Genomic DNA, 113,114 nt, shown 5'->3' on the forward strand with positions numbered 1-113,114 from the left:
GCTATAGCTGCGACTGACACTACGATCAGCCAGCCAAGAGCAACGTGGTCAATCTTGCGAGAAATCGCCATGCGGCCTAACACTAAGTAAGCCTCAAAAATGAGGCGGTAAAAGAGATGTTGTCGGACAAAAGCCCGGAAATGAAGCGGTAACGCTTACCGCCCCGAAACTGCCGGTATGCACCTGGCACGCCAGCAGGCCCCGAATCCCGCAGCCCCTGGTCCCGCCGCTTACCGACGAATATCCAACAACTCCACCTCGAACACCAGCGAGGCCCCCGGCGGGATCACGCCGCCCGCGCCTTTTTTGCCATAGCCCAGATCCGCCGGGATCAGCAGTTCGCGCTTGCCGCCCACCCGCATCCCGGCCACGCCTTCATCCCATCCCCGGATCACCCTGCCCGCGCCCAGCATGAAGACGAACGGCTGTCCGCGGTCCACGGAGCTGTCGAATTTCGCGCCGCGCCTGTCGGCGGCCTTCGCGTCGTACAGCCAGCCCGTGTAGTGCACGCTGACTTCATCGCCGGCTTTGGCGGGGTCGCCGCGGCCTTCGACCACGTCGATGCGCTGGAATTCGCCGACGTCACCGCCGGTGTAGGGCGGCGGGGCCTTGCCGCAGGCAGCGAGTGCGAACAGGCAGGCAAGCGCCGCGGCGGCGCGGCTCGGGCGGTGGGTCATGCGGGGCGACTCCGTCGAATGAAGCCGCGAGGGTAGCCCGGCTCAGGCGGCGATGCGCACGTCCGGCCGCACCGCCAGGCTGCCGCGGTCGCCCATCAGCTGCAGTTCGCCGTCCTGCACCAGCACGTTCAGGCGCATGCCGCGCTCGCCCAGGGCGGCCAGCTGCTCCGGCACGTCCGGCGGCAGCGAGAGCACGGTGAGGTTCTTCAGCCGCGACAGGGTGCCGGCGTTCTTCTCCCACCAGAGGTCGGAGGCGCGGCCGCCGTAGTTCAGCACCACCACCTTGCGCGCGCGGGCGCTGGCCTTGCGGATGCGCGATTCGTCGGGGTGCCCGAGCTCGATCCACAGCTCGACGTCGCCGGTGTAGTCGCGCTTCCACAGCGCCGGCTCGTCCTCGTCGCTCAGGCCGCGGCCGAACTCCAGGCGTTCGTCGGCGTACAGGGCGAAGGCCAGCAGGCGCACCATCAGGCGCTCGTCGGTTTCCGACGGATGCTGCGCCAGCACGAGGTTGTGGGTGGCGTAGTAGTGCCGATCCATGTCGCTGATCTGCAGCTCGGCCTTGACGACGGTGGACTTGGGCATGGGCTCAGCGTTTGAGGGCGGCGGGCGGCACGTCGAGTTCCACCGACAGCGCCAGGTGGTCGGAGAACGCGGCGGGAAAGGCCTGCATGTCGCGGCAGCCCAGGCCGTCGCTCACCAGGATGTGGTCGATCGCCTTTTGCGGCTTCCAGCTCGGGAAGGTGTGCACCATGCACGCCGGCGGCTGCAGGCGGGTCTGGCGGAACAGGCTGGCCATCTCGGGGCGGTCGACAGTGCAGTTGAAGTCGCCCATCAGCACGGCATGCGGGGTGTCGGCCAGCAGTTCGGCGATGAACGACAGCTGCGAGGCGCGCGACTGCGCGCCCAGCGAAAGGTGGGCCACAGCGATGGTCAGGCCGTCGTCGCCTTCGCCGAACTTCGCCACCAGCACGCCGCGGCCGGAGATGCGGCCGGGCAGGGCATGCACGGCGATGTCCAGCGGTTCGAACTTGCTCAGCAGGCCGTTGGCGCTGGAGGCGAACTGGCCCACGCGCCGGTTGGGCTGGTGGGTCCAGTAGTCGAAGCCGCCCCGCTCGGCGAGGTAGTGGGTCTGGTTGGTGAACCCGGAGCGCCAGCTGCCCGGATCGGCTTCCTGCAGGCCGACGATGTCGTGGCGGCCGGCCAGCTGGGCGATGGCGTCGAGCATGCCGCGCTTGTTGCCCATCGGCAGCACGTGCGACCAGCTGCGGGTGGCGTAGTCGCTGTAGCGGCGGGTGCTGGAGCCGGCCTGGATGTTGGCGCTGAGCAGCTTCAGCCGCTGCGCGACGCCGTCGGCGCCGGCAGCGGGTTCGGGCGCGGCCTGGTCGGCGCGCGCCCGCTGGCCGGGATCAGAGGCTGCCACCGGCCTGGGTCGCGGCGCGCTCGCGCACGATCAGCTGGTCGGTGATGCGCAGGATGTCCTCGAGGCTGCGGCCGCGCACGCGGTACTTGCCGTTCACCACCACGGTCGGGGTGGCGTCGATGCCGCTGCGCGCCATGAACTGGCGGGTGCGCGCGATCTGGGCCTTCACCGCGAAGCTGTCGATGGTGCCCTTGAGCTGGGAGGCGTTGGCGCCGTGCCTGGCCATGACGGCGATGATCTCGTCGGCGCTGGCGTTCGGGCGCAGGCTGCGCTCGATGTGCATGGCGTTGAACAGGGGGGTGTGCACGCGGTCGATCACGCCGGTGGCCTCGGCGGCGAAGAAGGCCGGGCCGAAGTTGTCCTGGTCGCTGAAGGCGGCCGGCAGCATGGTGAAGCGGACGTCGGACGGCAGGCGCTTCTTCCAGGCGCCGACCAGCGGGTCGAACGCCGCGCAGTGGCCGCAGGAATAGGCGAACACCTCGACCACTTCCACCTGGCCGTTGAGCGGGGCGAAGGGCTGGCCGCCGGGGATCTCGACGTAGTCGGTGCCGGGGACCAGGGCCGGGCCCTGGGCGGCGGCCTGCGCTGCGGCGGCGACCGCGGCTTCGGCGGCAGGGTCGGCCGGTGCGGCAGCGGGTGCGCCATCGGTCGTTCCGGCGGCCGGGGCCTCGCTGCCGTCGACGGCAGGCGCGGCGGTGCCGACGGGCTCGTCGGCCACCGGGGCGGCCGCTTCGGCCGGTGCGGCCGGGGCCGGCGCGGCGTCGGGCGTCGCGGGCGTTTCGCCGCCGCCGCAGGCGACGAGCATCAGGCTCAGGAGCAGGGGGGCGAGGAGGCGCTTGGTCATGGTGTGCACTCGTTGTGTTGCGGATGCGGGAATCAGCGGGTGCCGGCAGCGCGCTCGCGCGCGACCAGCAGGTCGGTGATGCGGAGCAGGTCGCCGTAGCTGCGGCCGATGACGCGGTAGCGGCCGTTCACGATCATCGTCGGCGTGGCCTCCACGCCCGACGCCATCATGAAGTCGCGCGCGGCTTCCATGCGTGCGTCGGTCTCCGGCGAACGCATCGCCGCGAGCACCTGCGCGCGGTCGAGGCCGAAGCCGGCGTACAGCGCGGCGTATTCGTCCACCGAGGCGCCGCGCGCCGGCAGCGACTGCTCGACGTGGATGGCGCGGAAGGTGGGTTCATGCGTCTTCGACAGTGCGCCCAGCGATTCCGCGGCGAAGTATGCGCGCGCGCCGGCGTCGTTCTGCGTGAACGCGCCGGGCAGGTAGCGGAAGGCGACGTCGGCGGGCAGGTCGCGCTGCCAGCGGCCGACCATCGGCTGGAAGTCGTTGCAGGCGTGGCACCAGTAGGCGAACACCTCCACCACTTCGACCTTGCCGGGTTCGAACTTCAGCGGCTGTCCGCCGGGAATCACCACGTAGTCGTGGCCCTCGACCAGGCCGTCGCCGGCGCGCGCGGCCGCGGGCAGCCAGGCCAGGGCGGCGAAGGCGAGGACGAGCAGGGCGGCGGACAGTCGCTGGATCATCGGCAGTGGGCCTCGACGGAAACGAAAGCGCCGGCACAGGGGCCTGGCCGGCGCTGCGGGTCACGCATTGTGCAGGGCGCCGGCGGTCGGCTGCCGGACCCGGGTCACGGAGCCTGCTGGACGTCCGTCGCCGGGGCGGTGGCGTCTTCGGCCGGGGCCGGCGCGGCGCCCTCGCTGCCTTCGGTGCCTTCCACGGCGTCCGTCCCTTCGGCCGGCGCGGTGCCTTCGGCGGCGGCGTCGGCCGGCGCGGCCTCGGCGGCCGGCGCGGGGGCAGCCGCCGGCATCGCGGCGATCGCGGCCAGGGTGGCGGCGTCGGGACGCTGGTGCAGGCCCTGCATGTAGCTCGACAGGGCGCCGATCTCTTCGTCGGTCAGATGGCTGGCGATCGAGGCCATGATGTCGAACATGCCGGTGTCGCGCTCGGTGGTGGTGCCGGCGCGGTATTCCTGCAGGCGGCGCGCGGTGTACCAGGACTGCTGGCCGCCGACGAGCGGGTAGGGCGGGCCCGGGTTGCCGGCGCCAGTGGGGCCGTGGCAGGCCATGCAGGCCGGGATGCCGCGCTCGAAATCGCCCTGGCGGAACAGCTGCTGGCCGATTTCGTAGAACTTCATGCCTTCGTAGCGGCCTTCGGCGACCAGGGTGTCGTCGGCGATGCCGGCCGACTTCGCCTGGGTGGCGAAGTGGGCGCCGACGTCGCGCATGTCCTGCGCCGACAGCATCGAGGCGAAGGGCTGCATGATCGCGTTCGCGCGCTCGCCGCTCTTGAACAGCGCCAGCTGGCGGGCCAGGTAGGCCTCGCTCTGGCCGCCGATGTTCGGGTAGATCTCGGGGATGGTGCTCTTGCCGTCCAGGCCATGGCAGGCGGCGCAGGTGCCGGCCAGGGTGGCGCCGTTCTGGGCGTTGCCGGGGCGGGTCTTGGCGAGCTCGGCCAGGGCGTCGACGGACTCCAGCGGCAGGGTCTCGACCGGCTCGGCTTCCTCCAGCGGGGCGACCGTGGTCTGGGCGAAGGCGACGGTGCCGACCGCGAAGGCGGCGAAACCGGCGAGGAGGTAGCTGCGGGCGTGACGCATCTGGCTGGACTCCGGGGATCGGGATACCGGGCTGGCCCGGTCGCAAGGCCCGTCATTATCCGGCCCGGGCCTCGGGACGGTCAAACCCGCCGGCGGGGGCTTCCGTGCGATCCTGTGCGCCATGGCCAATCCCCTTGCCCGCGCCCAGTACATGCTGGCGGCGCACACTCCCCGCCAGCTGCCGCCCGACGGCGGCTTCGAAGTCGCGTTCGCGGGACGCTCCAACGCCGGCAAGTCCAGCGCGCTCAACGCCCTGTGCCAGCAGAACGCGCTGGCGCGGGTCTCGAAGACCCCCGGCCGGACCCAGCAGCTGGTGTATTTCGAACTGCCGCAGCACGAAGGCCGCTACCTGGTGGACCTGCCCGGCTACGGCTACGCCAAGGTGCCGATGGACCTGCGCGCGCACTGGCAGGCCTTCCTCGACAAGTATTTCCAGAGCCGCCAGGCCCTGCGCGGGCTGGTGGTGGTGATGGACATCCGCCACCCGCTGAAGGATTACGACCGCCACATGCTGGGTTACGCCGTGACCCGCGGCCTGCCGGCGCACGCGCTGCTGACCAAGGCCGACAAGCTTTCGCGCGGCGCGACCGCCGCCGCGGTGCAGGCGGTGAAGCGCGACCTGGCCAAGGATTATGGCGACACCGTGAGCGTGCAGGCGTTCTCGGGCGAGTCGAAGCTCGGCGTCGACCAGGCGCGCGGCGTGATCTGCAGCTGGCTGGAGATCGCGCCGGACTGAGTCCGCGCCGCGTCCGGGCGGCGATGGCGGCGGCGCCGTCGTCGCTGCTGCGATGCTGTCCGGGCGGTGGCATGCCGACTCCCTCATGGCGATTGTGGTGCTGGCGGCGACGCTGCAGCCCGGGAACGGGCCCGGTGCCGGCGCTTCCGGGCGATATAGTGGCCCGGCTGCGCCGGAGCTGACCGGCGACTCCCCATCCATACGCGCCGGCGAGCCTTCCACGTGTCCAGTCCCAGCACCCGCAACGATGCTCCGATCCGCTCGCGCGACGAACTCGTCGCCTACCTCGCCTCGGGCGGCAAGCCGCGCGCGGACTGGCGCATCGGCACCGAGCACGAGAAGTTCGGCTTCCGCCTGGACGACCTGCGGCCGCCGGAGTACGAGGGCGAGCGCGGCATCGGCGTGCTGCTCGAAGGCCTGGCGCGCTACGGCTGGGAGCCGGTGGCCGAACATGGCCGCGTGGTCGCGCTGACCAAGGATGGTGCCTCGGTCACGCTCGAGCCCGCCGGCCAGCTGGAGCTGTCGGGCGCGCCGCTGGAGACCATCCACGACACCTGCCGCGAAGTCGGCAGCCACCTGTTCGAGGTCAAGACGGTCGCCGACGACCTGCGCCTGGGCTTCCTCGGCATGGGCTTCCAGCCGAAGTGGGCGCGCGCGGACATGCCGTGGATGCCCAAGGACCGCTACCGGATCATGCGTGCCTACATGCCCAAGGTCGGCGACCTGGGCCTCGACATGATGACCCGCACCTGCACGGTGCAGGTCAACCTGGACTACGCCGACGAAGCGGACATGGCGAAGAAGTTCCGCGTCTCGCTGGCGCTGCAGCCGATCGCCACTGCGCTGTTCGCGGACTCGCCGTTCACCGAAGGCAAGCCCAACGGCTACCTCAGCTGGCGCTCGCACATCTGGACCGATACCGACCCCGACCGCACCGGCATGCTCGACTTCGTCTTCGAGGACGGCTTCGGCTACGAGCGCTACGTCGACTACCTGCTCGACGTGCCGATGTACTTCAGCTACCGCGACGGCGCGGACGGTCTCAAGACATACCACGACGCCAGCGGGCAGTCGTTCCGCGATTTCATGGCTGGCCGCCTGCCGGCGCTGCCGGGCGCGCTGCCGACGATGCAGGACTGGTCCGACCACATGACCACCGCCTTCCCGGAAGTGCGGATGAAGACCTTCCTCGAGATGCGCGGCGCCGACGGTGGTCCCTGGAACCGCATCTGCGCGCTGCCCGCCTTCTGGGTCGGCCTGCTGTACGACGACGCGTCATTGGACGCGGCCTGGGACCTGGTGAAGGACTTCACCCTCGCCGAGCGCCACGCCCTGCGCGACGGCGTACCCAGGCAGGCGCTGAAGCTGCCGTTCCGCGGCGGCACCGTGCGCGACCTCGCGCTGCGCGCACTGGAGATCTCCGCCGCCGGCCTGGCGCGACGCGACCGCCGCAACGAGCAGGACCAGGACGAGCGCCACTTCCTCGATCCGCTGATCGAATTCGCCCAGGCCAACGAAACGCCCGCCGAGCGCAAGCTCGCCCTGTTCCACGGCGAATGGGGCGGCGATATCGACCGCGTCTTTCGAGAGTTCGCGTACTGAGTCGAGGGCAAAAGCTTTGCCACGGATCACACGGATGGACGCGGATTTACACGGATAGAGCAAAAGCCCTTTGTATCTGTAGGAGCAGCTATAGCTGCGATCAAAGGCCGGCAGAACGCGACAGGCTGATCGTGGCCGTGAAGGTTGATCGCAGCTATAGCTGCTCCTGCAACGGCATCTGCTTTATCCGTGTAAATCCGCGTCCATCCGCGTAAATCCGTGGCAAAAATAACTCTTCCACACACGCCGGTATAGCCTCCGGAGCATGAGCATTCCTTCCGACAGTCGTGACGCACCGCTGCGCGAGCAGCTTGAATTTGCCGGGACCGATGCGCTGTTGCGCGATGACGTGCGCAGGCTCGGGGCGATGGTGGGGGAGATGCTGGCCGAGCAGGTGTCGCCGGCGCTGCTGGAGCAGGTCGAGGCGGTGCGGCGGGCGGCGATCGCGCGCCGCGAACGCGATGCGTCGGTGGATGCGCTGGCCGCGCAGCTGGCCGCGGTCTCGCCCGCGAATGCCGATGCGCTGGTGCGCGCGTTCTCGGCCTGGTTCGGCGCCATCAACCTGGCCGAGCGCGTGCACCGCATCCGCCGCCGCCGCGACCACCAGCGCAGCGACGAGGGCCCGCAGCCCGGCGGGCTGGAGGCGGTGCTCGCCGCGCTGCATGCCGACGGGGTGTCGCTCGACGAGCTGAAGGCGCTGCTGCCGCGGCTGTGGGTGGAGCCGGTGTTCACCGCGCATCCCACCGAAGCCGTGCGCCGCGCGCTGCTGGCCAAGGAGCGCGTGATCGTGGAGCGGCTGGTGGCCGACATCGACCGCACGCGCACGCCCGACGAGCGCCTGAGCGACGAGTCGCGCATCCGCCAGGCGCTGGCCACCACCTGGCAGACGTCCGAGGCGCCACCGCTCAAGCCCACCGTCACCGACGAGGTCGACCACATCGGCCACTACCTGGGTGTGCTGTTCCGGGTGCTGCCGGCGTTCTACGAGGTGTTCGCCGACGCGGTGGAGCAGGCCTGGGGCGAGCGCATCGCGCTGCCCGACGTGCTGCGCTTCGGCACCTGGGTCGGCGGCGACATGGACGGCAATCCCAACGTCGGCGCCGCGACCATCGAGGCCGCGCTGGCAGCGCAGCGCGCGCAGGTGATCGGGCAGTACCGCGAGGAGCTGCGCGCGCTGGGCCAGGTGCTGACGCAGACGCGTGACCGCGCCGGCGTCGATGCCGCGGTCGAGGCGCGGCTGGCGGAGTATCGCGAGCGGATGCCGGAGGCCGCGGCGCGGCTGCGTGCGCGCCAGGTGGACATGCCGTATCGCCAGCTGATGGAGCTGATGTCGGCGCGGCTGGAGGCGACGCTGGCCGGAGAGGGGCGACATGACGGCGACGCCGGCCGCGGCCCTGTCGATGGCGGCGACCGGGCCGCGGCCGCCTACGNCCGCGGCCCTGTCGATGGCGGCGACCGGGCCGCGGCCGCCTACGCCGGTGCGCCGGAGTTCCTCGCCGACCTCGACCTCATCGACGCCAGCCTCGCGGCCAACCGCGGCGAGCATGCCGGCCGCTTCGCGCTGCGCCGGCTGCGGCGGCGGGTGACGGGCTTCGGCTTCCATCTCGCCGCGCTCGACCTGCGCCAGGATTCGGCGATGCACGATGCCGCGCTGGGCGCGCTCGAAGGCATCGACGACTGGGCGGCGCAGCCGCTGGAGGAGCGGCTGTCCCGCCTGCACGCGCTGATCGGATCACCACGGCCTCGCGTGCCCGATGCCGAAGCCGCCGCCTCCACGCTCGAGGTCTTCCGCACGGTGAAGTCCGCGCGCCGGCGCTACGGCGGGAACGCCTTCGGCCCCTACATCGTCAGCATGAGCCGCAGCGCCGCCGATGCGCTGGCGGTGCTGGCGCTGGCGCGCATCGCCGGCTGCGTGGAGCAGGCGGACGGCGGCGCCGAAGCCGGTGGCGCACATGTGGGTGGCGGCGAAGTCCCGCTCGACGTCGCGCCGCTGTTCGAGACCGTCGACGACCTCGACGCCGCCGCCGGCGTGATGCGCGCGCTGTTCGACGACCCGGTCTACCGCCGCCACGTCGCGGCGCGCGGCGACCGCCAGATCGTCATGCTCGGCTACTCCGACAGCGCCAAGGACAGCGGACTCATGGCCTCGCGCTGGGCGCTGCAGCGCGCGCAGGTCGACCTGATGCGGCTGGCGCGCGAGGCCGGCGTGCGCCTGGTGTTCTTCCACGGCCGCGGCGGCTCGGTCAGCCGCGGCGGCGGCAAGACCGGACGCGCGATCATCGCCGCGCCGCGCGGCAGCGTCGACGGGCGCATGCGCGTGACCGAGCAGGGCGAGGTGATCCACCGCAAGTACGGCATCCGCGCGCTGGCGCTGCGCAACCTCGAGCAGATGACCGGCGCGGTGCTGCGCGCGAGCCTGCGGCCGCGGCCGGCCGAGCCGCGCGTGAGCGCCTGGCGCGCGATCGCCGACGGCCTGGCGGCGGACTCGCGCGCCTGCTACCGCGCGCTGGTGCACGACGACCCCGGCTTCGATGCCTACTTCCGCGCCGCCACGCCGGTGGACGTGATCGAGCGCCTGCAGATCGGCTCGCGGCCCTCGCGCCGGCGCGAAGGCGGCATCGCCAACCTGCGCGCGATCCCGTGGGTGTTCGCGTGGTCGCAGAACCGCTCCGGCCTGACCGGCTGGTACGGCGTGGGCCATGCGCTGGAGCGCGGCATCCAGTCGCATGGGCTCGACGCGATGGCGGAGATGGCGCGCGACTGGCCGTTCTTCGCCGCCATGCTCGATGACGTCGAGATGCTGCTGGCCAAGTCCGACCTCGACATCTTCGAGCGCTATTCGCAGCTGGCCGGCGACGCGCACGCCGCGTTCTTCCCCGGCATCGCCGCCGAGTTCGCGCGCACCCGCGACGCCATCCTCGCGATCAAGGGCGAAGACGACCTGCTGGCCGGCGACTACCGCCTGCGCCTGTCGATCCGCCTGCGCAATCCCTATGTCGATCCGATCAGCCTGCTGCAGGTGGAGCTGCTGCGGCGCTGGCGCGAAGGCGGCCGCGAAGACGGCACGCTGCTGCGTGCGCTGTTCGCGACCGTGAACGGCATCGCGGCGGGGATCCAGAACACCGGTTGAGCGCGGCAGCCTCCGTCCGCCGGGCGTGCCCGGCGTCGGACAGCCGGCCCGGGTATCCCGCGCAGCCGCGACGGGAGTAACGTGACCGTCCCGTCACCGGATCCGGACCGCCTGCCATGGCCGACAGCGAACTCGTCTTCCACACCAACCCGATGTCCCGCGGCCGGATCGTGCGCTGGATGCTGGAGGAGCTCGGCGTGGAATACCGCGCCGTGGTGCAGGAGTACGGCAAGGGCATGAAGTCGCCGGAGTACCTGGCGGTCAACCCGATGGGCAAGGTGCCGGCGCTGCAGCACCGCGGCATCGTGGTCACCGAGGCCGCCGCCATCTGCGCCTACCTGGCCGACGCCTTCCCGCAGGCCGGCCTGGCGCCGGCGCCGGACGATCCGCTGCGCGGGCCCTACCTGCGCTGGATGTTCTTCGCCGCGGGTCCGGTCGAGGCGGCGGTGACGGCGAATGCGCTGGGCCAGCTGCCGCCGCCGGAGAAGGCCGGCTTCGTCGGCTACGGCAGCTACGACCAGGTCATCCACGCGCTGGAGCAGGCCGCGGCGTCGGCCTCGCCCTGGCTGCTGGGCGAGCGCTTCAGCGCGGCCGATGTCTACGTCGGCAGCCAGGTCGATTTCGGCCGGGCGTTCAAGTCGATTCCCGATCGCCCCGCGTTCACCGCCTGGGCCGAGCGCCTGCGCGGGCGCGAGGCCTACCAGCGTGCGCGCGCCAGGGACGACGCGCTGATGCCGCAGCCGGGCTGAGGCGCGGCATCCTGCGGCCGCCATCCGGCATCGGCCCGGCGGCGGTCGCGCCCGGGCCTCAGGCCCCGCGCGGCAGCACCGTCAGCACGCGCGCGACGTGCTGGTGGAACTCCTCCATGTAGCCGGCGAGGAACTTCGCCGTGCCGGCATCGGCGATCTCGCCGGCATCGTTGATCATCCCGTCCTTGAACTGGATGTAGGCCTCGGGCGAGTTCATCTGCGGCGAGTTGAGGAAGCCGAGGATGCTGCGCAGGTGCTGCTGGCCCACCGCGGTGCCGATGGCGCCGGGTGAGGCGCCGATCACGCCGGACGGGATGTGCGCGAACGAGTTCTTGCCCCAGGGCCGGCTGGCCCAGTCGAGCGCGTTCTTCAGCGCGCCCGGGACGGAGCGGTTGTACTCGGGCGTGACGATCAGGATCGCGTCCGACGACTCGATCGCCTTCTTGAAGTCGCGCCCGACCTGCGGGTAGTCGGCGTCGTAGTCGTAGCTGTAGAGCGGCAGGTCCGCGAACGGGATCTCCTTGAACTTCAGCTGCTCCGGCGCGAGCTTGAACAGCGCGTTGGCGAGCTTGCGGTTGATCGACTCCTTGGCGAGGCTGCCGATCAGGTAGCCGACGTTGTAGGTCTTCATGGCGTGCTCCTGCTGGGGTGGGGGCCGGTCCCGGCGGGTGCCGGACGCGCAACGCCGAAGCATGGGCCTGTGCCTGTTAAGGCGGCGGCAGCGCGCGGGCCGGCGCCGTGGCGGCGCGCGGCCAAGCCGATGCTCGATGACGGCGCCATGGCGGGCCTGCTGGCCTTCACCGTGCCCGCGGACGGCCGTTACCCGGTGTCGATCACCACCGGGCACTGGATCGACGCGGTCGATGCCGGCGAAGTGTTGACGTCGGTCGACTTCCAGGGCCGCCGCGGCTGCCCGCTGGTGCACAGGATCGTCGAGTTCGACCTGCGCGCCGGGCGCGAGCTGGTGCTGCAGTTCGCCGGCGGTTCGGCCGGCGAGACCGGCCTGGTGATCACGCCGGTGTCGGCCACGGCGCGGTGATCCCGAGGGAGGCGCGAAGTGGCCGGCCCGGCGGTGTGCCGCGGCTTGTCGCGGGATTCAGCGCAGCCTGCGGTGCAGGCCCCGCACCTCGGCGTCCAGCGCCTCCGCCGCCTGCGCCTGGATGCGGCGGTAGCGCTCGATGACCTCTTCGCCCATGGCGGTGAGCTTCGCGCCGCCGCCGCCGGCGCCGCCCTTGGAGGTCTCGACCACCGGCGTGGCGAAGTGCCGGTTCATGGCATCGACCAGATCCCAGGCGCGCTTGTAGCTCATCTTCATGCGCCGCCCGGCGGCCGAGATCGAACCGGTGTCGCGCACGTGCTCCAGCAGGTCGACCTTGCCCGGCCCGATCACCAGTCCGGAGTCGAAGGCCACGCGGATCTGCAGGCGGGCGATCGGTTTTCTTGCAGGCATCGGATGACCGTCGAACGGATGGGCTGCCGGGATGATAGCCGGGCGCGAACGGAGCGCTGCCGCTACTGCGCCTCCCAGGACGCCACCAGCCCCGGCGGGTCGAGGTAGCGCGGGTGCAGCGACCAGAGACGCATCAGCGCCTTGCCCTGGCCTTGCGCGGCTTCTTCGGCTTCGGTTCGGGCATCAGCGCGGCGGTTTCGAGAAGCAGCCGGTGCAGCGCATCGGCATCGTCGAGCAGTTCATCGACCACCGGGTAGTCCTTGGCGCCGGGATACGGCGGCCGCTGCGGCAGGCCGGGGGCCAGCGTCGCCGCGGCCGCGGACGGTTTGACGAACAGGCTGTTGTCGCAGGCGAAGGCCACGACCTTGCCGTCCACGTAGAACGCGTACTCGCCGAACATCTTCCTGCGCGTCAGCCGTTCGCCGAGCCCGGCCTGCTCGGCGACGTAGTCGATGAAGTCCTGGTCGGTGGCCATGTGCTCCGGTCCTCGTAGGGGTGGCGCTACGGCAGCGGCCGGTCTTCGGCCACGTTCTCCCTGCTCCGCTGGTCCTGAACCTCCAGGATCCGCGGCAGGCTGTCCTCGATCCAGTCCGCCAGCGCCCGCACCTTCTCCGCGGCCTCCCGGCCCAGCGGCGTCAGCCGGTACTCCACGTGCGGCGGCACCACGTCGTAGGCGATCCGGTCGACCAGGCCGTCGCCCTCCAGCCACTGCAGGGTCTGCGCCAGCATCCGTTCGCTGACGCCGCCGATGGCGCGGCGCAGCTCGCTGAAGCGGTGGACGCGGGTCTCCAGCACGACCAGCACCAGCACGCCCCAGCGGCTGGTGACGTGCTTGAGCACCTCGCGCGAGGGGCAGGCGGCCGCGAGGAGTCTGCCCCGGCGCATCCGGCCGAGCAGGGCGGGGTCCTTGTCGATGGGCGGGGTGCCCGGGGCCTTTGCACTTACTTTCACGCGCGTACTTCCTGAAAGTTAGTGCAAATCCTACATTGGCCGCATCGCCCACATCAACGGAGCAAATACCCATGAAAATCGCAGTCACCGGCGCCACCGGCCAGCTTGGTCGCCTGCTCATCGAGCGCCTGCGCAGCAAGGTGCCGGCCACCGACATCGTCGCCCTGGCCCGCACGCCCGCGAAGGCCGCCGACCTCGGCGTGGAGGTGCGCGAAGCCGACTACGCGCGCCCTGAAACCCTGGACAAGGCCCTGGCCGGCATCGACACGCTGATGCTGATTTCCGGCAGCGAGGTCGGGCAGCGGGAAGCCCAGCACCGCAACCTCATCGAGGCCGCGAAGCAGGCCGGCGTCCGTCGCGTGGTCTACACCAGCCTGCTGCACGCGGACAGCTCGACCCTGGGGCTGGCGCCCGAGCACGTCGCCACCGAGGCCATGCTGCGCGAGTCCGGGCTGGCCACCGCCGTGCTGCGCAACGGCTGGTACACCGAGAACTACACCGCCGGCGCCGGCGCCGTGGTGGCCAACGGCGCCCTGATCGGCAGCGCGGGGCAGGGGCGGATCGCTTCGGCGACGCGCGCCGACTACGCCGATGCGGCGGTGACCGTGCTGACCACACCCGGCCACGACGGCCAGGTCTACGAGCTGGCCGGCGATACCGCCTACACGCTGGCCGAACTGGCCGCGGAGATCTCGCGCCAGTCCGGCAAGGACGTGCCCTACGTCGACCTGCCGCCCGCCGAGTACACCGCGGCGCTGGTCGCAGCGGGCGTGCCCGCGCCGTGGCCGGACGCGCTGCCGGCGATCGATGTCGAAGCCGGCAAGGGCGCGCTGTTCGATGACGGCCGCGTGCTGTCGACGCTGATCGGCCGGCCGACCACCTCGCTGGCGGACGCCGTGGCCGCGGCGCTGGCATAAGGCTGCGCATGCGGCACTCGGGCACACTCGCGATCCATGACTGACGGACCGGTGACGCAATGACTTCGGCGTGGCGCAAGGCCTTCTGGATCCTGCTCGGCTCCTCGCTGGTGCTGTTCCTGTCGCTGGGCGTGCGCCACGGCTTCGGCCTGTTCCTGTCTCCGATGAGCATGGAGTTCGGCTGGGGCCGCGGCGTGTTCGCGTTCGCGATGGCGCTGCAGAACCTGGTGTGGGGCCTGACCCAGCCGGTGGCCGGCGCCCTGGCCGACCGCTGCGGCGCGCGCAGGACGATCGTCGCCGGCGGCCTGCTGTACGCCGTCGGCCTGGTGCTGATGGCCTGGGCGGACTCGCCGTGGTCGCTGTCGCTCAGCGCCGGCCTGCTGATCGGCATCGGCCTGTCGGGAACCTCGTTCTCCGTGGTGCTGGGCGTGGTCGGGCGCGCGGTGCCGCCGGAGCAGCGCAGCATGGCCATGGGCATCGCCGCGGCCGCCGGTTCGTTCGGTCAGTTCGCGATGCTGCCGGGCTCGCTGGGCCTGATCCAGTGGCTGGGCTGGTCGGCGGCACTGGTGGTGCTGGGCCTGCTGGCGGCGCTGATCGTGCCGCTGGCGGCGATGATCCGCGACCGGCCGCACGCGTCGGGCAACGAGCCGGAACAAAGCCTGGGCGAAGCGCTGCGCGAAGCCTGCGGCCATCCGGGATTCTGGCTGCTGGGGCTGGGCTTCTTCGTCTGCGGGTTCCAGGTGGTGTTCATCGGCATCCACCTGCCCGCGTACCTGGTCGACCACAATCTTCCGATCATGGTCGGCACCACGGTGCTGGCCCTGGTCGGGCTGTTCAACGTGTTCGGGACCTGCATCGCCGGCTGGCTCGGCACCCGCCGTTCCAAGCCGCGGCTGCTGAGCGCGCTGTACCTCGCGCGGTCGGTGGTCATCGCGCTCTTCATCACCGTGCCGCTGAGCGTCTGGACCGCGTATGCCTTCGGCATCGCGATGGGCCTGCTGTGGCTGTCGACGGTGCCGCTGACCAACGGTGCGGTGGCCACCATGTTCGGCGTGCGCAACCTGTCGATGCTCGGCGGCCTGGTGTTCCTGCTGCACCAGCTGGGCTCGTTCCTGGGCGGCTGGCTGGGTGGATACCTGTATGACAGGACGGGCAGCTACGACCTGGTCTGGCAGATCTCGATCCTGCTGGGCGTGGCCGCCGCGGCGCTGAACTGGCCGATCCGCGAGCGCCCGGTCGCGCGGCTGCTGGGGGCGTCGGCGTGACGCGCATGAAGCCGATGGCCTGGCTGGGCCCGCTGTCCGCGCTGGTGCTGCTTGGCGTGCTGGCGCTGGTGTTCCTGGCCTGGCGCCAGGGCGGGCTGGCGATGCTGCAGCTGGGCGTGCTGCTCTGCTAGGCCCTGCGTCCAGCGCCGCTCCGACACGCGGCCGTGCGTGGACCGGGCGGGCTGGCCGGATGGAACACTGAGTACGCCGTCCGGGCCCGCGGGCGGGTGCCTGTGGACTCCGCCGGCCTCCTACACTGGCCATCTCCCGCATCAACGGAAGGAATCCCGTGGCCATCAAGACCCTTCATGTCGCCGCTGGCGGCGGCTTCGAGCAGGTCAGCGTCGGCATCTCCGAACCCGTCGCGCCCGGTCCCGGCGAGATCGTCGTGCGCCTGCGCGCCAGTTCGCTCAACTACCACGACTACGGCGTGGTCAGCGGCGCGATGGGCCCGGCCGAGCGCCGGATCCCGATGTCCGACGGCGCCGGCGAGGTGATCGCGCTGGGCGAGGGCGTGGAGGAATTCGCCGTTGGCGACCACGTGGTCAGCACCTTCTTCCCGGACTGGCTGGACGGCGCGCCGCCGGCCGAGGGCTTCGGCCGCGTGCCGGGCGACGGCATCGACGGCTATGCGCGCGAGCAGGTGACGGCGCCGGCCACGGCCTTCACCCGCGCGCCGCGCGGCTGGAGCCACGCCGAGGCCGCCACGCTCACCACCGCCGGCCTGACCGCCTGGACGGCGCTGTTCGAACACGGTGCGCTGCAGCCGGGCCAGGACGTGCTGGTGCAGGGCAGCGGCGGCGTGTCGATCTTCGCGCTGCAGTTCGCGAAGCTGGCCGGTGCGCGGGTGATCGCGACCTCGTCCAGCGACGCCAAGCTCGAGCGGATGCGCGAACTGGGCGCCGACGAGCTGATCAACTACCGCCAGGATCCCGAGTGGGGCATGACCGTGCGCGGCCTGACCGGCGGTCGCGGCGTGGACCACGTGATCGAAGTGGGCGGCCCGGCGACCCTGCCGCAGTCGATGCTGGCGACCCGCGTGGGTGGCCACATCGCGGTGATCGGCGTGCTCACCGGGATCGACAGCCAGCTGCCGCTGGGCCTGGCGCTGGCGCGGCACCTGCGGCTGCAGGCCTTCGTGGTCGGCAGCCGCCGCCAGCAGCAGGACATGGTGCGCGCGCTGGAAGCCTGCACGCTGCGCCCGGTCATCGACCGCCACTTCGCGCTCGACGACCTGGTGGCCGCGTTCCGGCACCAGGAGAGCGGGCAGCACTTCGGAAAGATCGTGCTCGACATCTGACGCGCGGGCGCGAGTCCGACGACCAGTGATTCCCCCGCAACCGAGGCCCACGATGACGACAGACATATACAAGGTGCAGAAGCTGCAGCACCCCATCCGCGCGCGGCGCCTGGAGGTCAGGCGCGTGGTCGAGCTGGGCCCGTCGATGCGGCGCATCACCCTGGGCGGGGACGCGCTGGCCGGCTTCGTCTCGGCCTCGTTCGACGACCACGTCAAGCTGGTGGTTCCGGACGCCGCGGGCCAGGAGCCCAACCTGCCGACGCTGGGCCCCGACGGCCTGGTGTTCGAGGAGGGCCGGGCGAAGCCCGCGATGCGCGACTACACGCCGCGCCGCTACGACCCGGATGCGAACGAGCTGGACATCGATTTCGTGCTCGGCCACGCCGGGCCGGCGACCGCATGGGCCACGCATGCCGAACCGGGCCACCCGATCGGCATCGCCGGGCCGCGCGGCTCGCTTGTGGTGCCGACCGCGTTCGACTGGCACGTGCTGATCGGCGACGAGACCGCGATCCCGGCGATCGGGCGCAGGCTGGAGGAGCTGCCGGCTTCGGCGCAGACCATCGTCATCATCAGGACGCTGGCTGGAGACGGAAGAATCGAGCTGCACGGCGAGTGCCCGCGGGAGATCCGCTGGGTTGTCGGAGGGCCGGGCGAAGTGGATACCGGCGAAGGGGTGCTGCTGTCCGCGGTCCGCGAACTCGCGCTGCCCGGTGAGGGCGAAGGCTACGTCTGGGCCGCCGGCGAATACAGCGAGATCCGCGCCGTGCGGCGCCACCTGGCCGATGTGCTGGGCGTCGACAAGAGCCGCATTCGCGCGGCCAGCTACTGGCGCCGCGAGGCGGCGAACGCGCACGAACGCTTCGACTGAAATCGATTGGCGGCGACGCGTATGTCCGGCCCCATGGCCGGTCCGCGACCCGTAGCAAGGTGGAAGTGACGGGCGGTGGCTTGTATACTGCCCCCCACTATAGTCCGGACGCGCCGCCGTGCCCCATTCGCCCGAGGAAAAAAAGAAGGTCCTCGCCCGCGTCCGTCGCATCCGCGGGCAGTGCGACGCGCTCGACCGCGCGCTGGAAGCCGGTGCCGACTGTGCGCCGGTGCTGCAGCAGATCGCGGCCATCCGCGGCGCGGTCAACGGGCTGATGAGCGAGGTGCTGGAGTCGCACCTGCGCGAGCAGTTCGGGCAGGCCGCGCACACTGACGCCGAGCGCGCGGAGCGCGTCGCTGAAATGACCGGGCTGATCCGCTCCTATCTCAAGTAGGTCGCCCGCACGAACCACGGCGCCGCGAGCGCCGCCCCACACATCGCATCGCCAGGAGCATCACCATGAAGACCCGTGCCGCCGTCGCCTTCGAAGCCGGCAAGCCGCTGCAGATCGTCGAGCTCGACCTCGAAGGCCCGAAGAAGGGCGAGGTGCTGGTGAAGATCACCCACACCGCGCTCTGCCACACCGATGCCTTCACGCTGTCGGGCGAGGATCCGGAAGGCGTGTTCCCGGCGGTGCTCGGCCATGAAGGCGCGGGCATCGTGGTGGAGGTGGGCGAGGGCGTGACCAGCGTGAAGCCGGGCGATCATGTGATCCCGCTGTACACCGCCGAATGCGGCGAGTGCCTGTTCTGCAAGTCGGGCAAGACCAACCTGTGCGTCGCGGTGCGCGCCACCCAGGGCAAGGGCGTGATGCCCGACGGCACCACGCGCTTCAGCTACAACGGCCAGCCGGTCTACCACTACATGGGCTGCTCGACCTTCGCCGAACACACCGTGGTCGCCGAAGTCTCGCTGGCCAAGGTGAACCCGGAAGCCAACCCGGAGCACACCTGCCTGCTCGGCTGCGGCGTGACCACCGGCATCGGCGCGGTGCACAACACGGCGAAGGTGCAGGAGGGCGACAGCGTGGCCGTGTTCGGCCTCGGCGCGATCGGCCTGGCGGTGATCCAGGGCGCCAAGCAGGCGAAGGCCGGGCGCATCATCGCCATCGACACCAATCCGTCGAAGTTCGCGCTGGCTCAGGAGATGGGCGCGACCGAATGCGTGAATCCGAAGGATCACGACAAGCCGATCCAGCAGGTGATCGTGGAGATGACCGGCTGGGGCGTGGACCACAGCTTCGAGTGCATCGGCAACGTCGACGTGATGCGCGCGGCGCTGGAGTGCGCGCACCGCGGCTGGGGCCAGAGCGTGATCATCGGCGTGGCCGGCGCGGGCAAGGAGATCAGCACGCGCCCGTTCCAGCTGGTCACCGGCCGCAAGTGGCTGGGCACGGCCTTCGGCGGCGTGAAGGGACGCAGCGAGTTGCCGGGCATGGTCGAGGACGCGATGAAGGGCGAGATCCAGCTGGCGCCGTTCGTCACCCACACCCTGCCGCTGGAGCGGATCAACGAGGCCTTCGACCTGATGCACGAAGGCAAGTCGATCCGCACGGTGATCCGGTACTGACATGCGCGTGCCGGTGGCAACGCCGGCACCTGCGACAACGCGCGTCCATCCCGGCAACGCGCCCACCGGTGGCGACGCGGGCCCACCTGTAGGAGCAGCTACAGCTGCGACTGCTTCCACGGGTGCGGGGTGCTGTCGTTTCCATGCGGGTTGCGGGTCGCAGCTTTAGCTGCTCCTACAGGGAGCTTTTTTCTGGAGGTGTTTCGTGGAACGGATCGAACATCGTGCGTCGTTCGGCGGCTGGCAGGACGTGTACCGCCACCGCTCGGAGGTGCTGGGCTGCGACATGACCGTCGGCGTGTACGTCCCGCCGCAGGCCGCCGACGGCCCCTGCCCGGTGCTGTACTGGCTGAGCGGCCTGACCTGCACCGAGCAGAACTTCATCACCAAGGCCGGTGCGCAGCGCTACGCCGCCGAGCACGGGATCATCATCGTCGCGCCGGACACCAGCCCGCGCGGTGACGACGTCGCCGACGCGCCCGGCTACGACCTCGGCAAGGGCGCCGGCTTCTACGTCAACGCCACGCAGGATCCGTGGGCCGCGCACTACCGCATGTACGACTACATCGTCGACGAGCTGCCGGCCTGGGTCGAAGCCGATCCCGCGGCCAGCGACCGCCGCGCGATCAGCGGCCATTCGATGGGCGGCCACGGCGCGCTGACCATCGCGCTGAAGAATCCCGGCCGCTACCGCAGCGTGTCCGCGTTCTCGCCGATCGTGGCGCCAAGCCAGGTGCCCTGGGGCGAGAAGGCGCTGGGCGCCTACCTGGGCGAGGACCGCGACGCCTGGGCGCAGTACGACACCGTCGAACTGGTGAAGTCGGCGAAGGAACGGCTGCCGCTGCTGGTCGACCAGGGCGATGCCGACGAGTTCCTCGACACCCAGCTCCGCCCGCAGCTGCTGCAGGCCGCGTGCGAGGCCGCCGGCCATCCACTGACGCTGCGCATGCAGCCCGGCTACGACCACAGCTACTACTTCATTGCCAGCTTCATCGGCGAGCACATCGCGCACCATGCGGCGGCGCTGAAGGGCTGAGCTTTTTTTGCCACGTAGATCCGTGGCAAGGCTTCTCCGTCAATTGCTCAGCCCGCCACCAGCCGGAAATCCGTATACGCGAAGCGGCCATCGCGCAGCAGCGTGTCGCCACGCTCGAGCATGAGCGGCGCGGCGAACATCGGCCCGTCCGCCACGCAGGTATGGAACTCGCCGTTCTCGCCGCAGGGGTCGACGCCCTCCGGCAGCGACGCGAGCAGGCCGGCGTCGAAGTCGCGGTCGGCGAACGCCGCGTCGAGCTGGCGGGTGTCCACGCAGCACAGCGCGGCCCGCAGTCCGCCGGCGAGCATCCCGCGGGCCACGGCCGCGGTGTCCGCGCCGAACAGCGGGAACAGCGCCGTCCAGCTCAGTCGTGCGCACAGCGCCTCGCGCCAGGCCCGGATGTCGGCCAGCAGCAGATCGCCGAAGGCGATGCGGTCGATGCCGGGCCAGCGCGCGCGGGCTTCGTCCAGCGCGGCGGCGAACGCGGCCTCGTAGCGCGCGTTGTCGCAGTCCTGCGGGATCCGTGATTCCAGCAGCGGAAGGCCGGCGGCCGCGGCCTGCGCCCGCAGCACGTCAACGCGGATGCCCTGCATCGAGGCGCGCTCGTGGCCTTCGGTGATCGTGGTCAGCAGGCCGACGACTTCGACTTCGCCGCGTTCGCGCAGGACATGCAGCGCCCAGGCCGCGTCCTTGCCGCCGCTCCAGGCCAGCAGCGCGCGAGGCCGCGCGCCGCCGCGGGACTCAGGCGGCACGGACGTCGCGCAGTTCCCAGGCGTTGCCGGCCAGCAGGCGCATGCGGTGCTTGAAGACGTCGCCGCGCAGGGCGGTGGTGGCGACCAGCTCGATGCGCTGCTCACGCTGCGTGGCCTCCACCACCGCCGACGGATCGGTGGCGCCCAGCAGCGGATCGACCTCGTCGGGCTCGTCCTGGGTGGCGCGCCAGCGCTCGAACAGCTGCTCGCCGCGCAGCGCCTCCTGCAGCTCCTGCGCGAAGGCGTCGGCGCCGTGCGCCTTGAACGCGAAGTCGCCGGCGGCGCGCGCCGCGGCCGGGTCGGGGATGGCGATGAAGTAGCGCGTCGGCATGCGGTAGTCCGTGGTGTGGCGTCGGGGCAAGCTTAGCGGGGCGCCGTTAAACACGCGTTGCGGGCTCAGTCGAAGCGGTGTTCGGGCGCGGCGAAGCCCACGACCACGGCGCCGCGGCCGACGTTGACCATGCCGGTGGTGCTCATCACGCTCTCGAACACCTCCACGTTCTGGTCGGCGCAGGCGTTGCGCAGGCGCTCGTAGCCGGGTCCCGCGGCAGGTCGCAGGCCGAATCGACGACGAGACCGATACGCATCGCATGTCCTGCCTGGCTGTCCCGATGCCCGATCGTCGCATGCAACGTGCCCACGGTCACGCTCGTGGCGTGATGCCGCACCTGTTCCGGCATCGGCTTTCGGCGACGCGCGGACGGGACGCGGCCGGGACGGCTCAGCGCTTCGGCGTACGCTCCGCCGCGGCCCGTTCCATGCGTTCGCGATGGCGGATGAACAGGGGCACGCCGATGCCGATGGCGACCATGATCAGGGTGCCCCCGATCAACAGCCAGCCGACGGGGCGCGCGAACAGCTCGACGAAGACGGGATGCATGGCGGGATCTCCCCAAGTGACCTGGGGACATCATTGGCCGACGCCTGGCGCCCGGTATTGACCGGGATCAATGGCGGGAATGGCAGCGCCCGCGGTCGGGCCGCGGGCGCTGCGGAGGCTCAGCGCGCGCCGGCGGCCGGATAGGCCCGCGGCAGCTCGCCGCGGGCGGCGTCGGGCTCGGCGCGCAGGTAGCGGTCGCGCAGCTCGGTCTGGCGCGAGCGCATGTCGATCGCGCGGCCGTCGAACCACACCTGGCTGGCGAGGCTGGCGACATCGAGCGGGTCGCCGTCCCACAGCACCAGGTCGGCGCGCAGGCCCGGCGCGATCGCGCCGGTCTCGCCGTCGACGCCGAACGTCTGCGCGGGGACCCGGGTCAGGCCGGCCAGCGCCGCGTCCCAGGGCAGGCCGTGGGCGACCGCGTTGCCGGCCAGCTGGCGCAGCTTGCGCGCGTTGTGCGAGGCATCGCCGGCCTGGGTGAAGCCGACCTCCACCCCGGCCGCGCGCAGCAGGGCGGCATTGCGCTCGCTGGCGTGGATGCGGTCGAAGTTCGCCGGCAGGTTGTCCAGCGGGTCGACGAACACCGGCACCCGGGCCTCGGCCAGCTCGCGCGCCACGCGCCAGGCCTCGCCGCCGCCGCGGATCGCGATGCGCACGCCGTGCTTCTTCGACCAGCGCAGCAGCTGGCGCATGTCGGCGGCGCGCTCCACGCCCACCACCAGCGGACGCCCGGCGCCGAGGTGGCGCTGCAGCGTCGCGCGGCCCGCCGGCGTCAGCAGGGCGGCCGACGAGTCCGGCGCGATGCGGCCGCGGGCCTCGTCGACCAGCTGGTCGAGCAGCATCCACTGCGCCGCGCGCGAGCCGCCGGTGAGGTTGGCGGCGCGGCTGCCGAGGTCGATGAAGAGCAGCTTCGGGCCCGCCGGCTCGTCGCTGCCGTCCAGGCGCATCACCGCGCCCTGGCCGCCGATGATCGAACCGCCGCTGCCGGTGCCGGCCGCGAGCAGGGTGAAGCCGATGCCCTCCACGCGCGCCACCGGGACCAGCAGCGAGTCCGGGTTGTAGGCCAGGGTGACGTCGAACTCGGGGCGCACGGTCATGTCGTGCGCGTTCTCGCCCAGCGCCAGGCGGCCGTCGGTGGTCGCCGATTCGCCGGACACCTCCTCGATGCCGATGCCGGTGATGCCGCCGAACAGGGTCGGCGTGAGCGGCTTGCCCGCGGCCTCGACCACGGTCGCGCCGCCGCCATCCAGCCCGGTGCCGACGGCGGCGATGCGCCCGTTGCGCACCAGCACGTCGGCGCCCTGCAGCGTGCCGCGCGCGGTGGCCGTGTGCACGGTGGCGTTGCGGATCAGAAGGTCCTGCGCGGATGCCGCAGCGCAAGCAACCAGCAGCCCCACGACTAGCCCCGCCTGTAGGAGCAGCCAAGGCTGCGACCGGCCTCGCGCAAAACCAGCCCGTTCGCCGCCGCTGCGGCCCTGGCGGTCGAGGCGGTCGACGCGGTCGAGGCAGTCGCTGCGGTCGTTGCGGTGGTGGTCATGGTGGCTGCGGTCGCAGCTGTAGCTGCTCCTACCGGTGGTGGGGGTCATCGGGCACCTCCGGGGGCGGCGCTGCGGCCGAGCATGAAGTCCGAGCGCGGCTGCCGCGCCGGGTCGTGGCGGTCGTACATCTTCGCGCCGTCGATCCACACCTGTTCGGCAAGCGCGTACGAGCTGAAGGGATTGCCGTTCCACAACACCATGTCGGCCATCTTGCCGGCCTCCAGCGTGCCGGTGCGCGCGGCGATGCCCATGGCCTTCGCCGGGTTGGCGGTCAGCCAGGTGATGGCGTGTTCCGGGGCGATGTCGATGCCCGCGCGGCGCGCGTTGGCCATCACCTTGGCGGCTTCCTGGTTGAGGCGCTGGATGCCCTCGTCCGAATCCGAATGCACGATCGCGCAGCCGCCGGGCGCGCGGTCGACGATGGCGATGTTCTCCTGGATGCCGTCGAAGGCCTCCATCTTGAAGCCCCACCAGTCGGCCCAGAGCGCGCCGCAGACGCCTTCGCGGCCCAGTCGGTCGGCGATCTTGTAGGCCTCCACGCCGTGGTGGAAGGCGGCCACCTTGAAGCCGAACTCGTCGGCCAGGTCGAGCATGGTCACCATCTCGTCGGCGCGGTAGCAGTGGATGTGGACCAGGATGTCGCCGTCGAGCGCGCCGGCCAGGGTCTCGAGCTTGAGGTCGCGCTTGCCGCCCTTGTCGCCGGCGCGCTTGTCGCGGTACTCGGCGGCGTCGATGAAGGCGGCACGGTAGCCGGCCACGTTGCCCATGCGCGTGGCCGGGCCGCCCTTCTGGCCGTAGACGCGCTTGGGGTTCTCGCCGCAGGCCATCTTCAGGCCGTGCGGGGCGTCGGGGAACTTCATGCCCTGGTAGCTGGTGGCCGGCACGTTCTTCAGGGTCACGCCGCGGCCGCCGACCAGGTTGGCCGAGCCGGGCAGGATCTGCAGGCTGGTGACGCCGCCGGCCAGCGCGGCGTGGAAGCCGGGGTCCTGCGGCCAGACCGAGTGCTCGGCCCAGACCGCGGCCGTCACCGGCGAGGTCATCTCGTTGCCGTCGCTGTGCGAGGACGTGCCCGGGCTGGGATACACGCCAAGGTGCGAGTGGATGTCGATGATGCCGGGCGTGACCCACTTGCCGCGGCCATCCACGCGCACCGCGTCGGCGGGCGCCTCGAGGCCGACGCCCACGGCGGCGACCACACCGTCGCGCATCAGCACGTCGGCGCCGTCCAGGCGCTTGCCGGTGCCGTCGAGCACGGTCGCGCCGCTGACCAGCACCGGTGCGCTGGCGATGCGCCGGTAGGTGCTGGGATAGGCATCGCCGGGTGAGCCACTGGTGGTGGCGTCGCGCGGGCCGTCGTCGCGCGAGGCCGCGCTGGTGGTCGCGCAGCCGGTGGCCAGCGCAAGGGTGAGCGCCGCGGCGAGCGCGGCCGGCGTCTTCAGGTGCATCGGTGGTCCCCGTGGTTGCCGCCACACCCTAGCCGCGGCGCCGGGTACCCGGCAATGGCCGGAAAGTCGTGGTTGGCCGCACAGAGCCCCCCGATCCCGCCGCCCCGCTGCAGGAGCGGCTATAGCCGCGACCCCGCCATGCCAGAATCCCCCGGCAAACACGGAGGAACGAATGAAGGAAAAAGACCAGATCGTCGAAAACTGGCTGCCGCGCTACACCGGCGTGCCGCTGGACGGCTTCGGCGAATACATCCTGCTCACCAACTTCGGCGGCTACCTCGGCCACTTCGCGCGCCTGACGGGCGCGGAGATCGTCGGCACCGACCGCCCGATGCCCAGCGCCACCGCCGACGGCATCACCATGATCAACTTCGGCATGGGCAGCCCTAACGCGGCCACGCTGATGGACCTGCTGTCCGCGATCGGCCCGAAGGCGGTGCTGTTCCTCGGCAAGTGCGGCGGGCTGAAGAAGAAGAACCAGCTCGGCGACCTGGTGCTGCCGATCGCCGCCATCCGCGGCGAGGGCACCAGCGACGACTACCTGCCGCCGCAGGTCCCGGCGCTGCCGGCGTTCGCGCTGCAGCGCGCGGTCTCGACCTCGATCCGCGACGCCGGGCTCGACTACTGGACCGGCACCGTCTACACCACCAACCGCCGCGTCTGGGAGCACGACGAGGCGTTCAAGGAGCGCCTGCGCGCGATGCGCTGCATGGCCATCGACATGGAGACCGCGACCGTGTTCGCCGCCGGTTTCGCCAACCGCATTCCTTCGGGCGCGCTGCTGCTGGTGAGCGACCAGCCGATGATTCCCGAGGGCGTCAAGACCGAGGCGTCCGACGCGCAGGTCAGCACGCGCTTTGTCGAAGGCCACATCCAGACCGGCATCGAGGCGCTGCGCCTGATCCGCCGCCACGGCAAGTCCGTGCGCCACCTGAGGTTCGACGAATGACTGCCGCCCATGCCCTGCCGACGGCCCGCGAGGTCCAGGACTTCTGGCGCGACGCCGGCGCGTCGAAGTGGTTCAACGGCGGCGAGGCCTTCGACGCCGAGGTGCGCGAACGCCTCGAAGCCGCGCACTTCGCCGCCGCCCGCCGCGAGCTCGAAGGCTGGATGGACGAGGCCGACGGCGCGCTGGCGCTGCTGCTCCTGCTCGACCAGGTGCCGCGCAACATCTTCCGCGGCAGCGCGCATTCCTATGCCACCGACCCGCTGGCCCTGCACTACGCCGGGCGCATGCTGGAGGCGGGACAGGACCGCGAGGTCGACCCGGAACTGCGGGTGTTCTGCTACATGCCCTTCGAGCATTCCGAGGACCTGCTGGAGCAGGATCGCGCCGTGGCCCTGATGGCCGACCTCGGCGGCACCTACGCCGACTACGCCGTGCAGCACCACGAAGTGATCGAACGCTTCGGCCGCTTCCCGCACCGCAACCACGCACTGGGCCGCGTCAACACCGCCGACGAACAGGCCTGGCTTGATGCTGGTGGAGGCTTCTAGAAAAGCCTTTGCCACGGATGAACGCGGATGACGCGGATCTGCACGGATAACGCAAAGGCAGGAGAGAAAGCTTTTTCAGCCACGGATTTGCGCGGATCACGCGGATCTGGCTGAGGCCAGCGATGGCACCACGCTTTCTTTGGGCATTTCGTTCTTATCAGGCTTTCCGGCAACACGCTTGCCTGCGCCAGATCCGCGTGATCCGCGCAAATCCGTGGCCAAACATGCTGTTGCCTTTCGTCAACTTCCCGATTGGCTACCGCAGCACCTCAGTAACGCGGAATCGTCCCGTTCGCCTGCTCGGCCCAGGCATCGATCCCGCCCTCGACGCTGTAGACCTCGCGGAAGCCGCGCTGGCGGAAGTGCTCCGCGGCCTGCTGGCTGCGGCCGCCGTGATGGCAGAGGAAGGCCAGCGGGGTGTCCTTCGGCAGCGCTTCCAGCGCGCCCGGGCCTTCGTCGAAGGTGGAGTGCGGCACCGGGGCTTCGGCCAGCGCGCGCTCCTCGGCCGGGCGCACGTCGACCAGGCGGACCTGGCCGGCGGCCGCGCGCGACTGCGCGTCGGCGGGCGACAGCGCGCGCACCGGCGGCGGCGCGTTCGGGTTCTCCACCACCAGGCCCTTGCCGCGGGCGTCGTCGGCGAAGTCGATCACCAGGCCGTCGGCGCGGCGCGCGGCGGCCACCGCCACCTGCACCGGGATGCCGTCGCAGTCGACGGTGATGGCGTTCGCGTCGGGCGTGGCCAGCGCCAGCCGGGTACGGAAGTTCGGGTCGATGTCGACCTGCACCGCAAGGTCGCCGCCGGCGTCGTCGATCGCCTTGCGCAGCGTCGGCCGGGCGGCCGCGGTGATGGTGATCGCCGGCGGCGTGCGGTCCGGCGGCGCCACGCCGAGCGCGGCGTGCAGCTCGCCGGAGTTGGCCATCTGCTCGATGATGTCGCTGCCGCCGACCAGCTCGCCCTCGATGTAGAGCTGCGGGATGGTGGGCCAGTTGCCGTAGGCCTTGATGCCCTCGCGGATCTCGCCGTCGGCCAGCACGTTGACGTGCGCGTAGGGCAGCTCCAGCGTCGACAGCGCCGCCACCGCCTTGGCCGAGAAGCCGCACTGCGGCGCCCGCGGCTCGCCCTTCATGAACAGCACGATGCGGTTGGCCTGCAGCAGCTCGTCGATGCGCTGGCGGAGTTCGGGGGTGAGGGACATGGCGGGCACCGCGGTGGAAGAGTGGGCTGCATAGGGTACCCCGCGCACGCACACACGGCCTTGACCCGCGTCATCGACATGCGGGAGCCGCGACCGCCACGACCGATACGACACCACTCCTGTAGGAGCAGCTACAGCTGCGACCCGGTGTGCCACCATCCCGGAATGCCCGCACCGCCCCCCCTCCACGCCATCCCCCGCCACCCCCACGCCTGGGCCTGGATCACCCTGGTCCTGCACCTCGCCGTCGCGCTCGCCTGGTGGCAGCTCGGCTGGCGCTGGGGCCTGCCGCTGCTGATCGCCCTGCACCTGGGTCTCGTCTGGGGCACGCTGCGGCCCGGTTCGCGCCTGTTCGGCCCGGCGCGGCGGAGCTTCCCGGCCACCGGCCGCGAGCTGTGGCTGACCATCGACGACGGCCCGTCCGACGACACCGCCGCCATCCTCGACCTGCTCGACGCGCACGGCGCGAAGGCCACCCTCTTCCTGGTCGGCGAACGCGCCGCCGCGCGCCCGGAGCTGGTGCGCGAGATCGCCGCCCGCGGCCACGGCATCGGCAACCACAGCCACACCCATCCGCAGGCCCGCTTCTGGGCCCTGGGGCCGCGCGCGATGCGCCGTGAAATCCTCGACTGCCAGCGCACGCTCACCGACATCACCGGCACGCCGCCACGCTGGTTCCGCGCCGTCGTCGGCCACGCCAACCCCTTCGTCCACGCACCGCTGCGCGACGCCGGCCTGTCGCGCCTGGCCTGGAGCGCCCGCGGCTACGACGCCGTCGAATCCGACCCCGCCCGCGTCGCCGCCCGCATCGCCGCAGACCTCGCCCCGGGCGCCATCGTCCTCCTCCACGAAGGCGCCCCCCACGGCCGCAGCGTCGACATCATCGCCGCGGTCCTCGCCCATGCGCAGGGTGCGGGCTATCGGGCGGTGGTTCCGATGGGGTGAAGAGCAAAAGATTTGCCACGGATGAACGCGGATAGCGCGGATCTACACGGATAGAGCAAAAGCGTTTGTAGAAAAGGCCTTTGCGGGCAAGCGTTGGGGCTGCGGGAGCCGATCAGGAAACAGATGAAAGGCAACAGCATGTTTGGCCACGGATTTGCGCGGATGACGCGGATCTGGCTGAGGCCAGCGCCGGCAGCACGCTTTGCCTGCTTTTCTTTTTCAATCAGGCTCCTTGGCAACACGCTTGCCTCGCCCAGATCCGCGTCATCCGCGCAAATCCGTGGCTGAAAAAGCTCTTTCTCCTGCCATTGCCCTATCCGCGCAAATGCGCGTCATCCGCGTTCATCCGTGGCAAAAAAAGATGCCCCACCCACCGCGCGCAGCAGGTCAGTCGCGGTGGGCCACGACCAGCCAGTTGTTGAACGGCGTACTGCCATACAGCGGCCGGAAGTCGACGGCCAGGCCCGCCCCCGTGAGCGCGGTTTCCAGTTCGGCGCGGGTGGGGTAGCGCTTGGGCACTTCCTGCATCCAGCCGGCGAGGTGGGCGAGGCGGTCGGTGATGCGGGTGGTGCGGCCGCGGCGGGTGTCGTCGCCCAGGCCGCTGCGGATCACCAGCTTCGCGCCGGGCACCAGCATCGCGGCGGTGTCGGCGAGCAGGCGGGCCTGGGCTTCGGCGTCGAGGTACTGCAGCACGTCCAGGATGGCGACGCTGCCCCGGTGCGGCGGCCAGCCTTTGGCGAGGTCGACCACTTCGAAGCGGGCGTTGTCGGCGATGCCGGTGCGCTCGGCGATCATTCGGCCGCGCTTGATCTTGTCGGCGTCGATGTCCACGCCGTGCCAGGGCATGGCCTGGCCGTCGAGGCGCAGGGCGTGCAGCAGCAGACCCAGGCCGCAGCCGAGGTCGAGGACCGGCGCAGTGGTGCCGCGCAGGGCCTCGAGCACGCCGGGATACAGCGGGTCGGTGCGCAGCTTGGTCAGCGTGTAGTAGTAGTCGTAGCGGTTGCCGTAGAAACGCGGCGGCAGGAAGGCGCGGGCGATCGCGCGGGCTTCGGTGGGCGGGAAAGGGGCGTCGGCGGCTCGGGTGTTCATGCGTCGTCCTTGGCGGTGCCCGCGGGCGGCTGCAGCAGGCGGCGTGCGACCGGCAGGGCCAGGCGCGTCCATTCGGCGTACATGGAGGTGGAAGGATGCAGGCCGTCGTCGGCCAGCATCGCGGGTTCGGCGCCGCGCGCGCGGCTGGCGGCGGTGATGTCGACGAAGGCGACGCCGCGGCCGTCACAGGCCTGGCGTGCGACGGCGTTGTACGCGTCCAGCTCGCCCGCGATCACGGACACGTCGCGTCCGGACGCGGCCGCGAACGGGGTCACGCCCCAGTCCGGGATCGACAGCACCAGCACGCGCTCGGCGCGGGGGCCGGCAAAGCCGATCGCGCGGTCGAGCAGGGCGGCGAATTCGCGCGCGTACACGTCGACGCTGTGTCCGCGGTACTGGTTGTTGACGCCGATCAGCAGGCTCACCAGGTCGAACGGGCCGGAGGGCGCGGCGGCATCGATGGCCGCGTCGAGCTCGTCGGTGGTCCAGCCGGTCCGCGCGATGGTCTGCGGGTCGTCGAGCGCGATGCCTTCGGCGCGCAGCGCGTGCGCAAGCTGGTGCGGCCACCGGCCCTCGGCCGGGACCGCCTCGCCGATGGTGTAGGAGTCGCCGAGGGCGAGGAAGGACAGCGACATCACGTCAGGACGCGGGCGCGGCGGCGGGGGTTGGATCCGTGCCGGCTGCGGCGGCGCGGCGCGCGAGGACACGGTCGATGCGGCGGAACACCTCGCGCAGCTGTTCCGGCTCCGGCAGCAGGGTGACGCGGAAGTGGTTGCGGAAGGGCACGTTGAAGCTCGAACCCGGCACCACCAGCACGTGCTCGGTCTCCATCAGCTCCAGCGCGAAGCGGTGGTCGTCGAAGCCGCGGGCGGCGTCGCCGACCACGCCCGGGAAGGCGTACAGCGCGCCGTCGGGTACGCGCAGCTCGAGGTGCGGGCTGGCGGCGCAGGCTTCGGCCACCGCGCGCCGCGCCTCGTGCAGGCGGCCGCCGGGCGCGACCAGCGGGCCGATGGTGTCCAGCCCCGACAGCGCCGCCGGCACCGCGAACTGCCCCGGTACGTTCGCGCACAGGCGCAGCGCACCGAGCAGGTCGATGGCGTGGCGATAGTCGCGGGTCGCGGCCGGGTCGCCCGACAGGAGCGCCCAGCCCACGCGCCAGCCGCAGGCGCGGTGCACCTTGCTCAGGCCGCCGAAGGACATGCAGGGCACGTCGCCGGCGATCGGCGCCAGCGGCTCGAAGCGCGCGCCGTCGTAGGTGATGCCGTCGTAGATCTCGTCCGACATCAGCAGCAGGCCGTGGCGCGCGGCGATGGCCACGATCCGCTCCAGCAGCGCGCGCGGGTAGCTGGCGCCGGTGGGATTGTTCGGGTTGATCAGCACGATCGCGCGGGTGTGCGTCGACACCAGCGCCTCGATCTCGTCCGGGTCCGGCAGGAAGCCGTCCTCGGCGCGGCAGCGGTAGTACACCGGGCGGCCGTCGTTGAGGATGGTCGCCGCCGACCACAGCGGGTAGTCGGGCGAGGGCAGCAGTACTTCGTCGCCGGGGTCGAGCAGGGCGCGCAGGCTGATGTCGATCAGCTCGCTGACGCCGTTGCCGATGAAGACGTCGTCGGCCGACACGCCGTGCATGCCGCGTGCGGCGTGGTGCGCGGCGATCGCCTCGCGCGCCGCCGGCAGGCCCTGCTGGTGCGCGTAGGGATCGGTGTCGTGGATGTGGTCGGCGATCGCCCGCTGCATGTGCTCCGGCGCGCGGAAGCCGAAGGCGCCGGGATTGCCGATGTTGAGCTTGATCAGCGCATGTCCCTGCGCCTCGAGTTCGCGGGCGCGCCGGGCGAGCTCGCCGCGGATTTCGTAGCGCACCTCGGACAGGCGTTCCCGGGTGGCGACGTGGGGCGTGGGCATGCGGGTGGTTCGGCGGAGGGGGACGGCAGAGACTAGCGGAATTCCCGGCCGGAAGCGCCGCCGGCGCGGCGCTCCGCGAGGCTCAACCGGCGTCGAAGCGCGGGCAGGCCGGGGCCGCCGAAGGCGGCGCCGCGGCGGGCAGCAGCTCCATCAGGCTCCGCGCGGCGTGGCGGGCCACGGATTCCAGCTCGGCGGCGGGCGTGGTGTCGCCCACCTCGTAGGTCACCGCGGGTGCGCCGAGGCGGCAGAACGCCCAGTTCTTGAACACCGGCGTGCGTGCGGCCGAGGGCTTTTCCTCGATGTCGAAGCCGGCCTGCATCGCCGCCATCCACGCGTGCAGCACGCCGTCCGGCGCCCGCGAGGGGTCTTCGGCCACCGTGTAGAAGACGTCGCGGAAGGTGGAGTGGAAGTCGATCGCGAAGGCGACGCGGCCGGCGCCGATGCCGCGCTGCTGCAGCAGATCGCGCAGCGCGCGCGTCTCCGGCTGCGCGAACGGGCCCCAGTCGCGGTTGATGTCGACGCCGCGGGCGTTGCCGCGCCAGTGGCCTTCGACCACGCCGTCGGGATTGAGCAGCGGCACCACCAGCACGCGCACCCGGTCGCGGAACGAGCGCGCCTGCGGCGTGTCGGCGGCGAGCGCCTCGACGAAGCCCATCAGCGCCTGGGTGCCGGTGTTCTCCGGTGGATGCTGGCGCCCGAGCACCAGCAGCACCGGTGCGTCCGCGCCGGCGCCGAACTCGAACATCCGCAGCGGCCGGCCCTGCACCGAGCGGCCGAACGTGGCCGGCTCGACGCCCAGGCCCGTGGCGACGCTCGCCGACCAGGCTTCGAAGTCCTCCGGCAGCAGCGGCGGCTGCGCGAACACCCGCAGCTCGCCGGCCGCGAGCTGCAGGCGCAGGCGCGCGGTGCCGTCGGCATCGAGCTGGAACTCGTCGGCGCGCGCCTCGCGCCATGTGCGGCCGTCGACGCTGAGCTTGGGCACGTAGCGGTGGCGATGGCCGTGGGCGTAGGCGAAGCGCAGCTCGAGCGCGCGCGGCGCGTCGGCGTGGATGCGGAAGCCGTACCAGGCGCTGGGATTGACCGGTTCGGTCTCGGGCGCGATGTCGACGCGGTAGCGGCCCTCGCCCAGGCGCTCGATGCCGGACAGGCGCGCGGCGGGCAGCAGGTTGTCGAAGCGCAGGCCGTCGTCGTCGAAGACCCGGGTGGTCCGCACCTGGGGCACGACGCCTGGCTGCTCCGCTGCCGTCGCGGCCGAAGCCGCAGCCACGGCGTCCGCCGTCGTCGATGCCGCGGGCGCTGCCGGGGCGTCCCGCGGGGTGTCCTGCGGGGCGTCCACGGCTGGGTGGGACGCGCAGCCGGCGAGCAGCAGCGCCAGTGCACCGGGGAGCCAAGGGGCGGCACGCAGGGCGGCACGTCCGCGGCTGCGCCGGCGTTCGGCGTCGGAATGTTCCATCGTGGCTCCGTGCGACAAGGGCCGCGCGATGGTCGCAGCCGCGCGCGCGACTGCCAAGCCGGAGCGCGCGGCCGGCGCTAGAATCGCGGCCATGGATCCCCGCCGCGCCCACGCTTGAACCCCGCGCCCGACCTGCAGGCGATCGGCTGGCGGGCCGGCATCGATCCGCGCTGGCAGGACGCCATGGCCGCGCATCCGCAGGCGCGACCGGCGCGCGTGGTCGAACAGCATCGCTCCGGCTACGTGGTGGCGACCGGCCCCGGCGACGGCGTCGCGGTGGAATCACTGCCCGAATGGCAGCGTCCCGTGGGCTATCGCAAGGGCACGGTCGCGCCCGAGGACCGCCCCGCGGTCGGCGACTGGGTGCTGGTCGAGGACGGCAAGCGCATCGTGGCGCTGCTGCCGCGGCGCAGCGCGATCAAGCGCGCGGCCGCCGGCGAGCACTACCGCCAGCAGCTGATCGCCGCCAACGTCGACGTGGCCTTCGTGGTCTGCGGCCTGGACGGCGACTTCAATCCGCGCCGCATCGAGCGCTATCTGCTGCTGGTGCAGGGCAGCGGCGCGCAGCCGGTGGTGGTGCTGACCAAGGCCGACCTTCCCGGCGCCGACCCGGCGGCCGCGCGCGCGGCGCTGGCGGCCATCGGGGAGCTCGGCGTGCCGGCGGTGGCGGTGAATGCCCGGGATCCGGCCGCGGTGCAGGCGCTGTCGCCGTGGCTGCGGCCGGGCGATACCGCCGTGCTGGTGGGAAGCTCCGGCGCCGGCAAATCCACGCTGACCAACACCCTGCTCGGCGTCGACCGGATGAAGACCGCCGCGGTGCGCGAGCACGACGCCCGCGGCCGCCACACCACCACCCACCGCGCGCTGCTCCCGCTGCCCTCGGGCGCCTGCCTGATCGACACGCCGGGCATGCGCGAGCTCAAGCCCACCGGCGAGGAGGAGATCGCCGACGGCGGCTTCGCCGACATCGAGGCGCTGGCCGCGGAGTGCCGGTTCCGCGACTGCGCGCACGGCCGCGAGCCGGGCTGCGCGGTGCGCGCCGCGATCGCACGCGGCGAGCTCGACGAAGGCCGCTTCCTCAACTACCTCAAGCTGGGCGGCGAAGTGGCCGCGGCTTCGGGCCGGCTCGCGTCGCGCCTGGCCGACCGGCAGGGCGCTAAACCGCCGCCGCGCGCGCCGTCGAAGCGGCCGGGCGACAGGACCGGCAAGCGCTGAGGCATGGACGCCGCGGCCCCCGGACTCGCACACCACGCCGCGCTCGATGCGCGCATGGTCGCGGCGGCCCGCGGGATCCGGGTGCTGACGCTGACCAGCTGGCCGGCGTCGGTGCAGCAGGGTTTCCTGGCCGACGCCGCGGCGGGCCGGCTGCGGCTGCCGCGGGTGGACTATCCCCGCCACGACTTCAGCGACGCCCGCCGCGAGCTGCAGGCCATCGCCGATGCCGCCGATCCCGCGCATCCGCTGGGCCGCTACCTCGTCGATTCGGCGCGGCAGTGGGACGTGGCGGCGCGCATGCTCGAAGCCCTGGGCACGCCGGCGGCCGGCGCGCTGTCGGTGGCGCTGTATGGCAGCCCGTGCGATCCGCTGCCCGGCGGCGGACCGACCACGCGCGACGCCGCGCGGCATTTCATCGACATCGCCAACGAGCTCGACCGCGAGCTGCTGGCGCCGGAAGAGCAGGTCACGATCTCCGCCACCGCGCTGCAGCTGCAGCTGCAGAACGCGCTCGACGCCTTCTTCGGCGGGCGCGTGGTCGCGGTGGAGCTGGATCCGGACATGATCGCCAAGGCCGCCGCGGGCGCGTACCGCATCCGCCTGCGCACCGGCGCCGCCTACTCCGACTACGACCGCCAGCAGCTGCTCCACCACGAGGCGCTGGTGCACTCGCTGACCGCGCTCAACGGCCGCGCGCAGCCGCTGCTGCCGAGCCTGGCGATGTCCTCGCCGCGCATCACCGCCACCCAGGAGGGCCTGGCGGTGCTGGCCGAGCAGATCACAGGCAGCATCGACATCGAGCGCATGAAGCGCATCAGCCTGCGCACCGAGGCCATCGCGATGGCGATGGAGGGCGCGGACTTCCTGCAGGTGTTCGCGTACTTCCGCGATGCCGGCCAGGAGACCGCCGAGAGCTTCTCGTCCGCCCAGCGCGTGTTCCGCGGCGTGCCGGTGGCCGGCGGCGCCGCCTTCGCCAAGGACACGGTGTACCTGCGCGGGCTGGTCGAAGTGCACACCTTCTTCCGCCACGCCCTGCGCGACGGGCGCCTGCGCCAGTGCCGGCGCCTGTTCGCCGGCAAGATGACGCTTGACGACGTGCAGGCCTTCGAGCCGCTGTTCGAGTCCGGCGCGCTGCTGCCGCCGCGCTGGCTGCCCGACTGGGTGGCGCGCGCGAACGGCCTGGCGGGCCTGCTGGCGTTTTCGCTGTTCGCCAACCGCATCCGGCTGGACCGGCTGTCCGGAGGAGTCGGTTCCGGCGCGGAAGGCGGCGTGACGACCGCCTAGCCGCCGGCACCACCCGCGCGCGCATCGCGCAGGGTCCTGGCGAATACGGTAAGGAAGCGGCGCACGGCCTCCGACGGAGGCCGGTCCTCGAGGTGCACGTACTGCACCTTGAAGCGCAGCGGCGGCGAGAACGGGCGGTGCGACAGGCTGGGGCCGCTGCTTGCGCGCGCGGTGAACTCGTCCACCACCGCCATGCCGACGCCGTGCCGCGCCAGCTCCGCGGCGATGTAGAAGGTCTGGTTGGAGACCACCTCGTTGGCGGCGATGTCCTGGCGCTGCAGTTCGCGGTTGAGCAGGTCGCCCACCGGGCCTCCCGTCGTCAGTCCCACCAGGTTCTGCCCGTCGAGGATCCGCAGCGGCACGTGTTCGCCCGCGTCCGGCAGCATGTCGCTGCGGAACAGCAGCATCAGTTCGCCGCTGTCGATGTCGCGGCGCTTCATCCGCGGGTGCGTCGGCGGGTCGTAGGCGATGGCGACGTCGCAGCTGCGCTCGTACAGGGCCTGGAACAGCGCGTCGTGGTGCAGCGTCTGCACGTCGAAGCTGACGTCCGGATGGCGGGCGCGGAAGCGGGCGATGGCCAGCGGCGCGACGTGCAGGCCGAGCGAGGGCACGACCGCCAGGCGCACGCGGCCGCCGGCGAGGTTGCGCAGGTTGCCGACCGTCTTCTGCAGCGAGGTCAGCCGGCTGAAGACTTCCGACACCTCGACGAACAGCTCGTGCGCCTGGTCGGTGGCGACCAGCCGGCCGCGCACCAGGCGGAACAGCTCCAGGCCCAGCTGCTGCTGGGTGTGGTGCAGCACCTTGCTGACCGAGGGCTGCGACACGTGCAGCGCGCGCGCGGCGGCGCTGATGCTGCCGGTGGTGTAGACGGCGTGGAAGACCTCGATCTGGCGGAAGCGCATGGGGGTCCGGCACTCCTGGGTGAGAGCGGGCATGATCGGCGCCAGGCCCCCCGCCCGTCGCGTGACTAAGGTCGTGCGGCGACGCCCTCGCGCCGGGGATCGGCAGCGCCGTGCAGCGCGTGGCCCTCTCTGGCCACGCCGTGCAGGCCGGAATCCTCGCCGGCGCCCGCCACCACGTCCACGCCGAGCGCCGACAGCGCCGCCCGCAGCTCCGGCGCGAAGGCATCGGCCTCGCCGTTGAAGCGTTCGCCGCGCGCGACCAGGTTGGGCAGCGCGACCGCGTCCTGCAGCGGCAGGTCCCAGTACAGCCAGCCGACCAGGGTCTTGGCGATGTAGGCCGGGATCGCGTTGCCGCCCGGCGATCCGATCGCGCCGACGAAGCCGCCGTCGCGGTCGAGCACGATCACCGGCGACATCGACGAGCGCGGGCGCTTGCCCGGCGCGATCGCGTTGGCCGCAGCCGCGCCCGGCCCCCAGGAGAAGTCGGTGAGCTGGTTGTTGAGCAGCATGCCGCCGACCACGCGCCCGGAGCCGAAATAGGATTCGATGGTGGTGGTCATCGACACCGCGTTGCCGCGGGCGTCGACCACGACGAGGTGGCTGGTGCCGGCGGGTTCGTCGGTGGCGTCGACGTCGCGCGCGGGTGCGCCGGGCGGGCGGCCGTGCGCGGGCGCGCCGGCGGCGGCACGCGGGCCGATCAGTGCGCGGCGAGCGGCGAGGTAGTCCGGATCGAGCAGGCCCTGCACCGGCACGTCGGCGAAGCGCGGATCGCCGACGTAGTGGTCGCGGTCGGCGTACATCAGGCGGCTGGCCTCGGCGAACAGGTACCAGGCCAGGGGGTCGTCGGGGCCGCGCGCGGCGATGTCGGTGCCGTCGAGCAGCAGCATCAGCTGCAGCAGGCCGACGCCGCTGGCCGGCGGCGGCGCGACGCAGAGCACGTGGGCGCGCAGCGGGCGGCAGATCGGATCGCTGCGCTCGGCGACCTCGGCCTGCAGGTCCGCCGGCGTCATCCGCGCAGCGTGCGGCGGCGCGGCCACGCGCGCGGCCAGCTGGTCGGCCAGCGGGCCGCTGCGCAGTGCGTCGGCGCCGCGCGCGGCGATCGTGCGCAGGCTGGCGGCGTAGGCGGGATTGCGGAAGGTGTCGCCGATGCGCAGCGGCGTGCCGTCGGGTCCCGCGAACAGCGCCACCACGTCGGGGGCGGAGGCCTGCGGGAAGCGGCCGGCGATGTGGCGGTGCAGGCGCGGCGTGACCGCGAAGCCGAGCTCGGCGCGCCGCGCGGTGGACTCGAACAGGCTGCTCCACTCGAGCGTGCCGTGCGCGGCATGTGCGAGTTCGAGCGCCGGCAGCGCGCCGGGAACGCCGGTGGCGCGGCCGCTGAGCATCGCCTCGGCGCGCGACAGCGGGCGTCCGTCGGCGTCGCTGAACATGCCGGGCCCGGCGCCGGCCGGCGCGCGCTCGCGGCCGATCCAGCTGTCGACGCGCCCGGACGCGGCGTCGTAGTGCAGCACGATCGCGCCGCCCAGCAGGCCCGAGCTCTGCGGTTCGACCAGCCCCAGCATCGCCTGCACCGCGACCGCGGCGTCGATCGCGCTGCCGCCGCGGCGCAGCACTTCCAGGCCGGCTTCGGTGGCGAGCGGATGCGCGCTGCTGACCATGCCGGCGTCCGGCGCCTGCGTGTGTCCACCGGCCGCGGCCGGTAGCGGTGCGGGCGCGGCGTCGCGCGGAGCGGTGCCGCAGGCGGCCAGGCAGAGCAGGGCCAGCGCGGTCAGCGCGCGGGCGCGGCGGGAGAGGGATGCATGCGACGACGACGAGGCCAAGGGCGGCTCCTGCGTGGCGCGGCGACGCGCGGGTCGCCGCCATGGAACGGTCCGGCGAGGCTATCGCGATCGCAGGCCGCGCGTCCCTCGCTTTGCCGCCGTGTTCCATAGCCCCGCTGCATACCCGACCACAGGAAAGCTGCGCGACACGGCCGATCGCCTGCGGCAGTGTCGGAATGCAACCGGAGAACCGACATGCGCAGGCCGTCCACCCTGTCCGCCGCGGCGCTGCTCGCCGCCTGCCTTGCCATCGCCGCGCCGACGGCCCCGGCGCAGACGCGGCAGCTGCTCAACTACGAAGAGATCCACAAGCCCGTTGTCGCCGACGGCGGCATGGTGGTCAGCCAGAGCGACCACGCCAGCCGGATCGGCGCCGAGGTCCTGCGCGAGGGCGGCAACGCGGTCGATGCCAGCGTGGCGATGGCCTTCGCCATGGCGGTGACGCTGCCGCGCGCAGGCAACATCGGCGGCGACGGCTACATGCTGCTTCACCTCGCGGACGGCCACGCGGTGGCGATCGACTTCCGCTCGATGGCGCCGGCGCTTGCCACGCTCGAGGCCTACGTGGGCGAGGACGGAAGCCTGCAGGGCCACGCCGCGGGCATCCGCGCCGCGGGCGTGCCGGGCACGGTGGCGGGCCTGGCGCTGGCGCACGGGAAATACGGGCGCCTGCCGTGGAGGCGGCTGCTGCAGCCGGCGATCCGGCTGGCCGCGGACGGCATGGTGCTCAGCCGCGACGAGGCCTTCGCGCTCGAATGGGGCCGTGAGCGGCTGGCGCGCAGCGCAGCGGGCGCGAAGGTCTTCCTGCATCCCGACGGCTCTGCGTTGCGCGCCGGCGAGCGCCTGGTGCAGGCCGACCTCGCCTGGTCGCTGCGCCAGATCGCCGAGCACGGCGCGGACGCCTTCTACCGCGGCGCGATCGCCGAGCGCCTCGACGCCGGCATGCGCGCCCACGGCGGACTGCTGCGCAAGGACGACCTCGCCGCCTATCGCGCGATCGAGCGTGAGCCGCTGCGCAGCAGCTACCGCGGCCACGCGCTGCTGACCATGCCGCCGTCCAGCGGCGGCGGGCCCGGCATCGCGATGACGCTCAACATCCTCGAACAGTTCGACCTCGCGGCCATGGGTGCCGGCTCCGCCGACGCCCTGCACCTGCTGGCCGAAGCGACCAAGCTGGCCTGGCGCGACCGCCGCGCCCATGCCAACGATCCCGCCGCCGCGCCGGTGCCGCTGGGCGGCTTCGTCTCCAAGGCCTACGGCGCATCGCGCGCGGCCGCGATCAGGATGGACCGCGCGACGCCGGCCGCCGAGGTGGCCGCCGGCGACATCTGGGCGCACGAAGGCCCCGACACCACGCACTTCTCCGTGGTCGACGGCGAGGGCAACGCGGTCAGCACCACGTACACGATCGGCGCCGATTTCGGCTCGGGCGTGATGATCGAAGGCACCGGCTTCCTGCTCGGCAACCTGATCGGCAACTTCTCGCTGCAGGCGCAGCTGGACGCCGCGCGCGACGGCCGCGAACCGCCGGCGAACGCGCTGCGCCCGGGCAGCCGCCCGGTGTCGAGCATGGCGCCGACGATGCTGCTGCGCGACGGCCGGCCGTGGCTGGTGACCGGCAGCCCCGGCGGCAACACGATTCCCGGCACGATCGTGCAGATGGTGGTCAACGTGGTCGATTTCGGCATGAACATCGCCGAGGCCACCGCGTTCCCGCGCATCCACCAGCAGGTCACGGACCGCGGCGAGCTCGACATCGAGCGCGGCTTCAGCCCGGACACGCTGCGCCTGCTGCGCGAGCGCGGCCACGTGCCGGAGCAGGGGCAGACCATCGGCAGCACGCAGACGCTGCTGCTGGAGCCGGGGCGGGTGGAAGGCGCGGCCGATCCGCGGCGCCCGGGCGCGTCGGCCGTCGCGCGCTAGCAGGGCGGGGCGCAGGCATAACCTGCCGCTATGGGGTGGGCCCAAAAAGCGAGGCTTCGCGAGGTCGCAACGTCGCTAGAGTCCGGGCAGGGGAGCGCGGCGACGCGCCGGTTCATGCCTTCGGAGGGAATCACCACATGCATCATCGCCTGATCAAGCCGACGCTGCTCAGCGTCATCCTCGCCTCCACGCTGCAGGGCATGGCCTTCGCGCAGCAGCCGCCGGCGGAGCCCGCGCCGCCTCTGGCCGATACCGAAGCCGATGCCGCGCAGGGGCCGAGCGCCAAGGACCTGGACGCCGTGACGGTGGTGGGCAGCCGCCTGGCCAGCAACCGCGTCGAAGGGCCGTCGCCGGTGCTGGTGATGGACGAGGAGAAGATCGAGGCCACCGGTGCGATCTCCGGCGACGAGCTGCTGCAGTCGATCCCGCAGGTCGGCGACATGATGTTCAACAACGCCGACACCGCCGCCAACCTCAACGCCGCGCGCGGCGACGTCGGCTCGATCAACCTGCGCAACCTCGGCACCGGCAACACCCTGCTGATGGTGAACGGCCGGCGCATGGTCCCGCATCCGGGCACGCAGACCGAGGCGCTGGTGCCGCGGCAGACCGCCAACATGAACGCGATTCCGCTGTTCGGCACCCGCCGGGTGGAGACCCTGCTCGGCGGTGCGTCCGCGCTGTACGGATCCGATGCGGTGGCCGGCGTGGTCAACGTGGTGCTCGACACCCACTACCAGGGCTTCCAGGTGCAGGGCCAGTACGGCGGCTCCGAAGACGTGGACTTCCGCCAGGGCAACATCAACTTCAAGGCCGGCAAATGGTTCAACGACGGCCGCACGCGGGCCACGGTAGTCGGCGGCTGGACGCATCGCACCGACCTCCCGGCCACCGAGCGCGACTACAGCGCCAACATGGACCGCCGCGCGCAGATGGACGGCACCGACTTCGAGGGCGTCACCGCCTTCGACGACCGCATCACCGGTACGTCCTGGGGCGTGTTCCAGACCATCGACGGCGTGCGCGTGCGCGATGCCGACAACGGTTCGATCACCAGCGCCAGCGGCTATTTCCACATCGACCCGGTGGGCCACCACGGCTGTACCGCGCAGATCACCGACGATGTCTGCGTCAATTCCGGCGCGCAGAGCACCGACGCCGACCGGCCTCTGCGCTTCAGCCCGAACCACCAGCGCAACATCCTGGGCGAGGTCGACCGCATGAACGTGTTCGGCACGCTCGAACACGATCTGGACGACAACTTCGTCGCCTTCGCGGAGCTGGCGTACTACGAGTCCCGCTACAAGGGCATGCGCGAGCAGGCGGCGGCGCTGGGCGCGGCGCCGATCATCGTGTCGAAGACCAACTACTGGAACCCGTTCGGCGCCATGTACCTGCCCGACGGTTCGCTCAATCCCAACCGCCTGGCCGGCATCGACGCGCCGGAGGAGGGGCTGGACGTGCGCATGACCAGCTTCCGCGCCACCGACACCACGCGCCCGTACACGGTCGATGACGACCAGTACCGGTTCCTGGCCGGCGTCCGCGGCATGGTGGGCGGCTTCGACTGGGAAGGCGCGGTGCTGTACTCGGAGGCCAACACCACCGACACCCAGCACGGCTCGATCAGCAGCACGCTGTTCACCGAGGCCCTGGCGTGGAGCACGCCCGATGCCTACAACCCCTTCCACGGCGGCAACCTCGCCGACTGGGGCGCGCCGCCGGATTCCGCGCGCAACCAGGCGGCGATCGACCACTTCACGGTTCCCGTGGTCCGCAAGAGCAAGGCGACGCTGTTCCAGGTCGATACCCGCTTCATCCGCGAGGACCTGTTCGCGCTGCCCGCCGGCCACGTCGGGGTCGCCTTCGGCGCCGAGTGGCGCCGGGAAACCCTGAAGGACGACCGCGACCCGCGCTTCGACGGCACCATCACCTATACCAACCCGATGAACGGTGCGATCACCAGCGACGTGCTCGGCGCCAGCCCGTCGGGCGACAACTCCGGTGACCGCGACGTCGGTTCGCTGTACGCCGAGTTCGCGATCCCGCTGGTGTCGCCGTCGATGGGCGTGCCGCTGGTGCGCGCGCTGGACCTGCAGGTCGCCGGGCGCCACGAGCGCTACTCGGACTTCGGCGGCGTCACCAAGCCCAAGGTCTCGCTGGCCTGGGACATCGTCGACGGCCTGATGGTCCGCGGCAACTGGTCGGAGAGCTTCCTCGCGCCCAACATCCTGCAGCTGTACGCCGAAGGCACCACGGTCAGCAACAGCCGCACCGACTACTACGTCTGCGAGGCCGACATCCGCAACGGCACCATCGACGGCGTGCACCGCTGCGGCCGCAGCTACAGCACCATGGCGATCCGCAGCGGCAACCGCGACCTGCAGCCGGAGACGGCGGAAACCTGGTCGGCGGGCGTCGTGTTCCAGCCGCGCTTCCTGCCCGAATCCACCCGGATGACGTTCACCGCCGACTACTTCGAGATCCAGCAGGAAGACGTGATCGGCATCCTGGGCGAGGCCACCCAGCTGGCGCTGGACTACCTGCTGCGCATGGAGGGCTCGTACAACCCGGCGGTGGTGCGGCTGGAGCCCGACCAGGCCCGGATCGACCTGTTCGACGGCACCGGGCTGGCGCCGGTGGGCATGGTCGACTACGTGGATGACGTCTACATCAACCGCCTGCCGCGGACCACGCGCGGCATCGACTTCGGCGTCGACTGGCGCCTGCGCACGGACAATGCCGGCACCTTCAACGCCAGCCTCAACGCGACCCGCCTGATCGAGATGTCGCAGGACCCGACCGAGGACGAGCTGCGCATCATCGCCGCCCAGGAAGCCGGGGTCATCGACGACAACTTCGACATCCGCAACGCCGGCAACCTGCTGGGCGTGAACGGCAAGCCGGAGTGGCGCGCCACCTTCAGCGCCTCGTGGCGCAAGGGCGGCTGGGGCCTGGGCACCTTCGTCAACTACACCGACGGCTTCGAATCGACCGGCGCGGTGTCCAACCTCGGTGACTACTGGCAGGTGCCGAGCTGGACCACCGCCAACGTCTGGGCCGAGCACCGCTTCAGCGGGACCGAGAGCCTCCTCGACGGCACCCGCATCCGCCTGACCGTGCGCAACGTCGGCGACCGCCAGCCGCCGCTGACGCCCAGCGCGCTGGGCTACAGCTCGTCGATGCACAATGCGCTGGGGCGTGGCTGGTACCTGACGGTGACCAAGTCCTTCGACTGAGCGCCGCCGTCATCGCCACCGCCGCCGCCACGAGGGGCGGCGGTGGCCGCGCGCAACCGCAGGACCTGCCGGAGGAACCATGAAGCGATCCCGCAAGAACCGCCACGCCTTGTCGCTGTGCGCGGCCTGGCTGCTGGCGTGCGCGTGGCTGCCGTCGATGGCGGCCGACGATGTCGAAGCCCGGCTCCGCGGGCTGATGGCCGAGCACGACACCGTGGGCCTGGCGGTGGTGGTGGCCAGGGACAACGCCATCGTCTACCGCGGCAGCTTCGGCTGGAAGGACCTGGAGGCGAAGGTTCCGCTGGAAGCCGACGACCTGTTCCGGATCGCCTCGATCTCCAAGTCGTTCGCGGCCACCTCGGTGATGCAGCTGGTGGAGCAGGGCCGGCTGTCGCTGGACGACGATGCCGGCGACCTGATCGGCTTCCCGGTGCGCAATCCGGCCTTCCCCGACCGGCCGATCACGCTGCGGATGCTGCTCGACCACACCTCGTCGATCACCGACGGGCCGAGCTACGGCAATCTCGACGTCATCGACCCCGGCGCCGGCGGCAACTGGCAGGGCAGCTACGCCGACCGTGCGCCCGGCGAGCGCTACGAATACTCCAATCTCGCCTACAACATGGTGGGGACGATCGTGGAGCGGGTGTCGGGCGAACGCTTCGACGCCTACGTGCGGCGGCACGTGTTCGAACCGCTCGGGCTCGAGGGTGGCCACCTGGTGGACACGCTGGACGCGGGGCGCCTGGCCCGCATCTACCGCTGGCGCGACGGCGAGGGCTTCGTGCGCTCGGACGCGGCCTATGCGCCGCTGGGCGAGCGCCTGCAGCACTACGTGCAGGGCCGCGACGCGCCGATGTTCTCGCCCACCGGTGGCGTCAAGATCTCGGCACCCGACCTGGCCCGCTACATGCTGATGCACATGAACCAGGGCGAGTGGAACGGCGTGCGCATCATCGCCCCCGCCAGCGCGAAGGCGATGCAGACGGCGACCGTGGACGTCGACGGCACAGCCGCCTACGGGCTGGCGCTGAAAACCGATCCGGAGCTGGTGCCGGGCGTGGTGCTGACCGGCCACACCGGCTCAGCCTATGGCCTCTACAGCTCGATGTTCTTCGACGCGGAGAAGAAGTACGGCTTCGTGGTGATCACCAACGGCAGCCGCGGGGAGGAGGCGTTCCGCACCGCGGTCAACCGGGCGCTGCACGAGCATTTCATCGCCGATCCCGCGGCGGAGCCGGCGGCCGCGCCCGCGCCCGTCGTGTCCGACGCGACCACCAGGGCCGAGGCCGGCCTGGTCGACATCCGCGAGCTGGTGCCCGACATCTCGCAGTCGATCGCCTATGCCGGCAGCCACAACTTCGTCGGTGCGCCGGTGGACGGCTACGAAGCGCCGCGCTGCTGGCTGAAGCGCGACGCCGCCGAGGCGCTGGCGCGGGTCGACGCGGCCCTGCGTCCGCGTCACCTGCGCCTGCACGTGTTCGATTGCTACCGCCCGGCGCGCGCGGTGGCGCACTTCATGCGCTGGGTGGAGGACGCGGACGACCTGGCCACCAAGGCCACGCACTATCCCGACCTGGACAAGCCGCAGCTTCTGGAGGGCTACATCGCCCCGGTGTCCGGCCACAGCCGCGGCGGCACCGTCGACCTCACCCTGCTGCGCTGCGACGCCGACGGCGCCGGCTGCGAGCCGCTGGACATGGGCACCGGCTTCGACTTCTTCGGGCCGCTGGCCAACACCGACTCGCCCGACGCCAGCCCCGCGCAGCGCGCCAACCGGCAGCTGCTGCGCGAGGCGATGGAGGCCGGCGGCTTCCGCAACCACCCGATGGAGTGGTGGCACTACGGCTTGCGCTCCGATGCGCCGCCCGGCCCGCTGTACGACGTGCCAATCAGCTCCAGACGTTGATGAAGCCGGTGATGATCAGCGCATTGCTGAAGTCGATGAAGAACGCGCCCACCAGCGGCGCGACCAGGAAGGCGCGCGGCGCCGCGCCGTAGCGCTCGACGAGCGTGCGCATCACCGCCATCGCGTTCGCGGTGGTGCCGAGCATGAAGCCGATGAAGCCGCCGCCCATCACCGCGGCGTCGTAGTCGCGGCCCATCATCCGGAACACCACCAGGCAGAACGCCGCCACCATCCCCACCTGCAGGCCGAGGTTCACCAACAGCGGCAGCGCCAGCCCGGCCAGCTCCCACAGCTTCAGGTTCATCAGCGCCACCGACAGGAACAGCGCCAGGCAGACGTTGCCGATCAGGTCGGTGGTGGGCACCGACATGCCGATCCAGCCAGTGGCGTCGTCGATGTTGCGGATCACCGCGCCCACCAGCATCGCGCCGACATAGGCCGGCAGGGTGATGCCGGTGGCCGAGATCAGCCCGCTGACCCAGCTGCCCAGCCACATGGCCACCAGGATCACGACGATGCTCTTCAGCGCGCCGTATTCGCGCTGGGCCTCGGTCAGCGCCGGCGCGGCGACGGCATCGTCGGGGGCGTCATGGTCCTGCGGGCGCGTGGATACCAGGCCGAAGCGGCGGATCAGCACGGTGATCACCGGGCCGCCGATCAGGCCGCCCAGCACGATGCCCGCCATCGCGGCCGCCACCGCGATCGATTCGGCGCCCTCGACGCCGGCGGCCTCGAACAGCGGCGCGAACGCCAGCCCGGTCGCCGGCCCGCCGGTCAGCGTGGTCGACCCGGCCAGCACGCCGAACAGCGGATGCAGGTCGAAGCCGACCGCCACCGCCATGCCCAGCAGGTTCTGCGCCACGGCGAACACGGTGGCGAGCGCCAGGAACACCAGCACCTGCCGGCCGCTGATCTTCAGCAGGCGCAGGCTGGCATTGACGCCGATGGTGGTGAAGAACGCGATCATCAGCGGGCTCTGCAGGCCGGTGTCGAGCTCGAACAGGGCGGTGCCGCGGTCGTGGGCGATCCAGGCGGCGATCGCGAACACCAGGCCGCCGATCACCGGCGGCGGCAGGTTGTAGCGGCCGAGCACGGGGATCGCGCGGCACAGCGCATAGCCCAGGAACAGGGCGATGCCGGCAAGGGCGAGGGTCTGGACGGCGTCGAGTTGCAGCATGGACACTCCTTTTCGGGGTCACGTCGCCCGCAGCGGGCGGGCGAAGTTCAGGGGCAGGTGCCCGGCGGTGGACGATGCTGCAGCACCCGTCCCGGAAGGTCATGTGTCGCAAGGCCCGTGTCGATCATCGCCACGCCGTTGACCAGCAGGTGGACGACGCCTTCCGACAGCAGGTGCGGCTGCACGTAGTCGGCCTTCGGCGCGTAGGCGTCGGGGTCGAACACCAGCACGTCGGCGTAGTGGCCTGCGCGCAGGAAGCCGCGGCCTTCGAGGCCGAAGGTGGTGGCGGTCAGCCCGGTCGAGCGGTGGATGAAGGCCGCCAGGTCGATCACCTGGTCCTGCACCACGAAGCGCGCGTATTTCTCGGGAAACGTCGCGTGCTGGCGCGGATGGCCGTCGCCGCCGTCGGAGGCGGTCAGCACCCAGGGCTGGCGCATGAACAGGTCGACGTCGTCGCGGTGCATGTTGAACGAGGCGATGCGCTGCGCCGAACCAGTACGTCCGGTGCCGCCCTCGCGGATGATGCGCAGCGCGGCTTCGACCGGGTCGAGGCCTTCGGCATCCGCGAACGCCTGCAGCGTCAGCGCGCTCCACGGCCATCCGCTGCCGGTCATCAGGATCGCGTCGGCGCCGCCGCGGCGCTGCAGGTTGTCGGCCATTTCCCCTCGGATGCGGGCGGCGGTCGCGGGATCGTCCAGCCGCTCGAACAGCGCGGCGCGCCCGCCGTCCACCGCCCAGCGCGGCAGCACCGCGGCGCCCAGGCTGGTGGATGACGCCAGCCAGGGATACTGGTCGGCGGTCACCTGCTGGCCTTCATCCCGCGCGCGTTCGATGCGTGCGATGACTTCGCCCGCGCTGCCATGGACGTCGGCGCCCAGGGCCTTGATATGGGCGATGTGCACCGGCAACCCGGCGCGCCGCCCGATCTCCAGCACCTCCTCGATCGAGCCCATCAGGCCCAGCGAATAGCTCGACTCGTCGCGCTGGTGGGTGTCGTAGACGCCGCCGCGGATCGCCGCCTCGCGCGCGAGCGCGACCACCTCGTCGGTGGAGGCGAAGCTCTGCGGCGCGTAGAACAGGCCCGCGGACAGGCCGAAGGCGCCCTCGCACATCGCGCCTGCGACCAGGCCGCGCATGCGTGCCAGTTCGTCCGCGTCCGGCGCGCGCGCGTCGTCGCCCAGCACGCGACGGCGCACGGGGCCCAGGCCGACGTAGGCGGCGACGTTGGTGCCGGTGCCCGCGGCCTCGAGCCTGGCGCGGTCCGCCTCGATGTCCGGAGTGCCGCCGCCGTCGATGCCGATGAAGATCGTGCTCACGCCCTGGTGCAGCCAGGGCAGCAGGCGGCGCATCGCCGGGTCCGTCGAGCGCAGGTAGGTGTCGGGATGCGTATGCGGGTCGATGAGGCCCGGCGACACCACCAGGCCGGTGGCGTCGAGCTCGCGCGCGGCGCGGTAGCGCTGGCGCAGGCCGGGGCCGACCTCGAGGATGCGGTCGCCGCGGATCGCGACGTCGGCGATGCGGCCCGGCCCGTCGCCGCCGTCGAACAGCATCCCGCCGTGGATCAGGACATCGGCTTCGGCGCCGGCCGGCGCCATGCCCGCGCATCCCGCCAGCAGCAGCCCGGACAGGACGGCGGCCAGCACGCCCGGTCCGCGCGGTCGGTAGATCCTGCCGGCGCGCAGGCGCCGACCGCCCCTCACGCCGCGTGCGCGTCCTTCGCGCGCGTGCCGCCGCCCCACAGCCCGGGCGACGGCGGCTGCAGCAGGCCGTCGACCATGGCCACGCCGCCGGGGTGGTCGTCCTTCAGCCACAGCGGGCCGTCGAGGTCGATGAATTCCGCGTGGCGCGCCACGTGCCAGGCCGGCGCGATCGACAGCGACGAGCTGATCATGCAGCCGACCATGATCCCGAAGCCCTGCGCGCGCGCCGCGTCGAGCAGCTCCAGCGCGCCGGTGAGGCCGCCGGTCTTGTCGAGCTTGATGTTGACCACCTGGTAGCGCCCGCGCAGGCGCGCCAGGTCGTCGGCGGTGTGGCAGGACTCGTCGGCGCACAGGCGCGCCACCGGCTCGAAGCCGAGCAGGGCGTCGTCCTCGCCGGCCGGCAGCGGCTGCTCGACCAGGTCGACGCGCGCTTCGGCCAGCACCGGCTGCATCGCCCGCAGCAGGTCGAAGCTCCAGCTTTCGTTGGGATCGACGATCAGGCGCGCCGCGGGCAGCACGTCGCGCACGGCGCGGATCTGCGCCGCGGGATCGGACGCGTCGACCTTGATCTTCACCAGGTCGAGGTGGGCAAGCGCGCGCGCCGCCGCGGCCATGCGCTCCGGTGCGTCGAGGCTCACGGTCTGCGCGCACGCCAGCGGCGGCAGCGCACCGGGCTGGCCCAGCAGCGACTGCACCGGCAGGCCCTGCTGCCGCGCCTCCAGGTCCCACAGCGCGCAGTCGAGCGCATTGCGCGCCGCGCCCGGCGACAGCAGCTCGCGCAGTCCGCGCCGGTCCAGCCCGCCGGTGATGGCCGACGACAGCAGGCCGGCCTGTGCGATCACCGAGTCCACGGTCTCGCCATAGCGCGCGTAGGGCATCGACTCGCCGCGTCCGGTGAAGCCGTCGCGGCCGATGGTCGCCACGACGACCTCGGCCGAGGTGCGCACGCCGCGCGAGATCCGGAACGGCGTCGCCAGCGCATGGCTGGCGTGCGCGAGGCTCAGCACGGCACCGCGTCCAGCAGGCGGTCGACGATCCGGGCCACGCCGTCGCGCACCGGATCCTGTGCCGGCAGGCCGAGCAGGTCCTCGGCCTCGCGGCAGGCGCGCGCGGCCGCCGCGGCATCGAGCTTCGAGGTGTTCAGCGCCAGGCCCACCGCCACCACGTCCGGGCTGGTCAGCCGCGCGGCGGCGAGGTTGGCCTCCAGTGTCTGCGCCAGGTCCGGCAGCGGGTAGTGCGGCAGGCCGCGCATGTGCGGGCGCCCCGGCTCGTGGCACAGCACCAGTGCATCCGGCTGCGCGCCGTGCAGCAGGCCCAGCGACACGCCCGCGTACGAGGGATGGAACAGCGAGCCCTGGCCCTCGATCAGGTCCCAGCCGCCGTCGTGGCGCTCGGGCGACAGCCACTCGATGCCGCCGGAGATGAAGTCGGCGATGACGGCGTCGATCGGGATGCCGCGCCCGGCGATGAAGATGCCGGTCTGGCCGGTGGCGCGGAAATCGGCGGCCAGGCCGCGGCCGCGCATCTCCGCTTCCAGCGCCAGCGTGGCGTACATCTTGCCGGTGGAGCAGTCCGTGCCCACGGTGAGCAGGCGGCGGCCGGCGCGCGGGAGGCCGTTGCCGACCGGCGTGGGCGGGGGCGTGCGGGCGTCGAACAGGTGGCGGCCGTTGCGGCGCGCGGCCTCGACGATTTCGGGATGCGAGGCCAGGCGCTCGTGCAGGCCGGACGCGACGTTCATGCCGGCGTCCAGCGCCGCCACGATGTCGGCGACCGCCTCGGCGCCCAGGCGCCCGCCGGCGTTGGCCACGCCGACGATCATGGTGTTCGCGCCGGCGGCGCGGGCCTGGGCGAAGTCCATGTCCGGCACGTGCACGCTGGTCCGGCACTCCGGCCCGCGGAACTGGCCCACGCACCACTCCGGGCGGAACTGCACCAGGCCGCGCGCGGTCTTCGCGGCCAGGTCGTCCGGCGCGTTCCCCAGGTACAGCAGGAAGGGCGGCGGCCAGTGCGAGGCGTCGGCGGGAACATCGGTGGACATGGTGGCGTGCATCCTGTGCGGCCCGGGACGGGCAGGGGTGGAGTCACATCTTCTGCCCTCCACCGGGGGGGCCGCCATTGAAAAGATGCCCTGCGCGCATAACCCGGGGTTATGGCGGCACGAACGCCGCGCGCCACCGTGCGATGCGGAGCCGCCCGGGACCGCGCGCGGATAACGACTAGAATGGCCTGCCCGCCCGAACCGCAGCCCCGACCATGTCCGACCAGCCGTCCGCCAGCCCCTCGTCGTCCGAAGAATTCAGGCAGGCGGCGCTCGATTACCACCGCGCGGTTCCCCACGGCAAGATCAAGGTCGCACCTACCAAGGCCCTGGTGACCCAGCGCGAGCTGGCGCTGGCCTATTCGCCGGGCGTGGCCTACGCCTGCGAGGCGATCGTGGCCGACCCGGAGCAGGCGCGCACGCTCACCGCGCGCGGCAACCTGGTGGCGGTGATCTCCAACGGCACCGCGGTGCTGGGCCTGGGCGACATCGGCCCGCTGGCGGGCAAGCCGGTGATGGAAGGCAAGGGTGTGCTGTTCCAGAAGTTCGCTGGCATCGACGTGTTCGACATCGAGATCGACGAGCGCGACCCCGACAGGCTGGTCGAGATCATCGCCTCGCTGGAGCCGACCTTCGGCGGCATCAACCTCGAGGACATCAAGGCGCCGGAGTGCTTCATCGTCGAGCGCAAGCTGCGCGAGCGGATGAAGATCCCGGTGTTCCACGACGACCAGCACGGCACCGCGATCACCGTGGGCGCGGCCGTGCTCAACGCGCTGGAAGTGGCGGGCAAGCGCATCGACGACGTGAGGATCGCGCACTCGGGCGCCGGCGCGGCCGGCATCGCCTGCCTGGACATGCTGGTGGCGCTGGGCGCGAAGCCCGAAAACATCCTCTCGGTCGACCGCGACGGCGTGCTGTACACGGGCCGCAGCGGCCTCGACCCCGACCGCGCGCGCTATGCCCGCGACACCGCCAAGCGCAGCCTGGCCGACATCGTCGACGGCGCCGACGTGTTCCTCGGCCTGTCCGCCGGCGGCGTGCTCAAGCCGGAAATGGTCAAGACCATGGCCGCGCGCCCGGTGATCCTGGCGCTGGCCAACCCGACCCCGGAAATCCTGCCCGACGTGGCCCGCGCCGCGCGCCCGGACAGCATCATCGCCACCGGCCGCTCGGACTATCCGAACCAGGTCAACAACGTCGTCTGCTTCCCCTACATCTTCCGCGGCGCGCTCGACGTCGGCGCCACCGAGATCAACGAGGCGATGAAGCTGGCCTGCGTGCACGCGATCGCCGAGCTGGCCAAGCAGGAAGCCTCCGACCTCGGCGCGGCCTACGGCGGCGACGTGCTGTCGTTCGGCCCGGACTACTTCATCCCGCGCCCGTTCGATCCGCGCCTGCTGATGATCGTGGCGCCGGCCGTGGCCCAGGCCGCGATTGATTCCGGCGTCGCCAGCCGCCCGATCGACGTCGCGGCCTACCGCGAGAAGCTGGCCCAGTTCATCCACCGCACCGGCCTGGTGATGAAGCCGGTGTACGAGCGCGCGCGCGCCGACATCAAGCGCATCGTCTACGCCGAGGGCGAAGAGGAAACCGTGCTGCGCGCGGTGCAGTCGGTGGCCGACGAGCAACTGGCGCGCCCGATCCTGATCGGCCGCCCGGACGTCATCGCCCAGCGCATCGAGCGCCTCGGCCTGCGCCTGGAGGAAGGCCGCGACTTCGAGCTCACCAACATCAACGACGACCCGCGCTTCGGCGAGTACTGGCGCCAGTACCACGCCATGACCGAACGCCGCGGCGTCACGCCCGACGCGGCCAAGAACCTGATGCGTTCGCGCGCCACCCTGATCGCCGCGATGATGGTCAAGCGCGGCGAAGCCGACGGCATGATCGCGGGCCTGGTCGGCCGCTTCCACAAGAAGCTCGGCTACCTGCGCAGCGTGTTCGGGCTCGAGCGCGGCATCACCGGCACCTCGGCGATGACCGGCGTGATCAACGACCGCGGCGTGTGGTTCTTCCTCGACACGCACGTGCAGGTCGACCCCACCGCCGAGCAGATCGCCGAGGCCACCCTGCAGGGCGCCTATCGCCTGAAGCTGTTCGGCATCGAGCCGCGGGTGGCGCTGCTGTCGCACTCCAACTTCGGCAGCCACGACAACCCGGGCGCGGCGAAGATGCGCAAGGTCCGCGAGATCCTGGCGCGGCGCGCGCCGCGCATGAACATGGACGGCGAGATGCAGGCCGACGTGGCCTGGGACGCGATGCTGCGCGAGCGCATGCTGCCGGGCACCACGCTGTCGGGCCGCGCCAACCTGTTCGTGCTGCCCAACCTGGACGCCGCCAACATCGCCTACAACCTGGTGCGGGTGATGACCGACGGCGTGGCCCTGGGGCCGATCCTGATGGGCCTGGACCATCCGGCCCACGTGCTGACCGCGGCCAGCACGCCGCGGCGGGTGGTGAACATGACCGCGATCACCGCGGTGGAGGCACAGATCCGGGCCGCGCGCCGCGGCGACGCCGCAGCGGGCGAGGCCGCGCCCTAGTCGCGGCGGGCCCGGGCCTTACGCGCCCGCGGCCGCGAGCGGGCGCGCCAGCTCGAGCAGGCGCGCCATGTCGTCCTTCAGCACCACCGCGTCGGTGCCCGACACGTCCTCGTCGCCGCGCAGGGCGCCGGTCAGGATGAAGAAGCGCGCCGCCGGCACGCGGGCGCGCACCGCGGCCACGGCCTCGGGCCCGGACCAGCCGGGCAGGTTCATGTCGCAGAGGACCAGTTGCGGGGCGAAGCCGTCCAGCGCCGCGTCGAGCTCCCGCTCGTGGCACAGGCGGCGGCAATCGATGTCGAGGCCGCCGTCGCGCAGGGCGAATTCCGTGAGCTCGGCATCGTCGAGCGAGTCATCGACGATGAGCACCCGGAGCGCCAAGTTCAGCCCTCGCTCGGGGCTTCGTTGAGCACGGCCCAGAACTTGCCCAGGGTGCGCACGGCCTCGAAGAACTGGTCGACGTCGACCGGCTTGACCACGTAGGCGTTCACGCCCAGGTCCCAGCTGCGGGCCAGGTCGTTCTCCTCGCGCGACGACGACAGGATCACCACCGGTATGCGCTTGAGCGACTCGTGCCGGCGCATTTCGGTCAGGACCTCGAGGCCGTCCATGCGCGGCATCTTGATGTCGAGCAGCAGCACGGCCGGATCGCCCTCGGGGCGGTCGGCGAAGCGGCCGCGGCGGAGCAGGTAGTCCAGCGCCTCGACGCCGTCCTCGACGTGGACGATGGGATTGGCCAGGTGGGCGTCGCGCAGCGCGTCGATGGCCATCTCGGCGTCGTGGGGGCTGTCTTCGGCCAGCAGGATGGTGCGGATGGCGCTCATGCGTTGGATTTCCGGTTGCTCAGGTCGAGGTTGGCGGGAAGTGTGAAGTGGAAGGTGGCGCCCTTGCCGGGCTCGGCTTCGGCCCAGATGCGGCCATTGTGCCGGGTCACGACGCGCTTGGCGCTGGCCAGGCCGATGCCGGTCCCGGAGAACTCGCTGGGCGAGTGCAGGCGCTGGAACACGCCGAACAGCTTGCCGGCGTAGGCCATGTCGAACCCGGCGCCGTTGTCGCGCACGGTGAACACGTGGTCACCGGTTTCGTCGCGCGCGTGCTCCACGGTCACCCGGGCCGGCTCGCTCTTCATGCTGTACTTGACCGCGTTGCCCATCAGGTTGCCCCAGAGCTGGCGCAGCATGTTCTCGTCGGCCACCAGCACCGGCATCGGGCCGATGTTCCACTGCACGTGGTGCTCCGGCGCTTCGGTGGCGACGTTGGCGTCGAGCATGGCGCGGGTCTCCTCGACCAGCGACTGCATGTCCACCGCCTGCAGGCGCAGCGCGCTGCGGCCCAGGCGCGAGTACACCAGCAGGTCGTCGATCAGCTCGGACATGCGCTTGGCCGAGCCGCCGATCACATCGATGTAGTGCCGGCCCTTGTCGTCGATGCCGTCGCCCATGTGCCGGCGCAGTTTGTCGGCGAAGCCGGCGATGTGGCGCAGCGGCGCGCGCAGGTCGTGCGAGACGGAATAGCTGAACGCCTCGAGCTCGCGGTTGACGTCCGAGACCTGCTCGACCTTGCCCTCGAGCTGGCGGTTGAGGTCGCGGATGTGCTCCTCGCTGGCCTTCTGCAGGCTGATGTCGCTGGCAGTGACCAGGGCCGCGCTCTCGTCGCTGTCGGGCAGTTCCATCAGCCGCGCATTCACCAGCATCGTGCGCTCGAGGCCGTCGGCGGTGCGCTGGCGCAGCTCGTAGTCCCAGAGCTCGCGTGCGCGGCCGCAGACGTCGCGCAGGCGGCGCAGGGTTTCGGCGTCGTCCCAGGCGCCGTCGCCCACGTCGGACAGCAGGCGTCCGCGGGAGTCGCCGTCCAGACCGAAGAGTTCGGAGAAGGCGGCGTTGTGCATGACGATGCGCAGGTCGCCGTCGATCAGCACGATCGGCTCGCGCACGGTGTCGAGCACCACCGCGGAGCGCCGGTCGGCGCGCTGGCTGTCGGCTTCGGCACGGCCGCGGCGGTCGGCGTCGCGCATGGCCAGGGTGGCCAGGCCCACCAGCAGCAGGATCTGGGCCGCCAGCGTGCCCCAGGACAGCCAAGTGGACTGCCGCCGTGCCTGGTCGGCGATGGCCATGCGCTCGGACAGGAGTTCCCGCTCCGCCTCGACCAGCTCGTTGATCGGGACCTGGACGGGGAAGTGCTCGGCCAGGCGCTGCAGCTCGTCGGTGTCGATGCCGCCTTCGGCGTCCTGCAGGCGGCCGACCTGGTCGAGGCGCTGGGCAATGCTCTGGCGCAGGGTGCCGACCCGTACCTGCTGGTGCGCGGAGTCGCGTGTCAGCGCTTCGAGCCGGTCCAGCGCCGGCGCCACGACGGAGGTGCTGTTGGCCAGGCGCTCCTCGAGCACTGTCGCGCGCGCGCCCAGCGCGTGCTCGAGCGTCGCGGATTCGATATTGCGCACCGCGGCATTGATGCGCTGCACCGTGGTTTCGACTTCCAGGGTGTGCGCGACCATTTCTTCCGCGTCGCGGATGCGCTCCTCGGCCGCGCGCATCAGCAGGAACGGGACGACGACGATCACCAGGACCGTGGTCAGCAGCAGCGGGACGCGCCACCGGGGGGACAGCTGGAATGAAACGGAAGGCATGTGCCCGGCGGGCCCCCTTGGCATGGCGGATGGCCCCGTGCGTCCAGGCCGGCCGCGGGATCATGCGCGAAGCCGGCGCCCGGAGCAACGGCGCGGCCCGGCGGGACTGGTAGAATCGGGGGTTCCCGACCTCACGAACGACACGGCCGGTGCGCCGTTGCGGAGCAGAGCATGAGCAACTGGCTGAACGACGTCCTGAACAACGATCCCGACCCGGTCGAGTCCCGGGAATGGATGGAGTCCCTGAAGGCGGTCATCGACGCCGATGGGCCGGAGCGGGCGCACCAGCTGCTGGAAGGCATGGTCGAGCTGACGCGCCGCGCCGGCGCCCACCTGCCGTTCGCGCCGACCACCGAGTACATCAACACCATTCCCCCGCACCTGGAGCCCAAGATCCCGGGTGACCAGACGATGGAGTGGAAGATCCGCTCGATCATCCGCTGGAACGCGATGGCGATGGTGGTGCGCGCCAACCGCAAGCCGGGCGACCTCGGCGGCCACATCGCGAGCTTCGCAAGCTCCGCCACGCTCTATGACGTCGGCTTCAACCACTTCTGGCGCGCGCCGTCGGACGACCATCCGGGCGACCTGCTCTACATCCAGGGCCACTCCTCGCCGGGCATCTACGCCCGCTCCTTCCTGGAAGGCCGCCTGACCGAATCCCAGATCGACCACCTGCGCATGGAGGTCGACGGCCGCGGCATCCCGTCCTACCCGCATCCCTGGCTGATGCCGGACTACTGGCAGACGCCGACGGTGTCGATGGGCCTGGGCCCGATCGCCGCGATCTACCAGGCGCGCCACTGGAAGTACCTCGAGGCCCGCGGCCTGATGCCGAAGTCCGACCGCAAGGTCTGGTGCTTCCTCGGCGACGGCGAGACCGACGAGCCGGAGAGCCTGGGCGCGATCTCGGTCGCCGGGCGCGAGGGCCTGGACAACCTGGTGTTCGTGATCAACTGCAACCTGCAGCGCCTGGACGGCCCGGTGCGCGGCAACGGCAAGATCATCCAGGAGCTGGAGGGCAGCTTCCGCGGCGCCGGCTGGAACGTGGTCAAGACCATCTGGGGCAGCTACTGGGATCCGCTGCTGGCCCGCGACAAGGACGGCATCCTGCGCAAGCTGATGATGGAAACCGTCGACGGCGAGTACCAGAACTGCAAGGCCTTCGGCGGCAAGTACACGCGCGACAACTTCTTCGGCAAGTACCCGGAGACGGCGGCCATGGTGGCCAGCCTGTCCGACGACGACATCTGGCGCCTCAACCGCGGCGGCCACGACCCGCACAAGGTCTACGCGGCCTACATGAACGCGGTCGAGACCAAGGGGCAGCCGACCGTGATCCTGGCCAAGACGGTCAAGGGCTACGGCATGGGCTCGGCCGGCGAGGCGCTGAACCCGACCCACCAGACCAAGAAGCTCGACGACGAGGCCGTGCGCGCCTTCCGTGACCGCTTCAGGATCCCGCTGGACGACGAGCAGCTGAAGGACGGCGCCGTGCCGTTCTACCACCCGGGCGAGAAGTCCGAGGAAATCGAGTACATGAAGGAGCGCCGCGCGGCGCTCGGCGGCTTCCTGCCGCAGCGGCGCCGCAAGAGCACCGAGACGCTCGCCGCGCCGAAGCTGGAGGTGTTCGACCGCCTGCTCAAGGACACCGGCGAGCGCGAGATCAGCACCACCATGGCCTTCGTCCAGTCGCTGGGCATCACGCTGCGCGACAAGCAGGTCGGTCCGCGCGTGGTGCCGATCGTCTGCGACGAGGCGCGCACCTTCGGCATGGAGGGCCTGTTCCGCCAGATCGGCATCTATGCCCCGCACGGCCAGAAGTACAAGCCGGTCGACCGCGACCAGCTGATGTACTACCGCGAGGACGAGGCCGGCCAGGTGCTGCAGGAAGGCATTTCCGAAGCCGGCGCGTTCGCGAGCTGGATGGCGGCCGCCACCAGCTACAGCACCAACGACCTGCCGATGCTGCCGTTCTACATCTACTACTCGATGTTCGGCTTCCAGCGCGTCGGCGACGCCGCCTGGCAGGCGGCGGACATGCGCGCGCGCGGCTTCCTGCTCGGCGCCACCGCCGGCCGCACCACGCTCAACGGCGAGGGCCTGCAGCACGAGGACGGCCACAGCCACCTGCTCGCCGGCGCCATTCCCAACTGCCGCGCCTACGACCCGACCTTCGCCGGCGAAGTGGCGGTGATCGTGCAGGAGGGCATGCGCCGCATGCTCGACGAGCAGCAGGACGAGTACTGGTACCTGACGCTGATGAACGAGAACTACCCGCACCCGGCGCTGCCCGAGGGCGCGGCCGAGGGCGTGATCCGCGGCATGTACCTGCTGAAGGACGCCGGCAAGCCGAAGAAGGGCGAGCTGCGCGTGCAGCTGATGGGCTCGGGCACGATCCTGCGCGAGGCGATCGCCGCGGCGGAGCTCCTGGACAAGGACTTCGGCGTCACCGCCGACATCTGGTCCTGCCCGAGCTTCACCGAGCTGCGCCGCGATGGTTACGACGTCGAACGCTGGAACCGCCACAACCCCGAGGCGAAGACGCCGCGCAAGGCCTACATCACCGAGCTGCTGGAGGGCCGCCAGGGCCCGGCGATCGCCGCCACCGACTACGTGCGCGCCTTCGCCGACCAGGTCCGCGCCTTCGTGCCGATGACCTACACCGTGCTGGGCACCGACGGCTTCGGCCGCTCGGACACGCGTGCCAACCTGCGCCGCCACTTCGAGGTCGACCGCTTCCACATCGCCCACGCCGCCATCGACGCGCTGGCGAAGGACGGCAGCATGACCGCCAAGGACGCGGCGCGGGCGCTGAAGCTCTACAGGATCGACACCGACAGGCCCAATCCGCTGCATGCCTGATCGCGGTGCGCCGGGGGACGGCCGTTCCCCGGCGCTCCCCGCGTGGAACAGGTCGCGGCCCGGGACACGGAGGCGAGCATGGACCAGCCCAGCATCACGATGTCGCGGGAGGCCCGCACCTTGCGCGTGGCCGTGCGCGGGGTAGCGTCCCTGGACGCGACCATCGCCTACTGGCGCGCGATCGTGGAGGAATCCCTCCGCGACCGCCCGGACTACATCCTGCTCGTCGACGAGCTGCGCGGGCCCGCGCTGGGCGAGGCGGAATGGCAGCAGCTGGTGGACATGCTGGTGGGCAAGGGCCTGGAAGCGGTGCGCATCGCGCACGTGAAGCCCAACGGGCTCGACGCCGTCGAGTACTGCGAGCTGTCCGCGCGCCAGCGCGGGTTCGAGGCCCGCGTGTTCACCGAAGAGCGCGCGGCCGCCCTCTGGCTGCGCTACGGCGAGCGACCGGACGACTGAGCCGCTACGCGCGCGCGATCAGCCCGCCGCGGCCGCCCGCATGCTGCCGGTCTCGACCATGCGCTGGTGCCACGACAGCGCCTCGCCCAGCAGGTGCGGCGTATGCATGCCGTGGCCGTCGCGGCAGGCGCGGTCGAAGTAGTCCTGCAGCATCGGGCGGAAATCGGGGTGGGCGCAGGTCTCGATGACGCGTTTCGCTCGCTGGCGCGGCGCCAGGCCGCGCAGGTCGGCCAGGCCCTGTTCGGTCACCAGCACCATGGTGTCGTGCTCGGTGTGGTCGACGTGGCTCACCATCGGCACGATGCCCGACACCTGGCCGCCGTTGGCGGTACTGGGCGACATGAACACAGACAGGTAGCCGTTGCGCGCGAAGTCGCCCGAGCCGCCGATGCCGTTCATGATCCGGCTGCCGGCGATGTGGGTGGAATTGACGTTGCCGTAGATGTCGGCCTCGATCATCCCGTTCATGGCGATGCAGCCCAGGCGGCGGATCACTTCCGGATGGTTCGAGATCTCCTGCGGCCGCAGCAGGATGCGGCTGCGGTAGAAGTCGACGTTGGCGTTGAATTCCGCGATGCCCGCCGGGCTGAGCGAGAACGAGGTCGCCGAGGCCATGCGCAGCGTGCCGTTCTTCAGCAGCTCGAGCATCCCGTCCTGGATGACCTCGGTGTACGCGGTGAGCCCCTGGTAGCCGCCCTCGGCGAGCCCGCCGAGCACCGCGTTGGCGATGTTGCCCACGCCCGACTGCAGCGGCAGCAGGTCGCGGGTGAGGCGGCCGCGATCGATCTCGTGCGAAAGGAAGTCGAGCAGGTGGCCGGCGATCCGCCGCGAGGCTTCGTCGGGCGCGCTGAAGGCGGAATTGCGGTCGGGCGCGTGGGTTTCGACCACGGCGACGACCTTGTCAGGATCAACGCGCAGCGAGGGTTCGCCGATGCGGTCGTCGGGATGCTCCAGCAGGATCGGCTTGCGATGCGGCGGCAGCGCGGTGCCGTAGTAGACGTCGTGCATGCCGTCCAGCGCGGCGGGCTGCCACGAGTTGACCTCGAGGATCACCTTGTCGGCCTGCTCCAGCCAGGTCTTGTTGTTGCCGACCGAGGACGAGGGCACGAGGCTGCCGTCCTCGCGGATGCCGGCCACCTCCACCACCGCCACGTCGATCTTTCCGAAGAAGCCGAACCAGGCGTGCTGGGCGACGTGGCTGAGGTGGATGTCGATGTAGTCGAGCGTGCCGGCGTTGATGCGCTCGCGCACCGCCGGGTCGGACTGGTAGGGCAGGCGCAGCTCCATGCCCTCCACCTTGGCCAGCGCGCCGTCGAGTTCGGGCGCGGTGGACGCGCCGGTGAGGACCTTGATGCGGAAGCGCTCGCCGGCGGCGTTGACCTGCTCGACGCGGGCGGCCAGCGCCTGCGGCACCGCCTTCGGGTACCCCGCGCCGGTGAATCCGCTCATCGCGACCGTCATGCCCGGGCGGATGGCGGCCGCGGCCTCCGCTGCCGAGGTGATGCGGTCCCGGAACAAGGGATGGCGGATGCGTTCGGACACGGCTCGGATCTCCACGGGACGATTCAAACGCTCATTTTACGCCCTGGTCCGGTGGGCCCGCGCCACGCAACGGGGATGCATCGGTGCGCAGAAAAAAGGGGCTCCCGATGGGAGCCCCTTCATCCGGTGGTGGAACTGCGAGATCAGCGGCCGTCACCGTCGGCATCGCCCGGGAGCCGGTTCTCGACGCGGTGCCAGGCATCCTTCACCGCACCCTTGGCCTGGGCCCAGCCGAGCTTCGATTCTCCGCGGGCCTGCTCCCAGCCGCGCTCCAGTTCGGACTCCGTCTGCGGCGACCAAGCGGCTTCAGGTCGCGACGCGCGCGCCTGCGTGCCGTAGCGGTAGGCCGGGCGGTAGTCGTCGAAGCCGTGGTCCTGGCTGTAGTAGTCGGTCTTGTTGTAGTTCTGCTCGTAGTGCCGGTCGGTGTCCTCGTACGCACCGTAGGTCCGCTGGGTGCGGTCGTAGGCATCGCGGACCGCGGGGCGTGCGGAGTCCCAGTCCAGGCTGGATTCGGCACGGGACTGCTCCCAGCGCTGCTTCAGCTGCGGCTCGGCCTCGCTCCAGTCGCGGGCACCGGCTTCGTTGCGGTACTCGGTGCCCATGCGATAGGCGGGGGCGTAGTCGCGGTCGAAGTCGCGGTCGGCCTGGTAGTAGTCACGCGACACGGCGCCTTCGCGCCAGTACTCGACCTCGGCCGTGGGATCCACGCGTTCGGCCAGGGCCTTGCCGCCGGCCGCGCCGCCCACTGCGCCGATGCCTCCACCCACAAGGGTGCCGATCGGTCCGAAGATGCTGCCGACCGCGGCGCCGGCGATCGCACCCGCGGTCCCGCCCGCGGCCACGCCGAGGGGGTGCGATCCGGGCGCGCCGGTAATCGGGTCGCGATTGGCATCGGGATTCGTGTCTCGGCGATCGTTCATGCCTGTACTCCTGCGTGGTTTGGGGGGAAGAGTGGCGACTATTGCGCGCTCGAGGTTCGCGCCGCGTGCAAACCGCGCGCAGGCCTGCGTAACAACTCCCATCCGTTCCTGCCGGGCACGCATCGGCGACAAAAAAACACCGGCGCGAGGCCGGTGTTTTCGTCCGGGCGCCCACGTGGGCGCGCGATCGGCCAGCTACTCGGTCGCGTCGACCGTCAGCCCGCTGGCGTCGACGTCCGTGACGCCTTCGATACCGGCGGCAATGCGCCTGGCCTCGTCCACCTGCGCCTGGCTGGCAACGTCGCCGCGCAGCGTCACCACCCCATTGACGGTTTCGACGTCGATTTCGAGGCCGGCGACATCCTCGTCCGCGAGCAGGCTGGTCTTGACCTTGGTCGTGATCCAGGTGTCGCCGACGGGCTGGTCGGAGTCCCCGGCGACGTGGCCGGCATGGGTCTTGGGGTCGTCATTGGCGATCGCGTGGCCGCCCGCCAGCAGCAGCGAGAGAGCGGTGGCCATCAGCGTGCCGTTCTGAATGCGGAGACTGGTCATCGGTGTACTCGCTATGTTCCGGGGGGAAGGCGATTCATACCGCCGGCAGCATCGACGCGGCGTGAGCAGGCGCACTTCACCATCCAGGCGCTCGCACTGGCCGTTTCGATCGCCGCCGCCGGCGGTGCAGCCGCGCAGCAGGCCGGCGACGCGATGACCGCGCCGCAGGTCCGCGCATCGCTCGAGTCGCAGGGCTATACCAATGTCAACGACGTCGAGTTCGACGACGGCGTGTGGAAGGCGGACGCGCGCAGCGCCGACGGCCAGCGCGTCGAGCTGCGCATCGACCCGGCCTCCGGCAAGGTCTATCCCGAGGACGCAGTGGCGCAGCTCGCCGAGGCCGACGTGCGTGCGAAGCTCAGCACCGCCGGCTACTCGAACATCCACGATGTGAAGTTCGACGACGGCATGTGGACCGCGGAGGCGGACGATGCGAACGGGCGCGAGCTGAAGCTCACGCTTGATCCCGACACGGGCAAGGTCGTCGGCAAGGACCGCGACTGAGCCCGGCCGCCGACAATGTGTAACGGATGCGGGGCGCCCGGTGGTGCCCCGCGTTCATTCCGCGTCGCGGAACCAGGGCTCGACGCGGCCGTTGACCTTCATCGTCATCGGGTTGCCGCGACGGTCGAGTGCGCGGCCGACGGCCACGCGGATCCAGCCCTCGCTCACGCAGTACTCCTCGACGTTGGTGCGTTCCTCGCCGTTGAAGCGGATGCCGATGCCGCGCGCCAGCGTGGCTTCGTCGTAGTGCGGGCTTCGGGGGTCGTTGCTGAGGCGGTCGGGCGGGGTCTGCGTCATGTCGGGTTCCATGCGGTCGTGCGCGGCGCCAGGCGCGGGCGGGCGCGGCGCAAGAGGATACTTGGCTGCCGCGCGCGCTGCAGCCTCAGGCCAGCGGCTTGCCTTCGGGGGCGCCGCGGCCCAGCAGGTCGGGCAGGGGCTCGCCATCGGCGACGAAGCCGAGCGCGACCGAGTTCAGGCAGTGGCGCTCGCCGGTGGGCGGCGGGCCGTCGGGGAAGACGTGGCCGAGGTGGCTGCCGCAGCGCGCGCAGGTCTCCTCGATGCGCACCATGCCGTGGCTGAGGTCGCGCACGTAGCGGATATGGGCGGGATCGAGCGGCGCGAAGAAGCTGGGCCAGCCGGTGCCGGAGTCGAACTTCGCGCTGGAGCGGAACAGCGGCAGGCCGCAGAGCCCGCAGGTGTAGGTGCCCTCGCGCCGGTTGTCGAGGAAGGCGCCGCAGAACGGCGCTTCGGTGCCGTGGGCAAGCAGCACGCGGCGCGCGTCCTCGTCGAGCGCCTCGACGAGCTGGCGGCGCCGCGCATCGTCGGGAGGACTGAGGTCGAAGGCGGTCATGCGGATCTCCTGCGTGGTTCCGCGTGCATTATCGCCCCTGCACCGCAGGCGCACGTCACGGCGCTTCGCGGCGTCCCTGGCGGCGGGCGTTGGCGATCACCGCGCGCATCTGCGCCCGGTCGCGGTGGCGCGAGATCGGCACCGCGCCCAGCTCGATCGCGCGCGCCCGCAGCTCCGCGGTCACGTCGTAGTGGGCACCGCTGGTGCGGTCTGGAAGGCGTGGCGCGGCATGCCCAGCGCGGCGGCGAAGGCGTGCAGCTCGTCCAGGGTGTCGGCCATCAGGTGCGCCCAGCGGTGGCCGCGCCACAGCGTGACCGCATCGTCGACGTAGACCGCCATCCGCTCAGCGTGTCCGGCGTGCGAGCTCGTCGCGCACCCAGGCATCGACCAGGCGTTTCTCGTGGCGCAGCGGATCGCCGCTGCCCACCGTGCCCGCCTGGCGGTGCAGGAAGCCGATGTCGCGCAGGCTGCGCTCGCCCGAGTCGGCCACGTCGCCCGATGCGTCGTACAGCGTGTACGACAGGTCGATGCGCGGCGGGTAGATGTCGCGGACGATCCGCACCCCGTCGCTGCGGCCCGCACCGGGCTCGAAGTCGCCGGCGAGTTCGATGTCGGTGATCACGACGTCAAGGCGCTCTCCGGGACCGAGCGCGCCTGCCGCGCGCTTGGCGAGATGGCGCGCGATGCCACGCACCCAGTCGCCGCGCTCGGCTTCGAAGCGGTTGCGGCTGTAGCGGATCTCGCTGAACGCGTGGGGGTCGGTCCACGACACCGTCACCGGCCCGTCGGCGTCGAGGCTGCGCGGGAGCTCGGGATCCGTGACCCGCGCAGCGAACGCCGGCACGACGAAGGCCGCGGCCAATGCGGCGGAGATCAGCGCGGTGGCCCAGTGGCGCGTGCGTGTCATGGGGATGTCCTCCGTTCCGGACGTCCCACGAGTCTGCGCCGCCGTTCCCGCAGCCGCAATGGACGCCATAACCGGCGTCCCGTCGCGTTCAGCGCGCAGCGTGGAATTTCACGCTGCATCGTCCGAGGTCCACGCAGGATCGCGGCCACCCGAACATCCGAGGTCCCGCCCATGCGACCAGCCACTCCGCTCGCCATCGCCCTGTCCGCCCTGCTGTCGATCGCCCTGCCGTCCGTTGCGCAGGAGAAGGAAGCTCCTGCGAAGGCCGCCGAGCATCCCGCCAACGACGCCGCGTCCACCACCGGCGAACACGCGATGCTGCGGGCGCAGGTGCTGCTGGAGCGCGCGCGCTTCTCGCCTGGCGAAATCGATGGCGAGGGCGGCACGAACACGCGGCGCGCGATCGCCTCGTTCCAGCGCAGCCGCGGCCTCGATCCGCATGGCGAGCTCGACGCGCCCACGTGGCAGGCGCTGGGCGAGGACGCGGCACCGGTGCTGGTGGAGTACGCGATCACCGCCGCCGACGTGGCCGGACCGTTCCGCAAACTGCCTGACGGGATGATGGAGCGGGCCGAACTCGAGGCGCTCGGCTACGAGAGCGCGGCCGAGGCGCTGGGCGAACGCTTCCATGCCAGCCCTGCGCTGCTGCAGCGCCTCAATCCGGGCAAGGACCTGTCCGCGGCGGGCACGACCATCATGGTGCCGGGCGTGGCGACGGCCGCGCCGCTGCCGGAGATCGCGCGCGTGGTCGTCGACAAGTCGGATTCGGTGGTGCAGCTGCTGGCCGCCGATGACCGGGTGGTGGCGCAGTTCCCGGCCTCGACCGGCAGCGAGCACGATCCGCTGCCGATCGGCGAGTGGACCATCAAGGGCGTCGCGCGCGACCCGACCTTCCACTACAACCCGGACCTCTTCTGGGACGCCGATCCCTCGCACGCCAAGGCCACGCTTGCGCCGGGCCCGAACAATCCGGTCGGCGTGGCCTGGGTCGACCTGTCGAAGGAGCACTACGGCATCCACGGCACGCCCGAGCCGGGCAAGGTCGGCAAGACCGATTCGCACGGCTGCATCCGTCTCGCCAACTGGCACGTCACCCTGCTGGCCGACGCGGTGAAGCCGGGCATGCCGGCGGTGCTGCAGGAGTAGCCGGTGCGTCATGTCGCCATCGTGCTCGCGGGGCTGCTGCTGGCGGCCGCCGCGTACTACCTGGCGATGCCGCGCGCCGAGCGCGGCCGCATCGTGCAGGTGTCGCCCACCGTGGCGGCGCCTGTGCCGGCAGCGGATCGGGACGCGCGCGCGGGCGATGCAGCGGTGCAGTCGGAGGTTGACGATGCCCGAGACAGCCGCGTCGACCGCACCCGCGCCGTCGATGCGGCCACCCCGGTCGCTGCCACGGATCCCGCACCCGAAGCCCGGCCGGCCGCCGTCGCGGCGCCGCCGGCAGCAGTCGCGCTGCCGTCAGGCCTGGTGGTGCCGGTGCAGGGCGTCGCGCCGTCGTCGCTCGCGCCGACGTTCGACGACGACCGCGGCGAGGGGCGCGTGCACGAGGCGCTCGACATCATGGCGCCGGCCGGCACGCCGGTGCTGGCGGTCGCCGATGGCCACGTGGAGAAGCTGTTCGACAGCGACCGCGGCGGGCTGACGATCTACCAGTTCGAGCCCACGGGCCGCTACGCGTACTACTACGCGCACCTGGAGCGCTATGCGCCGGGTCTCGAGGAAGGTGCCACGCTGCGCCAGGGCGAGGTCATCGGCTACGTCGGCAGCAGCGGCAACGCCGATCCCGCCGCACCGCACCTGCACTTCGCGATCTTCCTGCTCGGCCCCGAAAAGCGCTGGTGGGAGGGCACGCCGATCGACCCCTGGCCGCTGCTCTCCGGCCGCGCGCCCTGACCGGGCGTGGTGCTCAGCGCAGCAGCGGCTCCAGCGCGGGCCAGACGTGGCCGGCGATGGCGGGCTGGGCTTCAGCGGTGGGGTGCAGGTTGTCGTCCATGAAGTTGCCGCGGTCGGCCGCGACCGGCTCGAGCAGGAACGGCAGCAGTTCGACGTCGAAGAACGCGGCGAGGTCGCGATAGGTCTGCTCGAAGCCGCGGGTGTAGTCGGGGCCCAGGTTCGGCGGCATGCGCATGCCGACCAGCAGCACGCGCGCGCCGACGTGGCGCGAGGCGCCGATCATCCGCGCCAGGTTGCGCCGCAGCTCGGGCAGCGGCAGGCCGCGCAGGGCGTCGTTGGCGCCGAGCGCGATCACCACCACGCCGGGCCGGTGCCGGAGCACTTCTTCGACCACGCGCGCCGAGCCGCCGGCGCTGGTCTCGCCGCTGATGCTGGCGTTCACCACCTGCCAGCCGGGGTGTTCGCGGGCCAGGCGCTCGCCGACCATCGTCACCCAGCCCTGGTCCGCGCGCAGGCCGTAGGCGGCCGAGAGCGAGTCGCCCATCACCAGCACCGTGCGCGGGGCCGTGGCCTGATGCGCCGTCGCCGCGGGCCCGGCGGTGGCCGCGGTCTGCGCCAGCGCGCCCGCCGCGGACAGCAGCAGGCCTGCACCAATGGCACATTGCAGCCAGCGCCGTGGCGCCCGGTATCCTGACCTCATCCCGCGACTCCTCGTTCCGTCCATCGATCGCGACCGGCCCCACCGGTCGCCGCGGCGGACATCATGCCCCGATGAAGGACCCCATGGCTGACTCGTCCCGAACCCCCGCCGCGCCGGCGCTGTCCGCCACCGCACTCGGCAAGCGCGTGCAGCTGCCCGGCGGCGAGCTGGTGATCCTCGACGGCGTGGCCTTCGCCATTGCGCGTGGCGAAAGCGTGGCCATCGTCGGACCTTCGGGCTCGGGCAAGAGCACGCTGCTGTCGCTGCTGGCCGGGCTGGACGCGCCGACGGCGGGCTCGGTGGAGATCGACGGCGCACCGCTGTCGACGCTCGACGAGGACGGCCGCGCCCGCGTGCGTGCCGAGAAGGTCGGCTTCGTGTTCCAGAACTTCCAGCTGCTGCCGTCGCTGACCGCGCTGGAAAACGTGATGCTGCCGCTGGAGCTGCGCGGCGACGCCGACGCCGAAGGCCCGGCGCGCACGATCCTGGCCCGCGTCGGCCTCGGCGAACGCCTGGGCCACTATGCGCGTCAGCTGTCCGGCGGCGAGCAGCAGCGCGTGGCGGTGGCGCGCGCCTTCGTCACCGACCCCTCGCTGATGTTCGCCGACGAGCCCACGGGCAACCTCGACACCGCGACCGGGCAGGCGATCATCGAGCTGCTGTTCGCGCTCAACCAGGACGCCGGCACCACGCTGGTGCTGGTCACGCATGACGAGCACCTCGCCGCACGCTGCCGGCGCACGCTGCGCATCGAGGGCGGGCGGCTGGTGGCGGACTCCGGGCGCGCCGAATGAGGCTCGCCGGACTGGCCTGGCGGCAGATGCGCCGCGACCTGGCCTCGGGCGACGTGCGCATCCTGCTGGCCGCGCTGGTGCTGGCGGTCGTGGCGGTGACCGCGGTCGGCTTCGTCACCGACCGCGCCGCGCGCGCGCTGGCGCTGGAGGCCAACCGGCTGCTCGGCGGCGACGCGGTGTTGCGCGGCGACGCGCCGATCCGCGGACCCGCGCGCGAGGCCGCCGAAGCCGCGGACCTGCGCATGGCCGACACGGTCGAGCTCGACACCATGGTGCGGGTGGGCCGCGGCAGCGATGCGCAGCTGAAGCTGGGCGAGTTGCGCGCGATCGGCGAGGGCTTCCCGCTGCGCGGCGAATACCGCATCAGCGGCGCCGACGGCGTCGAGCGCGCGGCCCCTGGCGTGCCCGCGCCGGGCACCCTGTGGATGAGCCGCGGCGGCGCCGACACCCTGGGCGCGCGCGTCGGTGACATCGTCGGCATCGGCACGCAGGAACTCCGGCTGGAAGCGCTGGTGGTGCAGGAGCCCGACGCCGCGCTGGACTACTTCAACGTCGCGCCCAAGGTCTTCATCCATCCCGACGACCTCGCCGCCACGGGCCTGGTGCAGGAAGGCAGCCGCGTCCGCTACCGGCTGGTGGTGGCCGGCGAGGCGGGCGCGGTGGAACGCTTCACCGCGACCGCCCGTGACAACCTCGCGCGCGGCCAGCGCCTGGAAACCGCAGCCGACGCGCGCCCCGAGATCCGCTCCGCGCTGGACCGCGCGGGCCGCTTCCTCGGGCTCGCAGCGCTGGTGTCGGTGGTGCTGGCGGCGGTCGCGGTGGCGATGGCCGCGCGCCGGCACAGCGCGCGCCACCTGCAGGGCGCGGCGGTGATGCGCTGCCTGGGCGCCAGCCAGGCCACGCTGGCCGGGATCCACGTCGGCGAACTGCTGATGCTGGGGCTGCTCGCCTGCAGCGTGGGCGTGGCCGTCGCCTGGGCGCTGCAGTGGGCGATCGGCGGCTGGCTGGCCGGCATGCTCGGCATCGCGATCCCGCCGGCGGGCGTGCTGCCGGCGCTCGGTGGCTACGGCGTGGGCCTGGTGGTACTGCTGGCCTTCGCCGCGCCGCCGGTGCTGGCGCTGCGCCGGGTGCCGGCGCTGAGCGTGCTGCGCCGCGACCTCGACCCCACCGAACCCGCCGCGCTGCTGGTACTCGTCGCCGGCATCGCCGGCATCGGTGCGCTGCTGTGGTGGCAGGCGGGTTCGCCGGCGCTGGCGCTGGCGATGCTGGCCGGCATCGCGCTGACCCTCGGCGCGCTGGCGCTGCTGGCCTGGCTGATGATCCTGGCCGTGCGCCGCCTGCGCACCCGCCTGCGCGGCAGCGCGCGCTACGGGCTGGCCAACGTCAGCCGCCGCGCCGGCACCAGCATCGCGCAGGTCTCCGCGCTCGGGCTCGGGCTGATGGCGCTGCTGCTGCTGACCTTCGTGCGCACCGACCTGCTGGCGCGCTGGCAGCTGGCGCTGGCGGAGGAGGCGCCCAACCGCTTCATCGTCAACGTGCAGCAGGACCAGATCGACGGCGTCGCCGCGGTGGCGGCGGGGCAGGGCCTGGCGGCGCCGGTGCTGTATCCGATGGTGCGCGGGCGCCTGGCCACCCACAACGGCGTGCCGGTGAGCGGCGCCGACTACGCGGCCGAAGGCGATGGCGCCGACGAGGAGTCCCGCCGTGCGCAGCGCCGCGCCGACCGCGAGTTCAACCTCTCCACTGCGCGCGAGCTGCGCGACGACAACCGCGTGACCGCCGGCGAATTCTGGGGCAGCGATGGCGCCGATGGCGTGGAGCTGTCGGTCGAGGAAGGCTTCGCGCAATCGCTCGGCTGGGCGCTGGGCGACCGCGTCGCCTTCGACATCGCCGGGCGCCGCATCGAGGGCCGGGTCACCAGCCTGCGCGAGGTCGAGTGGGAAAGCTTCCGCCCGAACTTCTTCGTGCTGTTCTCGCCGGGCGCGCTCGACGGTTACCCGGCCAGCTGGATCACCGCCGTCAGCGTGCCGCAGGGCGATACCGCGTTCACGCGCGAACTGGTGCAGCGCTATCCGAACGTGTCGGTGATCGACGTCGATGCCGTGCTCACGCAGGTGCGCAATACCGCCGACCAGGTGTCGACGGTGGTGGAGGTGGTGTTCTGGTTCGCGCTGGCCGCGGGCCTGCTGGTGCTGCTGGCGGCGATCAGCGCCAGCCAGGACGAGCGCCTGCTCGAAGGCGGGGTGATGCGCGTGCTCGGCGCCAGCCGCCGGCAGCTGCGGCTGGCGCAGGCCTCGGAGTTCGCGATGATCGGCCTGCTGTCGGGCCTGGTGGCCGCGGTGGCGGCGACCCTGCTGGCGGGCGTGGTGGCCACGCGGGTGTTCGGCCTGCCGTGGACGCCCGACATCGGCATGGCCGTGGCGGGCGGGCTGGCCGGGATGGCGGCGGCGCTGGTGGCCGGGCTCTGGGCCACGCGGCGCGTGCTGGACGCGCCGCCGGCCGTGACCCTGCGCGAGCTGCAGGGCTGAGCGCGGGGCCGGGCGCGCCTCAGGCGCCGACGCGCTCGGGTTCGGCGTCGAAGCGGCGCGCGTAGTCGCGTTCGTCGGCGATCGCGATCACGTCGTCGTCGGCGCTGTCGGGTGCGCCGTAGACCGCGTAGACGACCTCGTCGCCGCGGCGTCCGACCTGCTGCAGCCGGTAGCGCGACTGGCCGCCGCCGGTGTTGGGCGGATAGTGGGTGGGGGGCGTGTCGGCCTCGATGTCGAGCTCGCTGTTGTCGACGGGGCCGCCGACGAAGAGTGCGCGCATAGGCGGTTCCTCTGTGCTGCATGGGGGAGGCCGATGCTGGCAAACCCCACATTCGCTCGCGATGAAGCAGGCGTTCTCGCGGCGTGCAGGCCGGCGGCGGCACTACAATCACGGCCTGTTCCCGCACCGGATCCACGATGGCCCTGCATGGCGATCCCGCCCTCGACGCGCTGATGCATCCCTTCGCCGAGGGCGAGCTGGCGCGAGTGCCGGGCGCGCTGTTCCTGCGCGCCCGCGCAGGTGCGGCCCTCGCCGTGGACCAGTGGCCGGGACTGGACTGCGAAGCCCCGTTCAGGCCCGACGCCGAGGCGCTGGCGCGCGCGGGATTCACCGTTGCCGATGAAGCGGTGGCATCTGGCGCGGGCGGCGGCGACGCCGGGCGGCCGCTGGTGCTGCTGCTTCCACCCCGCCAGCGCGACGAGGCGCGGGCGCTGTTCGCCGAAGCGCTGGCGCGCGCGGCGCCCGGCGCGATGGTGGTGGCCAGCGTCGCCAACGACGCCGGTGCGAAAACCGCCGAAGCCGACTTCGCCCGCATCGCCGGCCCGGTGACCACGCGCAGCAAGCACAAGTGCCGCGTGTTCCGGGCGCGTGCCGGCCAGCCGGGCGGCGATCCCGCGCTCGCCGCACAGTGGCGCGGGCTCGACGCTCCCAGGCAGGTGGCCGGGGGGCGCTTCCTGAGCCGCCCCGGCGTCTTCGCCTGGGACCGCATCGACGCCGCCTCGGCCCTGCTCGCGCACCATCTGCCGGCCGACCTGGCCGGCCATGCCGCGGACCTCGGCGCCGGCTACGGCTACCTGTCCGCCGAACTGCTCGACCGCAGCCCCGGCATCGTCGCGCTCGACGCCTTCGAGGCCGACGCGCGCGCGCTGGCGATGGCGCGCCACAACCTGGCCGGCGCCGCGTCGCGCGCCACGCTCGCATTCCACTGGCACGACGTGACCGCCGGCGTGCCCGGACGCTACGACGTCGTGGTCACCAACCCGCCGTTCCACGCCCCCGACGGCCGCGAGCGCCCCGACATCGGCCGCGCCTTCATCGCCGCCGCGGCTGCGGCGCTGCGGCCGGGCGGCCGCCTGTGGCTGGTCGCCAACCGCCACCTGCCCTACGAACAGGCGCTGGGCGCCGGCTTCGGCGAAGCGCGGCTGGTGGCGCAGCAGGGCGGCTTCAAGGTCGTGGAAGCGGTGAAGGCCGCGGCCGCACGCAGCGGACGCCCCGCGCGATGAAGCTGGTCAAATCGCTTGCCAACCTCGGCTACGGCAGCCGCAAACAGGTCGCCCTGATGTTCCGCGAGGGCCGCGTCACCGACGCCGCCGGCGAGGTGCTCTACGCCGACGACGCGCCTGCGTGGGACGACGTGCACGTGGACGGCGAGCCGCTGGATCCGCCGCCCGGCCTGCTGCTGATGCTGCACAAGCCGGCCGGCTACACCTGCTCGACGAAGGACCGCGGCCGCCTGGTCTACGACCTGCTGCCGCCGCGCTTCGCGCACCGTTCGCCGACGCTGTCCACGGTCGGCCGCCTGGACCGCGAGACCAGCGGCCTGCTGCTGCTGACCGATGACGGCCAGCTGCTGCACCGGATCATCTCGCCGAAGTCGAAGCTGCCCAAGGTCTACGACGCGACCCTGGCCGAACCGCTGCGCGGCGACGAGGCCGCCATCTTCGCCAGCGGCACGCTGATGCTGGAATCCGAGAAGACGCCGCTGCTGCCGGCGGAACTCGAGGTCGTGTCGCCCACCCGGGCGCGGCTGACCCTGCACGAGGGCCGGTACCACCAGGTCCGCCGCATGTTCGCCGCCGTCGGCAACCACGTCGCCGCCCTGCACCGCAGCCGCGTCGGCGGCCTGTCGCTCGGCGACCTGCCCGAGGGCGAGTGGCGGATGCTCGACGAGTCCGCTCGCACGCAGCTTTTCGCCTGAGAAGCAGTACTGCCTGACTGCATGCCGCAGGATCCGGCTGGCGGGGGGAGTGCTCCGCCCCGCCGCCAGCCATCCATGGCTGGAAGCGGGGGCGTGGGCCATCCATGGCCCACTCTCCGCACTCCCCCCGCCATCCGGCTCCTGCACCACCGTCTTCGCGCTTCCGTGCGAGAAGCAACAGCCGCCGCACCGCCGCCCGGGCGGCGAGCCACCTTCTCCGTTTCGTGACGGCTCACCGGGGCTTCCTCTCAACGTGAAGCCTGGACTTGCGGACGCCAAACTCCCCGAAGCCGCGATCACCGGACTTGCGGAAGCGGGACTCTCCGGGGGGAGCATGGACAGCGCACAAGGACGTGCGCGGAAGGCGAATCAGCCATGGATGGCTGCTTCGCCGGTCCATGCTCCCCCCGGAGAGGCACGCGCCCTACCCGAAGCCGGCGCCTCTACTCTGGATCCGTCCCTTGGAGCAGCTCGCGCCAGCCCTCGTGCCCCAGCTTCTGCAAGGTCTCGACGTTGCGCTCGACGATGGCGTCCGGATCCGGAAACGCCTCCACCACCCGCGACACGCTGTCCTCGCGCAGCAGGTGCAGCGTCGGCCACGGCGAGCGGTTGGTGAAGTTCGCGATGTCGTCGGGAGCGCTGTCGGCGAACTGGTACTGCGGATGGAAACTCGCCACCTGCAGCACGCCTTCGAGGCCGAGCTCCGCCACCAGCGCATCGGCAGCGTCGAGGAAATCGTTGTAATCGAGGAAGTCGCCCAGCACCTGCGGATGCACGATCAGCGTCGTATCGACCTCGGCAGCCGGCGTATCGCGCAGGCGCACCAGCTCCTCGCCCAGCTCCGCGAGCAGCGCCGCCTCGTCACGCGCCTCGCTCAGCACCATCCGCACCTGGCCCTTGTTCACCACCGCCTTGGCGAAGGGACAGAGGTTGAGCCCGATGACGGCGCGCTCCATCCAGCGGCGTGTTTCTTCGATCGGATCCATTGCGTTCACCTCGGGCGTTGCCCCGGACCTGTGGGAGCGGCCGCGATCGCAGCCATGGCTGCTCCCACAAACAACGAGGCGCGGTCAGTCGCGGAAATTGTCGAACTGCAGCGGCAGCTCGAAGTCCCCCGCGCGCAGCAGCGCCATCACCGCCTGCAGGTCGTCGCGCTTCTTGCCGGTCACGCGCAGCTTGTCGCCGTTGACCTGGCTGTCGACCTTCAGCTTGGCGGCTTTGATCTCGCCCTGGATCTTCTTCGCCAGCTCGCGCCCGATGCCCTGCTTGACCGTGATTTTCTGCCGCGCGCCCGCGACGTTGCTCTCGACGTCGCCGAATTCCAGGCAGCGGGTATCGATCTTCCGCGCCGCCAGCCGCGCGCGCAGGATGTCGGTCATCTGCTGCAGCTGGAAGTCGCTGGGCGCGCGCTGGGTGATCACCGCGTCCTCGCGCTCGAAGGCGGCGTCAACGCCCTTGAAATCGAAGCGCGTGGACAGCTCGCGGTTGGCCTGGTCGACGGCGTTGGTGAGTTCGTGGGTGTCGACTTCGGACACGATGTCGAAGGACGGCATGGCGCGCATTCCAGCTGTGAAAACGGAGGCTCAGGGTACCGCAACCCGATGGCTGCGGCCCCGCGTCAGGCATCATGGGCGCCTGATCCATCCAGCCTCCGGACGCCCATGCACAAGACCATCCGCCTTGCCGCCGCAGCAGCGGCCCGTTCCGGAGGCTGAGGCGCGATGGATCCGCTCAATCCGGGCCCGGCCGGCGACGGGGCAGCCGAAGCCCATGCTGCGCGCGACCACCGCCGTGGCGTGGTCGCGATGCTGTTCGCGGTCGCCGTGCTGTGCGTGATGGACGCCTGCATGAAGCAGCTCGCCGGGCACTATCCGCCAATGCAGGTCGCGGCGCTGCGCGGGGCGGTGGGGCTGCCGCTGGTGCTGGCCTGGGCGCTGGCGACCACGGGGCTGCGCCCGCTGTTGCGCGTGCACTGGCCACTGCACCTGCTGCGCGGCGTGCTTGGCGTGCTGTTCCTGTCGTGCTTCGTGGGCGGCCTGCGCGACCTGCCGATGTCGACCGCCTATGCCATCAGCTTCGTCGGCCCGCTGCTGGTGACCGCGATGGCGGTGCCGCTGCTGCGCGAGCACGTGGGCCCGCGGCGCTGGACCGCGATCGTGGTCGGCATCCTCGGCGTGCTGGTGGTGCTGCGCCCGGGCGGCGAGGGCGTGCTGACCCGTCCCGGCCTGCTGGTGCTGTTCGGCACCGTCTGCTACGCCGGGTCGGTGGTGACCGTGCGCATGCTGGCGCAGCGCGACAGCGCGCAGGCGCTGGTGTTCTGGTTCCTCGGCATGGTGGCCGTGGGTGCCGGCCTGCTGGCCTGGCCGGAGTGGGTTCCGCTGCGCGCGGCGGATGCCTGGCTGCTGGCCGGGGTCGCGGTCTCCGGCACCCTTGGCCAGGTGGCGTTGACGCATGCGTTCCGGCTCGGAGAGGCCTCGCTGATCGCGCCGCTGGAATACACCGCCCTGGTCTGGGTGGTGCTGCTCGACGTGGTGCTGTGGGGCGTGCTGCCGGACGGCATGACCTGGCTGGGCGCCGCGATCATCGTCGTCAGCGGGCTGTACCTGATGCGCCGCGAGCGCGTGGTGCGTGGACGGCCCGCGCCCGTCGAAGACGCCGGCCCCTAGCGCGCGCCGGCGGATGCCGGAAAAGGAAGCGGGCCCGCAAGGGGCCCGCTCCGGTCAGGCGATGGCTGGCGCCGCGCTGCGGCGCAGCCCGGATCAGAAGCGCGCGCCGATGCCCACGCCCACCATCACCGGGTCGAGCTTGGCGTCGCCGGCCTTCTCGCCACCGATGTGCACGTCGGAATCGGCCTGGAAGTAGCGCGCGTCGGCGCGGGCGAACCAGGTCGGGCTGATGTTGACGTCCATGCCGACCGTCGCCACCGCGCCCTTGGCGGTCTCCACGCCCACGCGCTGGCCGGCGGCCGTCGGCGTTTCGCTGTCGTAGTTGGTCTCGTGGTAGCCCAGGCCCACGAACGGACGCACGATGCTGTCCTGGGTGCCGAAACGGTACTGGCCGCTCAGCGAATAGGGCTGCGCGTCCACGCTGCCCGCCTTGCCGGCGGCGGTGTTGACGCGCTGGCCGTAGCTGTCGGCGGCCCAGGCTTCGACGCCCCAGTTGTCGGTGATGTGGTAGGTGACGCCCAGCGTCGGCGTGCCTTCGCCGTCGAACTGCGTGCGGGTGCCGGCGATCTCGGGGTTGCGCGTGGGCTCGACCAGCGAATAGCCGGCGGTCACGGAGACGCGCTTCTCGGGGGCGTTGTCCTGGGCGAAGGCCGACGGCGCGATGGCCAGGGCCAGCGCCGCGGGGACCAGGATCCTGGTGATGGGGGCAATGCGGGACATGGGGGATCTCCTCGTTACTTGCATATGGGCCCCGGGGAGTGGGGCGCCGCCACCCTATCGATGCGCGCATGAATCACGCTTGTCGCGGAGGCGGGATCCAGGGGAACTTCTGCACGCGCGGTTCATACGCCGCACGCGGCGTCGACGGCGGTGAACCGGGCATGACCCGCCGGCAGCCGCGGCGTGTCGGGGCTGCGGCCGTCCCGGCGCCGCGGCAGGGCGTCCGGGGCGAGGTTGGCGCGTGCATCGCGCGGGGCCACAATAGCTGTCCGCCCGAACGTCCGTGGAGATCCCCCGATGGCCAGCCCCCAGGAAGCGCGTGTCCCCGACATCGGAGGCTTCGACGATGTGCCGGTGATCGAGGTGCTGGTCGCTGCCGGCGACACCGTCGCCAAGGACCAGAGCCTGATCACGCTCGAATCCGACAAGGCCACGATGGAAGTGCCGGCGCCGTTCGCGGGCGTGGTGCGCGAGGTCAAGGTCAAGGTGGGCGACACGCTGTCCGAGGGCGGGCTGGTGGCCCTGATCGAGCCGGCCGGCGATGCCGCCGCGGATTCCGCGCCGGCCGCCTCCGAGGCCACGACGCCACCGAAGGCCGGGTCCGGCGACGCGCCGCGCGCCCAGCCCGAGGCCGCCGCGGCGACCACCCGCGCGGCCGAGACCGGATCCCGGGTGGAGCCGGTGTCCGTGCCGGCGCAGCCCGACAACATCGCCAGGGCCTCGATCGACCGCGAGCCCCCGGGCGGCCCGGACCGCGCGGCTCCGCCGCGGGTCCTCGATGCCGACGCCGTGATGCCCGACAAGGTGCCCTATGCCAGCCCCGCGGTGCGCCTGTTCGCGCGCGAGCTCGGCGTCGACCTTAAGCAGGTGTCCGGCAGCGCCCGCGGCGGCAGGATCACGAAGGAGGACGTGCAGAAGTTCGTGAAGTCGGCGCTGGCCGGCGGCGTGTCCGCGGGCGGCGCGGTCGCGGCCGGTGGCGGGCTCAACCTGCTGCCGTGGCCGAAGGTGGACTTCTCGAAGTTCGGCGAGGTGGAGGAGCAGCCGCTGACCCGCATCCAGAAGATCAGCGGCGCCAACCTGGCGCGCAACTGGGCGATGATTCCGCACGTCACCCAGCACGACGACGCCGACATCACCGACCTCGAAGCGCTGCGCGTCGCGCTGAACAAGGAGAACGAGAAGGCGGGGATCAAGCTCACCATGCTCGCCTTCATCATGAAGGCGGTGGTCGCGGCGCTGCAGAAGTACCCGCAGTTCAACGCCTCGCTCGACGCCTCGGGCGAGACGCTCATCCTCAAGAAGTACTTCCACATCGGTTTCGCCGCCGACACGCCCAACGGCCTGGTGGTTCCGGTGGTGCGCGACGTCGATCGCAAGGGCATCAACGAGATCGCGCAGGAAACCGCCGCGCTGGCGAAGAAGGCGCGCGAAGGCAAGCTCGGCCCGGCCGACATGTCCGGCGGCTGCTTCTCGATCAGTTCGCTCGGCGGCATCGGCGGCACCAGCTTCACGCCGATCGTCAATGCGCCGGAAGTGGCGATCCTGGGCGTGTCGAAGTCGGCGATGCAGCCGGTCTGGAACGGCGAGAAGTTCAAGCCGCGGCTGGTGCTGCCGCTGTCGCTGTCCTATGACCACCGGGTGATCGACGGTGCCGCGGCGGCGCGCTTCACCGCCCATCTCGCACAGCTGCTCGGCGACATGCGCCGGGCCATGCTCTGAGGACGCGGCCATGGCGAACACGATCGAAGTGAAGGTGCCCGACATCGGCGGTTTCGACGATGTGCCGGTGATCGAAGTGCTGGTGGCGGTCGGCGACACCGTCGCCGTCGACCAGGGCCTGGCGACGCTGGAGTCGGACAAGGCGACGATGGAAGTGCCCTCGTCGGCCGCCGGCGTGGTGCGCGAGCTGCGCATCAAGGTCGGTGACAAGGTCGCCGAAGGCAGCGTCGTGCTGGTGCTCGAGGTGGAAGGCGAGGGCGGCGGCGACGCGCCCGCGCCGGCCAAGGGTGGCGCGGCGCCGGACGATGCGAAGGCCCAGGCGAAGGCCGACGCCCCGGCCGCTGCGCCCACCGCAGGCGCTTCGGCGGACGCGGGCCCCGGCAAGCCGCCGGTCGCGCGCTCGCATCGCGCGCCGGCCGAGCCGGATGCGCCCGCGGCGCCCCCGTCCAGCGGCCGCAAGGCCGACGTCGAATGCCGCATCGTCGTGCTCGGCGCCGGGCCCGGCGGCTACACCGCCGCGTTCCGCGCCGCCGACCTCGGCCTCGACACCGTGCTCGTCGAGCGCTATCCGGAGCTGGGTGGCGTCTGCCTCAACGTCGGCTGCATCCCGTCGAAGGCGCTGCTGCACGCGGCCGACGTGATCGACCAGGCCGCCCACGCCGGTGCCTTCGGCGTCGACTTCGGCAAGCCGAAGATCGATATCGACAAGCTGCGCGGCTACAAGGACGGCGTGGTCGGCCAGCTCACCAAGGGCCTGGCCGGCATGGCCAAGCAGCGCAAGGTGCGCGTGCTGCAGGGCACCGGCCGCTTCGTGTCCGCCAACGAGATCGAAATCACCGGCGACGACGGCAAGACGCAGCTGCTGCGCTTCGAGCAGTGCATCATCGCCGCCGGTTCGCAGGCGCTGAAGCTCCCGGGCTTCCCCTGGGACGATGGCCGCGTCATGGACTCCACCGATGCGCTGCAGCTGGCCGACGTGCCGAAGAAGCTGCTGGTGGTCGGCGGCGGCATCATCGGCCTGGAAATGGCGACGGTGTACCGCGGACTGGGCAGCGAGGTGACCGTGGTCGAACTCGCCGACCAGCTGATCCCCGGCGCCGATCGCGACCTGGTCAAGCCGCTGGCCGACCGCCTGAAGAAGCAGGGCGTCAGCGTCCACCTGAAGACGAAGGTCGTCGAGGCCAAGGCCGCGAAGAAGGGCATCGACGTCGCGTTCGAGGGCGACAGCATCCCCGACGGCAAGCTCTACGACCGCGTGCTCGTGGCCGTGGGCCGCGCGCCGAACGGGAAGAAGATCGACGCGGAGAAGGCCGGCTTGCGCGTGGGCGAGCGCGGCTTCATCGACGTCGACGCGCAGATGCGCACCAGCGCGCCGCACATCTTCGCCATCGGCGACATCGTCGGCCAGCCGATGCTGGCCCACAAGGCGACGCACGAGGGCAAGCTGGCCGCGGAAGTGGCCGCCGGCGAGAAGAAGGAATGGGTCGCGCGGGTGATTCCCTCGGTGGCCTATACCGATCCGGAGATCGCCTGGGTGGGCGTCACCGAGAACGAGGCCAAGGCGAAGGGGCTCAAGGTTGGCGTCGGCAAGTTCCCGTGGGCGGCCAGCGGCCGCGCCATCGGCCTGGCGCGCACCGAAGGCTTCACCAAGCTGGTGTTCGACGAGGCCACGCAGCGCGTGGTCGGCGCCGGCATCGTCGGTGTGCACGCGGGCGAGCTGATCTCCGAGGCCGCGCTGGCGATCGAGATGGGCGCGGAAGTGGGCGACATCGCCCACACCATCCATCCGCACCCGACGCTGGGCGAATCGGTGGCGATGGCCGCCGAGGTCTACGACGGCACCATCACCGACCTCTACATCCCGAAGCGCAAGTAGGCCGGCCGCGCGCCGGCCGCGCCTCCCCGCCCCGTCCCCGGGGTGGGGCGGCAGGCCGCATCCGGCGCGCCGGTGTGACCGCGCGCACATCGACGCCGTCACTGCGTCGCGTTTCCCGCCCCCTTAGGGCCGACCCCATCTGGCGCCTTCCCCCCGCGGCCGCGTATCCGGTAGCGGCGGGCGCGATCGCGCGCCCGCTGGTCCGGTTCCGGGAACGGGGGGAGCCAAGCGCCAGAGGCGCAACGAGGGGTCGAGATGAAGATTCGGAACAGTCATGGGGCAGTGCTGCTGTTGTCCACCGCGCTGGCCGCTGCGGGGGCGTCGGCGGGTGAATCGCGGGTCATGCAGTGGGACGCCGGGGACGACGTCGCCGCCGCGAAGCAGGAAGCGGCGATGGACGAGCGCCTGCGCAACGAGGAAGTGCGCCTGCGCGCCGAGCGCGCCGCCTATCCCGCGTACTTCAAGCGCGCCTACGCCGCGTATCCGCAGCTTCCGCGCGGCACGCTGGAGGCCATCGCCTACGTGCAGAGCCGCTGGCAGAACGTGCGCGCCGACGAGTCGGGCGCGATGGCCGATCACGGCCACATGCCCGCGGCGCACGGCGTGATGGGCCTGTATGCCGGCGATGGCTTCGCCGACCAGGTGGGCGAGGCCGCGGGGCTGCTCGGCGTGCCGGCCGAGCGCGTCAGGCTCGACCCGGCCACCAGCATCATGGCGGCCGCGGCGCTGCTGGACCGGCAGCTGCGTGGCCATGACGCCAGGGATCCCGCGGCGCTGGCCTCGGCGCTTGCGCGCTATGCGGGCTTCTCCGCGTCGCCTGCCGGCGGCGCGATCGACGACTACGCGCGCGCCAGCTTCGCCTTCGACGTGCTGCTGGCTCAGGACCGCGGCATCGACGAGAAGGGCATGGTGGTGCCGCAGAAGGCCGTGGAGTGGGAGCGCGCCTTCGACCTCGACATGCTGGTGCGCCTGCAGGCGCCGTTCGTGCGCCTCGACGTCGAGGGCGACCGCATCGAGGTCGACGGCTACGCCATCGATCCGGTCAGCGAGCAGCTGGTGCGGACGCCGTCGAAGAAGGACGGCGGCGACGGCAGCGTGCGCGCGCAGAGCACCGACTACGGCCCGGCGATCTGGAACCCGGCGCACTCGACCAACTACAACGCCTCGCGCAGCGCCGCGGTCAGCGCGGTCACCCTGCACACCGCGCAGGGCAGCTACGCCGGCACCATCAGCTGGTTCAAGAACTCGGCCGCCAACGTCAGCGCCCACTACGTGATCCGCAGCTCCGACGGCCAGGTCACGCAGATGGTGCGCAACGCCCACACCGCCTGGCACGTGCGCAACCAGAACAGCTACACCCTGGGCATCGAGCACGAGGGCTACGTCAACAACAGCAGCTGGTACACCAGCGCGATGTACAACGCATCGGCGGCGCTGGTGCGCAACTTCTGCTCGAAGTACAGCGCCATCACCTGCTCCAGCGCCTACAAGGGTGCGCCCTCGAGCGGCATCAACGTCCTGCCGACCTCGGTCAAGATCAAGGGCCACCAGCACTTCAGCGGCCAGACCCACACCGACCCGGGCATCAACTGGAACTGGGCCAGCTACTACAACCTGCTCAACCCCGGCAGCGGTGGCGGCACGAAGTACCTCGACCGCTTCGAGAGCAGCGTCGGGCACTTCAACACGTCGCCGGCCTACTCCGGCAGCACCACCGGCATCTCCACCGCGTCCACCGCGACCCGCACCTGCACCACCCGCCGCAACGGCAGCTGCTCGCTGCGGGTGCTTCTGAAGGACAACCCGAACACCAGCGCGTCCTGGGCGGTGCGCCTGCTCTCGGGCAGCGGCAATCCGGGCAGCAACGTCGCGCTGTCGCGCGCCAACGGCAGCGTGGGCTTCTGGGTGTTCGCGGGCGGCTCCGGCATGAGCGTGGCCGTGGGCATCGACGACAGCGACGGCACCGAGCGCTCGGTGAGCCGCTCGATTCCCGCCAACACCTGGACCTACGTGTCCTGGTCGCTCACCGATGCCAACCAGTGGAACGCCTGGGTGGGCGGCAACGGTGCGATCAGCGCGAGCAGCGTGAAGCTGGACGCGATCTGGCTGTACCACGCCAACACCAGCTACGACATCAACGTCTACATCGACGACGTTCAGGCCAGGAACTGACCCGGCTCCGGGCGGTGGCGGTTCGCCGCCATCGCCCATCCCACTGCGGCAGCGCGAGGGCCTGCGCCCGTCGCGGGCGGTCCGCATGCGGACAGGCCGCCCCGCGGCAGTTGCCGTTGCATTCCAGCGATCCGCCGGAAACGCCCCATGTCCACCCTGACAGACCGGAAGGCGGGTCATCCCCGCCGCCGCGCCGTGATCCTTGCGGCCGCGTTCGTCGCCTGCGTGGCGGGCCTCGCGCACGCGGGGCCTGTACCCCCGCTGCTGGCAAGTGATGGCACGCGGCCGGATCCTTCGGCGCCCCTGGTGCGCGTGCGTGACAGCGCGACCGGTCGCAGCCTGCCGGCCCAGGCCGAGTTGCAATCACTCGCGCGCGCCGATGCCGTCCGCCAGGGCGCGCTGCCATCCTCGGGTGCGCGACTTGCGCAGGTCGCGCACGGTACGTACCAGCTGTCCGTATCGGCGCCGGGTTACCACCCGCTGTCGATGCCCCTCCAGGTCGACGGCACGGCCGCGTTGCCGGTGACGCTCTGGCTGCAGCCACAGCGGCCCTCCGTCGAGGCCGAGCGCCGTGCCTTGCGTGCCGTTGAATGCGGTGTCTGCGCCATCGTGTCCGGTCATGTCTACGATCGCGATTCGGGGCGTCCGCTGCCGGGGCTGCGCATCCGCTCCGAACGCGGGGGCAGGGCCACCACCGATCGTGACGGCGCGTTCGAGCTGGTGCTGCATGCATCCCCGCACACCACCACCGACGCCGAAGCCCTGCCCGAAACCACCAGCCTGGTGATCGAGGGCGGCGGCTACCGGCAGGCGCTGCGCAATCTCGCGCTGTACCAGGACAGCCATGACCTGATCCTGGATCTCGCCCATGGCGGCTCGCCGCCAGCCGACTTCGGACATGTCCAGTTGCAGGCCGGGACGGCGCCTGCGCGCGCCGCGCTGGCCGGGGCTCCGATCGTGGCGGCGATCGAAGCCGAGCGCGTCGCCACCGACCGGCACCAGGCCCTGGATCCGGACGATCCGCACGCGGTGGCGATGGCGCGCGAGCTCGCCGCGCAGGCCGCCACCCTTCCGGTGCCGGGCAGCATCCGCGTCGGCACCAACTGTTCGGGGCGCAGTTGCACGGGGGTGTCTGTCTACGCGCTGGAGGATTACGTCGGCCGCGGCCTGGACGATGAATGGATCGCGTCCTGGCGGGCGGCGTCGCTGGCCGCCGGCGCGATCGCGTACCGCAGCTACGGCGCCTACCACGTGGCGAATCCGGTCAACAGCCAGTACGACATCTGCAGCAGCACGTCCTGCCAGGTGTTCCAGCCGGGTTCGGCGACGGCCACGGTCGCCGCCGCCGCGGCCACCCGCGGCGTGGTCCTGACCCGCGACGGCCAGAGCATCGCCTTCAGCGAATACTCGGCCGAAAACAACGCCTGGGATGACCCGTCCGATGGCCTGTCATGCAGCAATCCCGACCTCAGCTGCGGCAACGGCCGCAACGGATCGCCACGCAACGGCTGGCCCTGCCTGTCCGACCCGGTCGGGACCGGGCGCGGCTGTTTCGGCCACGGGCGCGGCATGAGCCAGTGGGGTACGCAGCGCTGGGCCGCCAACCACGGGCGCGACTGGCTGTGGATCACCAACCACTACTTCAACAACAGCAACCAGCCCGGCGGGATGCGCAATGCCTTCCTGGCCAACCTCGCCACCGCCACCACGATGCTCGACAACTTCGAGAACGGCGTGGGCCGGTTCGGAACCGGCCCCACCTACTCGGGCAGCACCGTGGGCATCAGCACCGCCTCGACTGCCATGCGGACCTGCAGCGTCCGCCACGGCGGCACGTGTTCCCTGCATGTCCGGCTGGTGGACGATCCCGGCAGCAGCGCCGCCTGGGCGGTGCGCCTGCTGTCGGGCGTCGGTACTCCCGCGGCCAATGCGCCGCTGTCGCGCACGGGCAGCGTCGGCTTCTGGGTCTATGCCGGCGGCAGCGGCATGAGCGTGGCCGTGGGCATCGACGACAGCGATGGCACCGAGCGTTCGGTCACTCGCGCGATCCCGGCCAACCGCTGGACCTACGTGTCCTGGTCGCTGGCCGACGCCGGCCAGTGGAACGCCTGGGCAGGCGGCAACGGCGCGATCAGTGCGAGCAGCGTGAAGCTGGACGCGATCTGGCTGTACCACGCCAACACCAGCTACGACATCAACGTCTACATCGACGACGTGCAGGTGCGGAACTGAGCGAGGGCCCGCGGGGCGGGATGGCCGCCCCGCGGGCCTGCGGTCAGAAGCGGAAGGTCACGCCCGCCATCGGGCCGTGCACCTTGAGTTCGGTGCGCGCTGCCGCCGACCAGGCGATGTCGGCGAGGCCGGCCTCCGCGGGCGGCACGATCGTTCCGGAGAAGTTGTCGCGCAGCTTGAGCCGGAACCAGTCGTAGCCGACGTGGATGCCGATGCGGTCGGTGACGAGATACTCGACGACCACGCCGGCGCGTTCGAAGTGACCGTCCTCGTCGATGAAGTCGCCCCAGCCCGCATCCAGGTACTGGCCGTCCAGGTCGACGCGCCAGCGGTCCGACGGCCGCCAGGTCAGGCGGGTGTGGACCGCGGGGCTCCAGCCGTCGAAGCCTTCCTCCATCCGCGCGCTGCCGGCCTCGAGCTCGTCCGTGCCCGACCATGCGACGTCGGCGGTGGCCTCCAGGTCGAGGTGGGTGACGCCGAGGCCGAGGCCCCACTCGAGCGCCGGCGTGTCGACAATCGCGTACTCGTAGTGGGCCGACGCCATCGCGAACTTGATGCGGCCGTGCGCGTCGGCCGCCGGCAGGCCGACCGGACCGTCCGGCAGGCCGGGATCCACGGAGCCGCCGCCGAAGCTCCAGTCCTCGTCGTTCTCGTAGTCGTAGTAGCTCGCGCCGATCGACTGGCGGTCGCTGATGCGGAAGTTGAGCGCACCGCGCGGGCGCCAGTCGTCGCCGGTGTCGAGGTTCACCGCATCGGAGAAGACCGCGGTTTCGCCCTCGCTGGTGGCCTCGCCGTCGAGGCCCAGGTTGAGGTCGGCGCCGGGATTGAAGGCGCTCAGGCGCAGGGTGAAGCGGTCGTCGCGGCTGTTGTCGTCCTGCGCGGACGCGGTCTGCGCGGCGGCCAGGGCCAGCAGCGCGAAGGCCAGTGCGTGGCGGTGGATGCGGGGACGCGGGGATGCTGCACGGGAAGCACGGGTCATGGGGGGGCCAGCGTTGGGGGGGGGGTGCATATCTTTGTTCGTGCGCGGGTCCACGATGCGTGAACGAAGACTAAGCTTGGCACGCATCCCGTCGCCACGAAGGACATCGCGCCATGGTTTTTCGCGTCTCGCTGCTGCTCATCGTCGCCTTGTCCATCGTCGCCGGCGTCGCCCCGGTCCGCTTCGGCGAGGTGAGCGGTGCCGCACTCGCGGCCGTCATCGCGCACGCCGGCTGGATGTACCTGCTGATCGTGTTCCTGACGCTGCTTTTCCTCGCCTGGCTGGCGTTCGGGCCGGCCGGCCGCCTGCGCATCGGTGGCCGCGACGCCGAACCCGAGTTCTCCGGCCCGACCTGGCTGGCGATGCTGTTCGCGGCGGGCATGGGCATCGGCCTGGTGTTCTGGGGCGCGGCCGAGCCGGTGTCGCACCTGGTCCGGCCGCCCGAAGGCCTGCCGCCCGACACGCCGCAGGCCGCGCGCGCGGCGATGCGCTACACCTTCTTCCACTGGGGCCTGCATCCTTGGGCGATCTACGCGCTGATGGGGCTGGCGATCGCGTGGTTCCAGTACAACCGCAGCGGTCGCGGCCTGGTCAGCGACCTGCTGCAGCCGCTGATCGGCGACCGCCACCTCGGGTGGATGGGCAGCGTGGTCAACATCGTGGCGGTGGTCGCGACCGCGATCGGCGTCGCCACCACCCTGGGCTTCGGCACGATGCAGATCAGCGCCGGCATGACCCGCGTGTTCGGACTGCCCGGCGGCCTCGGCATGCAGCTGGCCGTGATCGCGGCCGGCTTCGTGCTGTACATGGCCTCGAGCGCCAGCGGCGTCGACCGCGGCATCAAGTGGCTTTCGAGCTTCAACCTTGCGCTCGCGGGCCTGCTCCTGCTGGCCGTGGCCCTGCTCGGGCCGACCGGCTTCATCGTCGAGACCTTCACCACCTCGCTCGGCAGCTACCTGGACCACCTGGTGGGGATGAGCCTGACGATGACGCCGTTCTCCGGCAGCACCTGGGTGGCGGACTGGACCATCTTCTATTGGGCCTGGTGGATCTCGTGGTCGCCCTTCGTCGGGGCGTTCATCGCGCGGGTTTCCTACGGCCGCAGCGTGCGCGAATTCGTGCTGGGCGTGGTCGTGGCGCCGAGCATGCTGGGCTTCGCGTGGTTCGCGACCTTCGGCGGCGCCGCGCTGTGGGGCCAGATCTTCGGCGGCGTGGACATGGCCGGCGCGCTCGCCGAGGGCTACGAAACGGTGCTGTTCGGCATGTACGACATGCTCCCGTTCCCCGGCCTGCTCTCGGGGCTGAGCGTGCTGCTGCTGGTGATCTTCTTCGTGACCTCGGCCGATTCCGCCGTGCTGGTGCTGGGCTCGATGTCGAGCGAGAACGCCGGCGACCCGCCGCTGGCGAGGAAGTTGGCATGGGGCATCGCGGTCGCGCTGATCGCGGCGGCGATGCTGATGGCCGGCGGCCTCGAGGCGCTGCAGGCGCTGATCACGGTGGCGGCGCTGCCGTTCGCGCTGCTGATGCTGGGCGTGATGGTGGGGCTGCAGCGGGTGCTGGGCATGGAAGTGCTGCGCGAAAAGGCCGAGGAGCGGCGCGCCCGCCGTGCCATCGAGGACTGGATCGCCCGCGAGGAGGAGCGGCGACAGGACGGCTGAAAAGTCGAAGCCCCGGCATGCCGGGGCTTCCGCGGGCCCGTGCGGATCGACGAGGGGAGAGCACACAGGCCGCGCACAGGTCTGACCGCGCGGCGGGCCGGAGGTTCCCGGCGGCGGCGGGCATCGCCTGAATGCGGCTGCGGGGGCGCCGCGCCGCCCGGATCCCGGCGCCAGCCCGGCGTTCAGCGAATCGGTCCTCCCGGCATTGGCCCCGGGACGCTGGTGACTGTTATACTTCCGGGGCTTTACGGGGCCGATTCAAACCGGACCGGCTCCCGCACCAGGGTCACAGGACACCAATGCTCAATCCCCTTGCCGCAGGGTCGCGGCTGGTGCGGCGCACGATCGCCTTCCAGGCGGTCGCGGTCGCCGCGCTTTCGCTTGCGTTGCTGGCGAAGGGGCCTGCGTGGTCGCTGGCCGCCCTCGCGGGCGGCGGGGCCATCGCCGCGGGCGGCGCGCTGTACGGCGTGCTCGCGCTGGGCGGCGGCATCGCCCCGGCCATCGGCGCGCTTGCGCGGCTGGTGCTGGGGCTGCTGGCGAAGTGGCTGGTGGTGATCGCGACGCTGTTCATCGCGATCGCAGTGGCGAAGCTGCCGGCCCTGGCGGTGATGGGGGGCGCGGTCGTCGCGCTGGTGGCACAGGTGCTGGCCATGGCCAGCGGACATCGAAACGGGAATCCATGACATGGCGGCTGCGGCGGATCTCACCCCCACCAGCTACATCCAGCACCACCTGCAGAACCTGACCGCGTCGGTCGGCGAAGGGTCGTTCATGACCCTGCACGTCGATACGCTCGTCAGTTCGCTGGCGATGGGGCTGCTGATCACCTTCCTGTTCTGGGCCGGCACCCGCCGCGCCACCGCCGGCGTGCCCGGCAAGTGGCAGGCCTTCGTCGAGATCATGCTCGAGTTCGTGGACCGCCAGGCCCGCGATACCTACCACGGTTCCAGCAAGCTGGTGACGCCGATCGCGATCACCCTGTTCTTCTGGATCCTGATGATGAACATGCTGAAGTTCATCCCGGCCGACTTCTTCGCCATCCCGCTGTCGTGGATCGGCGTGGAGTACTGGAAGCCGGTGCCGACGGCCGACGTCAACGCCACCCTCGGCCTGTCGATCAGCGTGTTCTTCCTGATGCTGTTCTTCGCCCTGCGCTCGAAGGGCATCGGCGGGTTCTCGAAGGAGTTCCTGACCGCGCCGTTCGGCAAGTGGATGATGCCGTTCAACCTCATCCTCAACATCGTCGAGTGGCTGTCGAAGCCGATCTCGCTGGCGATGCGACTGTTCGGCAACATGTTCGGCGGCGAGATCGTCTTCCTGCTGATCTGGGTGCTTGGCGGCGCCAGCATCCTCGGCCTCATCGGCGGCGCGCTGTTCGGCTTCGGCTGGATGATCTTCCACATCCTGGTGATCCCGCTGCAGGCCTTCATCTTCATGATGCTGTCGATCGTCTACCTGAGCCTCTCGGAAGACAGCCACTAGAGTTCCAGCTTCAACAGTTCCACCCTCCACCCTTTCGTCCAACCCTCAAAGCAACACGCCCGGAGATCACCATGGAAACCATCCTCGCCACGCTTGCCCAGGTCCAGGCCTCGACCGCCCTCGGTATCGGCATCATGATCGGCCTCGCCGCGCTCGGCGCCGGCCTCGGCCTCGCCATCATGTCGGGCAAGTTCCTCGAGTCGGCCGCGCGCCAGCCCGAGCTGATCCCGGTGCTGCAGGTCCGCATGTTCATCACCGCCGGCCTGATCGACGCCGCGTTCATCATCTCGGTCGCCGTCGGCCTGCTGTTCGCCTTCGCCAGTCCGTTCATCGGTCCGTGGACCGAGGCCCTGGCTCGCGTCGCCGGCTGATCAACGCTCCGCAGTCGGCAGGGGCGGCGACCGTCGCCCCCGCCAAGCCGCAGGGCCGGCATGCGCAGCCGCGCATGCCCCGACCACCACGACAGGCAACGCCATGAACATCAATCTCACCCTGATCGCCCAGGCGCTTTCGTTCGCTGCGCTGATCTGGCTGATCGCCACCTTCGTCTGGCCGCCGCTGCTCAAGGCCATCGAGGAGCGCCAGCAGAAGATCGCCGAGGGTCTCGCCGCCGCCGACAACAGCCAGCGCGCCCTTGCGCAGGCCCAGGACAAGGCGAACGAGGAGCTCAAGGCCGCGCGTACCAAGGCCAACGAGATCATCGACCAGGCGCACCAGCGCGCGAACCAGATCGTCGAGGCCGCGCGCGTCGAAGCGCAGACCGAGTCGATCCGGCAGAAGGCCATGTTCGACGCGGAAATCGAGGCTTCGGCCAATCGTGCCCGCGAGGACCTGCGCCGCCAGGTGTCGGCGCTTGCCGTCACCGGTGCGGAAAAGCTGCTGAAGCGTGAGATCGACGCCAGCGCCCACAAGGCGCTGCTCGACGAACTCGCCGCGGAGATCTGAGCCCGATGAGCCAGGAGATCACCCTCGCCCGTCCCTATGCCCGCGCGGCCTTCGCGATCGCGCGCGACCGCGGCGACCTCGCGGGCTGGTCGAAGGCGCTGGCGTTCTCCGCCCGCGTCGCCGCCGACCCGCGCGTCGCCCCGCTGCTGGGCCATCCCTCGCTGGCCGACGCCGACGCCGTCGAGCTGCTGGCCGTCGAGGGCGCGGACGCCGGGCAGCGCGACTTCCTCGCGCTGCTGGCGGCCAACGGCCGGCTGGCGCAGCTGCCCGAGATCGCCGGCCTCTACGAGGACCTGCGTGCGGAAGCCGAGAACATCGTGCGCGCCACGGTCACGTCGGCGGCCGAGCTGTCGGAGTCCGAGATGGCCGGCATCCGCGCCGCGCTCGAGCGCCGCTTCGGCAGCGCGGTCGAGGTCGAGGCCGCGGTCGATCCGGCCCTCATCGGCGGCGCCGTGATCAGCGCCGGCGACGTCGTCATCGACGGCTCGCTGCGCGGCAAGCTCGCGCGCCTGCAGTCGGCGCTGGGCGCGTAGGAGCAGCGACAGCTGCGATAGCTACAGCTTCGATCAAGTATCCAGGCCATCGCGGCCCCGGCCCCGCCGGACCCGACGGTCACCCCAAGATCCACTTACCGCGCACCACCACCGCTGGCGCGCACCGAGGAACCGGAAATGGCAAGCACCCAGCTCAACCCCTCTGAAATCAGCGAACTGATCAAGAGCCGCATCGAGAAGGTCAAGCTGGCCGCCGAGGCGCGCAACGAGGGCACGGTCACCTCCGTGTCCGACGGCATCGTGCGCATCTACGGCCTGGCCGACGTGATGCAGGGCGAAATGATCGAGCTGCCGAACGACACGTTCGCCCTCGCCCTGAACCTCGAGCGCGACTCGGTCGGCGCCGTGGTCCTGGGTGACTACGAGCACCTGCGCGAGGGCGACGTGGCCAAGACCACCGGCCGCATCCTCGAAGTGCCGGTCGGCCCGGAGCTGCTGGGCCGCGTGGTCAACGCGCTGGGCGAGCCGATCGACGGCAAGGGCCCGATCGCGGCCTCGCTGTCGGCGCCGGTCGAGCGCGTGGCGCCGGGCGTCATCTGGCGCAAGTCCGTCGACCAGCCGGTGCAGACCGGCTACAAGTCGGTCGACTCGATGATCCCGATCGGCCGTGGCCAGCGCGAGCTGATCATCGGCGACCGCCAGACCGGCAAGACCGCGATGGCCATCGACGCGGTGATCAACCAGAAGGGCACCGGCATCAAGTGCGTGTACGTCGCCATCGGCCAGAAGGCCTCGACGGTCGCGAACATCGTGCGCAAGCTGGAAGAGAACGGCGCGCTGGCGCACACCATCGTGGTCGCCGCCACGGCGTCCGAGTCGGCCGCGATGCAGTACATCAGCGCCTACTCCGGCTGCACCATGGGCGAGTACTTCATGGACCGCGGCCAGGACGCGCTGATCGTGTACGACGACCTGTCGAAGCAGGCCGTGGCCTACCGCCAGATCTCGCTGCTGCTGCGCCGCCCGCCGGGCCGCGAAGCCTATCCGGGCGACGTGTTCTACCTGCACTCCCGCCTGCTCGAGCGCGCCGCGCGCGTGTCCGAGGAGTATGTGGAGCAGTTCACCGGCGGCGAAGTGAAGGGCCAGACCGGCTCGCTGACCGCGCTGCCGATCATCGAGACCCAGGCCGGCGACGTGTCCGCGTTCGTGCCGACCAACGTGATCTCGATCACCGACGGCCAGATCTTCCTGGAAACCGACCTGTTCAACGCCGGCATCCGCCCGGCCGTGAACGCCGGCATCTCGGTGTCGCGCGTGGGTGGTTCGGCGCAGACCAAGATCATCAAGAAGCTCTCGGGCGGCATCCGCATCTCGCTGGCGCAGTACCGCGAGCTGGCGGCGTTCGCGCAGTTCGCATCCGACCTCGACGACGCCACCCGCAAGCAGCTCGAGCGCGGCCAGCGCGTCACCGAGCTGATGAAGCAGCGCCAGTACCAGCCGATGTCGATCGCCCACCAGGCGGTGTCGATCTATGCGGTGAACGAGGGCTACCTGGACGACGTGCCGGTGAACAAGATCGGTGCCTTCGAGGACGGCCTGCACGCGCACTTCGACAACACCGCCGGCGAACTGGTCTCGAAGATCAGCGCCTCGGGCGCCTGGAACGACGAGATCGAGGCCGCGTTCAAGAAGGGCATCGAAGACTTCAAGGCGACGGGTTCCTGGTAAGCACGGGCACCCGCCCAGCGACCCAGACCCAGACCCCACAGCGACCAGAGCGAGCGACCCATGGCCGGCGGCAGAGAAATCAAAACCAAGATCAAGAGCGTGCAGAACACCCGCAAGGTGACGCGCGCGCTCGAAATGGTCTCGGCTTCGAAGATCCGCAAGGCGCAGGAGCGGATGAAGGCCTCGCGCCCCTACGCCCGCGCGATGAAGCAGATGATCGGCCACCTCGCCCAGGCCAACACCGACTTCCAGCACCCGTTCCTGGTGGAGCGGGCGGAGGTCAAGCGCGTCGGCTACGTGATCGTGTCGTCCGACCGTGGCCTGGCCGGCGGCCTCAACAACAACCTGTTCCGCAAGCTGCTGGGCGAGATCCGCCAGTGGCAGGAGAAGGGCGTCGAGGTCGACGTGGTCACCATCGGCCAGAAGGCGACGGTGTTCTTCCGCCGCCTCAAGGTCGGCATGCTGGCCAGCGTCACCCACCTGGGCGATACCCCCGAGGTCGAGCAGCTGATCGGCATCGTCAAGGTGATGCTGGACGGCTACACCGACGGCCGCCTGGACCGCGTGTTCATGGTCTACAACGACTTCGTCAACACCATGGTCCAGCGCGCCGCGTTCGATCAGCTGCTGCCGCTGCCGCCGTCGGACGAGAAGCTGGTGACCCATGACTGGGACTACCTGTATGAGCCCGACGCGCAGACCGTGCTGGAGCACGTGCTGACCCGCTACATCGAGTCGCTGGTGTACCAGGCGGTGATGGAGAACATCGCCTCCGAGCACGCCGCGCGCATGGTGGCCATGAAGGCCGCCAGCGACAACGCGACCAAGCTGATCGACACCCTGAACCTGGTCTACAACAAGGCCCGCCAGGCGGCGATCACGCAGGAAATCTCCGAGATCGTGGGCGGCGCCGCCGCGGTCTGACCAGACAAGCATGTGGGAGGGGCCGAAGGGCCCGGTCCCGACGAATCGCGGCCTTGGCCGCTCCCACAACCAGCAAAGACATCGAGTTTCAGAGGACCAGGCAATGAGCAACCAGGGCAAGATCGTTCAGATCATCGGCGCGGTCGTCGACGTGGAATTCCCGCGCAGCGAAGTGCCGAAGGTGTACGACGCACTGAAGGTCGACGGCACCGAGATCACCCTCGAGGTGCAGCAGCAGCTCGGCGACGGCATCGTGCGCGCGATTGCGCTCGGCTCGACCGACGGCCTGAAGCGCAACCTCGTGGCCACCAACACCGGCACTGCGATCTCGGTGCCCGTGGGCGCCGGCACGCTGGGCCGCATCATGGACGTGCTCGGTCGCCCGATCGACGAGGCCGGCCCGGTCGACGCCTCGGCGCACTGGGAGATCCACCGCGCTGCGCCGTCGTACGAGGACCAGTCCTCGTCGACCGAACTGCTCGAGACCGGCATCAAGGTCATCGACCTGATGTGCCCCTTCGCCAAGGGCGGCAAGGTCGGCCTGTTCGGCGGCGCCGGCGTGGGCAAGACCGTGAACATGATGGAGCTCATCAACAACATCGCGAAGGCGCACTCGGGCCTGTCGGTGTTCGCCGGCGTGGGCGAGCGTACCCGCGAGGGCAACGACTTCTACCACGAGATGAAGGACTCCAACGTCCTCGACAAGGTGGCGATGGTCTACGGCCAGATGAACGAGCCGCCGGGCAACCGCCTGCGCGTCGCGCTGACCGGCCTGACCATGGCCGAGTACTTCCGCGACGAGAAGGACGAGAGCGGCAAGGGCAAGGACGTGCTGCTGTTCGTCGACAACATCTACCGCTACACCCTGGCCGGCACCGAGGTTTCGGCGCTGCTGGGCCGCATGCCGTCGGCGGTGGGCTACCAGCCCACGCTCGCCGAGGAAATGGGCGTGCTGCAGGAGCGCATCACCTCCACCAAGTCCGGTTCGATCACCTCGATCCAGGCCGTGTACGTGCCCGCGGACGACCTGACCGACCCGTCGCCGGCGACCACCTTCGCCCACCTCGACGCCACCGTCGTGCTGAGCCGCCAGATCGCCTCGCTGGGCATCTACCCTGCGGTCGACCCGCTGGACTCGACCAGCCGCCAGCTCGACCCGAACGTGATCGGCACCGAGCACTACGAGGTCGCGCGCAAGGTGCAGGCGACGCTGCAGAAGTACAAGGAGCTCAAGGACATCATCGCGATCCTGGGCATGGACGAGCTGTCGGAAGAGGACAAGCAGGCCGTGTCGCGCGCGCGCAAGATCGAGCGCTTCTTCTCGCAGCCCTTCCACGTGGCCGAGGTGTTCACCGGTTCGCCGGGCAAGTACGTGCCGCTGAAGGAAACCATCCGCGGCTTCAAGGGCATCGTCGAAGGCGAGTACGACCACCTGCCGGAGCAGGCGTTCTACATGGTCGGCGGCATCGACGAGGCGGTCGAGAAGGCCGCGAAGATGGCCGAAAAGGCCTGAGGCAGGTAGCGACCCATGACCACCATCCGTTGCGACATCGTCAGCGCCGAGGCCGAGATCTTCCGCGGCGAGGCCACCCTGGTGGTCGTCACCGGTGAAGTGGGCGAGCTCGGCATCGCGCCGCGCCACGCGCCGCTGATCACCCGGCTCAAGCCCGGCAAGGTCGTGGTGACCCAGGCCAACGGCGAGAAGCTGGACTTCGCCATCAGCGGCGGCATCCTCGAGGTGCAGCCGCAGGTGGTGACGATCCTGGCCGACACCGCCATCCGCGCCGACGAGATCGACGAGGCCAAGGTGCGCGCCGCCAAGGAAGAGGCCGAGCGCGTGCTGGCCGGCCGCGGCGAGGCGATGGACGTCGCCGAGGCGCAGAAGAAGATGGCCGAGGTGGCCGCGCAGTTGCAGGCGCTGGAGCGCCTGCGCAAGAACCTGAAGCACTGACGGGCAGCGCCCGCGGTCTCCGGAAAGCCCCGCCATCGCGCGGGGCTTTTTCGTGGACGCGCCAGCCTCAGCGCCGGTAGATCCAGTGCCGGGAGGCGATGAAGCCGAGCACGCCCAGGCCGACCTCCACCAGCGGCTTGGCCAGCCAGGCCCACTTCCGGCCGAGCAGGTCGTCGATGGCCTCGATCGCGACCGTGCTGAGGACGGTCATGGCCAGCCACATCAGCACGAAGCGCGCGAGCTGGCGGCGACCCGGCGCGCGGCCGTCGTCGGCGGCGAAGGTGATCCTGCCGTTGAGCCAGAAGCCCAGCAGCGCGCCGCAGATGCGGCCGGCCACGTTGGCCAGGCCGATGCGCAGCCCGACGTGGCTGAGCAGCACCATCACGCCCCAGTCGAGCAGCCACTGGATGCCGCCGATCACGAGGTAGCTCGATCCCTGGCGGCCCAGGCTCAGCGCGTGCCGTCGCTGGCGATGGTCGGGTGCTTGCGGCGGCGGGATCGGCATCGCGGCGTATGCTAGCAGAGCGCCGCAATCGCTAGAATGGCCGCCTCCAGGGAACAGGACCGATCCATGACCGCCGCCGACACCACCAGCCCCGCCAGCGACCTGCACGTCGTGGTCCTTGCCGCCGGCGAGGGCAAGCGCATGAAGTCCGCGATGCCCAAGGTGCTGCAGAAGATCGCCGGCAAGCCGATGCTCTCGCACGTGCTGGCGGCCGCGCGCGAGCTGTCGCCGGCGGCGATCCACGTGGTCCACGGCCATGGCGGCGACCAGGTGCGCGAGGCCTACCGCCACCGCTCCGACATCAACTGGGTCGAGCAGACGCGGCAGCTCGGCACCGGCCACGCCGTGCGCGAGGCCATGCCCGACGTGCCCGACGGCGCCCAGGTGCTGGTGCTGTACGGCGACGTGCCGCTGATCACCGCCGCGACCCTGCGCCGCCTGCTGGCCGCCGAAGGCCGGCTGGCGGTGCTGGTGGCGCGACTGGAGGACCCGCGCGGCTACGGCCGCATCGTGCGCGACCCCGAGGGCAACGTCGGCGCGATCGTCGAGGAGAAGGATGCCGATGCCGAGCAGCGCCGCATCGACATCGTCAACACCGGCGTGGTGGCGGCCGAGTCCACGGCGCTGAAGACGTGGCTGCAGCGCCTGTCCAGCGACAACGCGCAGGGCGAGTACTACCTGACTGACATCTTCGCGATGGCCGCCGAGGAATACAGCGCGGCGGAGATGGTGCTGGTCGACGATCCGGTGGAGACCGAGGGCGCGAACGATCCCTGGCAGCTCGCCCAGCTCGAGCGCGCGATGCAGCGGCGGCGCGTGCGCGCGCTCTGCGCCGACGGCGCGCGCTTCGCCGATCCCGCGCGGGTCGACATCCGCGGCGAGGTGGTCGTGGGCCGCGACGTCGAGATCGACGTCGACGTGGTGCTGGAAGGCCGCGTGGTGCTGGGCGACGGCGTGCGCATCGGCCCGTTCTGCCGCATCCGCGACGCCGAACTCGGCGCCGGCACCGTGGTGCGCGCGCACTGCGACATCGAGGGTGCGAGGGTGGAGGGCGCCGCGCAGCTGGGGCCGTTCGCGCGCCTGCGCCCGGGCACCGTGCTCGCCGACGGCGTGCACATCGGCAACTTCGTCGAGACCAAGAACTCGGCGTTGGGCGTGGGCAGCAAGGCCAACCACCTTAGCTACCTGGGCGACGCCGAGATCGGCGCCGGCGTGAACATCGGCGCCGGCACCATCACCTGCAACTACGACGGCGCCAACAAGTCGACCACGACCATCGAAGACGGCGCCTTCATCGGCTCGAACTCCTCGCTGGTGGCGCCGGTGACCATCGGCCGCGACGCCACCATCGGCGCCGGCTCGGTGATCACCAGCAATGCCCCCGACGGCAAGCTGACGATCGCGCGCGGCCGCCAGACCAGCATCGAGGGCTGGCAGCGCCCGGTGAAGCAGCCAAAGCCCGACTGACCCTCGCTCCGCACCGGCCACGCCTCCTGCGGCCACCGTCCTGCGACCACCGTCAGGCGGGCAGCACCAGGCTCACGCCCAGGCCGCCGCCCTCGCGGTTGGCCAGGGCGATGCGGCCGCCGTGGGCTTCGGCGATCTCTCGGCTGAGCGCCAGCCCCAGCCCGGTGCCGTGGCGCTTGGTCGAATAGAACGGCAGCAGCGCGTTGGCCAGCACCGGTTCGTTCATGCCGGTGCCGCGGTCGAGCACGTCGATGCGCCAGCTGTCCGGCAGCCGCCGCAGCGCAAGGCGCACGTCGCCGGGCGCCGAGCCCGATTCGTGCGCATTCTTCAGCAGGTTCAGCAGCGCCTGCTCCAGCTGCGCGGCGTCGGCCCGGACCTGGCCTTCCACGTGGCCCTCGATGCCGAAGTCCACCTGGCTGCGCAGCCGCTCGAGGAAGACGCGCCAGTCCACCGGCTCCAGCCGCGGCGACGGCAGTTTGGCGAAGCGCGCGTAGTCGCGGATGAAGCCTTCGAGATGGCGCGCGCGCTCCTCGATCGTGGCCAGCGCGCCCGGCAGGCGCTCGTGCTGGCCGCGGCGCAGCAGCTCGGCGCCGGAATGCGCCAGCGAGGCGATCGGCGCCAGCGAGTTGTTGAGCTCGTGGCTGATCACGCGGATCACCTTCTTCCACACCTGCACTTCCTGGCGGCGCAGCTCGGCGGTGAGCTGGCGCAGCAGCAGCAGCTCGTGGCGGCGGCCGTTGAGGCGGAACAGCCGCCGCGAGAGGTGGTAGATGTCCTCGTCGTCCTCGTCGCCGACGGTGAACATGCCGTCGCCGCCCCGCGCGAAGGCGTCGCGCATGGCCTCGGGCACGCGCTCGAGCAGTTCGGCGAAGGGCACGCCCTCCAGCCGGTGGCCGTCGCCGAGCAGCTTGCGCGCCGCCAGGTTGCCGAGCACGACGTGGCCGCCGGGATCGACCAGCAGCATCGCCACCGGCGTGTTCTGCACCATGGTGTCGAGCAGCAGTTCGCGCTGCACCAGGCGCAGGCGCTGTTCGCGCAGGGTGTCGCCGAGCGCGCGGTGGGTGGCGACCAGGGTGCCCAGTTCGCCGCCGCCTTCCCAGGACAGGCCGAAGCTGTAGTCGCCGTCGCGGTAGCTCGCCACGCTGCCGGCCAGCGCGCGGAACAGCGAGTGCGCCGGCGCCAGCAGCCGCCTGACGTGGTACAGCAGCAGCGGCAGTGGCAGGGCGACCGCCACCGGAAGCGCGAGCCAGCGCGAGCCCAGCCACGGCTCCAGCAGCAGCACCAGTGCGCCGGCGATCGCCATGTAGGCCAGGGCGACGGCCGTGAACGAGACGCTCAGCGGCAGGCGCGGGAGACGCGCCATCAGTCGCGCCGGATCCCGAGCCGGTCCAGCCGCCGGTAGAGCGCCTGTCGCGACAGCCCCAGCTCCTGCGCCGCCTGTGCCAGCACGCCGCCGTGGCGTGCCAGCGCGGCCTCGATCGCGGCGCGATCGGGCTCGTCCACCGCGGACGGCGGCGAGACCATCGGCACCGGCACAGGCGGCAGGCCCAGCGCGTCGGCGCGGATGTCCCTGTTCGCCGACAGCAGCGCCGCGCGCTGCACCACGTTGCGCAGCTCGCGCACGTTGCCCGGCCAGGCGTGGCGCAGCAGGGCGCGCTCGGCGTCGGCGGACAGGCGCCGGCCTTCGGGCAGGAAGTGGCGCGCCAGCGGCAGGATGTCGTCGGGGCGCTCGGACAGCGGCGCCAGCTTCAGCTCCACTGCGTTGAGCCGGTAGTACAGGTCCTCGCGGAAGCGGCCGTCGCGGATCATCGCCGGCAGGTCGGCATTGGTCGCGCTGACCACGCGCACGCGCACCTGGCGCTCGCGGTTGCCGCCCAGGCGCGCGAAGCGCCCGGTCTCGAGCACGCGCAGCAGCTTCATCTGGCCGGCCGCGGGCAGGTTGCCGATCTCGTCAAGGAACAGGGTGCCGCCGTCGGCGGCCTCGAACTTGCCCCCGCGCGCCTTGCCCGCGCCGGTATAGGCCCCGGCCTCGGCGCCGAACAGTTCGGCCTCGATCAGCTCGCCCGGGATCGCGCCGCAGTTGAGCGCGACGAAGGGGCCGTCCTTGACCATCGAATTGGCGTGCACGATCTCGGCGATCTTCTCCTTGCCCGCGCCGTTGGGCCCGGTAATGAGCACCGGCAGCTCCGAGCGCGCGACCTGGCAGGCCAGCGACAGCAGGCGCTCGCTGGCCGGATCGGCGTAGACCACGCCGCGCAGGTCGTGGCCGCCCGACAGCGCGTCGCGACGGCGGCGCTCGGCGCCGCGGTGGCGGGCCAGCTCGCGCCGCGCTTCCGACAGCTCCAGCAGGTTGTTCACCGTCGCCAGCAGCCGGCGGTCGTCCCAGGGCTTGCCGAGGTAGTCGGCGGCGCCGGCCTTGACCAGGTCGACCGCCGACTCGAGGTGCGTCCAGGCAGTGAGCAGAATCACCGGCAGGTCGGGCTCCTGGCCGCGGATGGCATGGAACAGCGCGACGCCTTCGTCGCCCGAGGTGGTGTCGGCGTGGAAGTTCATGTCCTGCACCACCAGGTCGATGTCGCCGCGCCGCAGCCGCGCCAGCCCCTCGTCCGGCGACTGCGCGGCCACGGTGTCGATGTCGTGCAGCGAGAACAGCAGGTCCAGCGCGGTGGCGACGGCGGGGTTGTCGTCGATGATCAGGACGGTCGGCATGGCTCCGGGATCATACGCTGCGCGTGGCCACGGCCGGGGGCACCGCGGCGGCGCGCCGCGCGGGTCCCAGCACCGCGACCTGGCCCAGCAGCCACAGCGCGACCGCGCCCACCGGCAGGTACACCAGCGGCAGCCGCGGCAGCTCGTAGCGGCCCATCAGCAGCTGGTTGATGCCGAACGCCAGGATCATGCCGATCACGATCCCGATGGTGGCCAGGATGAAGTTCTCGGTCTGGAAGTAGCGCAGGATCTGGCCGCGGGTGGCGCCCAGCGCGCGGCGGATGCCGATCTGCTTGCTGCGCTGCTGCACCCAGAAGCTGGCCAGGCCGACGATGCCCAGCGCGGTGATCAGCAGCAGCGCGATGCAGACGATGCCCAGCAGCCAGACCATCGAACGCTGCTGCTGGTAGTACTCGTCGCGCAGCTCGCGGAAGGTCTTGGTGTTCTCTTCGATGATGATCCGCTTGGGGCCGTTGGCGCGCAGCGCTTCGCTGGCGCTGGCCAGGATCTCCTGCCGGCGCTCGGGCGTGGTGCGGAGGATGTACTGGCCGCCGAGGTCGTAGTTGGCGCGCACCGGCACGATCAGCGAGTACTGCCTTGCCCCCGGGCCGCCAAGACTGCTGGGCCGGACCAGGTGCGCGACGACGCCGATGATGCTGACCGGCGTGTCGCCCCAGACGTAGATCGCCTTGCCCAGCGGGTCCTGCCCCGGGAACAGCCGCTCGGCGAGCTTCCGCGTCACCACGACGCCGGGGATCGTGACCTCCTTCTCCGGGTCGCTGAAATCGTCATTCGGGACCAGCTCGTCGCTGGTGAAGTAGCGGCCCGCCACCAGTTCGATGCCGAACGTATCGAGGAACTGTTCGTCGCCCATGTAGGTGGTCGCCACCACCGTCGGCTGCTGCTGGTCGGGAACCAGGTTGACGCCCGAGTTCCACGACGAGTTCACGAACGGCACCTGGTTGGTGGTCGTGGCCGCCTTCACCCCGGGCAGGCCGCGCAGCACCTGCAGGTCCGAGCGGGTCTGCGCGGCGGCATCGGCGTCGTTGCCGACGGGGATGATCTGGATGCGCACCAGCTCGTCGACGGCGACGCCGCTGGGCTCGCGCATCTGGGTCAGGCGTTCGCCCACCATGAACAGCGCGTTGCAGATGATGGCGCAGGTCAGCGCGATCTCCAGCACGATCAGCGCGGCCGCGGTCTTGTGCCGCAGCAGGGTGGACAGGATCGGTCGGATGTCCATCAGTCGTTCCTCGGGGTCACTGCGACTTGAGCTGGATGGCGGGCGTGACGTCCATCGCGCGCCATGCGGGGAGGAGGCCGGCGGCCATGCTGGCCACCACGGCCAGTGCGAAGGTCACCAGCAGCATCGGCAGGTCCAGGTGCGCGAGTTCGGCGTAGCTGGACGGCTGCTGCCGCACCGCCCACAGGCCGAGCAGGGCCAGGCCCAGGCCGAGGATGCCGCCGGCCAGGCCGATCGCGCCGGCCTCGACCAGGCACTGCTTGAAGATCTCGGTGCGCGAGGCGCCGAGCGCGCGGCGCACGCCGATCTCGCCGCTGCGACGCAGGAACTTGGCCAGCAGCAGGCCGACGGTGTTGAGCAGGCAGACCAGCAGGAAGCCGAAGCCCAGCCACAGCTGCATCATCACGTCGCGCGGGACCACCTTGTTGAAGTCCAGCCACTCCATGACGTTGCGCAGGCGCACGTTGGGCTCGCGCTCGAAGCGGCCGGCGGCCTTCTGCTGCGCGGAATAGTTGACCAGGTAGGCCTCGTAGTCGGACGCCTTCGACGCGTCCTCGAGCTCGGCCCAGTACTGGATCCAGACGCAGGGGGCGTTGAGCGCGGTCTCGTCGGCGCCGGAGTCGCCCCAGCAGTCCATGCTGCCGCTGCGGCCGAAGTCGAGCGCGCGCGAGGTGGAGAACGGCAGGAAGACGTCCTCGAGCTCGCCGTAGCGGTCGCTGTTCATGTCGTAGAAGCGCGGGGTGGGGCGCCAGTCGTCGAGGACGCCGGCGACGCGGAACTCGTTGCCGCCGATCAGCAGCGGCCGGCCGACGCTGTTGGCGCAGCCGAAGACCTTGTCGTTGAGCGACTTCGAGATCACCGCCACGCGCGCGCTGGACGCATCGTCGCCCTCGCTCCAGCCGGTGCCGTGCAGGAACGGCGCCGCGAACATCGCGAAGAAGTCGGCGGTGGCGTAGCGCGCGTCGGAGTAGAACGGCGGCAGGTCGGCCTTGTCCGGCGTGATCGACACCGCGCCGCCGGTCATCATCGCCTGGCGCAGGGCGCGCTTCTCGCGCAGCAGGGTCTCGGCGTCGAAGCGCGTGACCTGGGCGGCGGGCTCCTCGCCGGGGACGAAGCCGCGCATTGTCGCGGGGTCGAGCTGCACGTAGAACAGGCGGTCGCTCTTCTCCGGGATCGGGTCGCCGGACAGCACCTTGAACACGGTCAGCGTGGTCATGCAGGCGCCGATGCCCAGCGCGATCGCCAGCACCATCAGTGCGGTCAGCACCTTGTTGCGGCGGAAGCTGCGCAGGGCGAGCCTGGAGTAGTAGGCGAGCATGGCGGGGTCCTCAGGCTTCGGAGGCGGCGCGGGCGTCGGCTTCGACCTGCCCGGCGCGCGCGGCGCGGGTCAGGCTGGGCTCGACGGACAGGTCGGTGGCCATGCCGTCGACGATGTGCACGTTGCGGTGCGCGCGCGCGGCCAGCTCGGGGTCGTGGGTGACCATCACGATGGTCGTGCCCTGCTGGTTGATGTCCTCCAGCAGCTCGAGGACGCTGCGCGCCATCTGCGTGTCGAGGTTGCCGGTGGGTTCGTCGGCCAGCAGCAGGCGCGGGCTGCCGGCGATGGCGCGCGCGATCGCGGCGCGCTGCTGCTGGCCGCCGGACAGTTCCGCCGGGAAGTGCTTCATGCGCGAGCCCAGGCTGACCATGCCCAGCGCGTCCTCGATGCGCAGCTTGCGCTCGTTGGCCGGCATGCCGCGGTAGCGCAGCGGCACGTCGACGTTGTCGAACAGGTTGAGGTCCGGGATCAGGTTGAAGCCCTGGAAGATGAAGCCGATCTTCTGGTTGCGCAGGCGGCTGCGCTGGTTGTCCGACAGCCCGCGCACATCCTCGCCGTCGAGGTGGAACTCGCCGCCGGTGAAGGTCTCGAGCAGGCCGGCGATGTTGAGGAAGGTCGTCTTGCCCGAACCCGAGGGGCCGGTGACCGCAACGAACTCGCCTTCGTCGACCCGCAGGTCGAGCGAGCGCAGCGCGTGCGTCTCGACGAGTTCGGTGCGGTAGACCTTGGTGACCTGGCGCATGTCCAGCATGGCGTTGCTTCCCTGTGCGGTGGTGGCGGTGGTGCCCATCAGTCGACCTGGAACCGGGTGGGCAGGGACGAGGACGGGAGGTAGGGGCGGGGGGCGTGCGCGCGGCGGGGTTCGCCGTCGGCGGGGAAGGCGGTGGGCCGGGCGAGCTCGCGGACGTCGAAGCGGTACAGCTCGCTCAGGCGTCGCGGCACCGCATCGGCCCGCTGGAACGAATCCCAGTGGACGACGTGGGGGAAACCGGTGGTCGCTTGCATGGTCATTCTCCGGAAATGCGGACGCGGTCCGCCTGCTGGAACTGGTCGCTGCCCGACACGACGATGCGTTCGCCGGCCTGCAGCCCCGACACGATCTCGACCGCCGACAGGCTCGAGGCACCGGCCTGGATCGGCCGCCGCTGCGCACTGCCGCCGTCGACGACGTAGGCGAAATTGCCGCCTTCCTGCTCGAGGAAGGGCCCGCGCTCGACCATGAGCACGTCCTCGCGGGTGTCCAGTACGATGCGCGCCGACAGCCGTTGGTTCTGGCGCAGGCCGGGCGGCTGCTGGCCGTCGGCGAAGCGCAGGCGGGCGTTGACCTCGCCGTTGACGACTTCCGGCGACACCGCCGAGATTTCCGCCGGCCATTGCTTGCCGACGCTGGTGACCTGGGCGGGCATGCCGATGCCGAGGTCGCGGGCGAAGCTCTCGGGCACCTTGATCTCGACCTCGAACTGCGACAGGTCGACCACGCCGAGGATCGGCGCGTTGGCGGCGACGTTGGTGCCCTGGGCGATCTGCACCTGGCCGACCTGGCCGTCGAAGGGCGCGCGCAGGGTCAGCGCGTCGACCTGGCGGCGCAGCTCCTCGACCACGGCTTCCTGACGCTCGGCCAGCAGGCGCTTGTTGCTGGCGTCGATGCCCGCGCCCTGGCCCTGCAGCGCGAAGTCCTGGCGCGCCGAGGCGACGCCGATCTCGGCCTTCTTCAGGCCGTCGAGCGCGCGGTCGTAGTCGTTGCGCGAGACCGCGCCGCCTTCGAAGGCGCGCTTGTAGCGTTCGACGTCGCGCTCGGCGGCGACCTCGTCGATCAGAGCCTGGTCGAGCAGCTTCTGTGCATCCGACCGGGTCAGGCGCGCGTCGAGCATGGCGCGGTTGGCCTCGCCCTGCAGGCTGGCCAGGGTGGACTCCTCCTGCACCAGCTTGCTGCGCAGCTCGGGGCTGTCGATCACCGCCAGCTCCTGGCCCTTCTCCACCGCGTCGCCGGCCACCACCTTCAGCGCCACGGTGCCGCCGGCGATGGCGTACAGGGTCGGGCTGTTGGCGGCGATGACGCGGCCGTCGGCGGACAGGTCGCGGACCAGGTCGCCGCGCACGACTTCGGCGATGCGGATGCGCGAGGCGTCGTGCGAGCGGCCGCCGCTGCTCCAGCCCGCCGCCACCCAGGCCGCGAGCCCGAGCACCACGGCGCCGGCGATCCCGGCGACGATCCGCGGATCGCGCAGGCGGCGGCGCGCGGGCGCGGCGGTGGCCGGGGCGCGGTCCTGGCCGGAGGTGTCGCGGATGCGGGCGCGGCTTGTTTGCATGGGGTGTCCGGTGGCGTCGAATCGGGAGGGTTGTCTCCATCAACGCAAGCGGCGTGCCAATCGCAAGGCATTGATCTGTCGATGGTTTGTCCGGGTGTCCGGGTGTCCGCGCGGACACCCGGAGCGTCCGCGCGGACGGCCTGGCCGGGTTTCGCCGTTACACTGTGCAGTCCCCAGACAAGGCATCCCATAGACATGTGCGGCATCGTCGGTGCGATCGCGGATCGCGATGTGGTTCCGGTCCTGATCGAAGGACTCAAGCGTCTCGAATACCGTGGCTACGACTCCGCCGGCATCGCCGTCGTGGACGGTGCCGACATCCGCCGGGTGCGCCGCACCGGCCGCGTGGCCGAGATGGAGGGCGCCGCCGCCGCCGAAGGCTTTGCGGCCACGCTCGGCATCGGCCACACCCGCTGGGCCACGCACGGCGGCGTCACCGAATCCAACGCGCACCCGCACGTCAGCCACGGCGTGGCGCTGGTGCACAACGGCATCATCGAGAACCACGAAACGCAGCGCGAGCGCCTGAAGGCGCTGGGTTACGAATTCGAATCGCAGACCGACACCGAGGTCATCGCGCACCTCATCCACCACTACCTGCAGGACGGCAACGACCTGCTCGCGGCGCTGCAGCGTGCGGTGAAGGAACTGCATGGCGCCTACGCGCTGGCCGTGGTCAGCCGCAAGGAGCCGGGGCGCATGGTGGTCGCGCGCATGGGCTGCCCGCTGCTGGTCGGCTTGGGCGAGGGCGAGAACTTCGTCGCCTCCGACGTGTCGGCGATCCTGCAGGCCACGCGCCGCGTGATCTTCCTCGAAGAGGGCGACACCGCGGAGATCACCCGCGAGGCGGTGCGCGTGTTCGACGGCGACGACCTGCCGGTGCTGCGCGAGGAACACCTGTCCGACGTCTCGCTGTCCTCGCTGGAGCTCGGCCCGTACCGGCACTTCATGCAGAAGGAGATCCACGAGCAGCCGCGCGCGCTGGGCGACACGATGGAAGCGATCATCGACGCCGGCGCCTTCGAGCCGACCCTGTTCGGCAAGGATGCGGACGCCGTGCTGCGCGAGGTCGAGGGCGTGCAGATCCTGGCCTGCGGCACCAGCTTCTACGCAGGCTCGGTGGCGCGCTACTGGATCGAGGCGATCAGCGGCCTGCCCTGCAGCGTCGAGATCGCCAGCGAATACCGCTACCGCACCGCGGTGGCGAACCCGAAGCACCTGGTGGTCACCATTTCCCAGTCGGGCGAGACGCTCGACACCATGGAAGGGCTGAAGTACGCGAAGTCGCTGGGCCAGGACCTGACCCTGTCGATCTGCAACGTGCCCGAGAGCGCGATCCCGCGCGCCAGCAGGCTCGTGTTCTACACCCGCGCCGGCGCCGAGATCGGCGTGGCCTCGACCAAGGCCTTCACCACCCAGCTGGTGGGCCTGTTCGCGCTGGCCGCGACGCTCGCCAAGCTCAACGGCCGCCTGCCGGAAGAGAAGGAGGCCGAGTACATCGAAGCGCTGCGCCACCTGCCGGGCAGCGTGCAGCATGCGCTGAACCTGGAGCCGCAGGTCGCGATGTGGGCCGAGCACTTCACGCCCCGGGAGCACGCGCTGTTCCTGGGCCGCGGCGTGCACTATCCGATCGCGCTGGAAGGCGCGCTCAAGCTCAAGGAGATCTCGTACATCCACGCCGAGGCCTACCCGGCGGGCGAGCTGAAGCACGGCCCCCTGGCGCTGGTGGACGACGACATGCCGGTGGTGGTGATCGCGCCCAACGACAGCCTGCTGGAGAAGGTGAAATCGAACATGCAGGAAGTGCGCGCGCGCGGCGGCGAGCTGTTCGTGTTCACCGACGCCGACAGCAACTTCAGCGAGAGCGAAGGCGTGCACGTGATCCGCACCGAACGCCACGTCGGCGTGCTGAGCCCGATCGTGCACACCATCCCGGTGCAGATGCTGGCCTACCACGTCGCGCTGGCGCGCGGCACCGACGTCGACAAGCCGCGGAACCTGGCGAAGAGCGTGACGGTGGAGTAACGCGGCCGGCCACATCGCCACGGTGTCGACGCGAAGGCCCGGGCAACCGGGCCTTCGCCGTGTTCCCCCGGCCCCGGCCGGCGACGCGCTAAAATGGTCGTTTTTTGGCCATCCGCATGCTCCAGCACCGCTCCCGGGCGCCCGTCCCGGGCGCCACGCTTCCCAGGCTGCTGGCCCGGCTGGAGGCGCTCGAACCCGTCCAGCCGACGCAGGCGCCGGCCGACCTGCTGGGCGACTGGCTGGACTGGCAGCGCGCGGTGGCGCTGTCGCGTGCGCTGGATGACGTGCCGCAGGCGCCCGAGCCGGAGGCCGCGGAGCACGCCGGCATGACGCCCGACGGCACCGCGTCCGCCTGCGGTCCCGACGCTCCAGCGGCGCTGGCGTCCGGGGTCCTCGAGCGGCGCGCCGCCCTGGTGGACGCCATCGAGGACGACGCGCGCGACTGGACCCGGCCGCTGCGCCCGCGGCCGGGCGAGGACGGCATGGGAGCCGCCGCCGGCGCGGGCGTGGTGCAGCGGCATTGCCAGGGCCTGCAGCGCGACCTGCAGTCGGCCACCGGGCGCCTGCGCGGCGAGCTGCGCGAGCAGCTGGCGCAGCGTGGCGGTGGAAAGGCGCGGCTGGCCGCCGTCGATGCGGTGATGGAGGGCCTGCTGGCACCGCGCGAGCACGCGCTGCTGGTGCCCGTGGTCCCCGCGCTGGTCGCCCGCTTCGAGCGGCTGCATGCCCTCCACGCCGGCGCGGACGCCGGTGCCGATGCGGACGCGAACGCGAATGCCGCGGCGCCGGGCACCCCGGCCGCCTGGCGCGACCGCTTCCGCGCCGAAGCCCGCCAGGTGCTGCTGGCCGAACTCGACCTCCGTTTCCAACCCATCGAAGCCCTGCTTGCCGCGCTTCGCAACCCCGGTCCGGACGCATGAACAGAACCCTCCCCAACGCCTTCGTATTCGCGCTCGGCCTGCTGGCCGTGTGCTGGATCGGCGCGGGCTACGTCGGCAGCCACGCGCTGGCGCTGGCGGTCACCGCCCTGATCGGCGCGCTGTACGTGCTCGGCGGGGTGGAGCTGCACCGCTACCGCCGGGCGACCGCCGGGCTGGTCGCGGCGCTCGACGCGCCGCCCGGTGCGGACGGCCTGGCCGCCTGGCTGGGCGGCCTCGACCCGACCCTGCGCGCCGCGGTGCGCACGCGCATCGACAGCGGCCAGGGAGCGCTGCCGGCGCCGGCGCTGACGCCCTACCTGGTCGGGCTGCTGGTGCTGCTGGGCATGCTCGGCACCCTGCTCGGCATGCTGGTGACCCTGCGCGGCACCGGCATGGCCCTGCAGTCGGCGAGCGACCTGCAGGCCGTGCGCGATTCGCTGGCCGCGCCGGTGGAGGGCCTGGGCGTGGCCTTCGGCACCTCGATCGCGGGCGTGGCCGCCTCGGCGATGCTGGGGCTGCTGGCCGCCCTGTGCCGCCGCGAGCGCGCCGAGGCCGTGCGCCTGCTCGACGCGGCCGCCGTCGCCGTCGATGGCCTGCAGGTGCACACCCGCGCCCACCAGCGCGACCAGGCCCTGCGCCTGGCGCAGGCGCATGCGGAGGCGATGCCGGCACTGATGGACCGCCTGGACGCGCTGGCGCGGGCGCTGGAGCAGCAGGCGCAGGCCGCGCACGCGCACCAGGCGGCGCAGCAGGAGGCGTTCCACGCCGGCACCACCGCGGCCTGGCAGCAGCTGGCCGGCACGCTGGGCGCGGCCCTCGAACGCAGCGCCGCCGACAGCGCGCGCGCCGCGGCCGAGGCGGTGCAGCCGGCCGTGGCCTCGGCGATGGAGGCGCTCGCGCACGAGGGCGAGCGCACGCAGGCGGCCGTGGCCGCATCGGTCGAGCGCCAGCTGGCCACCCTGCAGGCCGGCTTCCAGGCCAGCGCCGACGCGTCCACGACGCTGTGGCGGCAGGCCCTGGAGCAGCAGGCGGGCTCGCAGCAGGCGCTTGCGCAGGCGCTCCGCAGCGGCCTCGATGCCGCCGGCGAGCGCTTCGCCGAGCGCACCGGCGACCTGGTGGAGGCGGTGTCGTCGCGGCTCGAGGCCACGACGCAGCAGGTCGGCGGCGCCTGGGAACAGGCGCTCGCGCGCCAGCAGGCGCAGCACGAGGCCCTGTCCGAGCGCCACCGGCAGACGCTCGATGCCGCCGGCGAGGCCTTCGAAGGCCGTTCCGGCGCCCTGCTCGCCGGGCTGGAAGACACGCACGCGCGCCTGCAGTCGACGCTGGCCGAGCAGGACGCTGCGCGCCTCGCGGCCTGGCAGGGCGGGCTCGAGGCGATGTCGGCCGCGCTGCGCGAGGACTGGGCGCGGGCCGGCGAGGCCGCCGCGCAGCGCCACGAGGCCGCCAGCGAGGCCCTGGCCCGTGCCGCCGCCGAGATCGGCGAGCAGTCGCAGGCCCACGCCGCCGCGACCATCGCCGAAATCTCGACCCTGGTGGAGGCGGCTTCGGAAGCACCGCGCGCCGCGGCCGAGGTGGTGGCCGAACTCCGCCAGAAGCTCTCCGACAGCATGGCGCGCGACACCGCGATGCTGGACGAGCGCACCCGGCTCATGGACACGCTGTCGACGCTGCTGGACGCCGTGAACCACGCCTCCAGCGAGCAGCGCGGTGCGATCGATGCCCTCGTCTCCACCACATCCACGCTGCTGGAACAGGCCGGCGCGCGCTTCGACGCGCAGGTCGACGCCGGCACCGGCGCGATCGAGGCCGCGGTGGCGCGCGTGGACGAAGGCGCCGCCGGCGTGGCCGCCCTGGGCGAGGCGCTCGCCGGCGCCGTGCAGCAGTTCGGCGAGCGCAACGCCGAGCTGGCGGCGCGCCTGGAAGGCATCGGCGCCGCGCTCGAGGCCGCCGGCACCCGCGGCGACGAGCAGCTGGCCTACTACGTGGCCCAGGCGCGCGAACTGGTCGACCTGAGCGTGCTGGCGCAGAAGCAGATCATCGGCGAACTCCGCCAGCTGCCCGCCGCGGCCGGGACCGGGGCATGAGCCTGGAGGTCGAAGGCGATGCCGACGCGTCGGTGCCGGTCTGGGCCGCGTTCGGCGACCTGATGTCGGTGCTGCTGGGCGTGTTCGTGTTGATCCTGGTCGGGGTGATCGGGGTGCAGCTGCACCTGGAGACGAAGCTGGCCGACGAGGTCGCGCAGCGCGAGGTCGAGCGGCAGCGCCGCGAGGCGCTGGAGCAGGCGCTGGCCGCGCCGCTGGCGAGCGGCCGCATCACCTTGGTCGACGGCCGCATCGGCATCAGCGGCAGCGTGCTGTTCGCGCTTGGATCCGACCGCCTGCAGCCCGAGGGTGAGGAGCTGCTTGAAAGCCTGGCCGCGCCGCTGGCCGGCTACCTCGCCGGGCGCGACGAGATCCTGATGGTGAGCGGCTTCACCGACGACCGCCAGGTGCGCGGCGACAGCGAGCGCTTCGCCGACAACTGGGAGCTGTCGGCACAGCGCGCGCTGACCGTGACCCGCGCGCTGGTGGCGCAGGGCGTGCCGGCGTCGTCGGTGTTCGCCGCCGCCTTCGGTGCCGAGCAGCCGGTGGCCAGCAACGCCGATGCGCAGGGCCGGGCACGCAACCGCCGCGTCGAGATGGCGCCGGTGCCGCGGCAGGCGCCGGCGCAGGACGGGCAGGTGGCGCATGGCCGATAGCACCACCACCGGAGGCGAGGGCATGGCGTCGCGCGACGACGCGATGCGCACGTCGCCGCAGGCCGTGCCGCAGGTCCGGGCCGGAGAGCGGGACGGAGGGCCGGTCGCGGGACTGGTCGATGCGCTCGATTGCTGGTCGCGGGAGCGCGAGGCGCTGCTGGCCGGACTCGATGCCGGCCTGCCCGACGCCGCGGAGTGGCCGGCGCTGCCGGGCCTGGAGGAGGTGCGCGGGCTCTGGGCGCAGCTGCGCGGCCGCGAGCAGGTCCGCCGTGCGCTGGCGCCGGCGCCGGTCGATGCCGGCCCCTTGAATTCTCGGGCGCTGGCCAGCCGGATGCTGCGGCTGATGCAGGAGGAATCGCCCGGCTACCTGCGGCACTTCACCGCGTATGTCGACATGCTGGCGGGGCTGCAGGTGCTGCAGCCCGGCGATGCGTCCGCGTCTGCGGGCGCGAGGCCCGGGGCCGTGGCCACGGGCCGGACGCGCGCGAAGGCGCGTCGGGGCCGGGGAGCGTCGCGCCCCCCGGCCACGGCCGACTAGGTTCCGGTCGCCGGAGCGGCCGGCGCCGCGGCGTCGTCGGCGGGCGCCTCGCCGGTTGCGGACGCGTCCGCACCGGTGCTGTCCACCGGTGCATCCGGCGCCACCGCCGGCCCACCCACGCGCGAGACGCGCCAGACGATGTTGGCCAGGTCGTCGGCGATGATCACCGCGCCGCGCGGGTCCACCGTCACACCGACCGGGCGGCCACGGGTGGTGCCGTCGTCGTCGCGGAAGCCGGTGGCGAAGTCGATCGGGTCGCCGGCCGGGCGGCCGTTCGCGAACGGCACGAACACCACCTTGTAGCCCGAGGGATCGGGACGGTTCCAGCTGCCGTGCATGCCGACGAAGGCGCCGTCGGCGAACTCCGGGCCCATCACCGGGCTGGAGAAGTCCACGCCCAGCGAGGCCACGTGCGCGCCCAGGCTGTAGTCCGGGGTGAGCGAGGCGGCGACCTTCTCCGGGTTCTCCGGCTTCACGCGGGTGTCGACGTGGTTGCCCCAGTAGGCCCAGGGCCAGCCGTAGAAGCCACCCTCGCGCACCGAGGTCAGGTAGTCGGGTACCAGGTCGGGGCCGATCTCGTCGCGCTCGTTGACCACGGCCCACAGCTGGCCGCTGCCGGGCTGGATCGTGAGCGCCGTCGGGTTGCGCAGGCCGGTCGCGTAGGGACGGTGCATGCCAGTCTGCGCGTCGATCTCCCAGACCATCGCGCGGTCCTGCTCGGCGGTCATGCCGCGCTCGGTGATGTTGCTGTTGGAGCCGATGCCGACGTACAGGAAGCGGCCGTCGGCGCTGGCGGCCATCGCCTTGGTCCAGTGGTGGTTGATCTCGGACGGCAGCAGCGTCAGCACTTCGGGCTCGCCGGCCGGTGCCTGGGTCATGCCCGGCGTGTAGTCGAAGCGCACCACCGCGTCCTGGTTGGCGACGTACAGGTTGTTGCCGATCAGGGCCAGGCCGTAGGGCGCGTTGAGGTTGTCGGCGAACACGGTCTGCACTTCGTAGTCGCCGTTGCCGTCGGCGTCGCGCAGCAGGGTGAGGCGGTTGCCGCTCTTCACGCCAGTGGTGCCGGCGGCCTTGATCGGGCCGGCGATCACGTCCTTGGGCTTGAGCTTGGGCGCGTTGCCGCCGCGGCCCTCGGCCACCAGGATGTCGCCATTGGGCAGCACCAGGGTCTGGCGCGGGATGCCCAGCCCAGTGGCGATGGCGCGGACCTCGAAGCCCTCGGGGACCACCGGCACGCGGTCGCCCCATTCGGATGGATCGGCGATCACCATCTGCGGCAGCAGGCCGCGCTTGGGCTCGGGCAGGTTGACGTCGGTGCCGTACTGCATCGGACCCGGATCCGGGTTGCAGGCGGCGAGGACCACGGCGGACGTGGCGACGGCAAGCAGGCTCAGGCGCTTCATTCGACACCTCCGATGCGCGGGGCGCGGGCCGCGAAGAACGTCGCCACCAGGCCGAGGGCGACGGTGATGACCGACAGCACGAGGCCGCCGGGCATGCTGGCCCAGGCGTCGCGCGCGTGCATCAGCGCGTTGAAGAAACCGACGACCCAGGTCGCCAGCAGCAGCAGGAAGTGCGGGAGCGCGGCGGGCGTGCGGCGCGAGGTGAGCAGGGCGAACAGCGCGCTGACCAGCGCCACGCCCGCGATCACCAGGGCGCCGGCGATCAGCCACGACGCGAAGTTCTGCCACTGGATCTCGTAGGTGCGCGCATAGGCGATGTCGCTGAGCAGGCCGCCGAGGAAGAGGGTGAGCGCGCCGCCCAGCAGCAGCGCATGGACGGGGTGGAAAGCCGGTGCGTACCGGCGCGGAACGGTCGAGACCATGTCGGTCCTCCGGAATGGACGCCTGGAAGGAGGCGTCGGACGAGGGGGCGGGATGCGGATGCAAACCGGCTCCTGCCATCCTAAGCCAGCGCGTCTTCACGGCCGCGTGCAGGCCCAGGGACGCTGCGTTCCCGACGCTGCGGCCCGCATCGCGGGCTTTACGCCGGGGCGTCTTCCGGGAGCAGGGGCTCGCCCGGGGCCCAGCCCAGCCGCTGCAGCCGGTCGAGCAGCATGACCACGCGCGCGCGGCTGCCGGTGCCGTGCACGGGCAGGACCAGGCTGTCGCCCGGGCGCGCATCCGCCAGGATCAGGCGCGCGGCCGCGGTCTCGTCCAGGCATTCGACGATGGCCTCGGCGGGCACGCCGCTGCGCAGCAGCGCCGCGCGCAGCACCCCGGCCACCGCGCCGCTCGCGCGCCCGCGCTGGTAACCCTCCATGTCCTTGAGCACGACCCGGTCCGGGGCGAAGGCGGCGGCGGTGGCGGCGAGCTCGGCGATGGCCTCGTCGCTGCGGTTGCCGGCCTGGCCCAGCAGCAGGTGCAGGCGTCCCGGACCGCCGTGCGCGCGGCGCACCAGTTCGAGCAGGTGCTGCAGGCCGTCCGGGTTGTGCGCGTAGTCGACGTAGGCCTGCACGCCATCGCCGAGCACCCAGCGCTGCAGGCGCCCGGGGTTGTCGCCGTGGGCGCTGCCGAAGCGCGCAAGCACGCCGGCGATGGTGTCCGGTGCGATGCCCAGGCGGCTGGCGGCCAGTGCGGCGCCGGCGCAGTTCTGCACGTTGTGCGTGGCCAGGCCGCCGAGCGTCAGCGGCATGTCGGCGATCGCGCCGAGGTCGTGCGAACGCGTGCCGTCGAACAGCAGCAGGTGCCCGTCGCGCACGCCGCAGCTGCCGCGGCCGTCGGCGCGTGCCTGCCGCAGCAGCGGATGGTCGTCGTCGCCGGAGAACCAGGCCAGCTGCGCCGCGACCGTGCCGGCATGCGCGCGCAGCCGCGCGTTGTCGGCGTTGAGCACGACGGTGCCGTCGGCGGCGATCGCGCGGGCGACGGTGAGCTTGACCTGGGCGAGGCCGTCGAGGTCGTGGATGCCGTACTCGCCGAAATGGTCGGGGCTGACGTTGGTGACCAGGGCGACGTCGGCGCGCTCGACGCCGAGGCCGCGCCGCAGCAGGCCGCCGCGCGCGGTCTCCAGGATCGCGGCCTCCGCGCCGGGGTGGCGCAGCAGCGCGCGCGCGCCGCCCGGGCCGGAGTAGTCGCCGTCCTCGATCAGCCGGGCATCGAGGTACAGGCCGTCGGTGCAGCTGTTGGCGGTGTGCCAGCCGTGGGCCATCGCGATCGCGGCGAGCAGGCGGACGCTGGTGGTCTTGCCGTTGGAGCCGGTCACCAGGGCTACCGGGATGGCGTGCAGCGCCTGCCACGGCACCTCGTCGGGAGCCGGCAGGGCGTGGTTGTCCCAGGTGCGGCTGCCGGTGCCCATGCCGAGCGACAGCCGCTCGTCGTCGAGCAGCAGCGGCAGCGCGTGCAGCGCGGCCGCCTCGCGCAGCGACGCCAGCCGCGGCAGGTGCTCGGCGGCGGCCACGGCGCGCAGCAGGCGCAGGGCCGCGTCCTCGTCGCCGACCGGCGCGTGTCCGGGCTGGAGCGCCGCTTCGCCGGTGTCGATGCCGGCCTCCGCCAGCGTGTCCAGCCAGGCCCATTCGTTGACTTCGGTGGCGGCGTAGAGCACGTCGGCGGGCGCGGTGAAGGCGAGGCTGGCGCCGGTGGCGTGCGGGCGCACCAGCACGGGGCCGTCGGGCCAGCCCAGCGCGTCGCGGGCGCGCGCGATGCGCCGTGTCCAGGCCTCGAGCAGCGCGTCGGCGACCGGCGCGCCGATGCCGGTCTCCAGCACCGCGCCGGTGCCGGCGAAATACAGGTTCGGCCCGGTCAGGCGGCGAGAGTCGTCG

103 protein-coding genes and 3 pseudogenes (1 of these 106 running past the window's edge) are annotated in these 113,114 nt (G+C 71.6%); 52 read left to right on the top strand and 54 right to left on the bottom strand.

Annotated features, from left to right (window positions below; translation table 11 throughout):
- Positions 1-230: 230 nt before the first annotated feature.
- The 6 genes and pseudogenes from IE168_RS09025 to IE168_RS09050 form a co-directional block, all read right to left on the bottom strand.
- Positions 231-677, bottom strand: coding sequence for an FKBP-type peptidyl-prolyl cis-trans isomerase (locus IE168_RS09025; RefSeq protein WP_189497431.1), 447 nt, complete (start codon positions 675-677; stop codon positions 231-233).
- Positions 678-719: 42 nt separating this feature from the next.
- The gene (locus IE168_RS09030; protein WP_189497433.1) at positions 720-1,259 is read right to left on the bottom strand and encodes a YaeQ family protein; all 540 of its coding nucleotides are present in this window, start codon (positions 1,257-1,259) and stop codon (positions 720-722) included.
- A gap of 4 nt (positions 1,260-1,263) precedes the next feature.
- Positions 1,264-2,004, bottom strand: a complete 741-nt coding sequence (locus tag IE168_RS09035; RefSeq protein WP_189497805.1) for an endonuclease/exonuclease/phosphatase family protein — start codon at positions 2,002-2,004, stop codon at positions 1,264-1,266.
- A 79-nt stretch (positions 2,005-2,083) separates the two neighbouring features.
- The gene (locus tag IE168_RS09040; protein ID WP_189497435.1) at positions 2,084-2,941 is read right to left on the bottom strand and encodes a thiol:disulfide interchange protein DsbA/DsbL; all 858 of its coding nucleotides are present in this window, start codon (positions 2,939-2,941) and stop codon (positions 2,084-2,086) included.
- Positions 2,942-2,973: 32 nt separating this feature from the next.
- The gene (locus IE168_RS09045) at positions 2,974-3,624 is read right to left on the bottom strand and encodes a thiol:disulfide interchange protein DsbA/DsbL (RefSeq protein ID WP_189497437.1); all 651 of its coding nucleotides are present in this window, start codon (positions 3,622-3,624) and stop codon (positions 2,974-2,976) included.
- A 263-nt stretch (positions 3,625-3,887) separates the two neighbouring features.
- Positions 3,888-4,694 (bottom strand): annotated as a pseudogene (locus tag IE168_RS09050) (c-type cytochrome); the annotation flags it as partial.
- 121 nt (positions 4,695-4,815) lie between these two features.
- Here IE168_RS09050 and yihA point away from each other — a divergent pair.
- The 4 genes from yihA to IE168_RS09070 all read left to right on the top strand — a co-directional run bounded on the left by yihA (position 4,816) and on the right by IE168_RS09070 (position 10,911).
- Positions 4,816-5,430: a ribosome biogenesis GTP-binding protein YihA/YsxC gene (gene yihA / locus IE168_RS09055; protein WP_189497441.1), complete on the top strand. Its 615-nt coding sequence runs from the start codon at positions 4,816-4,818 to the stop codon at positions 5,428-5,430.
- Between the two features lie 222 nt (positions 5,431-5,652).
- Positions 5,653-7,032, top strand: coding sequence for a glutamate--cysteine ligase (locus IE168_RS09060; RefSeq protein ID WP_189497443.1), 1,380 nt, complete (start codon positions 5,653-5,655; stop codon positions 7,030-7,032).
- Positions 7,033-7,297: 265 nt separating this feature from the next.
- Positions 7,298-10,162: a phosphoenolpyruvate carboxylase gene (gene ppc, locus IE168_RS09065; RefSeq protein ID WP_189497445.1), complete on the top strand. Its 2,865-nt coding sequence runs from the start codon at positions 7,298-7,300 to the stop codon at positions 10,160-10,162.
- A gap of 116 nt (positions 10,163-10,278) precedes the next feature.
- Positions 10,279-10,911 carry a glutathione S-transferase family protein gene (locus IE168_RS09070; RefSeq protein WP_189497447.1) on the top strand — a complete coding sequence of 211 codons (633 nt, stop codon included), beginning with the start codon at positions 10,279-10,281 and terminating at the stop codon, positions 10,909-10,911.
- 58 nt (positions 10,912-10,969) lie between these two features.
- On the opposite strand, the gene IE168_RS09075 is transcribed toward IE168_RS09070, so the two are convergent.
- Complete coding sequence (locus IE168_RS09075) at positions 10,970-11,542, bottom strand: NADPH-dependent FMN reductase (RefSeq protein WP_189497450.1); 573 nt, start codon at positions 11,540-11,542, stop codon at positions 10,970-10,972.
- Positions 11,543-11,611: 69 nt separating this feature from the next.
- Here IE168_RS09075 and IE168_RS09080 point away from each other — a divergent pair, with 69 nt between their 5' ends.
- Positions 11,612-11,950, top strand: coding sequence for a hypothetical protein (locus tag IE168_RS09080; RefSeq protein WP_189497452.1), 339 nt, complete (start codon positions 11,612-11,614; stop codon positions 11,948-11,950).
- Between the two features lie 57 nt (positions 11,951-12,007).
- On the opposite strand, the gene IE168_RS09085 is transcribed toward IE168_RS09080, so the two are convergent.
- From IE168_RS09085 to IE168_RS09095, 3 genes are all read right to left on the bottom strand, one after another.
- Positions 12,008-12,361, bottom strand: a complete 354-nt coding sequence (locus IE168_RS09085; RefSeq protein ID WP_189497453.1) for a winged helix-turn-helix domain-containing protein — start codon at positions 12,359-12,361, stop codon at positions 12,008-12,010.
- Between the two features lie 133 nt (positions 12,362-12,494).
- Positions 12,495-12,836: a TfoX/Sxy family protein gene (locus tag IE168_RS09090; protein WP_189497455.1), complete on the bottom strand. Its 342-nt coding sequence runs from the start codon at positions 12,834-12,836 to the stop codon at positions 12,495-12,497.
- A 26-nt stretch (positions 12,837-12,862) separates the two neighbouring features.
- Positions 12,863-13,312, bottom strand: a complete 450-nt coding sequence (locus tag IE168_RS09095) for a winged helix-turn-helix transcriptional regulator (protein WP_268245206.1) — start codon at positions 13,310-13,312, stop codon at positions 12,863-12,865.
- Positions 13,313-13,383: 71 nt separating this feature from the next.
- Here IE168_RS09095 and IE168_RS09100 point away from each other — a divergent pair, with 71 nt between their 5' ends.
- The 8 genes from IE168_RS09100 to fghA all read left to right on the top strand — a co-directional run bounded on the left by IE168_RS09100 (position 13,384) and on the right by fghA (position 20,270).
- Positions 13,384-14,229, top strand: coding sequence for an SDR family oxidoreductase (locus IE168_RS09100; protein ID WP_189497458.1), 846 nt, complete (start codon positions 13,384-13,386; stop codon positions 14,227-14,229).
- Positions 14,230-14,288: 59 nt separating this feature from the next.
- The gene (locus IE168_RS09105) at positions 14,289-15,494 is read left to right on the top strand and encodes an MFS transporter (RefSeq protein ID WP_189497460.1); all 1,206 of its coding nucleotides are present in this window, start codon (positions 14,289-14,291) and stop codon (positions 15,492-15,494) included.
- 5 nt (positions 15,495-15,499) lie between these two features.
- Positions 15,500-15,625, top strand: a complete 126-nt coding sequence (locus IE168_RS14695; RefSeq protein ID WP_268245207.1) for a hypothetical protein — start codon at positions 15,500-15,502, stop codon at positions 15,623-15,625.
- Between the two features lie 131 nt (positions 15,626-15,756).
- Positions 15,757-16,794, top strand: a complete 1,038-nt coding sequence (locus tag IE168_RS09110; RefSeq protein ID WP_386659681.1) for a zinc-dependent alcohol dehydrogenase family protein — start codon at positions 15,757-15,759, stop codon at positions 16,792-16,794.
- A 52-nt stretch (positions 16,795-16,846) separates the two neighbouring features.
- On the top strand, positions 16,847-17,665 hold the full coding sequence (locus tag IE168_RS09115) for a siderophore-interacting protein (protein ID WP_189497464.1): 819 nt from the start codon (positions 16,847-16,849) through the stop codon (positions 17,663-17,665).
- 118 nt (positions 17,666-17,783) lie between these two features.
- Positions 17,784-18,059, top strand: a complete 276-nt coding sequence (frmR, locus tag IE168_RS09120) for a formaldehyde-responsive transcriptional repressor FrmR (RefSeq protein ID WP_189497466.1) — start codon at positions 17,784-17,786, stop codon at positions 18,057-18,059.
- Between the two features lie 65 nt (positions 18,060-18,124).
- A complete protein-coding gene (locus IE168_RS09125) occupies positions 18,125-19,234 on the top strand; it encodes an S-(hydroxymethyl)glutathione dehydrogenase/class III alcohol dehydrogenase (protein WP_189497471.1) in 1,110 nt (369 codons plus the stop codon).
- A gap of 205 nt (positions 19,235-19,439) precedes the next feature.
- Positions 19,440-20,270 (top strand): S-formylglutathione hydrolase, encoded by an 831-nt coding sequence (gene fghA / locus IE168_RS09130; protein ID WP_189497473.1) that lies wholly within the window; start codon positions 19,440-19,442, stop codon positions 20,268-20,270.
- A 47-nt stretch (positions 20,271-20,317) separates the two neighbouring features.
- Here fghA and IE168_RS09135 read toward each other — a convergent pair whose 3' ends face one another.
- The 6 genes and pseudogenes from IE168_RS09135 to IE168_RS09155 all read right to left on the bottom strand — a co-directional run bounded on the left by IE168_RS09135 (position 20,318) and on the right by IE168_RS09155 (position 24,882).
- A complete protein-coding gene (locus tag IE168_RS09135; RefSeq protein ID WP_189497476.1) occupies positions 20,318-21,022 on the bottom strand; it encodes an adenine nucleotide alpha hydrolase in 705 nt (234 codons plus the stop codon).
- On the bottom strand, positions 21,012-21,353 hold the full coding sequence (locus tag IE168_RS09140; RefSeq protein ID WP_189497809.1) for a hypothetical protein: 342 nt from the start codon (positions 21,351-21,353) through the stop codon (positions 21,012-21,014). The genes IE168_RS09135 and IE168_RS09140 overlap by 11 nt, the downstream gene beginning before the upstream one ends.
- Before the next feature lie 65 nt (positions 21,354-21,418).
- Positions 21,419-21,562 (bottom strand): annotated as a pseudogene (locus IE168_RS14530) (DegV family protein); the annotation flags it as partial.
- A 181-nt stretch (positions 21,563-21,743) separates the two neighbouring features.
- Positions 21,744-21,902: a hypothetical protein gene (locus tag IE168_RS09145; RefSeq protein WP_189497479.1), complete on the bottom strand. Its 159-nt coding sequence runs from the start codon at positions 21,900-21,902 to the stop codon at positions 21,744-21,746.
- Positions 21,903-22,021: 119 nt separating this feature from the next.
- Positions 22,022-23,485 (bottom strand): amidohydrolase family protein, encoded by a 1,464-nt coding sequence (locus IE168_RS09150; protein ID WP_189497482.1) that lies wholly within the window; start codon positions 23,483-23,485, stop codon positions 22,022-22,024.
- Positions 23,482-24,882, bottom strand: coding sequence for an amidohydrolase (locus IE168_RS09155; RefSeq protein ID WP_189497486.1), 1,401 nt, complete (start codon positions 24,880-24,882; stop codon positions 23,482-23,484). Before IE168_RS09155 ends, IE168_RS09150 begins: the two co-directional genes overlap by 4 nt.
- Before the next feature lie 172 nt (positions 24,883-25,054).
- On the opposite strand from IE168_RS09155, the gene IE168_RS09160 reads away from it, so the two are divergent.
- Positions 25,055-25,831 carry an AMP nucleosidase gene (locus IE168_RS09160; RefSeq protein ID WP_189497489.1) on the top strand — a complete coding sequence of 259 codons (777 nt, stop codon included), beginning with the start codon at positions 25,055-25,057 and terminating at the stop codon, positions 25,829-25,831.
- Positions 25,828-26,379, top strand: a complete 552-nt coding sequence (locus IE168_RS09165) for a DUF924 family protein (RefSeq protein ID WP_189497492.1) — start codon at positions 25,828-25,830, stop codon at positions 26,377-26,379. Before IE168_RS09160 ends, IE168_RS09165 begins: the two co-directional genes overlap by 4 nt.
- Positions 26,380-26,648: 269 nt before the next feature.
- On the opposite strand, the gene grxD is transcribed toward IE168_RS09165, so the two are convergent.
- Positions 26,649-27,575 (bottom strand): Grx4 family monothiol glutaredoxin, encoded by a 927-nt coding sequence (gene grxD, locus IE168_RS09170; protein WP_189497495.1) that lies wholly within the window; start codon positions 27,573-27,575, stop codon positions 26,649-26,651.
- A 165-nt stretch (positions 27,576-27,740) separates the two neighbouring features.
- On the opposite strand from grxD, the gene IE168_RS09175 reads away from it, so the two are divergent.
- A complete protein-coding gene (locus tag IE168_RS09175; protein WP_189497498.1) occupies positions 27,741-28,520 on the top strand; it encodes a polysaccharide deacetylase family protein in 780 nt (259 codons plus the stop codon).
- Between the two features lie 387 nt (positions 28,521-28,907).
- Here the strand turns inward: IE168_RS09175 and IE168_RS09180 are convergent, their stop codons facing one another.
- From IE168_RS09180 to IE168_RS09195, 4 genes are all read right to left on the bottom strand, one after another.
- A complete protein-coding gene (locus tag IE168_RS09180; RefSeq protein WP_189497501.1) occupies positions 28,908-29,609 on the bottom strand; it encodes a methyltransferase domain-containing protein in 702 nt (233 codons plus the stop codon).
- A complete protein-coding gene (locus tag IE168_RS09185; protein WP_189497503.1) occupies positions 29,606-30,244 on the bottom strand; it encodes an SGNH/GDSL hydrolase family protein in 639 nt (212 codons plus the stop codon). The genes IE168_RS09180 and IE168_RS09185 overlap by 4 nt, the downstream gene beginning before the upstream one ends.
- 4 nt (positions 30,245-30,248) lie before the next feature.
- Positions 30,249-31,511, bottom strand: coding sequence for an aminotransferase class I/II-fold pyridoxal phosphate-dependent enzyme (locus IE168_RS09190; protein ID WP_189497506.1), 1,263 nt, complete (start codon positions 31,509-31,511; stop codon positions 30,249-30,251).
- 82 nt (positions 31,512-31,593) lie between these two features.
- A complete protein-coding gene (locus IE168_RS09195) occupies positions 31,594-32,733 on the bottom strand; it encodes a M14 family metallopeptidase (protein WP_189497509.1) in 1,140 nt (379 codons plus the stop codon).
- A gap of 345 nt (positions 32,734-33,078) precedes the next feature.
- Here IE168_RS09195 and rsgA point away from each other — a divergent pair, with 345 nt between their 5' ends.
- Both rsgA and IE168_RS09205 read left to right on the top strand, forming a co-directional pair.
- Positions 33,079-34,179, top strand: coding sequence for a ribosome small subunit-dependent GTPase A (gene rsgA / locus IE168_RS09200; RefSeq protein ID WP_386659597.1), 1,101 nt, complete (start codon positions 33,079-33,081; stop codon positions 34,177-34,179).
- A gap of 3 nt (positions 34,180-34,182) precedes the next feature.
- Positions 34,183-35,463 (top strand): flavohemoglobin expression-modulating QEGLA motif protein, encoded by a 1,281-nt coding sequence (locus tag IE168_RS09205; protein WP_189497513.1) that lies wholly within the window; start codon positions 34,183-34,185, stop codon positions 35,461-35,463.
- Here the strand turns inward: IE168_RS09205 and IE168_RS09210 are convergent.
- Both IE168_RS09210 and IE168_RS09215 read right to left on the bottom strand, forming a co-directional pair.
- On the bottom strand, positions 35,460-36,398 hold the full coding sequence (locus tag IE168_RS09210) for a LysR family transcriptional regulator (RefSeq protein WP_189497516.1): 939 nt from the start codon (positions 36,396-36,398) through the stop codon (positions 35,460-35,462). The genes IE168_RS09205 and IE168_RS09210 overlap by 4 nt on opposite strands.
- Before the next feature lie 32 nt (positions 36,399-36,430).
- Entirely contained in the window at positions 36,431-38,182 is a 1,752-nt protein-coding gene (locus IE168_RS09215) for a gamma-glutamyltransferase family protein (RefSeq protein WP_229823337.1), read from the bottom strand.
- Positions 38,183-38,377: 195 nt separating this feature from the next.
- Here IE168_RS09215 and ggt point away from each other — a divergent pair, with 195 nt between their 5' ends.
- The 3 genes from ggt (at position 38,378) to IE168_RS14740 (ending at position 45,253) form a co-directional block, all read left to right on the top strand.
- On the top strand, positions 38,378-40,105 hold the full coding sequence (gene ggt / locus IE168_RS09220; protein ID WP_189497519.1) for a gamma-glutamyltransferase: 1,728 nt from the start codon (positions 38,378-38,380) through the stop codon (positions 40,103-40,105).
- A gap of 137 nt (positions 40,106-40,242) precedes the next feature.
- On the top strand, positions 40,243-43,344 hold the full coding sequence (locus IE168_RS09225) for a TonB-dependent receptor domain-containing protein (RefSeq protein WP_189497523.1): 3,102 nt from the start codon (positions 40,243-40,245) through the stop codon (positions 43,342-43,344).
- Positions 43,345-43,423: 79 nt separating this feature from the next.
- Positions 43,424-45,253, top strand: a complete 1,830-nt coding sequence (locus tag IE168_RS14740) for a serine hydrolase (RefSeq protein WP_308430348.1) — start codon at positions 43,424-43,426, stop codon at positions 45,251-45,253.
- Here IE168_RS14740 and gltS read toward each other — a convergent pair.
- From gltS to dgcN, 4 genes are read right to left on the bottom strand one after another with little or no spacing between them, the layout of a single operon-like run.
- Positions 45,237-46,430, bottom strand: a complete 1,194-nt coding sequence (gltS, locus tag IE168_RS09235; RefSeq protein WP_189497526.1) for a sodium/glutamate symporter — start codon at positions 46,428-46,430, stop codon at positions 45,237-45,239. The genes IE168_RS14740 and gltS overlap by 17 nt on opposite strands.
- Positions 46,431-46,477: 47 nt before the next feature.
- A complete protein-coding gene (locus IE168_RS09240) occupies positions 46,478-48,073 on the bottom strand; it encodes an N-acyl-D-amino-acid deacylase family protein (RefSeq protein ID WP_229823349.1) in 1,596 nt (531 codons plus the stop codon).
- A gap of 53 nt (positions 48,074-48,126) precedes the next feature.
- Entirely contained in the window at positions 48,127-49,137 is a 1,011-nt protein-coding gene (dgcA, locus tag IE168_RS09245) for an N-acetyl-D-Glu racemase DgcA (RefSeq protein WP_189497529.1), read from the bottom strand.
- Positions 49,131-50,168: an N-acetyltransferase DgcN gene (gene dgcN / locus IE168_RS09250; RefSeq protein ID WP_189497531.1), complete on the bottom strand. Its 1,038-nt coding sequence runs from the start codon at positions 50,166-50,168 to the stop codon at positions 49,131-49,133. Before dgcN ends, dgcA begins: the two co-directional genes overlap by 7 nt.
- Before the next feature lie 215 nt (positions 50,169-50,383).
- On the opposite strand from dgcN, the gene IE168_RS09255 reads away from it, so the two are divergent.
- Positions 50,384-52,714, top strand: coding sequence for an NADP-dependent malic enzyme (locus tag IE168_RS09255; protein WP_189497534.1), 2,331 nt, complete (start codon positions 50,384-50,386; stop codon positions 52,712-52,714).
- Positions 52,715-52,732: 18 nt separating this feature from the next.
- On the opposite strand, the gene IE168_RS09260 is transcribed toward IE168_RS09255, so the two are convergent.
- From IE168_RS09260 to IE168_RS09270, 3 genes are read right to left on the bottom strand one after another with little or no spacing between them, the layout of a single operon-like run.
- Positions 52,733-53,080, bottom strand: a complete 348-nt coding sequence (locus IE168_RS09260) for a response regulator (protein WP_189497537.1) — start codon at positions 53,078-53,080, stop codon at positions 52,733-52,735.
- A 14-nt stretch (positions 53,081-53,094) separates the two neighbouring features.
- Entirely contained in the window at positions 53,095-53,535 is a 441-nt protein-coding gene (locus IE168_RS09265) for a response regulator (RefSeq protein WP_189497540.1), read from the bottom strand.
- Positions 53,532-55,331: a sensor histidine kinase gene (locus tag IE168_RS09270; protein WP_189497542.1), complete on the bottom strand. Its 1,800-nt coding sequence runs from the start codon at positions 55,329-55,331 to the stop codon at positions 53,532-53,534. The genes IE168_RS09265 and IE168_RS09270 overlap by 4 nt, the downstream gene beginning before the upstream one ends.
- 171 nt (positions 55,332-55,502) lie before the next feature.
- Here IE168_RS09270 and aceE point away from each other — a divergent pair, with 171 nt between their 5' ends.
- Positions 55,503-58,196 carry a pyruvate dehydrogenase (acetyl-transferring), homodimeric type gene (aceE, locus tag IE168_RS09275; RefSeq protein WP_189497544.1) on the top strand — a complete coding sequence of 898 codons (2,694 nt, stop codon included), beginning with the start codon at positions 55,503-55,505 and terminating at the stop codon, positions 58,194-58,196.
- 78 nt (positions 58,197-58,274) lie between these two features.
- Positions 58,275-58,655: a hypothetical protein gene (locus IE168_RS09280; protein WP_189497546.1), complete on the top strand. Its 381-nt coding sequence runs from the start codon at positions 58,275-58,277 to the stop codon at positions 58,653-58,655.
- Between the two features lie 18 nt (positions 58,656-58,673).
- Here the strand turns inward: IE168_RS09280 and scpC are convergent, their stop codons facing one another.
- The 3 genes from scpC to IE168_RS09295 all read right to left on the bottom strand — a co-directional run bounded on the left by scpC (position 58,674) and on the right by IE168_RS09295 (position 61,669).
- Positions 58,674-60,197, bottom strand: coding sequence for a succinyl-CoA:acetate CoA-transferase ScpC (gene scpC, locus IE168_RS09285; RefSeq protein ID WP_189497549.1), 1,524 nt, complete (start codon positions 60,195-60,197; stop codon positions 58,674-58,676).
- 143 nt (positions 60,198-60,340) lie between these two features.
- Positions 60,341-61,117 carry a hypothetical protein gene (locus tag IE168_RS09290; protein WP_189497552.1) on the bottom strand — a complete coding sequence of 259 codons (777 nt, stop codon included), beginning with the start codon at positions 61,115-61,117 and terminating at the stop codon, positions 60,341-60,343.
- A gap of 195 nt (positions 61,118-61,312) precedes the next feature.
- Positions 61,313-61,669 (bottom strand): BON domain-containing protein, encoded by a 357-nt coding sequence (locus IE168_RS09295; RefSeq protein WP_189497555.1) that lies wholly within the window; start codon positions 61,667-61,669, stop codon positions 61,313-61,315.
- 81 nt (positions 61,670-61,750) lie between these two features.
- Between IE168_RS09295 and IE168_RS09300 the strand changes: the two genes are divergently transcribed.
- Positions 61,751-62,173: a PepSY domain-containing protein gene (locus tag IE168_RS09300; protein ID WP_268245211.1), complete on the top strand. Its 423-nt coding sequence runs from the start codon at positions 61,751-61,753 to the stop codon at positions 62,171-62,173.
- Positions 62,174-62,227: 54 nt separating this feature from the next.
- On the opposite strand, the gene IE168_RS09305 is transcribed toward IE168_RS09300, so the two are convergent.
- The 4 genes and pseudogenes from IE168_RS09305 to IE168_RS09320 all read right to left on the bottom strand — a co-directional run bounded on the left by IE168_RS09305 (position 62,228) and on the right by IE168_RS09320 (position 63,930).
- Positions 62,228-62,470: a DUF3297 family protein gene (locus tag IE168_RS09305; RefSeq protein ID WP_189497561.1), complete on the bottom strand. Its 243-nt coding sequence runs from the start codon at positions 62,468-62,470 to the stop codon at positions 62,228-62,230.
- Between the two features lie 85 nt (positions 62,471-62,555).
- A complete protein-coding gene (msrB, locus tag IE168_RS09310; RefSeq protein WP_189497564.1) occupies positions 62,556-63,023 on the bottom strand; it encodes a peptide-methionine (R)-S-oxide reductase MsrB in 468 nt (155 codons plus the stop codon).
- Positions 63,024-63,078: 55 nt separating this feature from the next.
- Positions 63,079-63,362 (bottom strand): annotated as a pseudogene (locus IE168_RS09315) (DUF4031 domain-containing protein).
- A gap of 4 nt (positions 63,363-63,366) precedes the next feature.
- Positions 63,367-63,930, bottom strand: coding sequence for a DUF3016 domain-containing protein (locus tag IE168_RS09320; RefSeq protein WP_189497567.1), 564 nt, complete (start codon positions 63,928-63,930; stop codon positions 63,367-63,369).
- Between the two features lie 171 nt (positions 63,931-64,101).
- Between IE168_RS09320 and IE168_RS09325 the strand changes: the two genes are divergently transcribed.
- Together IE168_RS09325 and IE168_RS09330 are read left to right on the top strand one after the other, a co-directional pair.
- Positions 64,102-65,076: a L,D-transpeptidase family protein gene (locus IE168_RS09325; RefSeq protein WP_189497569.1), complete on the top strand. Its 975-nt coding sequence runs from the start codon at positions 64,102-64,104 to the stop codon at positions 65,074-65,076.
- A 3-nt stretch (positions 65,077-65,079) separates the two neighbouring features.
- A complete protein-coding gene (locus IE168_RS09330) occupies positions 65,080-65,823 on the top strand; it encodes a M23 family metallopeptidase (RefSeq protein ID WP_229823350.1) in 744 nt (247 codons plus the stop codon).
- 13 nt (positions 65,824-65,836) lie between these two features.
- On the opposite strand, the gene IE168_RS09335 is transcribed toward IE168_RS09330, so the two are convergent.
- The gene (locus IE168_RS09335) at positions 65,837-66,523 is read right to left on the bottom strand and encodes an arylesterase (protein ID WP_189497571.1); all 687 of its coding nucleotides are present in this window, start codon (positions 66,521-66,523) and stop codon (positions 65,837-65,839) included.
- 83 nt (positions 66,524-66,606) lie between these two features.
- Here IE168_RS09335 and IE168_RS09340 point away from each other — a divergent pair, with 83 nt between their 5' ends.
- A complete protein-coding gene (locus IE168_RS09340; protein ID WP_189497573.1) occupies positions 66,607-67,317 on the top strand; it encodes an ABC transporter ATP-binding protein in 711 nt (236 codons plus the stop codon).
- Positions 67,314-69,845 (top strand): ABC transporter permease, encoded by a 2,532-nt coding sequence (locus IE168_RS09345; protein ID WP_189497575.1) that lies wholly within the window; start codon positions 67,314-67,316, stop codon positions 69,843-69,845. Before IE168_RS09340 ends, IE168_RS09345 begins: the two co-directional genes overlap by 4 nt.
- Before the next feature lie 19 nt (positions 69,846-69,864).
- On the opposite strand, the gene IE168_RS09350 is transcribed toward IE168_RS09345, so the two are convergent.
- Positions 69,865-70,125, bottom strand: a complete 261-nt coding sequence (locus tag IE168_RS09350) for a hypothetical protein (RefSeq protein WP_189497578.1) — start codon at positions 70,123-70,125, stop codon at positions 69,865-69,867.
- A 137-nt stretch (positions 70,126-70,262) separates the two neighbouring features.
- On the opposite strand from IE168_RS09350, the gene IE168_RS09355 reads away from it, so the two are divergent.
- Positions 70,263-71,348, top strand: a complete 1,086-nt coding sequence (locus tag IE168_RS09355; RefSeq protein ID WP_189497580.1) for a class I SAM-dependent methyltransferase — start codon at positions 70,263-70,265, stop codon at positions 71,346-71,348.
- On the top strand, positions 71,345-72,043 hold the full coding sequence (locus tag IE168_RS09360; RefSeq protein ID WP_189497582.1) for a pseudouridine synthase: 699 nt from the start codon (positions 71,345-71,347) through the stop codon (positions 72,041-72,043). The genes IE168_RS09355 and IE168_RS09360 overlap by 4 nt, the downstream gene beginning before the upstream one ends.
- A gap of 443 nt (positions 72,044-72,486) precedes the next feature.
- Here the strand turns inward: IE168_RS09360 and IE168_RS09365 are convergent, their stop codons facing one another.
- Positions 72,487-73,029 (bottom strand): DUF1415 domain-containing protein, encoded by a 543-nt coding sequence (locus tag IE168_RS09365; protein ID WP_189497584.1) that lies wholly within the window; start codon positions 73,027-73,029, stop codon positions 72,487-72,489.
- Positions 73,030-73,113: 84 nt separating this feature from the next.
- Positions 73,114-73,596, bottom strand: coding sequence for a YajQ family cyclic di-GMP-binding protein (locus tag IE168_RS09370; protein WP_189497586.1), 483 nt, complete (start codon positions 73,594-73,596; stop codon positions 73,114-73,116).
- Positions 73,597-73,764: 168 nt separating this feature from the next.
- On the opposite strand from IE168_RS09370, the gene IE168_RS09375 reads away from it, so the two are divergent.
- Complete coding sequence (locus IE168_RS09375) at positions 73,765-74,709, top strand: DMT family transporter (RefSeq protein ID WP_268245209.1); 945 nt, start codon at positions 73,765-73,767, stop codon at positions 74,707-74,709.
- A gap of 93 nt (positions 74,710-74,802) precedes the next feature.
- Here IE168_RS09375 and IE168_RS09380 read toward each other — a convergent pair whose 3' ends face one another.
- Complete coding sequence (locus IE168_RS09380) at positions 74,803-75,429, bottom strand: OmpW/AlkL family protein (RefSeq protein WP_386659620.1); 627 nt, start codon at positions 75,427-75,429, stop codon at positions 74,803-74,805.
- A gap of 297 nt (positions 75,430-75,726) precedes the next feature.
- Between IE168_RS09380 and IE168_RS09385 the strand changes: the two genes are divergently transcribed.
- From IE168_RS09385 to IE168_RS09400, 4 genes are all read left to right on the top strand, one after another.
- Positions 75,727-77,148, top strand: coding sequence for a dihydrolipoyllysine-residue acetyltransferase (locus tag IE168_RS09385; RefSeq protein ID WP_189497588.1), 1,422 nt, complete (start codon positions 75,727-75,729; stop codon positions 77,146-77,148).
- Between the two features lie 10 nt (positions 77,149-77,158).
- Positions 77,159-79,024: a dihydrolipoyl dehydrogenase gene (lpdA, locus tag IE168_RS09390; protein ID WP_189497591.1), complete on the top strand. Its 1,866-nt coding sequence runs from the start codon at positions 77,159-77,161 to the stop codon at positions 79,022-79,024.
- Between the two features lie 255 nt (positions 79,025-79,279).
- Positions 79,280-81,196, top strand: a complete 1,917-nt coding sequence (locus tag IE168_RS09395) for an N-acetylmuramoyl-L-alanine amidase (RefSeq protein WP_189497593.1) — start codon at positions 79,280-79,282, stop codon at positions 81,194-81,196.
- Between the two features lie 147 nt (positions 81,197-81,343).
- Positions 81,344-83,428 carry a SpoIID/LytB domain-containing protein gene (locus tag IE168_RS09400; RefSeq protein ID WP_189497595.1) on the top strand — a complete coding sequence of 695 codons (2,085 nt, stop codon included), beginning with the start codon at positions 81,344-81,346 and terminating at the stop codon, positions 83,426-83,428.
- 43 nt (positions 83,429-83,471) lie between these two features.
- Here the strand turns inward: IE168_RS09400 and IE168_RS09405 are convergent, their stop codons facing one another.
- The gene (locus tag IE168_RS09405) at positions 83,472-84,407 is read right to left on the bottom strand and encodes a TonB-dependent receptor (RefSeq protein ID WP_189497597.1); all 936 of its coding nucleotides are present in this window, start codon (positions 84,405-84,407) and stop codon (positions 83,472-83,474) included.
- A 113-nt stretch (positions 84,408-84,520) separates the two neighbouring features.
- Between IE168_RS09405 and IE168_RS09410 the strand changes: the two genes are divergently transcribed.
- The 10 genes from IE168_RS09410 to IE168_RS09455 all read left to right on the top strand — a co-directional run bounded on the left by IE168_RS09410 (position 84,521) and on the right by IE168_RS09455 (position 93,589).
- Positions 84,521-86,065 (top strand): BCCT family transporter, encoded by a 1,545-nt coding sequence (locus IE168_RS09410; RefSeq protein WP_189497599.1) that lies wholly within the window; start codon positions 84,521-84,523, stop codon positions 86,063-86,065.
- 299 nt (positions 86,066-86,364) lie between these two features.
- Positions 86,365-86,748, top strand: a complete 384-nt coding sequence (locus tag IE168_RS09415; RefSeq protein ID WP_229823352.1) for a hypothetical protein — start codon at positions 86,365-86,367, stop codon at positions 86,746-86,748.
- 1 nt (position 86,749) lies between these two features.
- Complete coding sequence (gene atpB / locus IE168_RS09420; protein WP_189497601.1) at positions 86,750-87,547, top strand: F0F1 ATP synthase subunit A; 798 nt, start codon at positions 86,750-86,752, stop codon at positions 87,545-87,547.
- 71 nt (positions 87,548-87,618) lie between these two features.
- The gene (atpE, locus tag IE168_RS09425; protein WP_189497603.1) at positions 87,619-87,918 is read left to right on the top strand and encodes a F0F1 ATP synthase subunit C; all 300 of its coding nucleotides are present in this window, start codon (positions 87,619-87,621) and stop codon (positions 87,916-87,918) included.
- Positions 87,919-88,021: 103 nt separating this feature from the next.
- Entirely contained in the window at positions 88,022-88,492 is a 471-nt protein-coding gene (locus IE168_RS09430; protein ID WP_189497605.1) for a F0F1 ATP synthase subunit B, read from the top strand.
- Positions 88,493-88,497: 5 nt separating this feature from the next.
- Complete coding sequence (locus IE168_RS09435; RefSeq protein WP_189497607.1) at positions 88,498-89,025, top strand: F0F1 ATP synthase subunit delta; 528 nt, start codon at positions 88,498-88,500, stop codon at positions 89,023-89,025.
- 138 nt (positions 89,026-89,163) lie between these two features.
- On the top strand, positions 89,164-90,714 hold the full coding sequence (gene atpA, locus IE168_RS09440) for a F0F1 ATP synthase subunit alpha (protein WP_189497609.1): 1,551 nt from the start codon (positions 89,164-89,166) through the stop codon (positions 90,712-90,714).
- Between the two features lie 60 nt (positions 90,715-90,774).
- Positions 90,775-91,638, top strand: coding sequence for a F0F1 ATP synthase subunit gamma (atpG, locus tag IE168_RS09445; RefSeq protein ID WP_189497611.1), 864 nt, complete (start codon positions 90,775-90,777; stop codon positions 91,636-91,638).
- A 103-nt stretch (positions 91,639-91,741) separates the two neighbouring features.
- On the top strand, positions 91,742-93,151 hold the full coding sequence (atpD, locus tag IE168_RS09450) for a F0F1 ATP synthase subunit beta (protein ID WP_189497612.1): 1,410 nt from the start codon (positions 91,742-91,744) through the stop codon (positions 93,149-93,151).
- A gap of 15 nt (positions 93,152-93,166) precedes the next feature.
- Positions 93,167-93,589 (top strand): F0F1 ATP synthase subunit epsilon, encoded by a 423-nt coding sequence (locus IE168_RS09455; RefSeq protein WP_189497614.1) that lies wholly within the window; start codon positions 93,167-93,169, stop codon positions 93,587-93,589.
- A gap of 67 nt (positions 93,590-93,656) precedes the next feature.
- Here the strand turns inward: IE168_RS09455 and IE168_RS09460 are convergent, their stop codons facing one another.
- On the bottom strand, positions 93,657-94,043 hold the full coding sequence (locus IE168_RS09460) for a GtrA family protein (protein WP_189497828.1): 387 nt from the start codon (positions 94,041-94,043) through the stop codon (positions 93,657-93,659).
- Positions 94,044-94,160: 117 nt separating this feature from the next.
- Between IE168_RS09460 and glmU the strand changes: the two genes are divergently transcribed.
- Positions 94,161-95,561 (top strand): bifunctional UDP-N-acetylglucosamine diphosphorylase/glucosamine-1-phosphate N-acetyltransferase GlmU, encoded by a 1,401-nt coding sequence (glmU, locus tag IE168_RS09465; RefSeq protein WP_189497616.1) that lies wholly within the window; start codon positions 94,161-94,163, stop codon positions 95,559-95,561.
- A gap of 52 nt (positions 95,562-95,613) precedes the next feature.
- Here the strand turns inward: glmU and IE168_RS09470 are convergent, their stop codons facing one another.
- The 7 genes from IE168_RS09470 to IE168_RS09500 are packed head-to-tail and all read right to left on the bottom strand — an operon-like array spanning position 95,614 to position 103,140.
- The gene (locus tag IE168_RS09470) at positions 95,614-96,924 is read right to left on the bottom strand and encodes a sensor histidine kinase (protein ID WP_189497617.1); all 1,311 of its coding nucleotides are present in this window, start codon (positions 96,922-96,924) and stop codon (positions 95,614-95,616) included.
- Entirely contained in the window at positions 96,924-98,270 is a 1,347-nt protein-coding gene (locus tag IE168_RS09475) for a sigma-54-dependent transcriptional regulator (protein ID WP_189497619.1), read from the bottom strand. The genes IE168_RS09470 and IE168_RS09475 overlap by 1 nt, the downstream gene beginning before the upstream one ends.
- A gap of 10 nt (positions 98,271-98,280) precedes the next feature.
- Positions 98,281-99,513 (bottom strand): ABC transporter permease, encoded by a 1,233-nt coding sequence (locus IE168_RS09480; protein WP_189497621.1) that lies wholly within the window; start codon positions 99,511-99,513, stop codon positions 98,281-98,283.
- A gap of 16 nt (positions 99,514-99,529) precedes the next feature.
- On the bottom strand, positions 99,530-100,831 hold the full coding sequence (locus tag IE168_RS09485; RefSeq protein WP_189497623.1) for an ABC transporter permease: 1,302 nt from the start codon (positions 100,829-100,831) through the stop codon (positions 99,530-99,532).
- 10 nt (positions 100,832-100,841) lie between these two features.
- A complete protein-coding gene (locus IE168_RS09490) occupies positions 100,842-101,582 on the bottom strand; it encodes an ABC transporter ATP-binding protein (protein ID WP_189497830.1) in 741 nt (246 codons plus the stop codon).
- Positions 101,583-101,620: 38 nt separating this feature from the next.
- Positions 101,621-101,836, bottom strand: coding sequence for a hypothetical protein (locus tag IE168_RS09495; RefSeq protein ID WP_189497626.1), 216 nt, complete (start codon positions 101,834-101,836; stop codon positions 101,621-101,623).
- Positions 101,837-101,838: 2 nt separating this feature from the next.
- On the bottom strand, positions 101,839-103,140 hold the full coding sequence (locus tag IE168_RS09500; protein ID WP_189497628.1) for an efflux RND transporter periplasmic adaptor subunit: 1,302 nt from the start codon (positions 103,138-103,140) through the stop codon (positions 101,839-101,841).
- Between the two features lie 195 nt (positions 103,141-103,335).
- Between IE168_RS09500 and glmS the strand changes: the two genes are divergently transcribed.
- From glmS to IE168_RS09525, 5 genes are all read left to right on the top strand, one after another.
- A complete protein-coding gene (gene glmS / locus IE168_RS09505) occupies positions 103,336-105,165 on the top strand; it encodes a glutamine--fructose-6-phosphate transaminase (isomerizing) (protein WP_189497630.1) in 1,830 nt (609 codons plus the stop codon).
- A 116-nt stretch (positions 105,166-105,281) separates the two neighbouring features.
- Entirely contained in the window at positions 105,282-106,082 is an 801-nt protein-coding gene (locus tag IE168_RS09510; RefSeq protein WP_189497632.1) for a DUF3348 family protein, read from the top strand.
- Positions 106,079-108,166 carry a DUF802 domain-containing protein gene (locus tag IE168_RS09515; protein ID WP_189497634.1) on the top strand — a complete coding sequence of 696 codons (2,088 nt, stop codon included), beginning with the start codon at positions 106,079-106,081 and terminating at the stop codon, positions 108,164-108,166. The genes IE168_RS09510 and IE168_RS09515 overlap by 4 nt, the downstream gene beginning before the upstream one ends.
- Complete coding sequence (locus IE168_RS09520) at positions 108,163-108,819, top strand: OmpA family protein (protein WP_189497636.1); 657 nt, start codon at positions 108,163-108,165, stop codon at positions 108,817-108,819. The genes IE168_RS09515 and IE168_RS09520 overlap by 4 nt, the downstream gene beginning before the upstream one ends.
- Positions 108,809-109,357 (top strand): DUF2894 domain-containing protein, encoded by a 549-nt coding sequence (locus IE168_RS09525; protein WP_189497638.1) that lies wholly within the window; start codon positions 108,809-108,811, stop codon positions 109,355-109,357. Before IE168_RS09520 ends, IE168_RS09525 begins: the two co-directional genes overlap by 11 nt.
- Here the strand turns inward: IE168_RS09525 and IE168_RS09530 are convergent.
- The 3 genes from IE168_RS09530 to IE168_RS09540 all read right to left on the bottom strand — a co-directional run.
- Complete coding sequence (locus tag IE168_RS09530) at positions 109,354-110,760, bottom strand: PQQ-dependent sugar dehydrogenase (protein WP_189497640.1); 1,407 nt, start codon at positions 110,758-110,760, stop codon at positions 109,354-109,356. The genes IE168_RS09525 and IE168_RS09530 overlap by 4 nt on opposite strands.
- The gene (locus tag IE168_RS09535) at positions 110,757-111,182 is read right to left on the bottom strand and encodes a DUF2231 domain-containing protein (RefSeq protein ID WP_189497641.1); all 426 of its coding nucleotides are present in this window, start codon (positions 111,180-111,182) and stop codon (positions 110,757-110,759) included. The genes IE168_RS09530 and IE168_RS09535 overlap by 4 nt, the downstream gene beginning before the upstream one ends.
- 158 nt (positions 111,183-111,340) lie before the next feature.
- Positions 111,341-113,114 carry the 3' portion of a Mur ligase family protein gene (locus IE168_RS09540; protein WP_189497643.1) on the bottom strand. It continues 23 nt past the right edge of the window, so 1,774 of the gene's 1,797 nt are visible here — the last part of the coding sequence; its start codon lies beyond the right edge, outside the window; the stop codon is at positions 111,341-111,343.

This window comes from Luteimonas padinae, from assembly GCF_014652935.1.
Lineage (GTDB): Bacteria > Pseudomonadota > Gammaproteobacteria > Xanthomonadales > Xanthomonadaceae > Luteimonas > Luteimonas padinae.

Bases quoted from the DNA above. Each gene is read 5' to 3' on its own strand.
- IE168_RS09430 (WP_189497605.1), top strand. From the start codon at position 88,022: ATGAACATCAATCTCACCCTGATCGCCCAGGCGCTTTCGTTCGCTGCG.
- IE168_RS09360 (WP_189497582.1), top strand. From the start codon at position 71,345: ATGAAGCTGGTCAAATCGCTTGCCAACCTCGGCTACGGCAGCCGCAAA.
- IE168_RS09470 (WP_189497617.1), bottom strand. From the start codon at position 96,924: ATGGCGCGTCTCCCGCGCCTGCCGCTGAGCGTCTCGTTCACGGCCGTC.
- IE168_RS09345 (WP_189497575.1), top strand. From the start codon at position 67,314: ATGAGGCTCGCCGGACTGGCCTGGCGGCAGATGCGCCGCGACCTGGCC.
- IE168_RS09495 (WP_189497626.1), bottom strand. From the start codon at position 101,836: ATGCAAGCGACCACCGGTTTCCCCCACGTCGTCCACTGGGATTCGTTC.
- IE168_RS09325 (WP_189497569.1), top strand. From the start codon at position 64,102: ATGCGACCAGCCACTCCGCTCGCCATCGCCCTGTCCGCCCTGCTGTCG.
- IE168_RS09115 (WP_189497464.1), top strand. From the start codon at position 16,847: ATGACGACAGACATATACAAGGTGCAGAAGCTGCAGCACCCCATCCGC.
- IE168_RS09280 (WP_189497546.1), top strand. From the start codon at position 58,275: ATGGACCAGCCCAGCATCACGATGTCGCGGGAGGCCCGCACCTTGCGC.
- IE168_RS09500 (WP_189497628.1), bottom strand. From the start codon at position 103,140: ATGCAAACAAGCCGCGCCCGCATCCGCGACACCTCCGGCCAGGACCGC.
- IE168_RS09410 (WP_189497599.1), top strand. From the start codon at position 84,521: ATGGTTTTTCGCGTCTCGCTGCTGCTCATCGTCGCCTTGTCCATCGTC.
- IE168_RS09155 (WP_189497486.1), bottom strand. From the start codon at position 24,882: ATGCACCTGAAGACGCCGGCCGCGCTCGCCGCGGCGCTCACCCTTGCG.
- ggt (WP_189497519.1), top strand. From the start codon at position 38,378: ATGCGCAGGCCGTCCACCCTGTCCGCCGCGGCGCTGCTCGCCGCCTGC.
- dgcN (WP_189497531.1), bottom strand. From the start codon at position 50,168: ATGTCCACCGATGTTCCCGCCGACGCCTCGCACTGGCCGCCGCCCTTC.
- IE168_RS09075 (WP_189497450.1), bottom strand. From the start codon at position 11,542: ATGAAGACCTACAACGTCGGCTACCTGATCGGCAGCCTCGCCAAGGAG.
- IE168_RS09380 (WP_386659620.1), bottom strand. From the start codon at position 75,429: ATGTCCCGCATTGCCCCCATCACCAGGATCCTGGTCCCCGCGGCGCTG.
- IE168_RS09365 (WP_189497584.1), bottom strand. From the start codon at position 73,029: ATGGATCCGATCGAAGAAACACGCCGCTGGATGGAGCGCGCCGTCATC.
- atpD (WP_189497612.1), top strand. From the start codon at position 91,742: ATGAGCAACCAGGGCAAGATCGTTCAGATCATCGGCGCGGTCGTCGAC.
- IE168_RS09190 (WP_189497506.1), bottom strand. From the start codon at position 31,511: ATGCCCACGCCCCACGTCGCCACCCGGGAACGCCTGTCCGAGGTGCGC.
- IE168_RS09320 (WP_189497567.1), bottom strand. From the start codon at position 63,930: ATGACACGCACGCGCCACTGGGCCACCGCGCTGATCTCCGCCGCATTG.
- IE168_RS09175 (WP_189497498.1), top strand. From the start codon at position 27,741: ATGCCCGCACCGCCCCCCCTCCACGCCATCCCCCGCCACCCCCACGCC.
- IE168_RS09475 (WP_189497619.1), bottom strand. From the start codon at position 98,270: ATGCCGACCGTCCTGATCATCGACGACAACCCCGCCGTCGCCACCGCG.
- IE168_RS09340 (WP_189497573.1), top strand. From the start codon at position 66,607: ATGGCTGACTCGTCCCGAACCCCCGCCGCGCCGGCGCTGTCCGCCACC.
- glmU (WP_189497616.1), top strand. From the start codon at position 94,161: ATGACCGCCGCCGACACCACCAGCCCCGCCAGCGACCTGCACGTCGTG.
- IE168_RS09210 (WP_189497516.1), bottom strand. From the start codon at position 36,398: ATGCCCGCTCTCACCCAGGAGTGCCGGACCCCCATGCGCTTCCGCCAG.
- IE168_RS09435 (WP_189497607.1), top strand. From the start codon at position 88,498: ATGAGCCAGGAGATCACCCTCGCCCGTCCCTATGCCCGCGCGGCCTTC.
- IE168_RS09150 (WP_189497482.1), bottom strand. From the start codon at position 23,485: ATGACCCCCACCACCGGTAGGAGCAGCTACAGCTGCGACCGCAGCCAC.
- IE168_RS09375 (WP_268245209.1), top strand. From the start codon at position 73,765: ATGGATCCGCTCAATCCGGGCCCGGCCGGCGACGGGGCAGCCGAAGCC.
- IE168_RS09415 (WP_229823352.1), top strand. From the start codon at position 86,365: ATGCTCAATCCCCTTGCCGCAGGGTCGCGGCTGGTGCGGCGCACGATC.
- IE168_RS09350 (WP_189497578.1), bottom strand. From the start codon at position 70,125: ATGCGCGCACTCTTCGTCGGCGGCCCCGTCGACAACAGCGAGCTCGAC.
- IE168_RS09490 (WP_189497830.1), bottom strand. From the start codon at position 101,582: ATGCTGGACATGCGCCAGGTCACCAAGGTCTACCGCACCGAACTCGTC.
- IE168_RS09040 (WP_189497435.1), bottom strand. From the start codon at position 2,941: ATGACCAAGCGCCTCCTCGCCCCCCTGCTCCTGAGCCTGATGCTCGTC.
- glmS (WP_189497630.1), top strand. From the start codon at position 103,336: ATGTGCGGCATCGTCGGTGCGATCGCGGATCGCGATGTGGTTCCGGTC.
- IE168_RS09085 (WP_189497453.1), bottom strand. From the start codon at position 12,361: ATGCCTGCAAGAAAACCGATCGCCCGCCTGCAGATCCGCGTGGCCTTC.
- IE168_RS09405 (WP_189497597.1), bottom strand. From the start codon at position 84,407: ATGACCCGTGCTTCCCGTGCAGCATCCCCGCGTCCCCGCATCCACCGC.
- IE168_RS09455 (WP_189497614.1), top strand. From the start codon at position 93,167: ATGACCACCATCCGTTGCGACATCGTCAGCGCCGAGGCCGAGATCTTC.
- IE168_RS09205 (WP_189497513.1), top strand. From the start codon at position 34,183: ATGGACGCCGCGGCCCCCGGACTCGCACACCACGCCGCGCTCGATGCG.
- IE168_RS09255 (WP_189497534.1), top strand. From the start codon at position 50,384: ATGTCCGACCAGCCGTCCGCCAGCCCCTCGTCGTCCGAAGAATTCAGG.
- IE168_RS09165 (WP_189497492.1), top strand. From the start codon at position 25,828: ATGACTGCCGCCCATGCCCTGCCGACGGCCCGCGAGGTCCAGGACTTC.
- IE168_RS09090 (WP_189497455.1), bottom strand. From the start codon at position 12,836: ATGGCCACCGACCAGGACTTCATCGACTACGTCGCCGAGCAGGCCGGG.
- IE168_RS14695 (WP_268245207.1), top strand. From the start codon at position 15,500: ATGAAGCCGATGGCCTGGCTGGGCCCGCTGTCCGCGCTGGTGCTGCTT.
- IE168_RS09270 (WP_189497542.1), bottom strand. From the start codon at position 55,331: ATGCCTTCCGTTTCATTCCAGCTGTCCCCCCGGTGGCGCGTCCCGCTG.
- yihA (WP_189497441.1), top strand. From the start codon at position 4,816: ATGGCCAATCCCCTTGCCCGCGCCCAGTACATGCTGGCGGCGCACACT.
- IE168_RS09225 (WP_189497523.1), top strand. From the start codon at position 40,243: ATGCATCATCGCCTGATCAAGCCGACGCTGCTCAGCGTCATCCTCGCC.
- IE168_RS09510 (WP_189497632.1), top strand. From the start codon at position 105,282: ATGCTCCAGCACCGCTCCCGGGCGCCCGTCCCGGGCGCCACGCTTCCC.
- IE168_RS09485 (WP_189497623.1), bottom strand. From the start codon at position 100,831: ATGCTCGCCTACTACTCCAGGCTCGCCCTGCGCAGCTTCCGCCGCAAC.
- IE168_RS09515 (WP_189497634.1), top strand. From the start codon at position 106,079: ATGAACAGAACCCTCCCCAACGCCTTCGTATTCGCGCTCGGCCTGCTG.
- IE168_RS09520 (WP_189497636.1), top strand. From the start codon at position 108,163: ATGAGCCTGGAGGTCGAAGGCGATGCCGACGCGTCGGTGCCGGTCTGG.
- IE168_RS09265 (WP_189497540.1), bottom strand. From the start codon at position 53,535: ATGAGCGCCATCCGCACCATCCTGCTGGCCGAAGACAGCCCCCACGAC.
- grxD (WP_189497495.1), bottom strand. From the start codon at position 27,575: ATGTCCCTCACCCCCGAACTCCGCCAGCGCATCGACGAGCTGCTGCAG.
- lpdA (WP_189497591.1), top strand. From the start codon at position 77,159: ATGGCGAACACGATCGAAGTGAAGGTGCCCGACATCGGCGGTTTCGAC.
- IE168_RS09305 (WP_189497561.1), bottom strand. From the start codon at position 62,470: ATGACGCAGACCCCGCCCGACCGCCTCAGCAACGACCCCCGAAGCCCG.
- IE168_RS09180 (WP_189497501.1), bottom strand. From the start codon at position 29,609: ATGAACACCCGAGCCGCCGACGCCCCTTTCCCGCCCACCGAAGCCCGC.
- IE168_RS09400 (WP_189497595.1), top strand. From the start codon at position 81,344: ATGTCCACCCTGACAGACCGGAAGGCGGGTCATCCCCGCCGCCGCGCC.
- IE168_RS09535 (WP_189497641.1), bottom strand. From the start codon at position 111,182: ATGGTCTCGACCGTTCCGCGCCGGTACGCACCGGCTTTCCACCCCGTC.
- IE168_RS09185 (WP_189497503.1), bottom strand. From the start codon at position 30,244: ATGTCGCTGTCCTTCCTCGCCCTCGGCGACTCCTACACCATCGGCGAG.
- IE168_RS09160 (WP_189497489.1), top strand. From the start codon at position 25,055: ATGAAGGAAAAAGACCAGATCGTCGAAAACTGGCTGCCGCGCTACACC.
- IE168_RS09025 (WP_189497431.1), bottom strand. From the start codon at position 677: ATGACCCACCGCCCGAGCCGCGCCGCCGCGGCGCTTGCCTGCCTGTTC.
- IE168_RS09105 (WP_189497460.1), top strand. From the start codon at position 14,289: ATGACTTCGGCGTGGCGCAAGGCCTTCTGGATCCTGCTCGGCTCCTCG.
- atpE (WP_189497603.1), top strand. From the start codon at position 87,619: ATGGAAACCATCCTCGCCACGCTTGCCCAGGTCCAGGCCTCGACCGCC.
- IE168_RS09100 (WP_189497458.1), top strand. From the start codon at position 13,384: ATGAAAATCGCAGTCACCGGCGCCACCGGCCAGCTTGGTCGCCTGCTC.
- IE168_RS09070 (WP_189497447.1), top strand. From the start codon at position 10,279: ATGGCCGACAGCGAACTCGTCTTCCACACCAACCCGATGTCCCGCGGC.
- IE168_RS09385 (WP_189497588.1), top strand. From the start codon at position 75,727: ATGGCCAGCCCCCAGGAAGCGCGTGTCCCCGACATCGGAGGCTTCGAC.
- IE168_RS14740 (WP_308430348.1), top strand. From the start codon at position 43,424: ATGAAGCGATCCCGCAAGAACCGCCACGCCTTGTCGCTGTGCGCGGCC.
- IE168_RS09335 (WP_189497571.1), bottom strand. From the start codon at position 66,523: ATGAGGTCAGGATACCGGGCGCCACGGCGCTGGCTGCAATGTGCCATT.
- IE168_RS09355 (WP_189497580.1), top strand. From the start codon at position 70,263: ATGGCCCTGCATGGCGATCCCGCCCTCGACGCGCTGATGCATCCCTTC.
- IE168_RS09140 (WP_189497809.1), bottom strand. From the start codon at position 21,353: ATGCCGACGCGCTACTTCATCGCCATCCCCGACCCGGCCGCGGCGCGC.
- aceE (WP_189497544.1), top strand. From the start codon at position 55,503: ATGAGCAACTGGCTGAACGACGTCCTGAACAACGATCCCGACCCGGTC.
- IE168_RS09295 (WP_189497555.1), bottom strand. From the start codon at position 61,669: ATGACCAGTCTCCGCATTCAGAACGGCACGCTGATGGCCACCGCTCTC.
- IE168_RS09370 (WP_189497586.1), bottom strand. From the start codon at position 73,596: ATGCCGTCCTTCGACATCGTGTCCGAAGTCGACACCCACGAACTCACC.
- IE168_RS09480 (WP_189497621.1), bottom strand. From the start codon at position 99,513: ATGGACATCCGACCGATCCTGTCCACCCTGCTGCGGCACAAGACCGCG.
- IE168_RS09145 (WP_189497479.1), bottom strand. From the start codon at position 21,902: ATGCATCCCGTCTTCGTCGAGCTGTTCGCGCGCCCCGTCGGCTGGCTG.
- IE168_RS09045 (WP_189497437.1), bottom strand. From the start codon at position 3,624: ATGATCCAGCGACTGTCCGCCGCCCTGCTCGTCCTCGCCTTCGCCGCC.
- IE168_RS09125 (WP_189497471.1), top strand. From the start codon at position 18,125: ATGAAGACCCGTGCCGCCGTCGCCTTCGAAGCCGGCAAGCCGCTGCAG.
- IE168_RS09525 (WP_189497638.1), top strand. From the start codon at position 108,809: ATGGCCGATAGCACCACCACCGGAGGCGAGGGCATGGCGTCGCGCGAC.
- atpA (WP_189497609.1), top strand. From the start codon at position 89,164: ATGGCAAGCACCCAGCTCAACCCCTCTGAAATCAGCGAACTGATCAAG.
- IE168_RS09030 (WP_189497433.1), bottom strand. From the start codon at position 1,259: ATGCCCAAGTCCACCGTCGTCAAGGCCGAGCTGCAGATCAGCGACATG.
- gltS (WP_189497526.1), bottom strand. From the start codon at position 46,430: ATGCTGCAACTCGACGCCGTCCAGACCCTCGCCCTTGCCGGCATCGCC.
- msrB (WP_189497564.1), bottom strand. From the start codon at position 63,023: ATGACCGCCTTCGACCTCAGTCCTCCCGACGATGCGCGGCGCCGCCAG.
- atpB (WP_189497601.1), top strand. From the start codon at position 86,750: ATGGCGGCTGCGGCGGATCTCACCCCCACCAGCTACATCCAGCACCAC.
- IE168_RS09530 (WP_189497640.1), bottom strand. From the start codon at position 110,760: ATGAAGCGCCTGAGCCTGCTTGCCGTCGCCACGTCCGCCGTGGTCCTC.
- IE168_RS09395 (WP_189497593.1), top strand. From the start codon at position 79,280: ATGAAGATTCGGAACAGTCATGGGGCAGTGCTGCTGTTGTCCACCGCG.
- IE168_RS09290 (WP_189497552.1), bottom strand. From the start codon at position 61,117: ATGAACGATCGCCGAGACACGAATCCCGATGCCAATCGCGACCCGATT.
- atpG (WP_189497611.1), top strand. From the start codon at position 90,775: ATGGCCGGCGGCAGAGAAATCAAAACCAAGATCAAGAGCGTGCAGAAC.